The 115,343-nt window shown below is 38.9% G+C and carries 114 protein-coding genes and 3 riboswitches (2 of these 117 cut by a window edge); of the genes, 44 read left to right on the top strand and 70 right to left on the bottom strand.

Annotation, left to right across the window (positions count from 1 at the left end; genetic code table 11):
• Positions 1 to 154, bottom strand: partial view of an alpha/beta hydrolase gene (locus I5J82_RS04555; protein ID WP_198766855.1) — the start only. The gene continues 584 nt to the left of window position 1, outside the view; the window shows 154 of its 738 coding nt (coding positions 1–154); its start codon is at positions 152 to 154; the stop codon falls past the left edge of the window.
• A 392-nt stretch (positions 155 to 546) separates the two neighbouring features.
• On the opposite strand from I5J82_RS04555, the gene I5J82_RS04550 reads away from it, so the two are divergent.
• A complete protein-coding gene (locus tag I5J82_RS04550) occupies positions 547 to 726 on the top strand; it encodes a YjzD family protein (RefSeq protein ID WP_066393075.1) in 180 nt (59 codons plus the stop codon).
• A 41-nt stretch (positions 727 to 767) separates the two neighbouring features.
• On the opposite strand, the gene I5J82_RS04545 is transcribed toward I5J82_RS04550, so the two are convergent.
• Both I5J82_RS04545 and I5J82_RS04540 read right to left on the bottom strand, forming a co-directional pair.
• Positions 768 to 947, bottom strand: a complete 180-nt coding sequence (locus I5J82_RS04545) for a YjzC family protein (protein ID WP_066246008.1) — start codon at positions 945 to 947, stop codon at positions 768 to 770.
• 90 nt (positions 948 to 1,037) lie between these two features.
• On the bottom strand, positions 1,038 to 1,361 hold the full coding sequence (locus tag I5J82_RS04540) for a hypothetical protein (protein ID WP_198766854.1): 324 nt from the start codon (positions 1,359 to 1,361) through the stop codon (positions 1,038 to 1,040).
• A gap of 98 nt (positions 1,362 to 1,459) precedes the next feature.
• Here I5J82_RS04540 and I5J82_RS04535 point away from each other — a divergent pair, with 98 nt between their 5' ends.
• Both I5J82_RS04535 and I5J82_RS04530 read left to right on the top strand, forming a co-directional pair.
• Complete coding sequence (locus I5J82_RS04535; RefSeq protein ID WP_198766853.1) at positions 1,460 to 1,753, top strand: HNH endonuclease; 294 nt, start codon at positions 1,460 to 1,462, stop codon at positions 1,751 to 1,753.
• 4 nt (positions 1,754 to 1,757) lie between these two features.
• Positions 1,758 to 1,898, top strand: a complete 141-nt coding sequence (locus I5J82_RS04530) for a hypothetical protein (RefSeq protein WP_198766852.1) — start codon at positions 1,758 to 1,760, stop codon at positions 1,896 to 1,898.
• 60 nt (positions 1,899 to 1,958) lie between these two features.
• On the opposite strand, the gene moaD is transcribed toward I5J82_RS04530, so the two are convergent.
• Genes moaD through I5J82_RS04510 form a run of 4 tightly spaced genes read right to left on the bottom strand, consistent with a single transcriptional unit; the run spans position 1,959 to position 4,460 of the window.
• Positions 1,959 to 2,201, bottom strand: a complete 243-nt coding sequence (gene moaD / locus I5J82_RS04525; RefSeq protein ID WP_233096407.1) for a molybdopterin converting factor subunit 1 — start codon at positions 2,199 to 2,201, stop codon at positions 1,959 to 1,961.
• The gene (locus I5J82_RS04520) at positions 2,198 to 2,662 is read right to left on the bottom strand and encodes a molybdenum cofactor biosynthesis protein MoaE (protein WP_198766851.1); all 465 of its coding nucleotides are present in this window, start codon (positions 2,660 to 2,662) and stop codon (positions 2,198 to 2,200) included. The genes moaD and I5J82_RS04520 overlap by 4 nt, the downstream gene beginning before the upstream one ends.
• Positions 2,659 to 3,201: a molybdopterin-guanine dinucleotide biosynthesis protein B gene (gene mobB / locus I5J82_RS04515; protein ID WP_198766850.1), complete on the bottom strand. Its 543-nt coding sequence runs from the start codon at positions 3,199 to 3,201 to the stop codon at positions 2,659 to 2,661. The genes I5J82_RS04520 and mobB overlap by 4 nt, the downstream gene beginning before the upstream one ends.
• Positions 3,141 to 4,460, bottom strand: a complete 1,320-nt coding sequence (locus I5J82_RS04510; protein ID WP_269819559.1) for a molybdopterin molybdotransferase MoeA — start codon at positions 4,458 to 4,460, stop codon at positions 3,141 to 3,143. Before I5J82_RS04510 ends, mobB begins: the two co-directional genes overlap by 61 nt.
• Positions 4,461 to 4,562: 102 nt before the next feature.
• Here I5J82_RS04510 and I5J82_RS04505 point away from each other — a divergent pair, with 102 nt between their 5' ends.
• On the top strand, positions 4,563 to 4,754 hold the full coding sequence (locus I5J82_RS04505; protein ID WP_153238689.1) for a hypothetical protein: 192 nt from the start codon (positions 4,563 to 4,565) through the stop codon (positions 4,752 to 4,754).
• Positions 4,755 to 4,757: 3 nt separating this feature from the next.
• Here the strand turns inward: I5J82_RS04505 and I5J82_RS04500 are convergent, their stop codons facing one another.
• Positions 4,758 to 5,534 carry an alpha/beta fold hydrolase gene (locus I5J82_RS04500; RefSeq protein WP_198766849.1) on the bottom strand — a complete coding sequence of 259 codons (777 nt, stop codon included), beginning with the start codon at positions 5,532 to 5,534 and terminating at the stop codon, positions 4,758 to 4,760.
• A gap of 141 nt (positions 5,535 to 5,675) precedes the next feature.
• On the opposite strand from I5J82_RS04500, the gene I5J82_RS04495 reads away from it, so the two are divergent.
• The 3 genes from I5J82_RS04495 to I5J82_RS20600 all read left to right on the top strand — a co-directional run bounded on the left by I5J82_RS04495 (position 5,676) and on the right by I5J82_RS20600 (position 7,161).
• Complete coding sequence (locus I5J82_RS04495) at positions 5,676 to 6,488, top strand: Cof-type HAD-IIB family hydrolase (protein WP_198766848.1); 813 nt, start codon at positions 5,676 to 5,678, stop codon at positions 6,486 to 6,488.
• 137 nt (positions 6,489 to 6,625) lie between these two features.
• Complete coding sequence (locus tag I5J82_RS04490; RefSeq protein WP_198766847.1) at positions 6,626 to 6,769, top strand: hypothetical protein; 144 nt, start codon at positions 6,626 to 6,628, stop codon at positions 6,767 to 6,769.
• A gap of 2 nt (positions 6,770 to 6,771) precedes the next feature.
• Entirely contained in the window at positions 6,772 to 7,161 is a 390-nt protein-coding gene (locus I5J82_RS20600) for a DUF3813 domain-containing protein (protein ID WP_198766846.1), read from the top strand.
• Between the two features lie 23 nt (positions 7,162 to 7,184).
• On the opposite strand, the gene I5J82_RS04480 is transcribed toward I5J82_RS20600, so the two are convergent.
• Positions 7,185 to 7,772: a GDSL-type esterase/lipase family protein gene (locus I5J82_RS04480; protein WP_198766845.1), complete on the bottom strand. Its 588-nt coding sequence runs from the start codon at positions 7,770 to 7,772 to the stop codon at positions 7,185 to 7,187.
• Between the two features lie 149 nt (positions 7,773 to 7,921).
• On the opposite strand from I5J82_RS04480, the gene I5J82_RS04475 reads away from it, so the two are divergent.
• Both I5J82_RS04475 and I5J82_RS04470 read left to right on the top strand, forming a co-directional pair.
• The gene (locus I5J82_RS04475; RefSeq protein ID WP_198766844.1) at positions 7,922 to 8,374 is read left to right on the top strand and encodes a GNAT family N-acetyltransferase; all 453 of its coding nucleotides are present in this window, start codon (positions 7,922 to 7,924) and stop codon (positions 8,372 to 8,374) included.
• 26 nt (positions 8,375 to 8,400) lie between these two features.
• Positions 8,401 to 8,661, top strand: a complete 261-nt coding sequence (locus I5J82_RS04470; protein WP_066393044.1) for a NifU N-terminal domain-containing protein — start codon at positions 8,401 to 8,403, stop codon at positions 8,659 to 8,661.
• Between the two features lie 67 nt (positions 8,662 to 8,728).
• Here I5J82_RS04470 and I5J82_RS04465 read toward each other — a convergent pair whose 3' ends face one another.
• Together I5J82_RS04465 and I5J82_RS04460 are read right to left on the bottom strand one after the other, a co-directional pair.
• Positions 8,729 to 9,541: a BsuPI-related putative proteinase inhibitor gene (locus I5J82_RS04465; protein ID WP_198766843.1), complete on the bottom strand. Its 813-nt coding sequence runs from the start codon at positions 9,539 to 9,541 to the stop codon at positions 8,729 to 8,731.
• A 140-nt stretch (positions 9,542 to 9,681) separates the two neighbouring features.
• Positions 9,682 to 10,548, bottom strand: a complete 867-nt coding sequence (locus I5J82_RS04460) for a YitT family protein (RefSeq protein WP_198766842.1) — start codon at positions 10,546 to 10,548, stop codon at positions 9,682 to 9,684.
• A gap of 160 nt (positions 10,549 to 10,708) precedes the next feature.
• Here I5J82_RS04460 and I5J82_RS04455 point away from each other — a divergent pair, with 160 nt between their 5' ends.
• Positions 10,709 to 11,572 carry a DegV family protein gene (locus I5J82_RS04455; protein ID WP_233096405.1) on the top strand — a complete coding sequence of 288 codons (864 nt, stop codon included), beginning with the start codon at positions 10,709 to 10,711 and terminating at the stop codon, positions 11,570 to 11,572.
• A 56-nt stretch (positions 11,573 to 11,628) separates the two neighbouring features.
• Positions 11,629 to 11,766, top strand: a complete 138-nt coding sequence (locus I5J82_RS04450) for a DUF3941 domain-containing protein (RefSeq protein WP_198766841.1) — start codon at positions 11,629 to 11,631, stop codon at positions 11,764 to 11,766.
• Positions 11,767 to 11,831: 65 nt separating this feature from the next.
• On the opposite strand, the gene I5J82_RS04445 is transcribed toward I5J82_RS04450, so the two are convergent.
• The gene (locus I5J82_RS04445; RefSeq protein ID WP_198766840.1) at positions 11,832 to 12,965 is read right to left on the bottom strand and encodes a histidine kinase N-terminal domain-containing protein; all 1,134 of its coding nucleotides are present in this window, start codon (positions 12,963 to 12,965) and stop codon (positions 11,832 to 11,834) included.
• A gap of 290 nt (positions 12,966 to 13,255) precedes the next feature.
• Here I5J82_RS04445 and ku point away from each other — a divergent pair, with 290 nt between their 5' ends.
• From ku to ligD, 3 genes are read left to right on the top strand one after another with little or no spacing between them, the layout of a single operon-like run.
• Entirely contained in the window at positions 13,256 to 14,143 is an 888-nt protein-coding gene (ku, locus tag I5J82_RS04440) for a non-homologous end joining protein Ku (RefSeq protein WP_198766839.1), read from the top strand.
• Positions 14,140 to 15,102, top strand: a complete 963-nt coding sequence (locus I5J82_RS20290; protein WP_233096404.1) for an ATP-dependent DNA ligase — start codon at positions 14,140 to 14,142, stop codon at positions 15,100 to 15,102. Before ku ends, I5J82_RS20290 begins: the two co-directional genes overlap by 4 nt.
• A complete protein-coding gene (gene ligD, locus I5J82_RS20285; protein ID WP_233096403.1) occupies positions 15,075 to 15,995 on the top strand; it encodes a non-homologous end-joining DNA ligase in 921 nt (306 codons plus the stop codon). The genes I5J82_RS20290 and ligD overlap by 28 nt, the downstream gene beginning before the upstream one ends.
• Before the next feature lie 98 nt (positions 15,996 to 16,093).
• On the opposite strand, the gene I5J82_RS04430 is transcribed toward ligD, so the two are convergent.
• The 5 genes from I5J82_RS04430 to I5J82_RS04410 form a co-directional block, all read right to left on the bottom strand.
• Complete coding sequence (locus I5J82_RS04430; protein WP_198766838.1) at positions 16,094 to 17,122, bottom strand: LacI family DNA-binding transcriptional regulator; 1,029 nt, start codon at positions 17,120 to 17,122, stop codon at positions 16,094 to 16,096.
• 155 nt (positions 17,123 to 17,277) lie between these two features.
• On the bottom strand, positions 17,278 to 18,813 hold the full coding sequence (locus tag I5J82_RS04425; protein WP_198766837.1) for an alpha-amylase family glycosyl hydrolase: 1,536 nt from the start codon (positions 18,811 to 18,813) through the stop codon (positions 17,278 to 17,280).
• A 28-nt stretch (positions 18,814 to 18,841) separates the two neighbouring features.
• The gene (locus I5J82_RS04420; protein ID WP_198766836.1) at positions 18,842 to 19,678 is read right to left on the bottom strand and encodes a sugar ABC transporter permease; all 837 of its coding nucleotides are present in this window, start codon (positions 19,676 to 19,678) and stop codon (positions 18,842 to 18,844) included.
• A gap of 1 nt (position 19,679) precedes the next feature.
• A complete protein-coding gene (locus tag I5J82_RS04415; protein ID WP_198766835.1) occupies positions 19,680 to 20,942 on the bottom strand; it encodes a carbohydrate ABC transporter permease in 1,263 nt (420 codons plus the stop codon).
• Positions 20,943 to 21,089: 147 nt separating this feature from the next.
• Positions 21,090 to 22,358: an extracellular solute-binding protein gene (locus tag I5J82_RS04410; protein WP_198766834.1), complete on the bottom strand. Its 1,269-nt coding sequence runs from the start codon at positions 22,356 to 22,358 to the stop codon at positions 21,090 to 21,092.
• Positions 22,359 to 22,693: 335 nt separating this feature from the next.
• On the opposite strand from I5J82_RS04410, the gene I5J82_RS04405 reads away from it, so the two are divergent.
• Together I5J82_RS04405 and I5J82_RS04400 are read left to right on the top strand one after the other, a co-directional pair.
• The gene (locus I5J82_RS04405) at positions 22,694 to 24,418 is read left to right on the top strand and encodes a glycoside hydrolase family 13 protein (RefSeq protein WP_198766833.1); all 1,725 of its coding nucleotides are present in this window, start codon (positions 22,694 to 22,696) and stop codon (positions 24,416 to 24,418) included.
• A gap of 115 nt (positions 24,419 to 24,533) precedes the next feature.
• A complete protein-coding gene (locus I5J82_RS04400; protein WP_198766832.1) occupies positions 24,534 to 25,889 on the top strand; it encodes an MATE family efflux transporter in 1,356 nt (451 codons plus the stop codon).
• A gap of 41 nt (positions 25,890 to 25,930) precedes the next feature.
• Here I5J82_RS04400 and asnB read toward each other — a convergent pair whose 3' ends face one another.
• Positions 25,931 to 27,778 (bottom strand): asparagine synthase (glutamine-hydrolyzing), encoded by a 1,848-nt coding sequence (gene asnB, locus I5J82_RS04395; protein ID WP_198766831.1) that lies wholly within the window; start codon positions 27,776 to 27,778, stop codon positions 25,931 to 25,933.
• Between the two features lie 158 nt (positions 27,779 to 27,936).
• Between asnB and I5J82_RS04390 the strand changes: the two genes are divergently transcribed.
• On the top strand, positions 27,937 to 29,031 hold the full coding sequence (locus tag I5J82_RS04390) for an AI-2E family transporter (RefSeq protein ID WP_198766830.1): 1,095 nt from the start codon (positions 27,937 to 27,939) through the stop codon (positions 29,029 to 29,031).
• Positions 29,032 to 29,399: 368 nt separating this feature from the next.
• On the opposite strand, the gene I5J82_RS04385 is transcribed toward I5J82_RS04390, so the two are convergent.
• Positions 29,400 to 30,161 (bottom strand): MBL fold metallo-hydrolase, encoded by a 762-nt coding sequence (locus I5J82_RS04385; RefSeq protein ID WP_198766829.1) that lies wholly within the window; start codon positions 30,159 to 30,161, stop codon positions 29,400 to 29,402.
• A 130-nt stretch (positions 30,162 to 30,291) separates the two neighbouring features.
• Between I5J82_RS04385 and I5J82_RS04380 the strand changes: the two genes are divergently transcribed.
• On the top strand, positions 30,292 to 30,702 hold the full coding sequence (locus I5J82_RS04380) for an Lrp/AsnC family transcriptional regulator (RefSeq protein WP_198766828.1): 411 nt from the start codon (positions 30,292 to 30,294) through the stop codon (positions 30,700 to 30,702).
• Between the two features lie 196 nt (positions 30,703 to 30,898).
• Here the strand turns inward: I5J82_RS04380 and I5J82_RS04375 are convergent, their stop codons facing one another.
• From I5J82_RS04375 to I5J82_RS04355, 5 genes are all read right to left on the bottom strand, one after another.
• A complete protein-coding gene (locus tag I5J82_RS04375; RefSeq protein ID WP_198766827.1) occupies positions 30,899 to 31,435 on the bottom strand; it encodes a 1,2-dihydroxy-3-keto-5-methylthiopentene dioxygenase in 537 nt (178 codons plus the stop codon).
• Entirely contained in the window at positions 31,413 to 32,078 is a 666-nt protein-coding gene (locus I5J82_RS04370) for a methylthioribulose 1-phosphate dehydratase (RefSeq protein ID WP_198766826.1), read from the bottom strand. Before I5J82_RS04370 ends, I5J82_RS04375 begins: the two co-directional genes overlap by 23 nt.
• The gene (locus tag I5J82_RS04365; RefSeq protein ID WP_198766825.1) at positions 32,075 to 32,749 is read right to left on the bottom strand and encodes a 2-hydroxy-3-keto-5-methylthiopentenyl-1-phosphate phosphatase; all 675 of its coding nucleotides are present in this window, start codon (positions 32,747 to 32,749) and stop codon (positions 32,075 to 32,077) included. The genes I5J82_RS04370 and I5J82_RS04365 overlap by 4 nt, the downstream gene beginning before the upstream one ends.
• Positions 32,746 to 33,987, bottom strand: a complete 1,242-nt coding sequence (locus tag I5J82_RS04360; RefSeq protein WP_198766824.1) for a 2,3-diketo-5-methylthiopentyl-1-phosphate enolase — start codon at positions 33,985 to 33,987, stop codon at positions 32,746 to 32,748. The genes I5J82_RS04365 and I5J82_RS04360 overlap by 4 nt, the downstream gene beginning before the upstream one ends.
• A gap of 77 nt (positions 33,988 to 34,064) precedes the next feature.
• Positions 34,065 to 34,184, bottom strand: a riboswitch (SAM riboswitch).
• Between the two features lie 173 nt (positions 34,185 to 34,357).
• A complete protein-coding gene (locus I5J82_RS04355; RefSeq protein ID WP_198766823.1) occupies positions 34,358 to 35,524 on the bottom strand; it encodes a pyridoxal phosphate-dependent aminotransferase in 1,167 nt (388 codons plus the stop codon).
• 21 nt (positions 35,525 to 35,545) lie between these two features.
• Between I5J82_RS04355 and I5J82_RS04350 the strand changes: the two genes are divergently transcribed.
• From I5J82_RS04350 to I5J82_RS04325, 6 genes are all read left to right on the top strand, one after another.
• On the top strand, positions 35,546 to 36,415 hold the full coding sequence (locus tag I5J82_RS04350; RefSeq protein ID WP_408610379.1) for a carbon-nitrogen family hydrolase: 870 nt from the start codon (positions 35,546 to 35,548) through the stop codon (positions 36,413 to 36,415).
• A 107-nt stretch (positions 36,416 to 36,522) separates the two neighbouring features.
• Positions 36,523 to 36,688: riboswitch (SAM riboswitch) on the top strand.
• 87 nt (positions 36,689 to 36,775) lie between these two features.
• Entirely contained in the window at positions 36,776 to 37,993 is a 1,218-nt protein-coding gene (gene mtnK / locus I5J82_RS04345) for an S-methyl-5-thioribose kinase (protein WP_198766821.1), read from the top strand.
• Between the two features lie 3 nt (positions 37,994 to 37,996).
• Positions 37,997 to 39,055, top strand: coding sequence for an S-methyl-5-thioribose-1-phosphate isomerase (gene mtnA, locus I5J82_RS04340; protein ID WP_198766820.1), 1,059 nt, complete (start codon positions 37,997 to 37,999; stop codon positions 39,053 to 39,055).
• Positions 39,056 to 39,069: 14 nt separating this feature from the next.
• A complete protein-coding gene (locus tag I5J82_RS04335) occupies positions 39,070 to 40,188 on the top strand; it encodes a sugar ABC transporter substrate-binding protein (protein WP_198768911.1) in 1,119 nt (372 codons plus the stop codon).
• Positions 40,185 to 41,690: a sugar ABC transporter ATP-binding protein gene (locus I5J82_RS04330; protein WP_198766819.1), complete on the top strand. Its 1,506-nt coding sequence runs from the start codon at positions 40,185 to 40,187 to the stop codon at positions 41,688 to 41,690. The genes I5J82_RS04335 and I5J82_RS04330 overlap by 4 nt, the downstream gene beginning before the upstream one ends.
• Complete coding sequence (locus tag I5J82_RS04325; protein WP_198766818.1) at positions 41,671 to 42,708, top strand: ABC transporter permease; 1,038 nt, start codon at positions 41,671 to 41,673, stop codon at positions 42,706 to 42,708. The genes I5J82_RS04330 and I5J82_RS04325 overlap by 20 nt, the downstream gene beginning before the upstream one ends.
• A 22-nt stretch (positions 42,709 to 42,730) precedes the next feature.
• Here I5J82_RS04325 and I5J82_RS04320 read toward each other — a convergent pair whose 3' ends face one another.
• Positions 42,731 to 44,509, bottom strand: a complete 1,779-nt coding sequence (locus tag I5J82_RS04320; RefSeq protein WP_198766817.1) for a sensor domain-containing protein — start codon at positions 44,507 to 44,509, stop codon at positions 42,731 to 42,733.
• Positions 44,510 to 44,658: 149 nt separating this feature from the next.
• The gene (locus tag I5J82_RS04315; RefSeq protein WP_198766816.1) at positions 44,659 to 45,015 is read right to left on the bottom strand and encodes a DUF1516 family protein; all 357 of its coding nucleotides are present in this window, start codon (positions 45,013 to 45,015) and stop codon (positions 44,659 to 44,661) included.
• Between the two features lie 147 nt (positions 45,016 to 45,162).
• On the opposite strand from I5J82_RS04315, the gene I5J82_RS04310 reads away from it, so the two are divergent.
• A complete protein-coding gene (locus tag I5J82_RS04310; protein WP_198766815.1) occupies positions 45,163 to 46,371 on the top strand; it encodes an ornithine--oxo-acid transaminase in 1,209 nt (402 codons plus the stop codon).
• 325 nt (positions 46,372 to 46,696) lie between these two features.
• On the opposite strand, the gene I5J82_RS04305 is transcribed toward I5J82_RS04310, so the two are convergent.
• Genes I5J82_RS04305 through I5J82_RS04295 form a run of 3 tightly spaced genes read right to left on the bottom strand, consistent with a single transcriptional unit; the run spans position 46,697 to position 49,861 of the window.
• Entirely contained in the window at positions 46,697 to 47,485 is a 789-nt protein-coding gene (locus I5J82_RS04305) for an SDR family oxidoreductase (RefSeq protein WP_198766814.1), read from the bottom strand.
• A gap of 30 nt (positions 47,486 to 47,515) precedes the next feature.
• Positions 47,516 to 48,940 carry an NAD-dependent succinate-semialdehyde dehydrogenase gene (locus tag I5J82_RS04300; RefSeq protein WP_198766813.1) on the bottom strand — a complete coding sequence of 475 codons (1,425 nt, stop codon included), beginning with the start codon at positions 48,938 to 48,940 and terminating at the stop codon, positions 47,516 to 47,518.
• 36 nt (positions 48,941 to 48,976) lie between these two features.
• On the bottom strand, positions 48,977 to 49,861 hold the full coding sequence (locus I5J82_RS04295; protein ID WP_198766812.1) for a fumarylacetoacetate hydrolase family protein: 885 nt from the start codon (positions 49,859 to 49,861) through the stop codon (positions 48,977 to 48,979).
• 195 nt (positions 49,862 to 50,056) lie between these two features.
• Between I5J82_RS04295 and I5J82_RS04290 the strand changes: the two genes are divergently transcribed.
• The gene (locus I5J82_RS04290) at positions 50,057 to 51,814 is read left to right on the top strand and encodes a B12-binding domain-containing radical SAM protein (RefSeq protein WP_198766811.1); all 1,758 of its coding nucleotides are present in this window, start codon (positions 50,057 to 50,059) and stop codon (positions 51,812 to 51,814) included.
• A gap of 347 nt (positions 51,815 to 52,161) precedes the next feature.
• Here the strand turns inward: I5J82_RS04290 and I5J82_RS04285 are convergent, their stop codons facing one another.
• Both I5J82_RS04285 and I5J82_RS04280 read right to left on the bottom strand, forming a co-directional pair.
• Complete coding sequence (locus I5J82_RS04285; RefSeq protein ID WP_198766810.1) at positions 52,162 to 53,235, bottom strand: efflux RND transporter periplasmic adaptor subunit; 1,074 nt, start codon at positions 53,233 to 53,235, stop codon at positions 52,162 to 52,164.
• 15 nt (positions 53,236 to 53,250) lie between these two features.
• A complete protein-coding gene (locus I5J82_RS04280; RefSeq protein WP_198766809.1) occupies positions 53,251 to 53,922 on the bottom strand; it encodes a hypothetical protein in 672 nt (223 codons plus the stop codon).
• Between the two features lie 209 nt (positions 53,923 to 54,131).
• On the opposite strand from I5J82_RS04280, the gene I5J82_RS04275 reads away from it, so the two are divergent.
• From I5J82_RS04275 to I5J82_RS04265, 3 genes are read left to right on the top strand one after another with little or no spacing between them, the layout of a single operon-like run.
• The gene (locus I5J82_RS04275) at positions 54,132 to 55,679 is read left to right on the top strand and encodes a spore germination protein (RefSeq protein ID WP_408610408.1); all 1,548 of its coding nucleotides are present in this window, start codon (positions 54,132 to 54,134) and stop codon (positions 55,677 to 55,679) included.
• On the top strand, positions 55,672 to 56,769 hold the full coding sequence (locus tag I5J82_RS04270; protein ID WP_198766807.1) for a GerAB/ArcD/ProY family transporter: 1,098 nt from the start codon (positions 55,672 to 55,674) through the stop codon (positions 56,767 to 56,769). The genes I5J82_RS04275 and I5J82_RS04270 overlap by 8 nt, the downstream gene beginning before the upstream one ends.
• Positions 56,766 to 57,893 carry a Ger(x)C family spore germination protein gene (locus I5J82_RS04265; protein WP_198766806.1) on the top strand — a complete coding sequence of 376 codons (1,128 nt, stop codon included), beginning with the start codon at positions 56,766 to 56,768 and terminating at the stop codon, positions 57,891 to 57,893. The genes I5J82_RS04270 and I5J82_RS04265 overlap by 4 nt, the downstream gene beginning before the upstream one ends.
• 36 nt (positions 57,894 to 57,929) lie before the next feature.
• On the opposite strand, the gene I5J82_RS04260 is transcribed toward I5J82_RS04265, so the two are convergent.
• The 11 genes from I5J82_RS04260 to I5J82_RS20485 form a co-directional block, all read right to left on the bottom strand.
• The gene (locus I5J82_RS04260; protein ID WP_198766805.1) at positions 57,930 to 61,331 is read right to left on the bottom strand and encodes an AAA family ATPase; all 3,402 of its coding nucleotides are present in this window, start codon (positions 61,329 to 61,331) and stop codon (positions 57,930 to 57,932) included.
• Positions 61,328 to 62,509, bottom strand: coding sequence for a metallophosphoesterase family protein (locus tag I5J82_RS04255; protein WP_198766804.1), 1,182 nt, complete (start codon positions 62,507 to 62,509; stop codon positions 61,328 to 61,330). The genes I5J82_RS04260 and I5J82_RS04255 overlap by 4 nt, the downstream gene beginning before the upstream one ends.
• Before the next feature lie 11 nt (positions 62,510 to 62,520).
• Positions 62,521 to 66,261 carry a helicase-exonuclease AddAB subunit AddA gene (gene addA, locus I5J82_RS04250; protein WP_198766803.1) on the bottom strand — a complete coding sequence of 1,247 codons (3,741 nt, stop codon included), beginning with the start codon at positions 66,259 to 66,261 and terminating at the stop codon, positions 62,521 to 62,523.
• Positions 66,258 to 69,761: a helicase-exonuclease AddAB subunit AddB gene (gene addB / locus I5J82_RS04245; RefSeq protein WP_198766802.1), complete on the bottom strand. Its 3,504-nt coding sequence runs from the start codon at positions 69,759 to 69,761 to the stop codon at positions 66,258 to 66,260. The genes addA and addB overlap by 4 nt, the downstream gene beginning before the upstream one ends.
• Positions 69,762 to 70,005: 244 nt before the next feature.
• Positions 70,006 to 71,079 carry a GGDEF domain-containing protein gene (locus tag I5J82_RS04240; protein WP_198766801.1) on the bottom strand — a complete coding sequence of 358 codons (1,074 nt, stop codon included), beginning with the start codon at positions 71,077 to 71,079 and terminating at the stop codon, positions 70,006 to 70,008.
• 69 nt (positions 71,080 to 71,148) lie between these two features.
• A complete protein-coding gene (locus tag I5J82_RS04235) occupies positions 71,149 to 72,099 on the bottom strand; it encodes a GGDEF domain-containing protein (protein ID WP_198766800.1) in 951 nt (316 codons plus the stop codon).
• A gap of 198 nt (positions 72,100 to 72,297) precedes the next feature.
• Positions 72,298 to 72,386, bottom strand: a riboswitch (cyclic di-GMP riboswitch).
• A 78-nt stretch (positions 72,387 to 72,464) separates the two neighbouring features.
• Complete coding sequence (locus I5J82_RS04230) at positions 72,465 to 73,118, bottom strand: serine/threonine protein kinase (RefSeq protein ID WP_198766799.1); 654 nt, start codon at positions 73,116 to 73,118, stop codon at positions 72,465 to 72,467.
• Positions 73,119 to 73,225: 107 nt separating this feature from the next.
• Positions 73,226 to 73,585: a YhjD family protein gene (locus tag I5J82_RS04225; RefSeq protein WP_198766798.1), complete on the bottom strand. Its 360-nt coding sequence runs from the start codon at positions 73,583 to 73,585 to the stop codon at positions 73,226 to 73,228.
• Between the two features lie 16 nt (positions 73,586 to 73,601).
• Positions 73,602 to 73,811, bottom strand: coding sequence for a hypothetical protein (locus tag I5J82_RS04220; RefSeq protein ID WP_198766797.1), 210 nt, complete (start codon positions 73,809 to 73,811; stop codon positions 73,602 to 73,604).
• Between the two features lie 94 nt (positions 73,812 to 73,905).
• Complete coding sequence (locus I5J82_RS04215; protein ID WP_198766796.1) at positions 73,906 to 74,739, bottom strand: STAS domain-containing protein; 834 nt, start codon at positions 74,737 to 74,739, stop codon at positions 73,906 to 73,908.
• 179 nt (positions 74,740 to 74,918) lie between these two features.
• Positions 74,919 to 75,575 carry an N-acetylmuramoyl-L-alanine amidase gene (locus tag I5J82_RS20485; protein WP_269819558.1) on the bottom strand — a complete coding sequence of 219 codons (657 nt, stop codon included), beginning with the start codon at positions 75,573 to 75,575 and terminating at the stop codon, positions 74,919 to 74,921.
• Between the two features lie 273 nt (positions 75,576 to 75,848).
• Between I5J82_RS20485 and I5J82_RS04205 the strand changes: the two genes are divergently transcribed.
• Positions 75,849 to 76,286, top strand: a complete 438-nt coding sequence (locus I5J82_RS04205) for a MarR family winged helix-turn-helix transcriptional regulator (RefSeq protein ID WP_198766795.1) — start codon at positions 75,849 to 75,851, stop codon at positions 76,284 to 76,286.
• Between the two features lie 70 nt (positions 76,287 to 76,356).
• Positions 76,357 to 77,973 (top strand): MDR family MFS transporter, encoded by a 1,617-nt coding sequence (locus I5J82_RS04200; protein WP_198766794.1) that lies wholly within the window; start codon positions 76,357 to 76,359, stop codon positions 77,971 to 77,973.
• A 318-nt stretch (positions 77,974 to 78,291) separates the two neighbouring features.
• Here I5J82_RS04200 and I5J82_RS04195 read toward each other — a convergent pair whose 3' ends face one another.
• The 9 genes from I5J82_RS04195 to yfcC form a co-directional block, all read right to left on the bottom strand.
• The gene (locus tag I5J82_RS04195) at positions 78,292 to 79,119 is read right to left on the bottom strand and encodes a GNAT family N-acetyltransferase (protein ID WP_198766793.1); all 828 of its coding nucleotides are present in this window, start codon (positions 79,117 to 79,119) and stop codon (positions 78,292 to 78,294) included.
• 155 nt (positions 79,120 to 79,274) lie between these two features.
• Entirely contained in the window at positions 79,275 to 80,633 is a 1,359-nt protein-coding gene (gene mgtE / locus I5J82_RS04190) for a magnesium transporter (protein WP_198766792.1), read from the bottom strand.
• A 176-nt stretch (positions 80,634 to 80,809) separates the two neighbouring features.
• A complete protein-coding gene (locus I5J82_RS04185) occupies positions 80,810 to 81,211 on the bottom strand; it encodes a DoxX family protein (protein ID WP_198766791.1) in 402 nt (133 codons plus the stop codon).
• A gap of 153 nt (positions 81,212 to 81,364) precedes the next feature.
• Positions 81,365 to 82,114, bottom strand: coding sequence for a type I methionyl aminopeptidase (map, locus tag I5J82_RS04180; protein ID WP_198766790.1), 750 nt, complete (start codon positions 82,112 to 82,114; stop codon positions 81,365 to 81,367).
• An 81-nt stretch (positions 82,115 to 82,195) separates the two neighbouring features.
• Positions 82,196 to 82,801: a TVP38/TMEM64 family protein gene (locus I5J82_RS04175; protein WP_198766789.1), complete on the bottom strand. Its 606-nt coding sequence runs from the start codon at positions 82,799 to 82,801 to the stop codon at positions 82,196 to 82,198.
• Between the two features lie 121 nt (positions 82,802 to 82,922).
• Complete coding sequence (locus tag I5J82_RS04170; RefSeq protein WP_198766788.1) at positions 82,923 to 83,309, bottom strand: hypothetical protein; 387 nt, start codon at positions 83,307 to 83,309, stop codon at positions 82,923 to 82,925.
• A 119-nt stretch (positions 83,310 to 83,428) separates the two neighbouring features.
• Positions 83,429 to 83,884: a pyridoxamine 5'-phosphate oxidase family protein gene (locus I5J82_RS04165; protein ID WP_332873629.1), complete on the bottom strand. Its 456-nt coding sequence runs from the start codon at positions 83,882 to 83,884 to the stop codon at positions 83,429 to 83,431.
• Between the two features lie 96 nt (positions 83,885 to 83,980).
• Positions 83,981 to 85,153 carry a beta-aspartyl-peptidase gene (gene iadA, locus I5J82_RS04160; protein WP_198766787.1) on the bottom strand — a complete coding sequence of 391 codons (1,173 nt, stop codon included), beginning with the start codon at positions 85,151 to 85,153 and terminating at the stop codon, positions 83,981 to 83,983.
• Between the two features lie 32 nt (positions 85,154 to 85,185).
• Positions 85,186 to 86,691, bottom strand: a complete 1,506-nt coding sequence (gene yfcC, locus I5J82_RS04155; RefSeq protein WP_332873628.1) for a putative basic amino acid antiporter YfcC — start codon at positions 86,689 to 86,691, stop codon at positions 85,186 to 85,188.
• Positions 86,692 to 86,868: 177 nt separating this feature from the next.
• Here yfcC and I5J82_RS04150 point away from each other — a divergent pair, with 177 nt between their 5' ends.
• Complete coding sequence (locus I5J82_RS04150) at positions 86,869 to 88,938, top strand: sigma 54-interacting transcriptional regulator (RefSeq protein ID WP_198766786.1); 2,070 nt, start codon at positions 86,869 to 86,871, stop codon at positions 88,936 to 88,938.
• 279 nt (positions 88,939 to 89,217) lie between these two features.
• Here I5J82_RS04150 and hpaD read toward each other — a convergent pair whose 3' ends face one another.
• Genes hpaD through I5J82_RS04120 form a run of 6 tightly spaced genes read right to left on the bottom strand, consistent with a single transcriptional unit; the run spans position 89,218 to position 95,591 of the window.
• Positions 89,218 to 90,201 (bottom strand): 3,4-dihydroxyphenylacetate 2,3-dioxygenase, encoded by a 984-nt coding sequence (gene hpaD, locus I5J82_RS04145; protein WP_198766785.1) that lies wholly within the window; start codon positions 90,199 to 90,201, stop codon positions 89,218 to 89,220.
• A gap of 11 nt (positions 90,202 to 90,212) precedes the next feature.
• Complete coding sequence (gene hpaB, locus I5J82_RS04140) at positions 90,213 to 91,688, bottom strand: 4-hydroxyphenylacetate 3-monooxygenase, oxygenase component (protein ID WP_198766784.1); 1,476 nt, start codon at positions 91,686 to 91,688, stop codon at positions 90,213 to 90,215.
• An 11-nt stretch (positions 91,689 to 91,699) separates the two neighbouring features.
• Positions 91,700 to 93,214: a 5-carboxymethyl-2-hydroxymuconate semialdehyde dehydrogenase gene (gene hpaE / locus I5J82_RS04135; RefSeq protein WP_198766783.1), complete on the bottom strand. Its 1,515-nt coding sequence runs from the start codon at positions 93,212 to 93,214 to the stop codon at positions 91,700 to 91,702.
• A complete protein-coding gene (locus tag I5J82_RS04130; protein ID WP_198766782.1) occupies positions 93,198 to 93,989 on the bottom strand; it encodes a fumarylacetoacetate hydrolase family protein in 792 nt (263 codons plus the stop codon). The genes hpaE and I5J82_RS04130 overlap by 17 nt, the downstream gene beginning before the upstream one ends.
• The gene (hpaI, locus tag I5J82_RS04125; RefSeq protein ID WP_198766781.1) at positions 93,990 to 94,913 is read right to left on the bottom strand and encodes a 2,4-dihydroxyhept-2-ene-1,7-dioic acid aldolase; all 924 of its coding nucleotides are present in this window, start codon (positions 94,911 to 94,913) and stop codon (positions 93,990 to 93,992) included.
• A 12-nt stretch (positions 94,914 to 94,925) separates the two neighbouring features.
• Positions 94,926 to 95,591: a GntR family transcriptional regulator gene (locus tag I5J82_RS04120; RefSeq protein ID WP_198766780.1), complete on the bottom strand. Its 666-nt coding sequence runs from the start codon at positions 95,589 to 95,591 to the stop codon at positions 94,926 to 94,928.
• Between the two features lie 212 nt (positions 95,592 to 95,803).
• On the opposite strand from I5J82_RS04120, the gene I5J82_RS04115 reads away from it, so the two are divergent.
• The gene (locus I5J82_RS04115) at positions 95,804 to 96,094 is read left to right on the top strand and encodes a late competence development ComFB family protein (protein WP_198766779.1); all 291 of its coding nucleotides are present in this window, start codon (positions 95,804 to 95,806) and stop codon (positions 96,092 to 96,094) included.
• Between the two features lie 273 nt (positions 96,095 to 96,367).
• Positions 96,368 to 96,568, top strand: coding sequence for a cold-shock protein CspD (gene cspD / locus I5J82_RS04110; protein ID WP_066237152.1), 201 nt, complete (start codon positions 96,368 to 96,370; stop codon positions 96,566 to 96,568).
• 93 nt (positions 96,569 to 96,661) lie between these two features.
• Here the strand turns inward: cspD and I5J82_RS04105 are convergent, their stop codons facing one another.
• On the bottom strand, positions 96,662 to 96,814 hold the full coding sequence (locus I5J82_RS04105; RefSeq protein ID WP_198766778.1) for a hypothetical protein: 153 nt from the start codon (positions 96,812 to 96,814) through the stop codon (positions 96,662 to 96,664).
• 132 nt (positions 96,815 to 96,946) lie between these two features.
• Positions 96,947 to 97,804 (bottom strand): hypothetical protein, encoded by an 858-nt coding sequence (locus I5J82_RS04100; protein ID WP_198766777.1) that lies wholly within the window; start codon positions 97,802 to 97,804, stop codon positions 96,947 to 96,949.
• A 169-nt stretch (positions 97,805 to 97,973) separates the two neighbouring features.
• On the opposite strand from I5J82_RS04100, the gene I5J82_RS04095 reads away from it, so the two are divergent.
• Together I5J82_RS04095 and I5J82_RS04090 are read left to right on the top strand one after the other, a co-directional pair.
• Complete coding sequence (locus tag I5J82_RS04095) at positions 97,974 to 99,449, top strand: methyl-accepting chemotaxis protein (protein WP_198766776.1); 1,476 nt, start codon at positions 97,974 to 97,976, stop codon at positions 99,447 to 99,449.
• 60 nt (positions 99,450 to 99,509) lie between these two features.
• Positions 99,510 to 100,004, top strand: a complete 495-nt coding sequence (locus tag I5J82_RS04090) for an NUDIX domain-containing protein (RefSeq protein WP_198766775.1) — start codon at positions 99,510 to 99,512, stop codon at positions 100,002 to 100,004.
• Between the two features lie 28 nt (positions 100,005 to 100,032).
• Here the strand turns inward: I5J82_RS04090 and I5J82_RS04085 are convergent, their stop codons facing one another.
• A complete protein-coding gene (locus I5J82_RS04085) occupies positions 100,033 to 100,446 on the bottom strand; it encodes a collagen-like protein (RefSeq protein ID WP_198768907.1) in 414 nt (137 codons plus the stop codon).
• A 345-nt stretch (positions 100,447 to 100,791) separates the two neighbouring features.
• Complete coding sequence (locus I5J82_RS04080) at positions 100,792 to 101,886, bottom strand: hypothetical protein (protein WP_198766774.1); 1,095 nt, start codon at positions 101,884 to 101,886, stop codon at positions 100,792 to 100,794.
• Between the two features lie 99 nt (positions 101,887 to 101,985).
• Here I5J82_RS04080 and I5J82_RS04075 point away from each other — a divergent pair, with 99 nt between their 5' ends.
• Positions 101,986 to 102,321 (top strand): ribonuclease M5, encoded by a 336-nt coding sequence (locus tag I5J82_RS04075; RefSeq protein ID WP_186320550.1) that lies wholly within the window; start codon positions 101,986 to 101,988, stop codon positions 102,319 to 102,321.
• A 102-nt stretch (positions 102,322 to 102,423) separates the two neighbouring features.
• On the opposite strand, the gene I5J82_RS04070 is transcribed toward I5J82_RS04075, so the two are convergent.
• The 3 genes from I5J82_RS04070 to I5J82_RS04060 all read right to left on the bottom strand — a co-directional run bounded on the left by I5J82_RS04070 (position 102,424) and on the right by I5J82_RS04060 (position 105,046).
• Positions 102,424 to 102,798 (bottom strand): VOC family protein, encoded by a 375-nt coding sequence (locus tag I5J82_RS04070; RefSeq protein ID WP_144701307.1) that lies wholly within the window; start codon positions 102,796 to 102,798, stop codon positions 102,424 to 102,426.
• An 18-nt stretch (positions 102,799 to 102,816) separates the two neighbouring features.
• Positions 102,817 to 104,040: an MDR family MFS transporter gene (locus tag I5J82_RS04065; protein WP_198766773.1), complete on the bottom strand. Its 1,224-nt coding sequence runs from the start codon at positions 104,038 to 104,040 to the stop codon at positions 102,817 to 102,819.
• 373 nt (positions 104,041 to 104,413) lie between these two features.
• Entirely contained in the window at positions 104,414 to 105,046 is a 633-nt protein-coding gene (locus I5J82_RS04060) for a DsbA family oxidoreductase (RefSeq protein ID WP_198766772.1), read from the bottom strand.
• A gap of 311 nt (positions 105,047 to 105,357) precedes the next feature.
• Here I5J82_RS04060 and I5J82_RS04055 point away from each other — a divergent pair, with 311 nt between their 5' ends.
• A complete protein-coding gene (locus tag I5J82_RS04055; RefSeq protein ID WP_198768906.1) occupies positions 105,358 to 106,017 on the top strand; it encodes a deoxynucleoside kinase in 660 nt (219 codons plus the stop codon).
• A 46-nt stretch (positions 106,018 to 106,063) separates the two neighbouring features.
• The gene (locus I5J82_RS04050; RefSeq protein ID WP_066392840.1) at positions 106,064 to 106,282 is read left to right on the top strand and encodes a hypothetical protein; all 219 of its coding nucleotides are present in this window, start codon (positions 106,064 to 106,066) and stop codon (positions 106,280 to 106,282) included.
• Positions 106,283 to 106,304: 22 nt separating this feature from the next.
• On the opposite strand, the gene I5J82_RS04045 is transcribed toward I5J82_RS04050, so the two are convergent.
• From I5J82_RS04045 to I5J82_RS04020, 6 genes are all read right to left on the bottom strand, one after another.
• Entirely contained in the window at positions 106,305 to 106,652 is a 348-nt protein-coding gene (locus I5J82_RS04045; protein WP_198766771.1) for a hydrolase, read from the bottom strand.
• A 56-nt stretch (positions 106,653 to 106,708) separates the two neighbouring features.
• Complete coding sequence (locus I5J82_RS04040; protein WP_198766770.1) at positions 106,709 to 107,644, bottom strand: magnesium transporter CorA family protein; 936 nt, start codon at positions 107,642 to 107,644, stop codon at positions 106,709 to 106,711.
• A gap of 87 nt (positions 107,645 to 107,731) precedes the next feature.
• Positions 107,732 to 108,106: a cupin domain-containing protein gene (locus tag I5J82_RS04035; RefSeq protein WP_198766769.1), complete on the bottom strand. Its 375-nt coding sequence runs from the start codon at positions 108,104 to 108,106 to the stop codon at positions 107,732 to 107,734.
• Positions 108,107 to 108,117: 11 nt separating this feature from the next.
• Positions 108,118 to 108,540 carry a DnaJ family domain-containing protein gene (locus I5J82_RS04030; protein WP_198766768.1) on the bottom strand — a complete coding sequence of 141 codons (423 nt, stop codon included), beginning with the start codon at positions 108,538 to 108,540 and terminating at the stop codon, positions 108,118 to 108,120.
• Between the two features lie 106 nt (positions 108,541 to 108,646).
• Positions 108,647 to 109,870 carry an MFS transporter gene (locus I5J82_RS04025; RefSeq protein ID WP_198766767.1) on the bottom strand — a complete coding sequence of 408 codons (1,224 nt, stop codon included), beginning with the start codon at positions 109,868 to 109,870 and terminating at the stop codon, positions 108,647 to 108,649.
• A 349-nt stretch (positions 109,871 to 110,219) separates the two neighbouring features.
• Positions 110,220 to 111,176 carry an ABC transporter substrate-binding protein gene (locus I5J82_RS04020; RefSeq protein ID WP_198766766.1) on the bottom strand — a complete coding sequence of 319 codons (957 nt, stop codon included), beginning with the start codon at positions 111,174 to 111,176 and terminating at the stop codon, positions 110,220 to 110,222.
• A gap of 183 nt (positions 111,177 to 111,359) precedes the next feature.
• Between I5J82_RS04020 and I5J82_RS04015 the strand changes: the two genes are divergently transcribed.
• The 5 genes from I5J82_RS04015 to I5J82_RS03995 all read left to right on the top strand — a co-directional run.
• A complete protein-coding gene (locus I5J82_RS04015) occupies positions 111,360 to 112,370 on the top strand; it encodes a FecCD family ABC transporter permease (protein ID WP_198766765.1) in 1,011 nt (336 codons plus the stop codon).
• On the top strand, positions 112,367 to 113,410 hold the full coding sequence (locus tag I5J82_RS04010; RefSeq protein WP_198766764.1) for a FecCD family ABC transporter permease: 1,044 nt from the start codon (positions 112,367 to 112,369) through the stop codon (positions 113,408 to 113,410). Before I5J82_RS04015 ends, I5J82_RS04010 begins: the two co-directional genes overlap by 4 nt.
• Before the next feature lie 16 nt (positions 113,411 to 113,426).
• Entirely contained in the window at positions 113,427 to 114,245 is an 819-nt protein-coding gene (locus I5J82_RS04005) for an ABC transporter ATP-binding protein (protein ID WP_198766763.1), read from the top strand.
• Complete coding sequence (locus I5J82_RS04000) at positions 114,220 to 114,978, top strand: IucA/IucC family C-terminal-domain containing protein (protein WP_198766762.1); 759 nt, start codon at positions 114,220 to 114,222, stop codon at positions 114,976 to 114,978. Before I5J82_RS04005 ends, I5J82_RS04000 begins: the two co-directional genes overlap by 26 nt.
• 88 nt (positions 114,979 to 115,066) lie before the next feature.
• A protein-coding gene (locus tag I5J82_RS03995; protein WP_198766761.1) for a hypothetical protein crosses the window boundary here: on the top strand, positions 115,067 to 115,343 show its 5' portion. It continues 8 nt past the right edge of the window; 277 of the gene's 285 nt are visible here — the first part of the coding sequence; its start codon is at positions 115,067 to 115,069; its stop codon lies off the right edge, out of view.

Raw genomic sequence — 115,343 nt, 5'->3', positions numbered from 1 at the left:
CACGTTCAGTGTTTTGTTTCCAAAGACTCGTATGCTCATCAACATAATGACTGCAATCACCGATGATCATCACGGCAAAACCGTTAGGCTGCTTTGGTAGATGAATGATATTCCATTGATTGTCTATTTGGAAAGTGCGTTTGTCGATACTCACATTTCTCCCCTCGAATTCGCTTTTCTTAACTAATGTATGCAGGGGAAACAAATTAGCTAAAGTTATCTGCCTAAGAATTTAGTTCTTTTTTTAGTTGTTCCAGCGTTTGTTTTCCTTCCGAAGTTAAATTCTTTTCTTCTTGTTCTTCCAACGCTTTCAATTCTTCCAATTTTTCTTCCATCTCAATTCATCCCATGAAATAACCGTATTGTATATGTACCTTCTTCTTCGTATCCATTCTTTATCCTGTTAAGCTTGAACAATTTATGAAAATTTTTAACATTTGTGGCTTATTGGGCGATTATTTACATAAAGAATCTTTCCCTTTATCTCAACTTTTGTTACTATACAGAAGGGTAAAGAATTCGTTTACATAAAGAGGTGAATGTGGCATGCGTTATATTTGGACGTTAATCTGGTCTTTATTATTAAGTAATATGATTTTTTATGTGCTCGTTTCAATGCAAGGCGGAACATTCGATTTCGTAAAAGCTTGTATTTTCGGAGTAGTGTTTACAGTTATAATCTCTATTCTTGGTGAATTATTGCCAGCAAAAAGCGAAGAGATATAAAATAAAAACCCGGTTCATATGATGCCGGGTTTTTATTTTTGCTATGGCTTTCGTTTATATGTCCAAACTCTGTTATGATTCGTTGTCTCCGGAAATCGATCACCTGCTGATAAATGGATCTGTTGCGGATCATTTACCATGCTTCCTGTTTCACCGATTTCTACATACATCCCGTTATTTGGTGCTTTCTGACCATGTTTAAAATGTTTATTTTGCCCCATACGTTGATGTACCCTCCTTTCTTTTATAGGTTACCCGCGCTCTCACTGATAACTCTTGCTAAAAAAAGAAGGATTACATCAAAATTTCCCTTAAAACGCACCGTTTACTCCCGCCACAGCATGAAGCGGAAACATACATCGATAAATCTGATACCCTCTTACATCATATTGCGCTTCTGAGTTTCGGTTTTCTTGAGATTCTTCTACATAAGGTATAGCAAAATAAACGTTTTGCTGGTCGACATATTCAATAAAACCTGTATAGGTTGCACCATCCATCAACATCAATTGCACATGCTGATTTCTGTTTTTTAAGCATGTTTTATACATTTTTTTTAATGGGGACCGACCCATTCCTGCTGATTGTCCACCGAAATTTTGTGATGCTCCATATGGATATGGTTGTGGATACATATTACCCCCTCCTTCTACCACATCCTATTCAAAGAAAAAGAAGATGGTACATATATCTATAGACAGATATTCTAACTAGAAGGGAATCGTGAAAAACAGTGGAGAAAGGTACATGTGAGCTTTGTAGAAGAGATCAAGTAGAACTAACTGTGCATCACTTAATTCCGAAAGAAGAAGGCGGCAGGTTTTCTGAGACAGCAAACCTTTGTATTCCATGTCATAAACAAATCCACTTTTTGTATACAAATTCAGAACTTGCGTCGATTTACTACACGATTGAAAAGTTGAGAGATACGCCAGAACTAAAAAAATTCTTAAAGTGGCTGCGTAAACAACCAGCATCAGCGCTTCCGCGAATGAAAAAATCAAACCGTTTAAAGCGTAGGAGATGAAATGATGAAAGAACTTGTAGGGACCTGTGTAATCTGTGATAAGAATTTATATTGTGTGGATGGTTTTTTTCAAGGTCAAATCGTGAATAATCAAAATCTCTGTTTTGCTTGTTTTGAACAAAACAAAAAGGAATCTGCAGAGTAACAACGCGCAGATTCCTTCAACTAACTTTCCTTTATACTTTTCTTCTTACTATTCAAAGCATTATCCACCACTAACTGGTGGAATGAAAGCAACAGTGTCACCAACGTTTACTTGATCTGTTAAATCTACATATTCCTCATTTACAGCAACAAGGGCATTTTCGATCCCGGATAGTTTTCCAACTTCATTTTGTAGAAGGTTTCTTACTTCTTCCACGGTAAGAGGAGATTTTACTTCAATAGAAACTCTTTCCGATTTGGCTTGCTGTGCCAAATTTGCAAACAATAAGATGTTAATCATCATCTCTCTACTCCCTCCTCTGGATGACCAGCAGGATAGGATTTTGTTCCTTGTTGATTGCCTATCCACTCTTCGCCGTCTATATAATGTTCCTTTTTCCAAATGGGCACAATTTCCTTAATTCGCTCGATCGCATATCGACTTGCTTGAAAAGCATCGTGCCGATGAGGAGTGGATACCGCGATCGCAACTGCTATATCAGATATTTGCAGGGTTCCGATTCGATGTGTAATTGCAGTGATTGCATTCGGCCATTTTTCTTGAATCTCGATTCCGATTTTTTCAAGTTGCTTTTCTGCCATCGGTACATAAGCTTCATAATGAAGAAATTTGGTTTGTTTTTCTCCTGTCATTTCTCTAACTGTGCCGATGAATACAGAAATAGCTCCCGCATTATGATGGACCACAGAATCAATGACGTCTTGATTATTTATTGGTTCAGCCGTTATATTAAAATTTTTCATGATCCACTCTCCTTTCGATGTTGACGAGTTATGTAAGTTATTAAACAGTCCATCCATTCTTCTTCATCGTCTCTCATGAATTTGGGACTGTCTGTTCTCTTTGAAGGGGTTGCGCTAGGTTTATCTACATGGAGCGTTGCAACCACATCATGAGATTTAAGCAGAAGATCGTTATCTTCTATTTCGTTTCGCAATAGTACGACACGCGGAAATTGTATATTTTTATAACCTTCTATTAGAATGCAATCCATTTCAAGTGTTTCGTATAGGGCGATCGCTTTACTCAATGGTAATTCTGAATTCAACGTTAATATTGAGCTTTCATAAGATGTTACACACGTTATATAAGCGCCAGCGCTTCGATGTAGCTCTGTATCTTTTCCAGAATCATTAAGATCTACTCGATCTCCGTGACCATGATGTTTAATGACTCCTGCATGTAAATGGTGTTCCGCTAACTTTTTGATCAATTTACTTATTAGTGTTGTTTTTCCACTGTTCTGATAGCCGACGACTTGGAGAATAACGGGTGATCCCACGGCCATTCGCTCCCTTCGCCGTGCCATGTGATTACACCAACTTCACTTCCCTTTTCCCAACCTCTTGTACCTCCAGGCAAAACGATCAGACAGTTTGCTTCAACTAACGAAGAAACAGAACTAGACTTGTCGAGACCTGCAGGAGTAACAACGTTTCCATCGTCTACTTCTGATAATACAGCTCGAACAAATCGTGTAAATGGATTAGGCTTTGGGAAATCACTGGAGAGTTTTGCGTTTCTAACCGTGCAGTGTGGTTTTAACAAGTTCATTCCTTTTAAGATCACAGGTCTCACGAAAAGTTCAGCGCCAACAAAGCATGCTGACGGGTTTCCTGAAAGACCAAAAAGCCATTTATCTTCATATACCGCAACGGTCGTTACACTGCCTGGTCGCATAGCAATTTTATTAAAAAGAACATCTGCACCAAGCTTTTTATATACCTCTGGAAGAAAATCATAATCACCAACAGATACACCACCTGTAGTGATCAAAATATCAGTTTCTTGCAGTGCTGCTTTGATACTTTTGTACAAAGAGTCAAAGTTATCCTCACGATGCTGATAGAGTTTTACTTCTGCTCCCATCGCTCTAACTTGCGCTGCACACATGTATGCATTGCTGTTTCTTATTTTTCCTGGCTTTAGTTCTTCATTTACGTCAAGAAGTTCAGTTCCTGTGGAAAGAATTCCAACGACAGGTCTTTTGTATACGGAAACAGTGTGATAACCAAATGTTGCGAGAATCGCTACAATCCCCGGAGTGATTTTTGTTCCTGCTTTCACTAAAAGTGTGCCATTTTGTGTGTCTTCACCTTGAAAGGAAATGTTTTCATCCTTTTGGACAGTTCGTTTTATTATGATTTGATTTTTGTTATCGTTAACAAGTTCTTTTACGAGTTCTAACATGATAACAGCGTCAGCACCATCCGGAATTTGTGCACCTGTCATAATTCGAACTGTCGTCCCGCTCTTCACTTCAAGAGTTGCAACTTGTCCTGCCCCTATCGTCTCTACAACATTTAAAGTAATGGGATGATCCAACGATGCATGTTTTGTATCATCAGAACGAATTGCGAAACCATCATAAGGCGAACGATTGAAAGGAGGAACATCATGGGTAGCTGTAAGATCCTCTGCTAATATTCGATGATCGCACTCCGTGATTGAAACTTTTTCAATTCCCCAAGGTTGGATGTGACTCATGATTTTGTTGACTGCTTCAGCAACAGGTAGTGGTGTTCGTTTTGTAATTGGCAAAATATCCACCCCTTTAATTTTCAGAATATAAATACTTTTCAGTTTACTTTTGTGTCTATCTCTGTTATTATTTTTTTAAATTATGGAAAGGATGTTGATCGAATGAAGGTTTCTTATGAATATTACCACCGTTCTGGCTATAAAGTAACCATTACCGACATCCCAGAAGAATTTAACGAACAGGGAGTTTGGTCCCTTCGCATCATGCATTCTCTACAAAAGCAAATTGACGAAATTGATCATATGTATCAGCCTAAAAGAACATATAGGCTTAAACTTGAAGAAACGGGGTAATCCTTACACCGTTTCTTTTTTTGCTTTTAATTGTTGGCCAATCCACTCTACTGCATTTAAATAGGCAGCACGTGAAACTTTATGACCGGAGGTTTTGTCGTTCATATACACCGATGCACTATTCTTCTCGGTTAAGGTTTGTAAGTAAGGTCTTGCAAACTCATACGGTATTACAGCATCAACCTCACTATGCCAAATGAATAATGGGCGGTTATTAAGCTTATCAAGATTTTGAGTTAGATCGTAATCCTTTAAAGAAGAAATTGACTCTTCAAGCTCTTCCAATGAAAGAGGAATATCGTAACCTGCCTTCTGAATTCTTTCGATTTGCCATCTTGCAAACTTTTGATGAGCTGGTGTTCCCATGAGTGCACATCCAGCACTGATCTCCGAATTGTTGACGAGTGAACCATACGTAATGATAGCTCCCATTGAAGTTCCGCCGACCGCAACTTGATCTTCCAGAATAAACTCATTTTCTTTTGCCCAATCCATAATACGATTTACATCTTGAATGCCTTGTTGAACGATATTCCAGAAATCATATTCCATCGATTTAGGAGGATTTGCAACGATTCGTTCTCCATGATGAAGTGCATCTGGTAGAATGACTCGAAAATCTTTTTCAGCTAGTGAATATGCAAAATGTAAATTATGTTCTTTTGCACTTGTATATCCGTGTATGAAAATAAAAAGCGGCAACGGTTTACCAGCATTCTCTTTTTTTTCCGCAAGCAAGAAAGGAATATCGCCGATCGTTCCTTTTTGTATACATACCATGTGTGTATCTCCTCTTTCTCTTTTTTTCCATCTTATCATGAGACATGTTTCTTTTTCATGAAAGACGCCCTGTATGAATAGACTTTTTGTAAGTAAAATAATACACTTTAGATAAGCATCCTAAAAAAGGCAGGTACTTTCGTGACACAACCTTACTTAATTGCATTAGATCTTGATGGAACGTTATTAAACGACGAGAAAAAAATTCCAAGAAAAACCAAAGAACTACTTTTTCAATTGATCGATCGTGGTCATCATGTTTGTATATCTACCGGTCGCCCTTTTCGGTCATCTAACATGTATTACGAGGAGTTAGAACTCAACACTCCTATAGTGAATTTTAATGGAGCCTTTGTTCATCATCCACATGATGCAAGTTTTGGGATTCACCATTCCCCACTTGAACTGGATGTTGCAAAACGTATTATTTCAGCATGTGAGACGTTTAAAGTTAAGAATATTATGGTTGAGGTTCTTGATGATGTCTACTTAAAGAAACCTGATGAAGTTATTGTTAATACTTTCATCATGAATGAAAATCCTCTTCAAATTGGTGACCTTCATAAAACCTTAAAAGATGACCCTACGGCCATTCTAGTTCATCCAGAAGATCATCATATTTCGGAATTAAGAGCGATGCTCCAAAAGGAACATGCTGAAGTTGTCGACCAAAGAGTTTGGGCAGCTCCATGGAACATTATAGAAGTCATTCGCTCAGGTATCAGCAAAGCTTCAGGTCTTGAAAAAGTCGCTGCATACTACAACATCCCACAAGAACGTATTGTAGCTTTTGGAGATGAAGACAATGATTTTGAAATGATAGAATATGCTGGTCATGGAGTTGCAATGGGAAATGCGATCGATGAACTTAAATCACGCGCTAATTATGTCACCCTCACAAACGAAGAAGAAGGTATTGCTCATTACTTAAAAAATATTTTAAAACTTGTTTAATCACGTTAAAGATCTTCAGCTAACTGTTAGCTGGAGATCTTTTTTCCATTTCTTTTTTAAAGCGTTTGAAGTTTCTAGCTACATATTGTAGTTCTTACGGTAAAAACTAAACGTACGGGAGAAAAGGAGGAATTCCAATGAGTAAAAAAAGTCGTTCTAAACGTTCAATCAAGCAAGGTGCAGATATGGTAAGTCAGGAAACAACAATGGCTTTCAGTAAAGATGAGCAACAAGATCGCAAACGTGAAAAAGAAGAAAGAAATTCATTAGGAGGGATATAACGATGGCTAACAGATTATTTCAAATCGCGAGAAATGCCGTTCAACAAGCTGTAGGAAAAGTACAACATTCAACCCATGATTTAAATAACCAGATTTCTAACAGTGAGCATGCCCCTCATGCTGAACTTTCTGGTCATGACAAAGAAGTAGCACAAAATGCTCTTTCTTCTGCAATGGCTAATTCTTCTGATGCAGAGCGAGCTCAGTTGGCTGAATTCCAAAAAGAACTGGATAATCACTCTGGTGCTTCGTCTCATGCGAGTTCCACATCTGAACACGCAGATAACCAGCACTCCGAGTCAAGTCAGCCTCAATCTTTTACTCAAGCCACAGGCTTAAGTTTAGAGGACGCTGAGAGTTTATTGGAAGAGAATCCCGATCGCCTTAACTAGAAAGTAACAACAGCTTTCTCTTTTCATGGAGAAAGCTGTTTTTTTTGGAATGAGATCGCTGTCAATGTTTTGATTTTTCTTAACACAAGTTCACTTAGTTCCTCATATCCGAATTTATTAAAATGAAGACCATCATTAATTACGTATTTTTGAATGTTCTTTTCAATTAATGTTTCGAACAAAGGTACATAAGATGCTCCTTCGTTTTTCGCCACTCTCTTAACGGTTTGTGCGTATTGTTTCATCCTATCATTCGTCCGAGCTTTTTGTTGCTCTTCAAACACAGGAGCCGGACTGACCAAGATGACTTTGTCTGCTCCAATTTTATTAACCATATAAGTCAGGTTCTTTTCGTATTCTTTTAATGGAATAAGTCTATGATCACTTGAATCGTTGGCACCAAAAAGGATGGTAACAAAATCAGGATGATGCCGAAGAACATCATCTTGCAGTCTTACAAGCGCAGCTCTCGTCGTTTCTGCAGGTATTCCAGCATTCATTACAACCCATTCGGTTAATTCTTGTCTTAAACGGGAAGTTAACCTAAGAGAGCCATCTTTACTCTTTTCTTTTGAAGTGATGCTGTCTCCAAAACAAACAAGAGTCTTCATTTCTTACTCATCTCCTCTGTTAAATTTCTCTAATTAAACTATTCGAAAGAAATAACCGTTTATCAAACGTCAAACCATCATTATTTTTGTTATAATGTGTTATGTGAGCGAGATATCTTATGTTTTTAGAGTAATTTTGGGGGCATTGTATGAAAATATATCGTGTAACGAATGAAGCTGAATCTCATATCATTGAAGAAATTGCGCATTTATTCTTACAGCAGCGTACGATGGACGGTGAGCCAGAAGAGAAATCCAGAACGTTTGCTGGTATTAAAATGGCGCTTGAGAACCCAGAGAAAAGCGGAATCATCATTGCAGAAGAAGAAAATTCCGTGATCGGACTAGCCTTTTTCAACTTAGGAGTAAGTCTTCGTATCGGTGGACCTTACCTTTGGTTAAATGAGCTTTATGTACATGAAAAACATCGAAACAGAGGAATTGCCCGTAAACTTTTGCTACACTTGATCTATTGGGCTGAGAGAGATGGTATCAAATCCATAGAACTTGAAACAGGGATCAACAACTCGGTTACGAAGCATCTGTACAATTCACTGGATTTCCATGATATTATCTCTAAAAGATATGCATTTCATTTCTAATACTATACTTTAAAGGAGTGTTCGTAATGGCAGTAGAATTTTCGATCCAACCAACACCGAACCCTAATGCAATTAAATTTGATGGTTCAGAGAAATTTTTAGAAGGTAGACTTTCTGCGCGCGTAGGCGATGATTCTGATTCTCCTCTAGCTAAAGCGCTGCTATCCATTGATGGTGTAGAATCAATTTTTGGTTTTGAGAACTTTATTACGGTAAATAAAACGAACGACAGTGACTGGAACGAATTGATGCCAGAAATTCAAAAAGCGTTAGAAGAGAATGCTTAAATGTTTTCACCAGCCTTTATAATATGGCTGGTTTTTTGTTTTGCAAATTTTTTTGTGTGCGATTCTTCTATTTAAATGATTGTAGCGGCACCGCTAGTGTATCTGATTTATCTCCGTTCTTAGGACTGTAGTAAAACAGTTCAAGCATAAGGGTACCGTTTATAGGAAGATCTTCCTCTGGAATGTTAATTTCAAACGAAAATGGAGCCCAAGCTGGTGCACCTTCCGCAGTCTGTTCATTCCTTTCGATAAAAATGTTATGACCATCAGTTACAGAATAGGAAAATGATGCTTCAAATACTCTTGCCTCCCCTGAAACTTTGTAAGTACCGTCTTTTCCTAAAAAGTGTATATTTCGAAAAGAATTATTTCTCTGTTCTCCAGTTCCCCCTTGAAGAGTGAAGGTTTCTTTCACTGTTAAATTCTCAGTCTTCAATGAACCTGGTGAGATTTCATTTGGTAGAAAGGTGGCGTTCACTTTGTAGATTCCTGCTTTTCTTGTTGCAGCAGAGTGTTTCCACTTTGTTTTCCAAATGTGACTTGCCCCTGCTTTTATATGTACATCCTCTTGTTTAGCCTCATAGTTTTTCCCTTTAGAATGTCTGAATACTTCATTACTTGAAGAATTCACTATAGAAACATCAAACATCTTGGAACTGTTGAAGGATAAAGTTACTGTATGATTGCTATGATTCTCAAGAACAGCGAGAACCTCAATGCCATCGTTTCGTTGTTGAATGGATAGAACGGGATTGAGCTGAGAAGTAACTTCACTGTGTTTGACCTTTTGTTCATCCTCTTCTTTGCCGCACGCTGACATTAGAAAGATAACCGTACAAATAGTTAGGAAGACTATAACAGACATTTTAAATGGCTTCATATTATTATTCACCTCACTTTCATTTTTACCTTTATATGGTGATTTTATTGAAAACATTCGTAAAAAAACACACGGTATGGACCTTGTCCATACCGTGTGTACAAAAATGGAGTTTTTGTATTTGTGTGGGGTCAGACCCCTTAGTCGTTTCTGAAGAAGCCGTAGATGCCTGTTGTGTGTACGATATTTGTGAAGGCATTCGGATCTACCTCTTTAAGCACTTGCTCTAGATCATAAAGTTCATAGCGTGTGATTACAATGATAAGCATCTCTTTATCTTGTTTAGAGAATGCTCCTTTTGCTGGTACGATTGTAATTCCGCGAACCATCTTACCGTGGATGGCTTGTTGGATCTCATCACCCTTCTTGGTAACGATCATCGCTGTTAACTTTTCGTGACGCGTATGTACCGCGTCAATAACACGTGATGATACATAGAGAGCTACAAGCGTATATAACGCCTTCTCCCAGCCAAAAAGGAAACCTGCTGCGAGTATGATTAAACCATTGAGAATAAAGAAATAACCACCGATCGGTTTATTCTTCATTCTTGATAAGATCATTGCAATGATATCGAGTCCTCCAGTTGAAGCTCCATACTTCAACGTAATCCCAACACCTAATGCAGCTATAACTCCACCGAATACCGCATTCAATAAGATATCTGAAGAAACCACTGTAATTGGTATGATTTCTAGAAATGCAGTGATCATAATGACACTCAAAAAGCTATATACCGTAAATGACTTTCCTACTTTCAGCCAGCCTAAAATCGTAACAGGAATATTAAATAATAAGTACAAAATACCAGTGCTGATCGGAAAAGCCGTATTAACTAGCAGTGATGAAATCAACTGGGAAACACCAGTAAATCCACTCGCATAAACCTTTGCCGGTATTAAGAACATGTTAAGTGAGACGGCATTAAGCAGGGCTCCTACAATGATAAAAAAGATTTTTTTAATTTCAGTTATACCTAGATCGTTTAAGCGAAAACGTTCTGTCATAAGTGAGAGTCCCTCCTTTTTTCATGAATCCAAGATTCATTTTTAACAGATAAAGATACCCCGCGTCAATAGTCATTAGAGCTATTTTTCAAACATGATCATTGCCTTTTCATTCCATCACAAGTTAAACTAAAGAAAAAAGCCAAGCAGGTGAACAATAATGACTACAATAATAACCGATACAGGATCTGATCTACCTAAACAACTATTGGATGAATACGAGATTATCATGTTGCCTCTAATCGTTCAGGTAAATGATGAAGAGTACTTAGATCGATCTAACATCGAACCAAAACAGCTATATACATATATGAAGGAAGGAGCCGTTCCTAAAACAGCACAAGTCCCACCATCAATGATTAAAGAAACATTAACTTCATTTGCTAGGAATGGGCAGCCTGCCATCTATATTACTTTGTCCTCAGGCATAAGTGGTACCTATCAGACAGCTATGCTTATGAAAAATGAAGTACTTGAAGAATATCCAAACGCTCAAATAGAAGTCTTTGACAGTCAATCTGCATCATTAGGATATGGATTAATGGTTTATGAAGCAGCGAAAGAAGCGAAAGAAGGAAAATCTTTTGAAGAGATTCTTCATACGCTTCAACACTATCAGAACCACCTTGAACATATTTTTACCGTTGATGACCTTGAATATTTATTGCGCGGTGGCAGAGTGAGCAAAACGGCAGCAGTTATGGGGACACTTTTAAAAATCAAACCTGTTCTTCATATGGAAGACGGAAAACTGTTTCCACTTGAAAAACTGCGTGGAAAGAAAAAAGTCCTTGGGCGCATGGTAGAAATCATGAAAGAAAGAGCTTCTACGCTTGATGACATTACTATCGGCATCAGTCATGCAGATGATATTGAAACGGCGAAAGCTCTAAAAGATTTAATAATAGAAGAAACAGGAAATAAAAACATTTTAGTTACGATGATCGGCTGTGCGATAGGTGCACACGCTGGCCCCGGAACAATTGCTTTATTCTTCTTAAATACACCTAAAAAAGTATCTTAAAACATGATGCATAATGAATCCCCTTCTGACAGATGTTAGAGTCAGGAGGGATTTTTATGACACATCGTAATACGAAAGACAATAATAAACGACCAGAAGATAACCAGGCAATGAATCAAATGAAAAATGAAGCTGAGCTTGAAAGCAAACAAAAAGGAAAGCAACCTTTTTCAAAAAAACCTGATCATCTGTAAAGATCGTAAGAAAGCCCCCTTATGAAAGGGAGCTTTTTTCATGTTCATTTATTTGTCTGCTGTAATTAAATGATTGGGAATTTTATCGTGAAGCAAGTATCGTCTCTCGTTGAACATACTTCAATCGTTCCGCTATGTTTTTCAACGATCTGTTTGCAAACCGAAAGTCCAAGTCCTGTTCCAAGTGACTTTGTCGTAACAAAAGGTTCAAACACGTTTTCAAGTAAATAATCAGGAATCGGATTACCATTATTGCAGATTGATAATTCTGCCATGTTGTCTTCATTTTTCCTTATTGAAACTTTAATCTTTCTCTCACCATTCCATCCGCTTAATTCTTCGACGGCATTCACTAAAATGTTTAATAGCACTTGTTTGATCTGTGAACTGTCTCCCTCGGTGTACACGTCATTCTCGATCTGAGAAATGGTCACGATATTCGCTTCGGTAAAACGAGGATACATAAAGTTGAGCATTTCCTTCAAAAGTGTTGATAACGAGACTTTCTCAAGTTTATCTTGTAAGCCTCTCATTTTTGATAAATAGAGAAACTGCGTAATCTTTTCTTCAAGGCTTTGCATCTCATTTTGAATAATTTCAAAGTAATATTCTGATTGGTCTGTTTTATCTAATTCTTTTTGTAAAAGGTAGATAAAGCCCTTAACAGAGGTAAGAGGATTTCTGAATTCATGAGCAAAACTAGCTGCAATCTGCCCAAGCATAGTTAGCCGATCGTGATGCATCTCTTGGATGAACTGGTTTTTCCGGTCAATGATCGAATCCTTAAGTGCTGTATATTCTTTTACACTCAAAAAGACGAGCTGATCAAAATACCGCTGCATCTTTAATACTCCGTCACCTTTTAATTGGTCATTTAAAAGTGAACACATTAAAAGTTCATAAACAATGCTCCTGCCAACGTTGATGTTGTGAACAAAATCCCCTACGTTTGCTTTGGCTTCGATCCGTTCCTTGGCAATTTTGCTTGTTAATGCTTTTAGCCTTTCCAATGACCCTGTCTCTAAGTAATTAATTAATTCTATGATTGTTTGATGACCGTTCTTTTTCACTTCTTCAAAGAAAGGGTCATTTTGAGGCAACAGTACGTTTTCCAGCCATTTTTCAACTATGCTTGTCTTTTGCATCTTCAAGAATTGAGCAAGTTCTGTATTCGTTTGTATGTTTGTACTGCTATCCAATGTTATCACCCTTTATTGAAAGGCTGTTTTCGTATTGTTGCTATCCGAAAGTAGTTGATTTGCGCTTCAGGTTGCTCGTTTCAATCAACTTGCATAGAAATTAAAAGAGAACATTCAAATAGCAACAGCATTTAGAAAAAAGCCTATTGAAAAAACTCTATTCTCATTATGAATGATATTGCATATTTCTACAATGCATTGTCGAAATCTGTATAAACTATGGAAAAATATACATGATGTTGATTTGTGTGGAGAAACTATTCGTAAAAGAGTTTGAAAGGATGGTCTTCATGCACACGATGTGGAAAGGTGCAATTAGCTTTGGTCTTGTGAATATACCGATCAAGTTGTTTGCCGCAACTGAAAATAAAGATATTAAAATGAGATATTTACATGAAAAGTGTCATAGTCCTGTTCAATATGAAAAGATTTGCCCTGTATGTGAAGAGACTGTGGATTCCAAAGAAATCGTTAAAGGCTATGAATATGAACCCGGAAAATTTGTAGTTGTTGAAAAAGAAGAACTTGATGAATTAGCAGGTGTATCTGATAAATCGATCGAGATCATTGATTTTATTAAATTAGAAGAGATTGATCCCATCTTTTATAATCGTTCTTATTTCGTTGGACCTGGCGAGAACGGCACAAAATCTTTCGCTCTCTTGAAAAAAGCTATGGAAGATACCGGGAAGATCGGACTTGCTAAATTCACACTTCGATCAAAAGAACACCTTGCTGCCGTTCGCGTTTACAAGAATGGCTTAGTTCTTGAAACCATCTTTTATCCAGATGAAGTTAGAAATGTTGATCATGTTCCCGGTTTAACTGATGAAGTTTCACTCAATGAAAAAGAGGTTGAGATGGCCAAACAGCTTATCGAACATTTAACAGCTCCGTTTGAGCCTGAAAAGTATGCAGACGAATATCGTGAAGCGGTTCTCGAATTGATCAACAGCAAAATTTCTGGTGATGAAGTAAAGGTTGCAAAAGAAAAGCCAAAAACAAATGTTGTGGATCTAATGGAAGCACTTCAAGCTTCCATCAATGAGAGTAAAGGAAAAGAATCGTCTGACAATGGTAAGAAGACGAAAGAAACAGCTTCTAAAAAAAGCAAAGATTCTACAGAACCTAAACCGAAGAAGAAAAAATCAACTGCAAAGAAAAAAGCTAGTTCATGATTCAACACTTTTTAAAGCCCATGCTTCCTTCTCTTTCAAACGAATTGCCTGAAGAGAATCATTGGGTATATGAAATTAAATATGACGGTTTTAGATGTTTACTTTTTTGGGATCATGCGAATGTTATCATGACATCTAGAAACGGTCATCCTTTTCATACTATTTTTCCTGAGGTTGTAGATCACCTAAAAACGCTCGAGAATAACGTTAAACACTTATTTCCTATTCTTTTAGATGGAGAACTATGTATTCTTGAAAACGAAAATAAAGCCAATTTTGAACTCATTCAAAAAAGAGGCAGATTAAAACAACCTGATAAAATTGAACAAGCTTCTAGACAATATCCTTCTTCTTATTGCGCGTTTGATCTGCTCGCTATAGAGGGTGAGTACATTCATCGACATTCATTCTTAGATCGAAAAGAAAAATTGCAAAATCTGCTTCAGCTTACAGGTGTTCAAACTAATAAGATCTCAACCGATAGCCGTCTAAACTTTATTAATTTCACTTCAAGAAGTTCTGAAATCAGGAATAGAGTTCAGATTGATAAAAGTGAAGGAATTGTAGCAAAAAAGCTTTCAAGTAAATGGAATCCAGGGATTCGAACAAATGAATGGATCAAAGTAAAAAATCTTAAATTCCATCCTTTTATTTTGTTAGGTTATGATACAGAGAACGGTTTTTTTCATGTTGGCGTGATCAAAGATCATTCCGTTCAATTTGTCGGATTATTCTCTCATGGCATTTCTCCTCAAGAGAAGGAAGCATTGATTCAAATTATTAAGAAAAATATTGCAAGCAGGAACGGATCTCTCTTTTTGATAGAGCCGTCTATCTGTGTAGAACTCTCATATTTAGAACTATATAAAAATCAGTTGAGACAGCCAAGGTTTGTTTCATTCCGTTTTGATACAAACTGGGAGGAATGTACATGGGAAAGCCTTCAAAAGAACAAATAGATCTTAACGTAAACGGTGAAATCGTAACTTTAACAAGCCCTAACAAACCACTTTGGCCGGATCAAGATATTGTTAAAGTTGAATATATTAATTATTTGACCCAAATTTCGCCTTATATGCTGCCATTTTTAAAAGAACGTGCTTTAACGGTCATTAGATATCCTCATGGAGTAAGTGAGGAAAAGTTCTATCAAAAGAATTGTCCAGATTATGCCCCTCACTATGTACATACGGATATGGAAGAAGATATTAATTATATCGTTTGTAATAACTTACCTACATTGCTCTGGTTAGGAAACCAGCTCGCATTTGAGTTTCACATTCCTTATCGAACAGTTGAAAATGTTCACCCCTCAGAGATCGTGATGGATTTAGATCCTCCCTCTCGTAAGGAATTTCATCTTTCGGTAGAAGCCGCGCTAATGATAAAGGAAGTTTGTGACAAGTTACATCTCACCACATTCATCAAAACAAGTGGTAATAAGGGGATGCAGATCTATATACCATTACCTGAACAAGCAGCTACGTTCGAAGATTCACGACTATTCACAGAGTTTCTTGCGCAATATTTAATCGAACGTGAGCCGAAATGGTTTACGATCGAACGATTAAAAAAGAACCGTGGGAACCGGTGCTATGTTGATTACATTCAGCACGCAGAAGGCAAAACGATTATTGCTCCCTATTCTGTAAGAGGAAACGATGATGCTTTAGTTGCTACTCCTCTATACTGGAATGAAGTGAATGCTTCATTAAAGCCTGAGCAGTTTCCGCTTACTTCAATCATTGATCGGATAAAAGATATAGGTGACCCGTTTAAAGATTTTTTTTCTTGTAAAAGCAAACAGCCTATCCTACCTGTCATTAAGGCTCTAAACGAAAAAAGCCTCTGAGAAGATTTGAAGTTATCTTCCTAGAGGCTGTTTTGGTTTACTTTGTAGATATTGAGGGTTAAGTTTTTAAACCCAGCTCAAATTTATCAAGCTGACCGTCACTTCCCGCTAACCTTACTGCACGTTTGTCTTTCGATCAACTGAAATGGTACGACTACTCGTTTCGCTTCTTTTTCTGGACATTGAATACATTCTAGCAGTCCCTTAGCCGCTTCATAACCGAGTTTAAAGATATTGATGTCTACAGATGTTAGTGAAGGTGATGAGAGTTCAGATAACATTACGTTGTTGAAACTTAGTAATGAGATATCATCGGGTACGCTAACCCCAAGCTCGTTTAAAGTGCTCAGCACACCGAAGGACATAACGTCATCAATAACAAGAAGTGCTGACGGAGGCTCTTGTAAAGCGAGAAGCTCCTTAACCGCTTCTTGCCCACCTTCTTTTAAGAACTCTTCATGCACGATGTATTCATCTTTATATGGCAGACCCGCATTTCGTATGGCTTTTTCATAGCCTAATAGTCGGTCGATGGTTACAACTAGATTTAAATTTCCTCCTACAAATCCAATTCGTTCATGACCGAGTGATATCAGATACTCTGTCATTTCTTGAGCAGCTTTGAAGTTGTCGTTATCTATATGTGTGATAGTCTCGGCGTTTTTAAACGGTTTACCGATTACTGTGAAAGGAAATTTCTGCTCTTGTAGGTAACACATGATTCGATCATCTACACGTGAATACAGCATTACGATACCATCCACTCGACGACCCTGTACCATTCGTACAACACCTTCGAAGATTTCATCTTCTGTATTTCCTGTCGACATGTATAGAGCGTATTCTTGTTCATGTGCAATGGTACTTATTCCTCTGATTACTTCTGGAAAAAACGGATTTTGAAAAGCTTTGTCAGCAGAACTTGGCATGACAAGTCCGATCGCCTGTGTGCTTCGGTTTGCAAGACTTCTAGCGTTAAAGTTTGGATGATAGCCAAGATAGTCCATCGCTTCTTTTACTTTTCTCTTTGTTTTTTCAGATATACGAGGATTATTCGCGATTACCCTTGAAACGGTTGAGGGTGCAACATCTGCTAATTTTGCTACGTCTTTTATCGTAACTGACATGGTATAGTCCTCCTTTCAGACTATTTGGCATAGTGTATACGCTTACTTAATTCCATCAATAATTGTATAGCGTTCGTAGGAAAAAAGAAATATTAATTCCTTTCCACTTTTAATGTTTTCGACTTTTTTTGTAAATTGAATCGTTATAAGACTTTTCAACTCTTTAAAGCGCGTTTTTTTCTTTTATTATAAATATAGAAAGAACTCAACAATAGTAAGATTATTGCTGCTGCTATTAAGTAGAGCTTCCAATCGGAATCTGCTTCTTGTACAGTATAAATATCAGCTGATTCCCCAGCCATATTCATTTCAACAGAAGTATCGTTCACCTTTATCTCTTCGTCTGATAACAGACTCACAAGTTTTTTATTATGAAGGCTTTTATCCGAGAAAGAAATAGCAGACTTCTTTTTATCATTGTTAAAAGCGATATAAAGTGTTTCATCCTGATATTTTCGTTTAAAGACGGCTTTTCCATCTTTATCAACAATCAACGAATAATCGCCACGTCTAAGTGCCGGATGTTTTTGTCTAAGCTTTCCTAATTTTGATGTGAATGTTTCGAACTCCTTATTTTGAGAAAAATCCATCATACGGCGGTTATCAGGATCCTTGGCTCCATCCATCATATGCTCTGTTCCTTGATAGAGGATAGGAATACCAGGTGCCGAGTATAGGTAAGTAAGAGCGAGCTTGAGCCTTTTTTCTGGATCTTCTTGCTTCAGCAGTGATTCACGCACGAATCGAATATTATCATGATTATCTATAAAGTTTCCTAACGTATACGGATCTTTATAATAAAACTTGTTTCGCTCCCATACAGCATTCAACTCGGAAAGCGATTGGCCACTTTGTCTAAAGATACGAACCATCTCATTAAACAAGGGATAATCTACAAACGATTGAATTCCAGCTTTATTGTACTCAGCAATATATCTTGGGTCGTTGTGCCAAACTTCACCGATCAAATAGAATCCGGGCTTAGCCCGATTAACACGTTCTGAAAACTCTTGCCAAAAATCTTTTGGCACATGTTTCACCGTATCCAAACGGTAGCCATCTATATCTGTTTCTTTGATCCAATATTCAGCCATGTCGAGCAAATACTTACGCGTTTCATTGTTTTCTGTGTTAAGATCAGGTAATCCAGCAAGCCAACCGTTCTCAACTTCTTCTTGGTTATCCCAGTTGCCGATCTCCATCTCTGGGTGGAACCAATTCTTTTTTGACTCCTCATCTAACCAAGGATGTTTATATCCTGTATGATTTACAACAAGATCTAATATCACTTTTATATCACGATCATGTGCTTTTTTTACAAGCTGTTTCAACTCATCCTTTGAACCAAAATGTTCTTCTGTTTCATAGAAATTCTCCGTCCAGTAACCGTGATAGCCTCCTGGTTCATTCTTAACCACAGGGGTCAGCCAGATGGCTGTAACACCAAGATCATCTAGATAATCAAGGTTGTCCATGATCCCTTTGAAGTCTCCCCCATGGTATGCTGCAGGGTCATTAAGATCAACATCAAAATCGTTATCTTTGTCTCCATTATTAAACCGGTCCACCATGATAAAATAGATCGTTTCGTCTTTCCATGATCGTTCTTCCTTTTTTTCTGCAAGCGCTTTATTTTGAACAGATAAAAAAAGAAGAAACGACATAGCCAAGAATATCATTCTTTTGCCCATCGCCGTTCCTCCTATAGTTAGGCTGTGATTAACCTTTTGTACCGCCAGCAGTTAAGCCAGAGATAAAGTAACGCTGCAATGATAAGAATAAGAGACCGATCGGAATCGCTACTAATACAGAACCCGCTGCAAACAATGTAAAACTGTTGCCGAATTCATTCTTAATCATGTTAAACAGACCAACCGCAAGTGTCATCTTTTCATCTGAACTGATCAGAATGGACGCTAAGATAAAATCAGCGAACGGTGAGATGAAACTAAATAGTGCGATTACCGCTAAGATTGGCTTTGAAAGCGGCAGGATGATCTGCCAAAAGATACGAAAGTGACCAGCGCCGTCAATTCGCGCAGATTCGTCTAGTTCTTTTGGAATCGTATCGTAATAGTTCTTTGCCAAGTATGTGTTCATTGGGATTAAACCACCAACATATACAAGAATTAAGGCAAAGTGTGTATCAAGCAATCCTACTTGATAAGCAAGAATATAGATTGCAAGAATAGCTACAAATTGTGGAATCATCTGCAAAATTAAGAAAAGAAGCAAGCCATTCTTACGTCCAACAAACTTATATCTTGAGAATGCATAAGCCGTTAAGCCGATAAAGATAACAGAAAGAACCATTGTAATAAAACAAATTTTTAATGTGTTCCAGTACCAGATCAAATAGTCAGTCTCAGCAAATAGCTCTTTATAATGAGCGAGAGTCGCATTTTTGGGAATGATCGTCGAACTGGATAAAGTGTTCCCAGGGTTAAAGGAAGAACCTATTACCCAAAGGATTGGATAGACCACGATTGCAATCGCTGACAATAAAACTAGATAGGACAGAGTTAATCGTATTCTTCTTGCTGTTTTTATACTCATATTAAATCATTCCTTCGTCCTTAAATGATTTCGTCTTTCTAAACTGCCACAATGCCAGTGACACGATGATTAAAGATAATAATACAGTTACAGCTGCAGCCTTGCTGTATTGTGCTGAAGTCATTGTTAAGTTGTATATCCAAGAGATCAAGATGTCTGTCCCACCTGCATTTTGATCAGCTACTGCAGGTCCACCGTTGTTAAATAGATAGATAACGTTAAAGTTATTAAAGTTGAACGTGTATTGCGTAATTAATATTGGTGCTGTTGTAAATAAGACCATCGGAAGTGTGATCTTACGGAATTTATCCCAGTTCGATGCCCCATCCACAGTTGCAGCTTCATAAAGTTCACCAGGAATAGACTGAAGCACACCTGTTGTCATCGCCATGATGAACGGGAAACCGAGCCATGATTGAATAAAGATTAAAGCCACCTTCGTATAGAAAGGATCAGTCATCCAAGGTATGGAATCGATTCCAAATGGTGCTAAAATAGATTGGTTGATCGCTCCGAATGTATCATTGAAAAGACCTGAGAAAATTAAGATCGATACGAAAGCAGGTACAGCCCAAGGCAAGATCAATAGTGTACGAATGATCCCTTTAAACTTAATTTCTTTCTGGTTCAATACAACTGCTAAGAAAATACCTACAGAAACTTGAAGTGTTGTAGCCGTGAATGTCCAGATAATCGTCCAGGCAAATACAGAGATAAACGTCTCACGCCAAATGTCTAAAGAGAAAATTTCAATAAAGTTTTTAAATCCAACCCAGTCAACAAGCTTTGCTGGTGGGGAGTTGTATAAGTTGTAGTTCGTAAATGCTAACAACAACATAAAGATGATTGGAAAAATAACAACGAAGATTAACAATAAAAATCCAGGTCCAACCATTAAATAAGGAAACCCTTTGTCTACTACATTGTGATATTGCTCTTTTAGTGTGTTAAGTTTTACGCCGTTATCACGTTTTTTACCGTTTTGGAAGGCATCATAGATATTAAAGTAGTAAAATCCTAATCCAATGCCTACTACAAGTATAGAGATTACGCCGTTAACAAGTAAGAAGATGGAGTGATCTCTAGGTACTTCCGTTCCAAGCGTTACAATTCCCCATAGTCCAATGTTTAGAAAATCAAGAAATGCTATAAAATAACAAATTGCCAAAAACAAGAATGCGAAACCTTTAACAAATTGCTTGTTATAAAATTGCCCCATTCCTGGAATGATTGACAGCAAAGCTGCCGTCTTACGGTGTGTCATTACAGGTTTCCCCTTTCTTTTCCCCACTTTTGTGTATTGTTCGAAAGATTTTAGGACCCATACATAAGTGAAATCTTTCCAACACACACAATAGTTAGAGAAAGCAGTACCCGCGACGTCTGGGTACCGCTTTCCAGTTACTGCTTATTATTTTTTACCGTGGTTCGCTTCAATGTTTTGTCCGATCGTCTTAACTGCGCTTTCTAGAGCAGCTTTTGGCTCAGACTTGCCAGTTGCAGATAATTGAAGTGCGTTTGCAGCTGGAGCCCAAACTTCTGCCATTTCAGGAATGTTAGGCATTGGAACTCCACGTTCTGATTGAACGGCTACAGCTTTAGCTGCTTCGTTGTCTGCGATGATTGGGTCCTCCATTAAAGATACGATTGGAGGGATCTCTGCTGTTTTCTCAAAACGAGTCTTAGCGTTTTCTTCGTTTGTGATGAACTCAACAAGCTTTGCAGCCCACTCTTGGTTAGGAGAGAATTGGCTTACGTTGTAACCTTTAACACCGATAAACGTTTTTACATCTTCACCGTTTGGAAGTTTAGGCATTGGTGAAACACCGATATCGATTCCAGCATCTTTATAGCCTTGGAAAGACCATGGTCCATTCATTACAGAAGCAACTTTACCTTCTTGGAAAAGACCGTCAATCGTAGGGCCAGCTTTTTCACCGATGATTCCTTTAGGGAATAAGCCGTCTTTGTACCAGCTAGTGATATACTCTAATCCTTCAACAGCACCTTCGTTAGAAAGACCAAGGTCTTTTGCATCTAAAGTTCCGTTGTCGTCTTTAAATACATAGCTTCCATATCCAGAAAGTACACCATTTGCAAAGTAGAAGTCAGTCCAGTTAGCTAAGAAGCCATACTGTGCTCCACCTTTGTCACCTTTAGAGAATGCAAGTACATCATCAAAAGATTCAGGTGCTTCAGGCATTAATTTTTTGTTGTAGATGAAAACAGGTGTTTCAGTTGATTTTGGAAGTCCGTAAAGTTTTCCATCATATGTTAATGCGTTAATTGAAGATTCAGTGTAAAGCTTTGTTACATCATCAGATACTTTAATTGGTGCGATGAGACCTTCGATCGCTAATGGTCCAATTCGGTCATGCGGAGTTGTAATAACATCCGGTCCTTTTTTAGCTGGTCCATCAAGACGAAGCTTCTCTTGTTGATCTAGCATTGGGATTTCTTTTAATTCAACTTTGATGCCGTATTTGTCTTCGAACTTTTTGATCGCGTCTTTAGTTCCAGCACCTTTTTCTTGGTCTTCCCACATTACTAATTTTTCAGGCTTGTCTGCAGCCGATTCTTTCTTGCCGCCTGTAGAAGAACTATCTTCTTGCGGTCCGCAAGCAGCTAACGCACTTGCAGCAAGAGCAAAAGTTAAAGGCAATGATAATAACTTTTTCATCAAATGTACCCCCTATTATTGTTAAAAGATCAAAGCATACAAACGTTTGCACAAATTAGCAAAAAAAATGTTTTTCTGTCTTCTTATAAAGTTTTTCGCTGTTTATGAAAACGATTGCATTACCTGCTCAATTTCATTATACCTATGCTTTGAATTTTTACAATACTTTTTTAATTATTTTTGGTTTCGCTTTCATTTCCCTTGATTTTGTTATTGAAAGCGGTTTATACTATCACCATTACAAGTTGAAGGCAATGTACGTTCCTTAGGGGTACAACCTAGTTTCTATAGGTTGTGCCCCATTTTTATTGCCGAGACTGAGAGGAGAGCAAAATATGTTAAAAGAAGCAATCTATCACAGAGCAGGTAACAATTATGCCTATGCCTATAATGAGACCACCCTTCACATCCGTCTTCGTACAAAAAAAGGAGATGTCGATTCTGTAACGTTCATTCACGGTGATCCTTATGACTGGACGAAAGATGGCTGGCAAACGTCTCGGTCGCTCATGACTCGAACAGGTACAGATGAATATTTTGATTACTATTTTATTGCTATCAGCCCCCCGTTTCGCCGTTTACGCTATGGATTTGAACTGAAGAGCGGTACAGAAACGTTGGTGTACACTGAAAAAGGTTTCTATAAAGAAGCTCCTTTTGATGACACGGCTTATTATTTTTGTTTTCCATTCTTAAATGGGATTGATGTATTTCGTGCCCCTTCTTGGGTGAAGGATACGGTCTGGTATCAAATTTTCCCTGAACGATTTGCAAATGGAGATACGAGCAACGATCCTGAAGGTTCACTTCCATGGGCAAGCGAAGAACCAAAGTTTAATAATTTCTTCGGCGGAGATTTTCAAGGTGTGATCGATCACATTGATCACCTCGTTAAACTTGGTGTGACTGGGATCTATTTCACACCTATCTTTAAAGCGAAGTCTAATCATAAGTACGATACGATTGATTATTTAGAGATTGATCCACAATTCGGTGATAAAGAAACGTTTAAGCAACTAGTGAAAGTTTGCCATGAAAACGGAATTAAAGTCATGCTCGATGCTGTGTTTAATCATAGCGGATACTATTTTGAACCGTTTCAGGATGTATTAAAAAACCAAGAAAATTCTACTTACAAGAACTGGTTCCATTTAAGAGAATTTCCAATCCAGACTGAACCACGCCCAAATTATGATACGTTCGCCTTTGAAAAATCTATGCCTAAACTAAACACTGAAAACCCAGAGGTCCGCGAATATTTGCTCAAGGTTGCTCGCTATTGGGTGGAAGAGTTTGATATTGATGGGTGGAGATTAGATGTTGCAAATGAGGTTGATCATTCTTTTTGGAGAGAATTCAGAACAGCTGTTAAATCTGTCAAACCAGATGCCTATATCTTAGGTGAAATCTGGCATGATTCAATGAACTGGCTACATGGAGATCAGTTCGACGCTGTCATGAACTATCCTTTCACAAATGCTGCACTTGATTTTGTAGCAAAAGAAACGATTGATGCAAGAGTTTTTGCTGAAAAAATGACGGCTGTTCTTCACATGTATCCTGAAAACGTAAACGAAGCTGCGTTTAACCTTTTAGGTTCACACGATACAAAGCGTGTTCTAACGTTCTGTGATGAAAATAAGAATAAGATGAAGTTGCTTTTTCTATTGATGTTAACTTTTAAAGGAACTCCTTGTATCTATTATGGTGATGAGATCGGTATGACCGGTGGAAATGATCCTGGTTGCAGAAAATGTATGGAATGGGATGAAAAAAAACAAGATTTAGATCTGTTTGAACACATTCAATCATTGCTTTCTCTTCGCCAAAACCACAAAGTCCTAGCCAATGACGGTGAATTAAAGTTTATCAATGCTGACGAGCAAACATTAGTATATGAGCGATCAACCGATGAAGAAAGTGTATGGATTCTTTTAAATGCTGGTCAAAGAACCGCTGATCTTTCCATTGAAATCCCTGAAGGCTACTCAAACATTTTGGGGACATCATTCTCAGGTTCTCTCCCTGGATATAGTTTCAGTATCTATCGAAAAAAATAAACATACTCCCCTCACTGTAAAAAGTGAGGGGATTTTATTTCAGTCCGTACCCATACCTGATACAATAGGTAAATGTTAAAACCATACAATATAAACACGATGGAGAGGGATTTACATGAAAGGCAACAAAGCTGCTAAGCTTTCCCTTTTTGCCATAACGTGGCCAATATTTATTGAAATTATGCTTCATATGTTGATGGGGAACGCTGATACTCTTATGCTCAGTCAATATTCTGATCAGTCAGTGGCCGCTGTCGGTCTTACTAATCAACTGCTATCGATCGTAATCGTTATGTTCGGGTTTGTTGCTACAGGAGCAAGTGTTGTTATTGCACAGGCAATAGGCGCTAAACTTGAACGAACTGCTGCTGAAGTAGCTGTGGTTGCGATCTTAGGGAACTTGCTTTTTGGATTACTCTTAAGTGGGGCATTACTAATCTTTGGCGATGTGTTTTTAAAATGGATGAATACTCCACCAGAGTTAATGGCGGAAGCATCGAGCTATCTTATGATCGTTGGAGGATTTTCATTTATCCAATCTGTCATCATGACGATCGGAGCTGCTATTAGAAGTTACGGTTTTACGAAAGATGCTATGTACGTGACGATTGGAATGAACATCTTAAACGTAATTGGAAACTATTTATTTATCTTTGGAGCTTTTGGTTTTCCAATACTAGGTGTTGAAGGTGTAGCGATCTCAACCTCTGTTAGTCGGTTTTTAGGCTTAGTTGTCATTCTATATCTTTTGTTCAAGCGCTCTTCTATCCCACTGCCTTTTGCGAGTTCGTTCAAACTATTCCCTCTTCATATTAAGAGTGTATTAAAAATAGGATTGCCATCAGCCGGAGAGCACCTTTCCTACAGCGGATCTCAGATGCTGATCACGTTCTTCATTACGCTGCTTGGTACAACGGCACTTACTACAAAGGTATATACGTTTAATATTATGATGTTTATCTTCCTTTTCGCCGTAGCGATCGGTCAAGGTACACAGATATTAATCGGTCATTTAATTGGTGCTAAGTCGTACGACTCTGCTTATAAGATGTGTCTTAAAAGTCAGACTTACGCCATGATCATAAGTTTCCTTATGGCAGGTGTAGCTTCTTTATTTGCAAAGCCACTTCTGTCTATTTTTACAGACAATCCAGAGATTATTAAGGAAGGTACCATACTTTTATACTTAACTCTGTTACTCGAACCTGGCCGTTCATTTAACCTTGTTATCATTTCAAGTTTAAGAGCTGCTGGTGATGTTAAGTTCCCAGTCATAATAGGTGTCATATCTATGTGGGGAGTTAGCGTACCACTGGCATACTTGTTAGGCATTACTTTTGATCTAGGGTTAATAGGGATCTGGCTAGCCTTCACTGCAGATGAATGGCTGCGGGGACTCTTTATGCTTTCTAGATGGCGGAAAAGAAAATGGCAAAAACAATTAGTCGTCAAACAAGAAGCAACTGCATAAATACAAAAACCGGAGAACAAAATGTTTTCCGGTTTTTTGTGTTAATCTATGATATTAATATTATAATCAGTTAACCAGCTATCGATCTGTGCAAGATGAGCCATTAGTTGTGGGCCTGTCATGAGCTGGCCGAACCAAGGCTCTTTAAACGTCTCTCCGTTCGTTTGAATAATTTCTTGAACACGTGCTCGGTTCAACACTTCAAATAATGGTGAGTTTTTCTTTCCAACGATGCTTGTTAGCCAATCTCTTACGCCGTTCGTATAATCCGGATGGAACGTTTTTGGGTAAGGACTCTTTTTTCGATACAGAACATCATTTGGAAGTATACCAGTAAGTGCTTTTCTAAGAATCCCCTTCTCTCTTCCATCTAGCATTTTCATATCCCAAGGAATATTCCATGCGTATTCTACAATTCTATGATCTGCAAAAGGTACTCTCACTTCTAATGAAGCTCCCATGCTCATTCGGTCTTTGCGATCCAATAGTGTCGTCATGAACCAAATCATATTCAAATAGAAGATTTCACGTCTTCTCGCTTCTATTTTAGATTCTCCATCTAAAAGAGGCGTTTCATTCACTGTCTCTTCGTATCGTTGCTGAACATATGAAGCTAGATTTAGTTTACTAGCCCATGAGTCTTGCAAGAGATTCTGACGCGCTTCAGTTGAACGCATCCACGGAAACATCGGACGATTTAAAAGCTCTTCTTTATGAAACCACGGATATCCGCCAAAGATTTCGTCTGCACATTCTCCTGATAACGCAACTGTGGACTGCGGTTTAATCTGACGACAGAACCATAACAGTGAAGAATCTACATCAGCCATTCCTGGAAGATCACGAACTGTGACAGCTTCACGCAAATGATTGATTAATAGTTCATTATCGATCACGCAGCTATGATGAACAGATCCTGTAGCCTCAACCATCTGATTGATCCAATACGCATCTGAATTGGGCTGATAATCACTCGCTTTAAAATACTTATCATTATCAACATAATCAATGCTGAACGTATGAAGTTCACCCTTTTTTTCTTCTTTAAAGTACTTTGCTGCGATTGCGGTTATTGCACTTGAATCGAGGCCGCCAGAAAGAAATGTACACACGGGTACGTCCGCAATCAATTGTCGCGTCACTGCATCATTCACAAGATATTTCACTTTTTCAACCGTATCTTGCAACGAATCTTGATGTGGTTTACTTTCTACGTTCCAATACCGCCAAATTTTTAGCCCATTTTTTGTATACGTTGCAGCATGAGCCGGACGAAGTTCTTTTATTCCTTTATATACACCATTGCCTGGCGTACGAGATGGTCCTAGACCGAATACTTCTTGCAATCCTTCACGATCTACTTCAGCCTTCATATCAGGGTGAGCCAATATGGATTTTATTTCAGACCCAAATAAAAGCATACCGCCTTTCTCAGTATAGAAAAATGGCTTTACACCTAATCGATCACGAGCAACAAACAAACTCTGTTTTTCATCATCCCAAATTCCAAATGCAAATATACCGTTAAACCGATCAATACACCTTTCTCCCCATTCTATATAAGAAGTAAGTAACACTTCTGTATCAGAATGCCCCTCAAACGTATACCCTCTTTGTAAAAGGTCTTTTCGGAGATCTTCTGTGTTATAAAGTTCTCCATTGTAGCAAAGTGTATAATTCAATTTGTTCTTCGTTCTAGTCATCGGCTGGACGCCGCCTTCAATATCTACAACTGCTAACCTAGCGTGACCAAAACCTGCATGTGTGGTACTCCATACATTGAGTGCGTCTGGTCCTCTTTTTGATAATGGTGTGGCCATCTTAATCAATATATTCTTTTCATGTGTGAGGTTACGATTCCAATCTGCCCAACCCGTTATTCCGCACATTGGTTTCATCCTTTCTGTACAAACTCCATTTCTAGTACGTATGCCCATTACTCAGCATATGCTTTTATCCTTGTACCGGTGTTTTTTTAAAATTTGTGTATGTCCTTATAAGTTGTATATAATGAATACATATTTCAGAAGATAAAGGTGATAATTAAATGCCACAGTCGAAGTTTTTTCGTATCGGTTACGGATTTCTCCTCATTTTTCTAATTATTTTAGTTGGAACAAAGATTGATTTTATTTTCAGGCCGATCGTCGTTCTTGTTCAAACGCTATTCTTCCCGTTTTTACTTGGCGGTGTACTTTATTATCTGTTCCGTCCTGTCGTTCAATTTTTGCATAAACGAAATGTGCCTAAGGTGTTATCCATCCTTCTCATCTACTTGCTAGCTATCGGACTATTCGTATTGCTGTTCTATTCTATTGGTCCAATACTACAAAGACAGGTGAGTAATCTGGTTGAAAATACACCTGCATTAATCGACGCTATTCGTTCTAAACTAAATGATTTACAGCAAAATGAATGGGTTAGCCGTTTCCAAGAAAGTGAACAATTCGATGTAAAAGAAATCTCTGATAAAGTGACTGCTTATTTGTCTACTAGTGTTCAAACAATTGGTACGAACATCGCAAACTTTATTGGAATCATTACAAACATTATTATGATTTTTGTTACCGTACCTTTCATTCTTTATTACATGTTAAAAGAAGGTGAAAAAGCTCCACAGATGGTGCTTCAAACGCTTCCGGAAAGACAGCGTACGAATGGAACAAAAATTTTAAAAGACATGGACATCGCTCTTAGCTCATACATCCAAGGACAAATCCTAGTCAGTGTCTGTGTGGGAACCATGCTATATATCGGATATCTTGTAATTGGAATCGAGTACTCGCTGATTTTAGCTATCATCGCTATGTTCACAAATGTAATTCCGTTCCTTGGACCGATTATTGGCGTCGTTCCTGCATTAATCGTAGCAATCGTTGACTCGCCAGCGATGGTCATCAAAGTACTAGTCGTTATGGTTATTGCTCAGCAGATCGAGGGTAATGTAATCTCTCCTCAAGTTATGGGTAAAAAGCTGGATATCCATCCGCTCACCATTATTTCAATCTTGCTTGTTGCAGGAAGCCTAGGTGGTCTGCTCGGATTGATTCTAGCCGTTCCAGTGTATGCGGTGCTTAAGGTTATTGCCCTGCACACGTATCGTTTGATTAATTTAAGAAGAGCAAAAGAAGTAGAAGAATAATTAGAAAATGAAAAAGAATACACGTTTGAGAGTAACGGGTCTCTTTTGAGGAAGAAAACGATAAAAAACAAGCCAAATCTCATAGTAATTAGCACTAAAAATCGCAGCGTAATTCGCTGCGATTTTTTCGTGGTATATAAGAGTTTTGGTAAAAAAGACTTTTATCACCTGAATAAGCACACCAATTCGCTGCGAATTGACATGCGAATCCACTTGTTAATTGACCTGCCAATTTAGCGGAAAAGGATGAAAAGGCGGTTAAATCAAATATATAATAAGTTAAAAATGTGTTGTCCTTATGCCACAAACGTGCAGGATTATGGCATATCCAAAAAAAGACAGAAATCATTTTCTGTCTTTTTACATTCTTAAAATCTGTATGATTCACCGTCATCTGGCACTAATACACTAGACGTAATCCCATTTTCACTTACAAACTTTTTTAATTCTTTTCTGGACAATCCCCAGTGGTTTACAGCTTCCATGTGGACAGCAATTACCTTTGCGTTAGGAGCAGCTTTATAAACCTCATAGACATCATCTTTGCCCATGACAAGAGAGCCGCCTTCAAAGAATTGGTTATCGCCTGCATTTACCACTATAACTTCTGGTTTATGTGTGTCGATTTCCTCTTGAACTGCTTCATACCATACCGTATCTCCAGCAACATATAATGTTTTCTCCGTTTGATGTTTGAAGACAATGCCACATACTAGACCAGCAAGTTTTAAGATTTCTCCTCTTCCATGCTCGCCTTTTGTTTTAATTAATTGGATACCTTCAAAGACCGTATCTTCTTGTAAAACCTCTACACGTTGAAAACCAGCGTTACGAATTTCTGTCACATCTTCTTCATTTTGGGAAAATAATTGGATATCCTTTGGTAATACTTCTTTTGCAACTTCATCCCAATGATCATAATGCAGGTGAGTAACAATAACTGCATCAATGCCTTTAATAATTTTTTTGAGGGAAGTCGGTAAGTCAACTAATGGATTTTTTTGTTCTTGTCTTGGTGAATTTGGGAAAGGAGGATATGTCCCTTTTTCCGCTAACATTGGATCGATTAAAAACTTTTTCCCTGCGTATTCTACAACTATTGTTGCATTACGAATTTGTTGTATATTCATATTTGTTATCTCCTCTTCTTTAAAATTTCCTCTGAACAATATATATTCTATATAATACCCACTGACCGATACATAGATTAATTTAAGTCTTTTGGCTGTTTGACTTTATTAATGAAAGGAGTTAAATAAAATGTTAGATAAGACGGACTTACGTATATTGGATGAACTATCCAAGAACAGTCGGCTCACGATGAAAGAGTTAGGTGAGAAAGTTCATTTAACTGGACCAGCTGTTTCAGCTAGAGTGGCGAAATTAGAGGATAGCGGAGTTATCGAAGGTTATACCATAAAAGTCAATCAATATAAATTGGGGTATTTTATACATGCTTTCATTACAATCTTTACGCAAAGTACTTTTCATCAGCCCTATTTGTCGTTCATAAAAACAAAAGAACAACACATAATCAATAACTATAAAATTAGTGGAGACGGTTGTTACCTTCTAGAATGCAAATTTCCTTCCAATGAAATATTAAATGATTTTTTGAAGAGCTTAAACGAGCATGCAAACTATAAATTATCGATTGTCATTGATAAATAATCCATTATTCAAAAAGTATAATCTTTGAAATAATTACACTTAAACTAACGGAGTTGTTAGGTTTAGCGCTCGTATTTTCTGTATGGCGCTCGTCCATCGTGCTTGTCAGCCGCTGGACGAGCGCCTAAACCACCATCTACTCTTTCATTACAAAAGAAAACACACCATTTCAATCAAATGAAATGGTGTGTAGTAATTATTGTGCTTCTTGTGGCTGTTTATCGTAGATCGGTACCCAGCCTTCTTTTGATTTGAAGATGCGTACAGCTACTACTTTACGATCCTCTTGCAGCGTGAAATAGTGACGGAAATTTTCTGGAACGGAGATAAGGTCTCCTGGCTCTAGTTCTACATCAAAGAATCTCCCATTAGGTCCTTCGATTGCAAAGATTCCATGTCCAGAAACGATGAAACGTACTTCATCATCTGTGTGGTGATGCTCTGCTAAGAAGTTTTTCAAAAGCTCATCTAAGTTTGGCGTCGCATCAGAAAGTGAAATGACATCTTCTGTCACATACCCTCTGCGCTCAGAGATATCATCGATCTCACTGCGGAAAGTTTGTATCACTTCTGCTTTGTCCTCATCACTTAATGCGAAATTTTCACGAAGATGCGCTGGAAGTTTTTCAATGTCCCACTTTTCGTAAATAACTTCCTGAGAGTTTAAATATGCTTCTACCTCACTTTGTTTTTCAATTCTTTCGTTGTTATCATGAAATCGTAGTTGTGCCATTTTTAACGCCTCCAAATGATTGATTTTTACTTAAGAAAGTTAAAGTTTGTAACTTGATGTGGTAAGAGAACAGAAACTCAAAAGCTTCTAAATGTTTCTTCGCTTCAAAAGCATTTCTCCCCCATACGGTAATACCATGATTACGGATCAAAACAGCTTTTGTATCAGGCTTTATTAAAGCACCGACCGCTTCAGATAACTTCGATAAATCACCAAAATTTTCCACTATCGGAACCGTAATACTGCCCTCTTCTTCCCAAATTCCAAAAGCCTTTATCAGTTCTTGGCCTTGAAATGTAATCTCTCCTACGTCACCGTACAACTCAGATATCAAGTTATTATCTACGGTGTGAACGTGTAAACAACAGCCTGCATCCGTTAAACGGTATACTTCACAGTGAATACCTGTTTCTGCAGAAGCTTTTAAGTGTGTTTCTTCTACCGGTTCCCCATACTGATCTACTAAAAGAAAGTCTTCTGAAGTACGTTTTGTTTTATCTTTTCCGCTTGCAGAAACATAAAAGGCGAGCGGGGAGTCGCTTACTTTAATAGATACGTTACCACTTGTACCGGGAAACCAATTCCGTGTTGCCAGCTCATCTTTCACATCAGCAAGCTCATTCCAACGCTGTTGTTTACTCAACTTTTTACACCTCTTTTCTCTAAGACATGAATGATGTCATGAAACGTTTCAAATGGTGTGTATGGTATTTCGTTTTCTTCACATTTTTCAATTAGATAATCTCTTGCGAAAACTACATCCGCCATCTTTGATGCTTGAAGATCAGTAATCGAATCACCGATTACAATCTTTTCTGCACGGGGATACTTCTCTTCTAGTCGTCTGATAACAGAAGGTTTGCAACATCCGCAATCATTGTTACATTGATCATCACATGCGTTCGGCCAAGTGATCTTTATCGTGTCACCGGTAAAGTCACTGGCGTTACAAAAAACATAAGCTGAGTCTAGCTTGTTCTCTAAAACAGGGTGAACAAAAAAATCAATGCCACCACTAACAATATACAAGGGGATACCTTCACTTTGAGTAAATTGAATGAATTCCTGGAACCCATCTCTGATCTTAGAACGTGTTAAAACGAATTCAACGATCTCTTGTTTTTTATCTGAAGAAATTCTGGAAAACATTTTCCCGACTCCTTCACGTATCGAGATTGTTTCATTCAAGATATCATTAACGATCGGTTGCCAGCCCTCAGGTGAAAATTCTTCCATGATTGCGACGATGTTGTCTTTTTCAGTAACAGTCCCATCAAAATCACAAAAGATTACCGATTGTTGTTGGGTTTTCATTTTACTGGCACCCCACCCCAAAGCTCTAATGCTTTTTGTAGTTCTGTATGTTTTTCAGCAAAACTCTCAAAGTCCTTCCCTTTAACGACTGCATCTATCGCTTGACGGAAAGCACGTGCTCCCCCTGCAGCGCCATCTGGATGACCATGTATTCCCCCACCCGCGTTTATAACACTGTCCAATCCGAAGTCATTGAATAGAACCGGTGTTAAACCGGGGTGGATACCAGCCGACGGCACTGGAAACGACTTGTTTAAAGAGATGCGATCTGTAGTTAATGACTCTGCAATGCTTAACGTTTCATTACGATCAAGTGCTACGCTTCCATATGGTGATGGGAACAACACAAGATCTGCTCCTGCATAACGAAGCAGTTTGCCTAATAATACGGAGTAACCAATTCCGTAGAGAGACGATGATCCTATAGCTCCGGATAATGCAGGATGTGCCATGATTGGAAGCGGAATCTCTTTATCCTCTGCCAATTCTTGCAATACATCTGGCCCGTAGGACAAAACGTTAAATAGTAATGCATTAGCTCCTAATTCTGCTGCGCGCCGGGCTTTATCTCGAAGTTCACTCGTTCTGCCTGTCAGGTTTACTGCGTAAAGCGTCTTTTCACCTGTTTGTTCATGAACGGACTTTAAGACTTCTTTAGCAATTTTTACTCTTTCTTCAAAAGGAGTAAGTGGATTCTCAAAAAGAATTTCATCATCTTTCACAAGATCTACCCCACCTAAAGCCTGCTCATATAATTGTTGCTTGAAGAATGATAGATCTTTTCCAAGTACCCCTTTAAAAATACTCATAACAAGTGGGCGGTTATGGACACCTATGATATCTCGAATTCCTGTTATTCCAAACTTTGGTCCGGGAAAATGTTGTTCTAAATCTCTATCAAACTCTAAATCTACGAGCTTGATCTCACCATCTAACGAAAGTTTACCAAAAACTGTAGTTAGAATAGCTGGAAGATCATTTGAAAAGTTCGCTGATGGGTAGGAAATCTTAAGCAAGCCTCGTGTTCTATGACTTCCTAAAAATTGATCAGCACGTGGATCTTCAGGAAGTTCGATCACTTCTTCCACATTACCTTTATGTTTTTTTAGCTGTTCTTGCTCAAGTTGAGGAAGATCTGTCCATGAACCTACAGTAAGTCCGAGCGCGATTCCTTCGGCTTTTTTTTGTAGGTTTTCTTTTTTATCATGTACTAAATACGTTGCTGTAATTTTACTCATGTTTGTAGTTCTCCTTTCAAAAACGCAAAAAACCCCTTCACGAGGAAGGGGTGTCTTCATATTGACAGTTCCGCTTCCTCTTATCTCTCAGCCAAACGCTCGACTGCAAGAATTAGCACCGTTTTCAGCTAATCATAGTTAACCGAATGGTTGCCGGGTTTCATCGGGCTAGTCCCTCCACCTGCTCTTAATAAGAGTGCAAATTGTTAGAATATAATTTTAATTGTGATTATGACAGGGTATGAAGGATCTGTCAACCAAAACCTTTAATATCCTATTAGTAAGCTTTAAAGTTTTTGAAAGATGTTGATCTCCGTTCCAGATACTCGCTTTCAACTAATCAAAGAGGATAAAGAATTAAATAAAACTTCTAAAATAATTTAGTAATTCGATCAGCAGCCTCGATCAAACGTTCTTCAGACGTTAATAGACCGGCACGTACATATCGATCGCCTTCACTTCCAAATCCGATTCCTGGTGCGACGACGACATGTGCTTTCTCAAGCAAATAGTCGGCGAACGTTTCAGATGTATACCCTTCAGGTACAGGCAGCCAACAGAAGAATGAACCTTTTGGCGATTCCACGTTCCATCCGTTTTCATTCAAACGTCCGATGAATGCATTTCGACGACTTTCATATGTATCTACCAGTTCATCCACACATTGCTGTGATCCGTTCAATGCCTCAGCCGCAGCATGCTGGACCGCTCCAAACAAGCTTACATAAAAATGATCTTGAAGAAGGTTAATAGATTCAATGACAGATTCATTTCCAACCGCGAAACCAACGCGCCATCCTGCCATGTTATACGTTTTGGAAAGGGTATAGATTTCTATTCCTACGTCCTTTGCTCCTTCTACCTGTAGAAAACTAACCGGCTTTTGTCCATCAAATCCGATAGCACCATAAGCAAAATCATGACACACAAGAATATCATGTTTGTTAGCGAGCTCTACTGTCTCTTTAAAAAATGATTCAGTTGCAACACCGGCAGTTGGGTTGTTCGGATAGTTTAAGAACATAAGCTTGGCTTTGTTCAATACCGTTTCAGGTAATTCATCATACTTCGGCAGAAAATCATTTTCTTTTCTTAAGGGCATTGTCTCCATCTTAGCACCGGCCATTGCAACACCTGACCAATAATCCGGGTATCCCGGATCTGGAACGAGTGCAACATCACCTTGGTTTAAATAACATTGTGATAACTCTACTAAGCCCACTTTCCCTCCAAAGAGTATCGCTACTTCTTTCTCGGGATCAAGTGTCACACCATATTCTCGTTTATAAAAATCGGCTGCTGCCTGCTTCAAAAATCCATGTCCGCGAAACGGTGAATACTTATGGAAATCAGCTCGATCTGCTCCCTCTTTTAACGCATCTACAATATGCTGCGGAGTGGGTTGATCGGGATTTCCTTGTCCTAGATTAATAACGTCATAGCCTTGCTCCACATAGTGAGATACTTTTTTTACAAGCTTGGCGAAAAATTGCTCTGGCAGTTTCCCCATCACTTCTGCCTGCTCAAAACGTTTCACGACGATCACTTCCAGTCTAATTTGAATGTTCTTGAAATTCTAATCAGTTATGTTATACGCTTAAATAAATTCTGTAAAGACTTTTTTTACAATCTGGAGGGTACAATCATGAAAATTGCCTGCATTCAAGTTGACATTCAATATGGCAAACCTGAAAAAAATTATGAACACATTGAAAATAAAATTCGTGAAGCGGTTGAACAGCACCATCCTGATACAATCGTTCTGCCAGAACTATGGGATACCGGATATGACCTAACCCGCTTAGATGAGATTAGCGATCACAATGGCGTAAAAGCGAAACAATGGTTAAGCTCCTTATCAAAAGAGCTTAATATCAATATTGTCGGAGGGTCTATCGCATACCGTGAAGAGGACTTAGTCTATAATACATCTCTGACTTACAACCGTAACGGTGAACAGATCGGCACCTACTCAAAAGCTCATCTGATCACACTGATGGAAGAAGAGAAATATATCTCGCCAGGAAAAAACAATACGCTGTTTACAATTGACGGTAATCTCTCCACTCTTTCTATCTGTTATGACATTCGATTTCCTGAATGGATTCGCGCACCGTTCTTAAACGGGGCTAAGATCTTATTCGTTCCCGCCGAATGGCCGATTCAAAGACAATCTCATTGGCGTGCCTTGCTTATCGCACGTGCTATAGAGAATCAATGTTATGTGATTGCTTGTAACCGTGTAGGAAGCGATCCTAAAAACACGTTTGCTGGTCAATCATTGGTTATCGACCCGTGGGGAGATATCATCGCTGAAGGTTCTGTGCACGATGAGGAGATCATCACAGCTGAGATCTTTCCTGAATTAGTAGACGATGTCCGTGTAAAGGTTCCTGTTTTTAACGACCGTCGAACAGATCTGTATTAAATCCATTTTAAAAATTTAGTGTTGACAGATCTTAACTTAACGTTGTAGTATAACGATTATGAATTGCGTGAATATTGTTGCGCATTGAAAAATCAAATAATTTTGGTCTCTTATCAAGAGCAGGTGGAGGGATATGGCCCGATGAAACCCAGCAACCGACCGTAATACCATTGCAAGATGGGGCGCCCGCATTATATGGGGAGCCGCTGATTAAGTTCAGCGCATGGCACGGTGCTAATTCCGGCGAAACATTTTGTTTTGCTAAGATAAGAGGCGCGGAAAATGATCATTCCGAGCCTCTTTTCTTATACGAAAAGAGGCTCTTTTTATTTGTAAAAAACTTTCCGGGGGGAACAAAAAATGAGCGTACAAGTAAGACCTACATACGAACCGTTAAACGAACTGACAGTCCTTGATGTGGTAAAACCTTTAGATTTTTTTGATGCATCCGAACAAAACCAACTGCATGTTAGAGAGATTGGAGATGGCAACTTAAACCTTGTTTTTCATATAGAAAGCGCAACTTCCAAAAAAGCATTGATCGTCAAACAAGCACTTCCTTACGCAAAAGTGGTTGGAGAAAGCTGGCCGCTCACACTAGATCGGGCCCGAATCGAGAGCGATGCTTTATTAAAAGAAGCTGAATCCGTTCCTCACTTAGTTCCGAAGGTTTTATTTTCAGATTCAGCACTTGCTGTCACAGTTATGGAAGATTTGTCTGATCATGTCATCCTTCGAAAAGGGCTTATTGAAGGACAAATTTACCCACAACTTGCTGAAGACATTGGAACGTTTGCTGCTAAAACAGCTTTTTACTCTAGCGATTTCTATCTGCATCCGTTTGAGAAAAAAGAACAAGTGAGAAAATTTTCAAATCCCGAACTTTGTAAAATCACGGAAGACTTAGTGTTCACAGATCCTTTTTTCAACATCGAAACGAACGACTTCCCTGCTGAACTTCAACCTGATGTTGATCGAATTTGGAACGACAAAGAGCTTTTAAAAGAAGTGGCTCAACTACGACTAGCCTTCTTAACAAAAGCTGAAGTTCTTCTTCACGGAGATCTGCATTCTGGAAGTATTTTTGTGAAAAGTGATTCAACTAAAGTGATCGATCCAGAATTTGCGTTCTACGGACCAGCAGGATTTGATATCGCTCACTTCATAGCTAACCTTGCACTTAATCACCTCTCTCAAAATGCTCATGCAAAAGAGCCGTTTCATCGTGACTCTATACAGTCTTATCTTTTACAAACGATTGAAAAGACGTGGGAAACATACAGAGAAACGTTCACACAGCTTTGGAACGAGAAAGCGACTGATCCTTTTGCTAAGACTGAAGGTGTACTTGAGAGCTTCTTGCAAAAAACGTTCCAAGAAGCGATTGGTTTTGCTGGATGTGAAATCATTAGAAGAACGATAGGACTTGCACATGTGGCGGATCTAGACTCTATTTCAAAAAGAGAGGTCGAGCTCTTTTATAAAAAAACAGCTCTTGAGTTAGGTGCAAAACTTATTAAGAATCAAAGAAAACTTACAAACATCACAGAACTTACTGACTGGATTAGAGGTGCTTAAAACATGACTGTAGCTGAAAAGTGGGTCCCTTCTGTTAGATACAGAGGTGACCATCTTCTTATATTAGATCAACAACAACTTCCCCATCACACGGTCTACTTAAACGTAACCACGATAGAACACGTGTGGGACGCAATTTCTAAGCTTAAAGTTCGAGGCGCACCAGCGATCGGAATCGCAGCAGCATTCGGACTCGCACTTTGGAGTAATTCCGAAAAAGAGATTGATCATGCTTTGTTTTTAAATCAATTGCAAAAACAAAGAGATTACTTAGCCTCCTCTCGCCCGACAGCTGTTAATTTATTTTGGGCTTTAGACCGTGTTGTGGCATCTGCCGAACGATCCGCTTCTGTAGAAGAAGCGAAAAAAAACATTGAAGCTGAAGCACTTTTAATTCAAGAAGAAGACGAGAATACTTGCAGAAAGATCGGTGAGTACGCCTTATCGCTACTTCAAGACGGAGATGCTGTGATGACGATCTGTAATGCAGGTGCCATCGCTACAAGCAAATATGGTACAGCTTTAGCACCTTTTCATCTTGCAAAAGAACAAGGCTGGAACCTATCTGTCTACGCGAACGAAACTCGTCCCGTCTTACAAGGATCTCGTTTAACAGCATGGGAGCTGCAAGCAAACGATATTGATGTGACATTGATCACAGATAATATGGCAGCCCACACGCTAAAAACAAAGAATATTAAAGCGGTGATCGTTGGATGTGACCGAGTGGCAGCAAATGGCGATACAGCTAACAAGATTGGAACTTTTGGTCTTGCTCTTCAAGCAAAAGCGCTTGGTATTCCCTTTTATGTTGCTTGTCCTCTCTCTACATTGGATTTAAAAACAACAAGCGGTGAAGATATTCCAATCGAAGAACGTCCGGAAGAAGAAGTCACTCATCTAAACGGTGTTCGTATTGCACCGGAAGGAATAAAAGTATTCAATCCAGCTTTCGATGTAACTCCCGCTGAATACATTTCAGCGATCATTACAGAAAAAGGAATCGTCAGTGGCAATTATAAAGAAGCGCTATCCACACTAAAGGAGGAAGAAAAGCATTGAGACCTTTCAGAATTATGGCAACCGCTTGCCTTACTACTGCCTTGTTCTTAACAGGATGTACCAATGAACAAGATGCTCTTTCCAACAAAACAGAAACAAAACCGGCCACTGCAAACGAGTCACAATCAAAACAAAAAAATACTGCTTCAACGTCAAGCAAAGTTCCAGAACAGCTTCAAAAACCTTTAAAAATCGCTTCGATTAATCAGTTCTCTATTGGAACTTTTTCTTCTCAATATATTAGTGGCGTAAAGAAGCAAGTTGAAGAATTCGGCGGTGAGGTGCAGATCTACAACGCTGATAACGATCTTTCAAAAATGGCAGCATATGTTGAAACCGCCGTTAACCAGCAAGTTGATGGAATCTTAATCGATCATGGTCGTGCTGATGCTATTGCTCCAAGTGTAAAAAAAGCAGTCGCAGCAGGAATTCCAGTAGTCGCTTTTGACAGTGATATCAACATACCAGGAGTAACAGTCATCGATCAGGATGACTATAGCCTTTCTTGGAATGCTTTAAGAAGCATGGCACAAGATCTGAACGGCAAAGGAGAAATCGTATACGTTTGGGTTGGCGGGTTTACACCGATGGAACGAAGAAACGTCATGTATGAAGCTTTTAAGAAACGTTATCCTTCGATTAAAGAGATCGCTCGATTTGGTACCGCAACACAGAATACAGCGCTTGATACGCAATCACAAATGGAAGCTCTGCTGCAAAAATATCCTAAAAAAGGTGACATTGATGCTGTATTTGCTCCTTGGGACGAATTCGCTAAAGGTGTAACTCGTGCGATCCAACAAGCTGGACGTGATGAGATTAAAGTATATGGTATCGACTTAAGTGACGAAGATCTGCAATTGATGCAAGAAGCAAACAGCCCTTGGGTTTCCACAGCGGCAACTGATCCTGCTGATGTTGGAAAGCTGCAAGTGCGCTTTCTCTATCAAAAAGTAGCTGGTGAAGAAACGCCTCAAATCTATAGTGTGCAGCCTCACCTTGTTGAAAAAGATGATTTGCCAAAATCTAAGGTTTCCATGGATGAGATCGGTAAGTATGTGGAAGGCTGGGGCAAATCTGATGCAGGAACATCACCATGGATGGAAAACTTAAGTAAGGATAATAAACAATGACGATACTCTCATTAACTTCTATACAAAAATCGTTTGGTGAACAGATTGTATTAAAAGGAGTGGACTTTACCGTGAAAAGCGGTGAGGTCCATGCTCTTTTAGGTGCAAATGGTGCAGGTAAAAGTACACTCATGAAGATACTGTCTGGTGATTATGAACGTGATGGCGGTGTTATCACACTGGATGAAAAAGAGCTGACCCTTAAAACACCAGCTCATGCAAAAGAGGCTGGCATCGAGATGGTCGTTCAAGAAGTGGATACCGCTCTCGTTTCCTCATTAAGCATTGCAGAGAACGTTACAATAAATACTTTCATCTCAGGCCCAGCCTTTTTCTCTTGGAAAAAAAGATATAAATTAGCTCGTGAGCTATTGAACAGAGTTGGTCTACACCTTGACCCTGCCCTTCCTCTCTCTCATTGCTCTTTAGCTGAAAAACAATTAGTACTCATTGCCAAAGCAATTTCCGAAGACATCTCTTTTATTATTCTAGATGAACCTACAGCCGCACTTAGTACGAAAGAAGCTCAACACTTGTTCTCTGTACTACGGGAACTTCAGAAGCAAGATGTTGGCATTATCTATATTTCTCATCGCTTACCTGAAATCATGGAGTTGTCGACAAGAGTAACGGTTCTAAAAGATGGATATGTGACTCTTCAAAAGGAAACATCTAATTGCTCTTCTGAAGAAATAGTACGTGCGATGCTAGGCAATGAACTAGTTGAACTATTGAACGATGAAGAAGATAGAATACTTGGTGATACCCTTTTAGAAGTCACACAGTTCAGAGTTCCATCAACAGGTGAATCTGTGACTCTTTCTGTTCGAGAAGGTGAAATTGTTGGAGTTGCCGGATTAGTAGGTGCCGGAAAGACGGAAACAGCCAGAGCATTGTTTGGTGCAGATCCGTCCAAGGATTCTCTTTACATTAAAGGTAAAAAAGTAAGAATACCTAACCCTCAAAAAGCCATATCAGCCGGTATCGGATTTGTTCCAGAAGAACGCCGGAAAGAAGGGATACTCGTTGATTATAATGTGGTTGAAAACTTAACACTACCTGTCTTGAAACAGTTTACAAAGTTTGGTTTCATCCAAAGAAAACAAGAAAAAACTGAAGCTGAAAAATGGATTAAACAGCTCGGGATCAAGACACAAAAATCGTCTCTTCTGCTGAACCATTTAAGTGGAGGCAATCAACAAAAAGCATCGATCGGTAAATGGCTTCTTACAGACGGAGATGTATTTATTTTCGATGAGCCGACTAAAGGTATTGATGTTGGAGCTAAGCAAGATGTGTTTCAATGTATCAAGAACCTAGCCGCTAACAAAAAAGGAGTTCTCTATTTTACGAGTGAGATACAAGAACTGCTCGCTTTTTGTGACCGTATCCTTGTCATGTACGATGGGAAAATTGCTGGAGAATTGAACAAAAAAGAAGCTACAACTGAAAAAATTATGCACTATGCAACTGGAGGTCATTATGGCACAGTACGTTCATAAAGAACACGTTGAGAACGATATAAACACCACAAAACTCTCATTTCAAGAAAAGATTTTTCCTTTTCTTTACCGATATGGCACACTTCTTGTCATATTATTAACTGTTATTGGCTTTAGTCTAGCAAACGATAAGTTTCTAAGCTATCAAAACTTTACGGATATCTTACGCTCTGTTTCTATTATTACATTGCTCGCAATCGGTGTAACCATCTCTCTAATCGTTGGTGGTTTTGACCTTTCTGTCGGATCAACGGCTAGCCTTGCGACCGTTACGAGTGCTGCTGCTCTCGTTCTCTATCGCCAAGAAACAATCATCGCCATTCTCATCCCGATTGCAATTGGTTTATTAGTAGGTCTATTAAACTCGTTCTTCGTTGTAAAAGTGAGGCTACCAGACCTTCTCGCAACACTTGCTGTTATGTATATAATCAATGGTTTGCACCTTACATTCACTAAAGGATTTTCAATCTACAACAATATGCCCTTATCAGAAGGTGGAACAGCTCCTGGCGTTTTCCTTCCTTCTTTCTTATTTATCGGTCAAGGTGAAATATGGTCTGTTCCGGTACCTGTCATCATCATGCTGATCGCCGTTATTGTCGTTCATGTCATCCTACAGCAGACTCGTTTTGGCAGATTATTGTATATTACAGGCGGAAATGAAGAAGCAGCCCGATTATCCGGTGTGCCTGTTCAGCGTTACAAGATGTATGCTTACCTTTTATCTGCTTTCTTTGCCACTCTTGCGGGTATCTTGTTAGCCGCTAGAATCGGTACAGGTCAAGTCTCTGCTGGTGCGCCTTTGTTGATGGACGGCGTTGCAGCTGCTTTTATTGGTTTTTCTGTATTTGGTGCAGGTAAACCGAACGTGATCGGTACTTTTGTTGGTGCGGTTTTAATCGGTATACTCCTTAATGGTTTAACGATGCTGAACGTACCGTACTACGCACAAGATATAGTAAAAGGTTCTATACTGATTGGCGCCCTTGCGTTTATGTATTATGAAAAGAAAAAATAAAACGAAAAAAACAGCACACTCTTTATGGAGTTGTGCTGTTTTTTGCTGACAGAAACTTCTTTAAGAACTCAGTCGCTTCACAAACAGGCATAGGCTTACTGATTATGTAGCCTTGTGCAGTATGACAGCCATATTCTTGAAGTAATTTCATCTGTTCATATGTTTCTACACCTTCTGCCACTGTTGAAAGTGATAGTCCTTCACACATCATGATAATTGCTTTAATGATCGCTGCATCACTTGTGTTAAAAAAGTCATCACTAAGATGTCTGATAAAGCTTTGATCAATTTTTAAATAATCAACTGGGAAATCTTTTAAATAACTAAGAGAACTGTAACCAGTACCAAAATCGTCGATTGATAACCGAACACCTAGCTCTCTTAATTCCTGCATGATGCTAATGCTGTATTGTACATTTTGAATCATCGTACTCTCTGTTAATTCTAAATGTAGGTATTCTGCAGAAATTCCAGCCGTCTCGATCGCTTCTTTTACTTCATATACAAATGATAATCTTTGAAACTGTCTACCCGAAACATTAACAGAGACAGACAGATAAGGAGCTCCATTATCATGCCATCGTTTTAGTTGTTTGCACGATTCGAATAGAACAAAGCGACCAATCTCATCAATAAGTCCGATCTCTTCTGCTAAGGGTATAAACTGCATCGGAGAGACTAGCCCTAATTCAGGATGATTCCATCTTACAAGTGCCTCGAATCCAATGATTCTTTCCGTTTTCAAACAATATTGAGGCTGAAAATAGGGTTCAAGTTCACCCTTTTGAACAGCCTTTCGCAAAAAGCCTTCTAGCTTTAGTCGCTCAAGTGTGAATGCGTTCATATCACCAGTAAAAAATTCTCGTTTACCCCTGCCCTTTTCTTTTGCTTTATGCAGAGCGGTGTCAGCATTCTTAATGAGAACATCTGCACTCGTGCTATCATTTGGGTAGATGCTTACACCAATCGATGTACTAACGGTATACTCTTGGCCATCTAGATAAATCGGCAATTGTAGTGCTTCTTCTATCCGATCTGCTGTATCGATGACGTCTGCTGGCTTTTCAATCATTAAGATTAAAGTGAACAAATCTCCAGCAAAACGGCATAACAAGTCTTGACTATGAATCACCTGTCTAAGCTGATTGCTTACGTGCCTTAACACAACGTCGCCGATATGGTGACCCAGACTCTCATTAATGATTTTAAAATGATCGATATCGACAAACATTACAGCTAATAAATGGTTTGAATGATCACTATCAGAAACCAGCTCTCTTAACCTTTTTTCGAATAAACTTCGGTTTGGTAAACCAGTTAACGAGTCGTGAAATGCTAGCTGTTCGATCTCTTCTTCCGCTTTCTTCTGCCATGTAATGTTCTTTCCGATCCCATATACACCAACTACTTGATCGTTCACGACAATTGGAATGTTCGTGATGCTGCTTAAAATGTGACCGCCATCTTTTTTCTTAATACTCGCAACAAAATTTTGTGGTTTATCATGTACGGCGATCCTGAAGTGTTCAACAACCCGTTTATGGTCTTCATCACATACAAATTGCAGCGCGTGGGTTGAGAGTAACTCTTCTTCTGAATACTCTAAGGACTGGACGAGCGCATGATTTACACTCGTTATGTATCCCCTTAAATCCATGGAATAGATCATATCTGGATTATGGTTGAACAACGACTTATAGCGCTGTTCAGATTCAATTAGATTATCATTAAGCTCTTCCATCTCTTTCGAATTCATCTTAATTAAATGAGACAGCGCTAAATATTCATCCATCTCTTTCATTCTTACACCTCATCTGTCCAATGAACCAATTTATAAAATGATACGTGCTACCATTTATATCGGTGTACAGTAGGCATTGTTAATAAAACAAACTATGGTTATTTTATCCAATTAAAAAAGCCGCCCTTTAAAAGGCGACTTAGAACGCATTAACCAAGAACGGAATAACCGTAAAATAGCACTAATAATAAAGTAATCCAGAAAAACACCCAATTGAGCAAGCGGCTTTCACCACGTTTTTTTTGTACAAGGATGATTTCCATCAATCCAATGAGGACAACTCCTAAAGTTCCTTTAATAATAATCGGCCCTTGATTAACAATACCTGGGTCCGTTAAATAGCCAGCAAGCATGTGGCCACCTGTTGCCAGGATCGCTAAGTACAAAACTCGCAGAATCATATGCAAAATTTTTGATTTTTTTCCGGCATTTTTTTTGTATAGCATATACGTTACAAAAAACAAAATTAACGCCAGGAACCAAGATGTTACGTGAGCATGAATCATAAATATATCCTCCTATGTATAATTCTCCATATTACTATACCACGAACTCCCTAGAACAAGGCAATCAAAAGAGTTTCCCCTGTAAAGTAAGCACTTTCATTGCTATAATAGCAATGTGAGAAATCTTGCAGAATAGAGGTGTTTCCTTTGAAACAGACAGAAACGAAAAATACGGAAACTGTAATTTCAAAAACGGAACAATATGGTGCACAAAACTATCATCCACTTCCTATCGTTATCTCGGTAGCTGAAGGTGTATGGGTAACAGATCCTGAAAATAACCGCTACATGGACATGCTAAGTGCATACTCTGCGGTAAATCAAGGACATCGACATCCTAAGATCATTCAAGCACTAAAAGACCAGGCAGACAAAGTAACACTAACATCACGTGCATTCCATAACGATCAACTTGGAGACTTTTATGAAAAAGTATCAAGTTTAACTAAAAAAGATATGGTATTACCGATGAACACAGGTGCTGAAGCTGTTGAAACGGCTATTAAAGCAGTCCGCCGCTGGGCATACGATGTAAAAGGTGTTGCAGATAATCAAGCGGAAATCATCGTATGTGAAGGAAACTTTCATGGTCGTACAATGACAGCCGTATCCATGTCATCTGATCCCGATTACCAACGTGGATTTGGTCCGATGCTTCCTGGAATCAAAGTGATCCCTTATGGTGACTTAGACGCGCTGAAGGCTGCAATCACACCTAACACAGCAGCTTTCATTCTAGAGCCGATCCAAGGTGAAGCTGGAATTGTTATTCCACGTGAAGGTTTCTTGAAGGAAGCGCTTGACGTTTGTAAGTCTGAAAATGTACTTTTTGTAGCTGATGAAATTCAATCTGGACTTGGGCGTTCTGGTAAGATGTTTGCTTGTGACTGGGAAGAGATCGAGCCAGATATGTACATCTTAGGAAAAGCACTTGGCGGCGGCGTAATGCCGATCTCATGTGTAGCAGCAAATCGCGAAATTCTCGGCGTGTTCAATCCTGGATCTCACGGATCAACTTTCGGTGGAAACCCACTCTCTTGTGCGGTATCTGTCGCTTCTGTAGACGTGCTTGTAGAAGAAAACTTAGTTGAGCGTTCTCTGAAACTTGGTGAATATTTCTTAGGCGAGTTAAAGAAGATTGATAATCCAGTAATCAAAGAAGTCCGCGGTAAAGGTCTGTTTATCGGTGTTGAATTAAACGAACCAGCACGACCTTATTGTGAGCGTTTAAAAGAGCAAGGCTTGTTATGTAAAGAAACACATGAAAACGTTATTCGTTTCGCACCACCATTAATCATTTCTGATGAAGATCTGGATTGGGCGATCGAACGCATTAAAAAGGTACTTTCTGTTTAATTTTTATGAAGAGCTGACTCTATGCGGTCAGCTCTTTTGTTTTTTAGCATAAAAGAAGTCATTTGAGTTCAGTTTTCGGTGCCAAAACCGTTTTCAAATGATACCACATGGGGTATTAAGCAGTACTAGCGATATTGAATCCACAAAAAATAGGGCCCAATCCAAAAGTTTTGACTGTTAATCCACGAGATTTGACCTCTAATCAAAGACTTTTAGCGATATATCCACGAGTCTACAATCCTCGACAAATTCCATCTTGCATTATACCCCTTACATATACGTAAAGAAGCAGCCTACCACCGGCTGCTTCTTTACGTCCAAACTTTTATAGAGCTTTCACCATTCCGCCATCAATCAACAATGACTGACCAGTGATATATGTGTTTGCGCCAGAGCATAGAAACACGACCATCTTTGCAAACTCTGCAGGTTCCCCGTATCGACCAAGTGGGATACCACTTTCCATCGTATTCCTAACCTCGTCCCGTGAAACTCCTTTTTTATCAGCCATCATTTGATCTAATTCACCTACTCGATCTGTTCCGATGCGCCCCGGACCAATCGTATTAATGAGAATACCATCTTTTCCCAACTCTTGTGAAAGACTCTTTGATAATCCATTAATCGCTGTTCGGAAAGTGTTTGATAAGATGAGCCCATCGATTGGCTGTTTAAAGGAAGATGAAGCAATGTTCACGATGCGTCCTCCGCCTTTTTTGATCATGTTAGGAGTAACCGCACGAACGGTACGAACAAGACTGAGTAGCGTTAACTCGAATGCTCCCTGCCAGTGCTCATCTTCAAAATCATTAAATGTACCTGCAGGAGGACCACCTGCATTGTTCACGAGCACGTCCACACTGCCAAACTTCTCTACTGCTGCGGCTACAAGCTCATCGATCTCATTACGCTGTGTGATGTCACATTTTTTATAGAAAACATCCGCACCTGTTTCACGCTTTATCTCTTCAGCAGTTAGAGAAAGCTGTTCTTCATCTCGGCTTGTCAGCATCACGTTCGCACCTTCTCGCGCAAATTCCAGTGCGCAAGCTTTTCCAAGCCCTTTACTTGAAGCAAGGACAAGTACATTTTTTCCTTTTAACCCTAAATCCATATCACATTCACCTGGTTTCTTAGAGAGATTTTATAAGACGAAACTTACGTATTTCGTTTCTAGATAAGCTTCCATACCTTCCACTCCACCTTCACGACCAAGACCGCTCTCTTTCATACCGCCGAAAGGTGCTTGTGCAGCAGACGGAACACCATCGTTCCAGCCGATGATTCCGTAATCTAAACCTTCAACAACCTGAGTTCCTTTGGACATGCTTTCCGTATAAACATACGCCGCCAATCCAAAAGGACTTGTGTTAGCAAGGCGGATACCTTCTTCAACACTGCTGATCTTATGGATCGGTATGACTGGACCAAACGTTTCTTCATTCATGATGAGCATATCTTGTGAAACATTTTTTAGGACGGTCGGCTCGTAATAATAACCTCCATCCTCAGCTCTTCCTTTTCCTCCTGTTACACACTGTGCACCATTTGAAACAGCGTTTTCCACGTGCTCAGAAATTTTTTCATATCCATCTTTGTTAATGATCGGACCGATATCTGTACCTTCTTCCAATCCGTTTCCTACTTTTAGTTTCTTTGCTTCAACAGCCACTCGTTCTACAAACTCTTCATATACACTTTCTTGCACGTATACTCGGTTAATACAGATACACGTTTGACCTGCGTTACGAAACTTAGAAGCTACTATTCCAGCGACTGCTTTATTTAAGTCTGCATCCTCAAGAACAACGGCTGGAGCATGTCCACCTAGTTCCATAGAAACATTCTTCACAGTTGCGGCACTTTGCTCGATCAATTTCTTTCCGATCTCAGTAGAGCCTGTAAAAGTCACTTTTCTTACTTTCTCAGAATCCATAATGGCTTTGCCGATCACAGAAGAAGATCCTGTTACAAGATTGATGACGCCTTTTGGAAAGCCTGCTTGATGTGCTAATTCTACTAACTTAATCGCTGTAAGTGGCGTTTCCTTTGGTGGTTTTACGATAAACGTACAGCCTGCAGCCAGTGCAGGACCGAGCTTTCTTGTGATCATTGCTGCTGGGAAGTTCCATGGCGTGATGGCCGCAACTACCCCAACAGGCTGACGTAAAACTTGCATTCTTTTATTTTCAGCACTTGAAGGAATCGTACGGCCGTAGATACGCTTTCCTTCTTCTGCATACCACTTAATAAAAGATGCGGCATACAACACTTCGCCTACAGATTCTTTTAACGGTTTTCCCATCTCAAGAGTCATTAGCTCTGCTAGTTCATCTTTTTGTTCGATCATTAAGTCATGCAGTTTCATAAGATAGTCAGCGCGCTCATAAGCGGTTAACTTTGACCAGCTCGGAAATGCTTCGTGCGCTGCATCGATCGCAGCATCTGTTTCTTCTTTTCCACAAGATGCTACAGTCCCGACCACTTCACCGTTAGCAGGGTTATATACCTCTATTTTTTCAAGAGAATTTCCTGTCCATTCACCGTTAATATAAAGCAGCTTTTCCATGTGAATTCCTCCTCTATGTAACTAGTTAATTCGACTTCATTCTACTATTTCATTACGAAGTGTCCCGATTCCTTCAATTGAGATCTCGATTGAATCTCCAGGCTTTAAAAAAACAGGAGGTTTCATGCCTTTACCTACTCCAGCAGGTGTACCTGTTGCGATAATATCTCCGGCTTCAAGGGTCATGCCTTTTGAAAGCTCGGTGATCATCGTCGGTATGTCAAAGATAAGATCAGATGTGTTTCCGTTCTGTCTAATCTCTCCGTTCACTTTTGTCACAATGGAAAGGTTGTTCGGGTTTGATACGTCAGAGTGATGAACAATCCATGGCCCCATCGGGCAAGTACCATTCAGACTTTTTCCGAGTAAAAATTGTTTATGTTTTTGCTGAAGATCACGAGCCGTAATATCGTTGATGATCGTAAAACCAAAAACGTAATCCATCGCTTCTTCCTTCTTTATACTCGTACCCGTTTTGCCCATAATTATAGCTAACTCACCTTCATAATCTAGTTGATTGGTTATAGAAGAATGACTGGGAATCCCTTCATCATGACCGATGACAGACGTGGGTGCTTTTGAAAACACCATGATATCTTCCGGAATGTCTGCTTCACTTCCCATCTCAATCGCATGATCGCGGTAATTTTTCCCGATGCAAAATACATTTTTCCCTGGACGGGGAATCGGTGCTTTTAATTGGATCTTATTGAGTTCGTATGTATGGTTTGGTACTAGATTAGAGTGAATCAAGCTCCCTACCTTCTCTAAAAATTCGTCACCAAGAGTAATTGCCTCGAGTAGGGTTGAAGGGAACTCCATCTCGCTGTTTTCCGCGAGCTCTGATACATTTATAATCTTTTCATCTCGTACGAGGCCTATGAAGCACTTGTTATTTTTAACAGCTGTAACCCATTTCACAATAACCTGATTCCTCCTTTAATAAACGCTTACAAAAGTAATTATTATTACTATATCGGTTCTGACTTTGTACCGTAAAGAAATTTGCTGTTTGAAAAACACAATACTCGTTTTTGATTCTTTTTAAAATATGGTAAAATAGTTTGTCATCTAAAACGCCCAACTGATGGGTAACAGTAATGAGGTTATTAAATTATGAAAACTGTACTAAGTACGTTAAATGCTAAATATATACACACTTGCCTTGCGCTGCGCTATTTAAAAGCATATAGCGAGCCTGATTTTCCTGTAACGATTCGAGAGTTCACGATCAAAGATCCATCTCTTAATATCGTGACCGATCTTTATAGTCAAAACCCAGATGTTCTTGGATTCAGCTGCTATATTTGGAACATTGAAGAGACGATTAAAGTCATCCAGATGTTTAAAAAGATCAAACCAGAAACGAAGATCGTTTTAGGTGGTCCTGAAGTATCTTATGATGTGGCTCACTGGCTCGAAAAGATTCCGGAAGTAGACTTTATTGTTGTAAATGAAGGCGAGGAAACGTTTAAACACTTGCTAACTCAGATTCAAAATGATGGTGGCTTTGAATCTGTAGCTGGACTGGCATATCGAAAAGAAGGAAAACCTAAAATTAACGGTCCTCGAGAAAAATTGGACTTAAAGACTGTCCCATCTCCATTCCGCTTCGAAGAAGATATCCAGTCTTTATCAAAACGGATCACTTATTTTGAGACAAGCCGTGGCTGTCCATACTCATGTGCGTTCTGCTTGTCTTCGATTGAAGTTGGTGTTCGATATTTTGATCCAAAGCTCGTTAAAGACGATTTGATCTTTTTGATGGATAACGGTGCAAAGATTATTAAGTTTGTGGACAGAACGTTTAACATTCGCAGAGATTATGCACTCGATATGTTTTCATTCTTAATTGAAAACAGAAGACCGGGTGTTGTTTTTCAGTTTGAGATCACTGCTGATATCATGAGACCGGAAGTGATCGATTATCTAAATGAACATGCACCAAAAGGTTTGTTCCGTTTTGAGATCGGTGTTCAATCAACAAACGACGCTGTAAACGAATTGGTACAACGACGACAGAATTTTGAAAAGCTGACTCGTACCGTAACAACTGTACGCGATGGCGGGAAGATCGTTCAGCATCTAGATTTGATTGCAGGCTTACCTGAGGAAGATTATAACTCGTTTAGAAAGACATTTAATGATGTTTTCGCTTTTGGCATCGAAGAAGTTCAGTTAGGCTTCTTAAAGATGTTACGAGGAACAGGACTACGATTAACAGCAGAAAAGCATGACTACGTGTATATGGATCACTCTCCATATGAGATATTAGGGAATAACGTTCTAACGTTTGATGAAATTATCCGTATTAAACAAGTTGAAGACGTATTAGAGAAATATTGGAACGACCATCGAATGGATCATACCGTAAAATATTTAATACACCATGTATTTGACTCACCTTTTGATTTCTTCCAAGAATTCGGGACATATTGGGAAACGCGTGGATGGTCAAGAATCGGTCATCAGTTAGAAGACTTGTATACCCGATTGATCTCATTCTTAACTGAAGCTGCACCACATGCACTTCCTGTTGCAGAAAGCCTGATGAAACTCGATTATTTGGAAAGACAACAGTTCAAACCACGTAAACCATGGTGGGAAAATACGCAGAACAAAGAAGAAACATCAAGAGTGCTTTCGCTGCTCGCTCAATATCCAGAAATGATTGATGGGTTTCCTGTTCTTTCTGAGAAAGATATGCATAAACACGCGTTTGTCACAGAAACTGCGGTTGATCCACTATGTGATCAGCTAGAACCAAATGGTGAGAAAGATTTCTTACTCATCGCATTATTTGATCCTAAACAACAATCAACCAAAGTTTTCACAGCAGCTAAAAAGTCATTGCTAACAAAAAAGGATGCGTAAAATCGCATCCTTTTTTGTATTCTTCTTTGCTATCAAAGGTTCAGTTTTTATCTTCTTTATTGAAGTAGGTAGATAGAACGTGTATAACCCATTCCCTATCGCAGTTAGTGTTTTTGTCAAAGGGTCTATTCTTAAGATTCTTGCTTTTGAACTATAAAAAAGCATCATTGACAAGTTGGTTGGAGCGCAAGGTTGCTGACTCCTACGGGACGAGCGATCAGGTGAGACTCCTAATGGCGCATAGCGGCAGGAGGCTCACCGTTCGCTCCGTGGAAAGCATGCAACCTGGAGCGGAAATCAACTACTTTCGAGAACTCCAATGTATACGAAACAGCCATGAAAAATAATTACTTTTTCAAGACCGGTTGCCCTGAAACATATACAGGCGAAGGATTCAGTACGACAACCTGACCGTTTTTAAGCCCCTTTGTAATCTGCACGTTACCCTTTTGCTCAAGACCAGTTGAAACGTTCAGCTTATACAATTTGTTTTTCACAATGATTAACACATACATTTTCCCATCGTCTTTTAAGATGGCTTGTTTAGGCACGCTAATCGCTTTTTCTGCTAGCTTTTCTGTTACGATGATTGTAGCTGTTTGTCCTTCAACCCAAGGGGCTTCATCCTCAACAAGTACGGTTAACTTAAAGTTATCCTGATTAGATGGCAATACAGTTTGAACCGTACCCTTCAGCATCTTTTCGCCATTGGATTTTATTTGAACCGAATCCCCTGTTTTCACGAGAGAAGCTATCTTTTGATCGATGTTAGCAACGATTTCAAAGTTTCCTTGACCTACAATGGTAAGTAGAGATTCATCATCGCCAACAGCATTTAGTTCTGAAACTACACCGTCTGCTGGACTTTTCACACTAAGATCATCAAGCTGTTTTTCTAGGTCAGATATTTCATCTGATAAGACGGAACTTTCATTTTCAGCCAAGTCACTTTGCAATTCAGCTTCTGCCAATTTCTCTTGAAGAAGCACTTTAGCATCTTTACTGTCTTTTTCTTCATCAAAGGACGAAAGTTCATTTTTCCAGTCACTTATTTGTCCTGAATAGTGGCTACTTCTTACATCAGCTGCCTCTTTGTCTCGTTTCAAGTTGCGAAGTTCTTTTTCAATCTCTTGATTTTCATACGTAATTAACGTTTGACCCGAAGTAACAGTATCTCCTTTCGATACCATCACCTCTTTTATCGAACCAAGAGATGCATTTTCATATATTTCAAAGGTGTTTTTAGACTGAGCAACACCAGTTGTTTCGTGTTTTTTCGTAAAGTCTTTTTGTAAAGATATGCCCGTTTCAACTCTTGGAGCTTCAACAGCGGCAGATTCTTTTTTATCAAAAATCACAATGTTCATCACGATCAGGAGGACAACCATAATAGCTGCAGCAACCCATTTTAGTTTATTCATAAGCTTGTCTCCTCCTTAAATCAGCTGTCCACTAGTTAATGCAGCGTATAGTGAAGATAATAAAATGAAAACAACAACAAATCCTATCGTAACAACGAGGCAGTAATTCTTTTCTTTGAACGATAGTTGACGAAGTGCATAGTACATGACAACCGAGCCCCAGATTGTAAAAATATTGATGCTGTTTAAGAATTCTTGCCAAAAGCCATGCTTAAAGAACAGTACACCTGCAAAACCGAATCCTAACGGCTGAACAACTTCTTCAGCACCTGTTACAAACTGAACTGGCAGTTTGAAAAGAAGTCCGATAATAAATAGAAGATATACCGTAGTCATTACATAAAAAAGTGCTCTATATCCGATGTCTCTGAAGAAAAAATATAAAAATAGTGATCCTGTATTTATGACGAAGAACGGTACGATCAATCCCCAAGCTCCGCCTACTACAGCGACGAGATATCGCAACAGCTCAAGTTCCGCTCCACTTAGTTTTGCCGCCTCTACAAAAGAAATTGTTTTGAACGATGGAAACGCTGCAAAAAATGAAAGTGCATGCAGCAAACCGCTAGCGACTAATATAGCAAAAAAACGAATCCAAAAACCTTCTTTATCTTTCCACTCATTATAAAATGCAAAATATGTATTCGGCTTTGTTAAAGCAGGAATAAATTGTGCTCTTCCTGTCATGGTGCCGCCCCCTTCTCTCTTATCTCTGTCTATGTTATCACAATTTTTTACTCATAATGACAATTTCTGACTCATTTTTGAAAAATAGTACCTTATCCGCATAAATACGTTGAGGTAGCAAAAACTAAACCAAATTATTGCGAATCGGGATGATGTTCATCATGACTTTTTTTAAAAAACCAAAAAAATTGCTAGAACAGAAAATCACTATGAAAGAAGAAAAAAATCAAAAGTCTAGTCCATCCTCTCAAAAGAATTCTGTAAAAAACTCTCAACCTGAGCAGGATATGAATGTTAACCATCAGTCAATTCATGATCTTTTGACTGACATTGAAAAGAGTTTTTCTTATTCAGAAGATTTACAAACACATATGATAAAAATGCCGTCAGACAAAAGTGAAGTAGCTCTAATTTTCTTAGATTCTATCATTGATAAACAGAGAGTTCAGGATTTAATTTTAAATCCACTTTTTGAATTGGACGAAGATATCGACATTCGTACCTTCGAAAAAGTAATTAATATTGACTTTAAAAAACAAACGGATTTTACAAAAATTCAAGAATTACTCTTGCAGTCGTATACATTGATATTTACTAAAGACTCTTCATGTTATTTTTCTGTATTCACGCCCATTAAAACAGAACGTGACATCTCTGAACCAGACAACGAGGCAGTTATCCGTGGTTCTCATGAGGGCTTTATTGAGAGTATGTCAACTAATATAGCCCTAATTCGTAAACGACTTAAAAGTCAAAAACTTGTAGTAAAGTATTTAAAAGTGGGAAAAGAAACACACACGAATGTTGCCATGCTTTATATGTCTGATATTGCAAATCCTGAAATCCTTCAGGAAGTTGAACGAAGAATAAATTCGATTGAAGCGGATTCTGTTATGACTCCGGGAAATATTGAAGAAAGTATTGAAGATAAGACCTTTAGTCTGTTTCCGCAAACATTAAGTACAGAACGCCCTGACCGTGTGGCTGCAAACTTGATGGAAGGAAGAGTAGCTTTACTATATGACAGCTCACCGACTGTAAACCTTGCTCCCGTAAATTTTTTCGTATTCTTTCAAACACCGGATGATTATAACAAACGCTGGATGTTAGGAAGTTTCTACCGATTAATTCGATTGTTCAGCTTTTTCATCGCAATCGGTCTACCAGCCTTTTATATAGCGATTGTTTCTTTTCATTTCGAAGTAATTCCATCTGCCCTCATCCTTTTGATGAAAAGTTCACTTGAAAATATTCCGTATCCCCCACTATTTGAGGCGTTAGTCATGGAGCTCACGATCGAATTAATTCGTGAAGCTGCTATTCGTCTGCCGACAAGGATTGGTTCCACCATTGCCATCGTAGGAGGCTTAGTAATTGGGGATGCAGTTGTAAAAGCAGGACTCATTTCAAACCTGATGATCATAGTTGTGGCTACCACCGCGATTGCTGCCTACACAGTCCCTTCCAACGAGATGAGTTTGGCAGTTCGTTTATTACGCTTTCCTTTTATGGTAGCTGCCGCAACATTTGGTTTCTTAGGAATCGTATTCGGATTGATTATCATGTTCTTTCATCTTTGTCGTCTATATTCTTTTGGTACGCCATACTTTGCACCACTTGCACCTTTTAAAATAGGAGATTTAAAAGATACAATCATTCGATTGCCATTTTTCAAGATGAACTCTCGTCCTAGTGATATTAAGCCAATTAAAAAAGATGAAGATAATCATACAAGAAAGTGGGAGACTCATGAATAGCAGCCATACGATAACTCATAGACAGCTGTTCTTTGTCATTATCCAATCTCAGATTGGAGTTGGAGTCCTTTCACTCCCATATACATTGTTCGCCAAAGCGAAAACAGATGGCTGGATATCTTTACTATTAGCAGGACTCTTTATTCAGATCTCCATACTTGCGATTTGGAAACTATGCGAGATGTACCCTAAGCAAACAATCTTTGATTTTATACCTAAAATAGTCGGTACGAAACTCGGAGCTGTTCTGAATATTTTATTCGTTGTTCATTTGTTCTCTGTTTGTGTTGTTATTCTAATCCTGTACAACAGCATCGTATCAAAATGGATTTTCTTTCACACTCCAAGGTTCGTGGTCATTTTAATATTAACTCTTACTTGTGTCTATTGTGTAACATGTACGGCACGAGAGATCGCCCGTTTCTTGATGCTAGTTTCTCCAATGCTACTTTTACTATTTTTCTTTGTAGCATATGCCTATACAGACGTTCATCTTCTTTATGCTTTTCCACTCGGAGCGGTAGGTGTAAAGACCATTATTTCAGGTTCTACGGATGCATTGATCTCTTTGCTAGGGTTCGACACAGCACTCGTATTTTTGGCTTATACTCAAGGGAGATCGAACAGTAAGTTGAAGGCTATGTCTTATGCTTCATTATGTGTAACTCTTTTCTATTGTTTTGTGACATTTACTACTTATATCTTTTTCAATCCTGTAGAAATTGTTATTGTTCCAGAGCCTGTGCTGTATATGTTGAAAGCATTCTCTTTTAAAATCTTGGAAAGAACCGATTTAATCTTTCTTTCTATATGGATTGTATCCGTTACAACTTCTCTCATTAGTTATCTGTTCTTTACAGCAAAAGGAGTACAGACGCTGTTTAAAATGAAACATCATAAATCTTCCGCTCCTTATGTAGGAATTATTTGTGCTCTAATCGCTTCAATTCCGGGAAGTAAACTTGATATTCAAACTTGGTCCAAAATAATCGGTATGACTGCCTTGAGTTTTTCTGCTCTATTTCCAATCTGCTTATTGCTAATTGCTATTATCAAAAAGAGAAAAGAAAAAGGAGCTGCATCAACATGAGAAGGATAATATCCATTTCTCTTTTATCCTGTCTTCTATTTTTATCTGGTTGTTGGGATCAGACACAGTTGAACGAGACTAAACTAGTTAGAGCGGCTGGTTTCGATATTTTAAAAAATGGAAAAATAAGAAACACCGCTTCTATTCCTCAATCCATTAATACTGAGACAGGAGCAGGTCAAGTTAATAATCAAGTCTTTTATGCTGTTGGAAACACAGCTCGACAGAGTAGAATTAAATTAGATCGAAAAGTTTCTGAACAAGTTGAAGCTTCTAAGAACTTAATTGTAATACTAGGAGAAAGCGCTGCAGAAAACGACATCTATCACATTCTAGATGTTTTCTACCGAGATCCTAAATCCGCTCTAAATGCACGAATTGCCGTAGCAAAAGGGAATGCTTCTGATGTAATCAGTTCAAAATTTGAAGAAACAGAAACCACGGTTGGTATTGGTCAATATTTAAACGAATCTGTGCGATCAGCAGAGAATGCTTCCATTGTTCCAGCAGAAAATATTCAGACAATATGTCCCGTTATGTTTGATCCTGGTCAAGATTTTGCTTTACCTTATCTCGTTTCAGAAAAGAATGATGTATCTGTTAATGGCATTGCCATTTTTCATGGCTATAAGATGGTAGGGAAGATCTATGGTGCCGAAGGGGTTATGTATACGTTGCTCACCGGAAAACAGAAGCATCCTTCCATGTCATTAACAAAAAAAATCACAGACAAACATAAAGACAGAATCTTGAATTATGTCTCTATAAAAGTAAAAAAGAATAAACGGACCTTCATTGTGAATGTTTCTCCTGACGATAAGATAGCCGCTCATATTAAACTTGATATGAAAGTCGTAATTACAGAGTATCCGAGGGATAATCTTACTTCTAAAAAGAAAATTCAAAACATCGAACAAGAGCTAACGAAGGTATTAACGAAGGATGCAAATAACATTCTTAAAAAGCTGCAAGATATGAACAGTGACGCTTTTGGAGTTGGCAGAAAACTTATAGCGTTTCATCATCCAACATGGAAAAAATTAAATTGGAACAAAGAGTATCCAAATATAGATTATACCGCTTCAGTGAATGTTAAAGTCATCGGTCATGGAATCATAGAATAAAAAAAGGATTCAAGGCTTTTATGCCTTGAATCTTTTTTACATCTGATCTAATTTTACACGAGTTCCCCTGCCTGAGTGTTCAGCTGGTTCGACGATCAATCGTTTCGTTAATCTTGCTTTTAATTCAGGCACGTGAGATATTACTCCGATCGAAAAGTTTTCCATTCTAACTTTTTCTAAAGCTGTTACAACTGTATCCAACAGTTCTTGATCAAGTGTACCAAATCCTTCATCAAGGAAGAAAAACTGAAGGGGGAACTTCCCTCTTAACTGAATTTGAGCGGAAAGTGAAAGCGCGAGTGCAAGTGAAGTTAAAAATGTTTCCCCACCAGATAAAGAAGTAACTGGTCGTTTAATTCCCCCGTTGGCATCATCTCGTATAACAAAACCACCTGCTGAATCTACTTCAATAGCATAACGTCCCCGAGTAAGTTTTGCGAGTCTGCCAGACGCATCACGTGTAACAAGATGCAGCTGCTCTTCTGCCATAAACTCAACAAAAGCATTTCCTCGGAATACACCTTGAAGTTTACCCAGTTGCTCTAATATTTTTGATACTTTATTCTTTTCCTTCTCTAATTCGTTGTAACGTGTATGATTCTTCTCAATCATCATATATCTTTGTCGTGCTTCTCCAACAGCCTCATGCGTTTCATTCATTTCATGTTTAAGTCTCTGCAGCTCCAATTTTGCAGACGCAACTTGTTGATCTGAAAGGAATTCAGCAGGCAGCTTTTCCTTTATCGCTTCAAGTGCCATCCTATTTGATTTACAACGATCATTGTAATCAGTCAGTTGCTTTTCCCATTCCATCTGAACTTGCTCGTCTTTTAAACAGTTTTTAAAATCTTCATATGAATCAAATTCTGACTTACTTAACTGGTTGTTCCATTCATGCTCAGTTTTTTCTACTCTTGATCTTGCATCATTCATGCGTTGAACAACCGAATGATATACTTTGTCGGATTCTACATACTGCTGCTTTGCTTTTTCGTATTCACGTTCTGAAGTAATGAATGTCGTCTTAAGATTCTTAAGCTCAGACTCCGTTCTATCAAGAACCTTCTGAACGTTCTCATCACCCACTCTGTTATACAGCTTTTCTTTTAGAATTTTAATTTCATTATGAAGCATTTCTTGTTGATTAGAAGAGATCGTTAAACTCATATTCAACTCTGCTTTTTGCTCTTTGGCTGCTTCCATTTTCTTCGTTTGTGTTTCTAGGAAGTCCTCTGCAATGTTTAAGCTTCTTACGATTTCGGATTGACGACTTTCTTTTTGTTGAAAAAGTTTTAGCTTTTCTTTTAGCTCATCTGGTGAAAAAGGTATCTCGGCTTGCTTCCATTCCGATTGGATAGAATCTATTTTCTTCAATATCAAAAGAAGTTGTTTTTTTAATTTGTTAGTTGCTTCTTCACACTTTTCAACAGAAATAGAGATCCGCTCATATTGTTTTTGTTCGTTGTCTAATTTGGACAATAGATTCTGCATCTGCTCTTCAATGAGGAGCTTGTCTTGCTGAATTCCTTTTACCTTCGTTAAATGGTCCTTAATTTGTTCAAAAGAGAATGCGCTGAACTTTTCTTTCTCCACCATCACCGTACTTTGATCAGATGCTGCAATTTCAGCGTTAGCAAGTTGTAATTTCTTCCACAGCGTTAGAGAATCTTTTTCAAGACCCTCACTATAATGTTTCAACGCATGATAGTGTTCTTTCAAACGTTCATTCGCTTCTTCTAATTCTTGAATATGCTCGTTATTATGTTCTACTGTTCCGTGCATTTGATTCGGTGAGGGGTGGATTGTTGAACCACATACAGAGCACGGCTCGTTCTCTTTTAACTCCGCAGAAAGCTGTGCAGCTAGGAGGTTTATTCTCATTTTTTCTTGTTCGTTCTTGGATTCTCTAAGCTCAATCATAAGAGCTTTTGATAACTTTTCGTTCGAACGCAGAGCTTCTGATACTTCTTCGTATATTTGTTGGATATGTTTCAATAATTTCTTACCTGTAGCATAACTTTCAGCTACTGTTGAACCCACCTGTTTTTTCGTTTTTTCTGCAGAATTCATCTCAGTATCTGCTTCAGAAAGTTCATTTAGTATTTTTTGCTTTTCATCCTGAACATCTTCTATGCGTTGATTCAGCAGAATGGCTTGTTGAATGAAATGGCGTTCTTTTTGAGTGATCTCAATCTGAGATAATTCTTCCTTTAATGCTGTTTGTTTATCTTTTCCACGCTTAAGAACTTGTGATGCATCATATTCTGCTTTTTCACTATCTTCGAGCAGGGTCACTAATCGTTTATATTTTTCCGTTTCGTTTAGTGATACTTCATTTTTTCCCTGTAGATCTTTTTCCCAATCAAGAGCCTCTTTTAAGCCACTTCTCTTTTCAATAAGAACAGGCTCTTTCTGATTGATTGCCGACTTAGCGATTTCGTATTTCTCTTCTAGCTCTTCAAGAATGGTTTTAAATTTTTCAGTTTGTGTTCTTAGTTGCTCTTGCTCTTCACGTATTTTTTTCTCTTGTGTGAGTGATTGCTTCCATTCGTTCGCATAAGGATAAATTCTGTCTGCAAAATTAGCTTTCCTTAAATCACTCTGAAGACGTTCCATAGGAATTTCCTGTTTCTTCAGTTCGTTTCTTTCTTCAATCAGCTTTTCATTTTGGACTTGGGCATCCCAATAAACCTCTAGTGTTTTGAGATTCTCTTCTTCTTTTTTATAATGTTTTGATACTAGTTCTAATTTTTTCTCATTTTCTTTGAGATGGGCTTTAGCCTGTTGTAGAGTCAGAAAGGACGCTTCTCCAAGACCAGTTTGCTCAGCTGTGATTTCATTCAAGCGGTTTTTTTGTTCGTCCGACCGCTTCTTTAGCTTCTGATTTAGTTTATCTCCATACTTTTCAAGCTGAAACAATCGTTGGAGCATCTGTCTCCTATCAGCACCTTTAAGCGATAAAAATTCAGCAAACTTACCTTGAGGTAGTACAACTGCTCGCGTAAAGTCATCGATTGTCAAACCGATCAGCTCTTGAACAAGACGTGTGACATCCCGTTCTTTGTCTGCATGAACAACAGATTCACCATCCACCACTTCAATTAATCGACAAGTAGTTGTTCGAATGGAATGCTCGCCACTTCTTTTAAACGTACGTTCCACACTGTATTCTTTTTGCTGAGCTCCTTCACCTATTTGAAAAGAAAACGAAACAGACAGTTTATCTTCAGCCTGATTCATAATTCCGTGTGTTCCACCAGCTGCTCGTTCTACCTTCCCGTATAACGCTAGTGTCACGGCATCTAGAATCGTGGACTTCCCGCTTCCAGTGGGTCCAAAAATACCGAAGACTCCACCAGAACAAAGCTCATGAAAAGGAACGGACTGCGCTTCTCGAAAACTTTGCAAACCTGAAACGGTTAATGCTATAGGTCTCATTCTTGTCCCTCTCCTTCTGTTTCCTCTTCTCCAACAAGATCTAGAAATAAAGAGATTAAGTCATGGTCTGGTATCGCTCCGCCTGTTTGCCGCTTATAAAACGTTGTAAATAGTTCATCAACTGGTAGTTTCTGAGCAGATACAGAGATTTGTTCTCCAGACTTATCTTGAAACACAGGTTTGATATGAACAATGCCTTCATGTGCTTTTCTAAGTCGTTGAATCTCTTCCATCGACAGTGCATCTTGAACATGTATGGATAGATCAATCCAGCAATTATGATGCAGACCATCCTGAATTCCTTGAAAGACTTCTGAGACACCATTTCTAGCTTCCCATGCTACTAGTGGTTTTCCTGAACGTAAATGGAGCTCTTCAACTTCTGCTATACCATTTGGTTCAACGTCAATAATGGACACTGATTTTGCTTGACCGCTTTCTGAGAAGCTATAAGATAGCGGTGACCCTGAGTACCTAGCATCTGTTTTTGCTCGTTTAATTCGTTGAGGACGATGCAAATGGCCTAAAGCTACGTATTGAGCAGCACTCGGAAGACTTTCTGCAGCTACCGTATATGCACCACCAATATGAACAGGGCGCTCAGATTCAGTTTCCTTGCTTCCTGCGACATAAAGATGACTCATCGCAACATGCACGTTTCCGGGACTAAAGTGAGATGTGATCTGCTTAAAATAAGAGTCAACCCAATCATCATATTGGGTTCTTACATCTAGTTCTTCAGCAGATTCACTTAAGAGCATCTTTAGTCTCGATTCTGAAGGATAAGGTAATGCTGCGATTTCTAAAATTTCTCCCGTTCTCTTTATTGGAATACGCTGAAGGTCTAGTGTTGGTAGACCTACTAGCGTAATGCCCAGTTCTCGTAAAAGGGGGAATGATGCAGCTAGTCTTTCTGGATGATCATGATTCCCCGCTATCGCGATAAACGGACATTCTCCTTTTCTATTAATCCGTGACAGCGCATCATAAAACATTTGCTCTGCCATAGCTGGAGGGTTTACCGTATCAAATACATCTCCCGCCATTAGTACAGCATCTATTTTTTCTCGCTGGACAATCTCAACGAGTTCATCTAGAAAATCTTGTTGTTCCTGTAGTCTGCTACGTCCTTCCAATGAGCGCCCAAGATGCCAGTCAGCAGTATGAAGTAATCGCATCGTATCCCTCCTTATTTCACTTGAAGAATGTGTCCACCATCAAAAAAGTAAAGATAACTTTCTTTAACAGGCTTCTTTAATATTCTTTCAATGGCTTTTGCGTACAAATTCAGCTGCAACTCATAACGGTTGTACAGGATCTCTTTTGCTCCTGTAAAGCCGTTTGTAAAGCGGTTCGTAATTTTGTCTGTTTTATAATCAATCAATATATATCCATCTTCCTCTTCAATCAGACAGTCAATAACACCTTGTACAAGTACATGTTCATCTTCGCCTGACCAATCTCTTTGAATCTCTGATATTGGGAGGGCCATACTAAATGGAATTTCTCGTTTCAAATTATCATTCTCTTTCATTCTCTCGCCGAGTGGACCATCCATAAACTGCTGAATCTGAGAAAGTTGAATGTATTGAGCTTGTTCTCTTGTGAGCAGCTCTTTCGTTTCCATTTCTGCAAGCTGATTTTGAAGTGAGTCTAGAGTAGCTGGTCTTCTAAAGTCAATATGCTGCATGACCATATGCATTGCTGTACCAACTTCAGCAGCATTCAACTGTTCTTCTTGCATAAATTTGGGCCGCTCATGTATGACTTGTTGGGCGGCTTTTACTAGTTCTGTAGAACTGTACTCATCTGCTTGATATTGTTTTTTAATTTCTGTAACTGACTGTTTGGAACGGGTATGTGTTAAGTGTTTATGTGTATAACTCCATTCGAGTCGACGTTTAACTTCATTAAAATCATTCGAAGCAAGATTCACTCTTTCATAGTTCTCTAACCGTTTCAGCAATTCTTCTTGTTTTTCTTTCGCTTCTACTTCTAACTCTTCAAATTGACTCGCTTGCAGAACGGTAATCTTCCAATCTGTTTCATCCACATAAACTTCACCTCTGCCTCTTTCACCTGTACCAAGGAGTGATAAAAGGGGATCTGCGTTCTTATGGCGTATGACTGCTCTCCCGATCCAATCGAGATAACTCTTTACACCAGCTCTTTCAAAGTCTGGTAGAATCCAGCTTTCTTCATAAAGAGAGTCACTCCATGCATCCACAGATTTTTCAATGTCATTTACAGTGCCGACTAAATACAATTTTTCTTTAGCACGTGTAAGAGCGACATATAGTACTCGCATCTCTTCTGCGATCAGTTCCATTTTCTTTCTTCCGGCAATTGCAAGCTTCGGAAGGGTAGGATAGGCAATTCGGTACTCTGGATTTATATATTGAGTTCCTAGTCCGAGTTCTTTATGAAGAAGAACTTTTTCGTTCAGATCTCTTGTATTAAACTGCTTATTAATGCCTCCAACGAAAACGATCGGAAACTCTAGACCTTTACTTTTATGAATCGTCATGACACGAACAACATCTTCTTGTTCACCTAAAGCTCTTGCCGCACCTAGATCTTTTCCTCGCTCCTGCATTCTTTCAATAAAACGAAGAAAGCGGAAAAGCCCTCTAAAAGATGTACTTTCATACATTTTCGCACGATCATATAAAGCTCTTAAGTTGGCTTGTCGTTGTTTTCCGCCGGTTAATCCGCCTACGTAATCAAAATATCCGGTTTCCCGGTAGATGTCCCAGATCAGATCAGAAAGAGATCCTTGGCGTGCTTGATGACGCCATTTTTCTAGCTGGTCTAAAAACTTAGATACCTTACTCTGAATACCAGGGTTATCTCCTTCTGCCCGATACAGTTCTACGGCACCCAAATAATTATCTTGTTTTTGTTTCAATCTGATCACTGCAAGTTCTTCACCTGTCATTCCTACAAGTGGCGAACGAAGAACAGCGGCAAGTGGTATGTCTTGCAGTGGGTTATCGATCACTTTTAACAGTGACATCATGACATGAATCTCAGTCGCATCAAAATAACCAGTTGAGAGTTCAGCATACGCTGGTATTCCTTGCTGTTTGAACTCTTCTAATATGACCGGTGCCCATACGGAGGTTGCACGGAACAACATGACAATGTCTTTGTATTTTGCAGGACGCAACTTTTTTGTATGCTTATCAAGAACGAGATGAGGAGAATTCCCCGTTGTTCCAACGATCTGTTTTATTTTTTCAGCTATAACTCTTGCCTCTAACTGGACGGTTTCAAGCTCTGACTTTTCTACTTCTCCATTTTCAAGCCCTTCTTCATCTGTTACAGGCTGACTTTTATTAATCAAAAGAAGTTCTGGTTCATTTCCCTCTTGGTCAGGATAATAAGTGGCACCGAGCTTTAGTTCAGCATCATCGTTGTACTCAATTTCTCCTACTGTTTCGTTCATAATCTGTCTGAACAAATAGTTTGTTGCTTGAAGTATTCCGTTTCGACTTCTAAAGTTTTTGGCAAGGTCAATTCGCAAGCCCTTGCCACCTTCTTTCGTAAACTGCTTGTATTTGGATAAGAATAGAAGTGGTTCTGCTAGTCTGAATCGGTAGATGGATTGCTTTACATCACCTACCATGAACATGTTTCCTGCTTCCCCATCCTTTGATACTAAGCGTACAATGGATTCTTGAACAAAGTTCGTATCTTGATACTCGTCGACTAATACCTCTACAAATCTTCCGCGGTATTCTAGAGCCGCTTCTGATGGGACGGGAGCATCCATCGTAGACCCTTCCCCTTTTAATACTTGAAGGCAATAGTGCTCAAGATCACCAAAATCAACAAGAGACTTTTCCTGCTTTGCTTCCAAATAACGTTCCCCAAACTTTTTCACTAAGGAAGAAAGTTCTTTAACGACAGGAGCCATCTCTTCGATATGAACGATATACGAATCTGGATGTCTTTCAAAATATTCTTCTTTTAATGCGCTCGTCCGTTTTTTGATGCTATCTCTCATCGCTTTTACTTTATTCTTTAGTTCTTCATCTACATCTTTCCCACGGATTGCTTTTAATTTAGGAGGATCATAAGATTGAAATTCCTCATAAAGCTCATTCCAACTACTTTTTGCATGAAGTAATCGTTCGATGAAAACAAGATCCTCTTGCAGTGTTTCTGCATATGCGAGTGGCCCGCCTGATAGCTGACTAAGTTCTATCGCTCTTAGCGCCAACGAACGTAGCCCTTCTATTTGGAGCGATATATCGAACAGAAGCTCCTTCGTCCAAGGAAGGTCGTCTATGGAAGTCGCCTGGACCTGATACGTTTCCGCCATCTGATCTAGCCATCCGCTCGGATCAGGGTGACTACGAGCAAAATCATAAAGCGATAAGATCAGTTTTTGCAGTTCGATATCATTTCGGTCCGAACTATAAGCATCGACCACTTGGTAGAAAATATAGTCTTCTCCCTTGCTATACTCTTCTTCAAATAAATCTTCAATCACTTCTTGGCGAATAAGTTCGGCTTCTGTTTCTTCAGCTACACGAAAGCCAGGATCGAGATCCGTTTCATAATAGTGTTTACGAAGCACCTCAATACAAAAAGAATGAAGAGTAGAGATCGATGCTTTATTTAACAAGTTAAGCTGTCTTCTTAAGTGTAGAGATGAAGGATTTAAAGACAGCTCTTTATCGATTGCTTCTCCTATCCTTTTTCTCATTTCAGCAGCAGCAGCGTTAGTGAAAGTTACAATAAGCAACCGGTCTACGTCAGCAACCTTTTCACGTATCATCGTGATGATTCGTTCGACAAGGACAGCCGTTTTACCTGATCCAGCTGCTGCAGCGACGAGAACGTTTTCTCCTCTGGCCTGAATCGCCTGCCACTGTTCATCCGTCCATGTTGCACCCTCTGGTTTTGGGATTAAAGTTTTCAATTCACATTTCCTCCTTCCTCATGCATTTTCTCTAGAATGACGTCATCTTTTTCTGAACGAAGTTGACGGTATTGGTTCTCTTCAAGTGTTTGATCAAATTGGCAAACAGGTTTATACGAACAGAACGTACAAGGTGTTTTTTTCTTCATCTCATAAGGAGAGATATCGATCACCCCGTTTGTAATCCCTTCTCCACTGTTCACTGCCATCTTTCGAGCATGTTTTCGCATCGTGTCAAAATGCTCTCTTGAGGCCACGGAAGAATGTGACTTATGAAATCCTTTTTGAGTTAGGGCGACAGGAATGATAGAAGAACGCTTTTCCATAGTACTGTCCATAAGGTGAACGGCTTCCTCTTCAGCAAGAACTAAACCTTTCATCTTAAACTTCTTTAACACTTCTTTTTCGATTTCTTCCACACTAAGCAGTTTCTTTTGATTTAAAAGCGGGTTGTGTACATGAAAATACAAAACGCCTGCTGGAACGGACTCTTCACCCAGCCAGCTTTCTGAATGTGTGACCGCCACATCTAGATAGGTCAGCATCTGCAGAGCAATGCCATGATATAACTCAGCTAAGTTGAGACCTGTCGAGCTGGATTTATAATCAATCACGCGCATAAGAAGTCCTTTTGAACTTTTTGCCGTATCAACACGATCGATACGCCCTATAACTTCCATAGTCGTTCCATTGGGCAATTTATACGTTAATGGTGGCAATGTTGCACCAGAAGCAAATGCTAATTCAAGACCTGCTGGAGTGAAACCGCTCGCCTTCGCGTGCTGACTTAATATGTGTGAAGCTTTTCCCACGACTTCTTTTAGCTTCTTCTTGATGTAAAGATGTCTGTTCGAACTTAACAAGATCTCATGCTGAAGCTGTGGTGCTAAGAGTTCAACAATGTCTCCTGCCAAACGATAACAGTCTCCTTTTGAAAGGTCACTCCAAGCTACGCTTCTTTGTTGAAGCGAGTCATTCATCTGTTTTAACGCAGCATGAAAAAGCTGTCCGATATCGGGCGCTTCAAGCTTGTACATTTGCCGTTCTTTTAGCTTTAGCCCATACGACATGAACTGAGAAAATGGACATGACTGAAAAAGCTCCATCCTCGAGATGCTCGTTAAAATCTTATCGCCATAAAGATCTCTTGATACCGATGAATTGAGAGGTGCTTCTCGATTAAAATAGAAGAGAGAAGAAAGAGCTCGCTTCGCATAGAAATCATACTCTTTGTCTTCAATCACCCAATTGTATACATCCCACCAAACAGAAGAAATCGGATAACCCTTTTTCCATTCTCTGAGTTGCGCACTTAAAAAAGAGATACTTTTTATTGGATGCTGCACGAAATCCATATCATTTTGTGCAGTGGGTTCGTTTTGATATAGTTCTTCCTTTAAATCTGGGAAAAGGTCATGCAATCGCTGTATGACCATAGAAGGCTGCATCGTTTTCCCTTCCTCGTCTGCTAGGGCATACGACACAAACAGATGGTCACTAGCATTCGTTAATGCCAGATAGATCATAAACTGCTCATCAAGCAGCTTTCTGCGTGCAGTCGGTGCAAGCACCACACCGTTTCGATCAAGAGCTTCTCTTTCATCTTCTGAAAGCAATCCATCATCTTTTGGTTTTAACGGAATGATTCCATCATTTACGCCGAGAACAAAATTTACTTTTACATCCGTAAAACGAGACCTTTCCATTGTTCCTACTAAAACCTGATCTAGTGAAGGAGGAACAAGAGCAAACTTAAGGCTCTCGAGCCCTGTTTCAAGCATCTGCATCCACGTTTCTTTCGAAAGTTCTTCCTCACCAGTCAACTCTACCATCTCATCGAGAAGACCTAACACCGCATTCCAAACTTGACCATGTTCAGATGCCGCTCGTAGTTTGCCTGCTGATTCCGCATGAATTCTCAAGCGTTCAAGTTTCATCGGTACATTTAGATCTTCAAGATACTGATAAAGACTTTTGCAATATTGAATGATACTTTTGCTGTTTGACAGGTTTTTAGATAAACGACTCAATGGGGATACAATCATATCCCGCATATCGTTGATCAGCTGTTCTTTTTCATCATCACGGGTGGTCTTTCCAAAATCTTCTGCTTCGAACCCTCTGAATCTTTTATATTTCCAAGGTTTTGAATCTGTCCACCTTCTGCCTTGAATACCAAGTGCTAATACATAGTTTTCAAGTTCATCCATACAACGTCTCATCTCAGAAGTCGTTTTTCTTATCTCGTCCAGCGGATAGAGCATATCTGTTTTAACGGCTCGAAAAACAGCTTCATAGCGCCAATTCTTTAAAACAATATCTAATGACGAACGTATAAGCTCAATCAGTGGATGGTGAAGCATAGATTTTTTTTGATCTAGAAAAACAGGTATCTCATAATCTGTAAATACCGTTTCAATTAGTGTTTGATAACTACCTGTATTTCGTACTGTTACAGCGATATCACGATATCTATAACCTTGATCGCGAACGAGTTCTGCAATTTTCCTTGCTGCTCCCTCCACTTCTGATCGAACATTTACAGCTGCAGCTACTTGTACCCCTTCATGTTTGGTAGACGGTATAGCCGGTCTTCGATCATACTGCTCTTCAATATGAGCGATTGCCCTTGAATTAAACTTTGGTTTCTCATGAAGATAAATCGGTTCTTCCACAAATACACCGAGTTCTTTTGCCTGCGCTGTTAATGACTGAACAGTCTTTTTTGTCATATAAAACAAATCTAGCTCATGAGGCTCTGACTCCGAAGTAAAAGTTTCATCGGTCGTAAGGGCAATGGTTACTTTTTTGGCGTGAGCCAGTAATCCCGCCGTAACTTCTAGTTCTTGTGGAGTAAAAGAATGAAATCCATCTATGTAAATTTCACTTTCCTTAATGCTCTCGGATAAGGGAAGCTTTGCTTGAAGCAAACGTAAATAATCTTCTGAATCAACATACTTCCCAATCAGCGCCTCATCCAAGGCACTTGAAATGACACTCAGATCGGATAATTTATCCTGAAGCACTTTTTTATTATTTTCTTTTTGACCAAGCGAAAGCAGTGTTTCAGCATTCCACGAAAGATCTTCTGCACTAACACAATATCGTTTAAGCTCTGTGGTCATTAACTCAAGCAATTCGTAAAAACCACTTTGTTCAGAGGCTTTTCGAAAGATTTTAAGATCTTCTTTTTTTTGTTCGACGATTTTTCGCAGCATCATTCTTATTCCGGTAGAAGTGATATGCATTCTTGTCAAACCACCGGTCTCACCAAGAATACGCCAAGCAAGCCTTGAGAAACTAAATACTTGCGTACGCATCATTCCGGATAGATTAGGTGTTGATGCTAGCTTATACTCTGATTGAAAAGTCATCTGATCTGGTACAAGATAGATGATCGGATTTCCTGAAGGACGGTCTGTAAGTTCTCTTTGAATCTCCTTAAATACAGAGTGGGACTTTCCGCTGCCGGATCGTCCCAAAATAAATTGCAAACTCATTATGTTCATCCCCTGTTCCGCACTTGAATTCTAACTCTATTATCTCATAATCTACTAGGACATCAAAGGCTCCCACCTTTAAAAAGAATCACTTTCTCCTGGTAGTTATAGGATAGTTCTGTAAACGTATCAAACCGGTTTAATGCAAAAAACAAGATTACACGATAACGAGGAATCGCCCTAAACGAAATCAACTACTTTTTAAAATAGACAGCTAGCTTTACAAAACAAAAAAGGAAAACCGCTACAACGTTAGCTGATTTTCCTCCACTCTGACAGTATCCAGTTTACATGTATTTCTCCCTGCTGCCTTTGCTTCGTATAGCAGCATATCAGCTCTTTGGATAATCTGCGAAGGTTTTTCACCTTCTACATAATTCGCAATGCCATAACTAAGTGTAACAGGCAACGCCTTTTCATCTGACGTGTACGGAAAGTTTTCTAAATGACAATTGATTGTTTCTACTGTATTTTTCACTTCTGCTAAGCATGTCGTATGGAGAATCCAGGCAAACTCTTCTCCTCCATATCGATAAGTTTCTCCTTCTTTTAGAGAAATGAAGCGTTTAAATGTAGCTCCAACAAGCTTAAGCACTTCATCACCGATTAAATGACCATGCTGATCGTTAAACCATTTAAAACGATCAATATCACATAACACAAGTGTAAAAGGCTTATTCTGTTTTGTCTTTTCCAAGACGTCTTCTTGAAATTTTCGATGATTCAGCAAACCTGTTAAATAGTCTTGTTCCGATTGAAGCTGATACATAGTCTTCTCAAAATAATATTGTCTTTCTTTAGAAGCAATCACACCTCCGTAAAAAGCAATTAACCATAAGAAGATACTTTTCATCAAAAATTCAAAGGAAGAAAGTGTGTTCATATATCCGCTATCTCTTATGAAAAAGTAGCAGAGGATGGCAAAACTCGCTGTTCCTACTATGAAGGCACCCCTTAACCTCCAATACAGAGCGGCATGAATAACGATTAAATAACCTACAGAAACAAACGGGCTGTCAGCTCCACCTGAAAGCTGCATCAACCAGGCGTAAGCGAGACAATCAAAAACAATGCCACCCCTGGTAAAGACACGGTAGTACAAAGACGTCTCAGGCAATCTATGCAATACGATTTGTGTGGATGTCATATATATGATCCCTATTATAAAGAGAATCGGAAAAGTATCCGTTTCATATTTGAGCACGCTTGAAATAGGTTGATAATAAAAAACAGGTATACAAAGTACTAAAAAGAACCACCGTAATAAAGACGATATGGTTTCAGAACGGTGTTCGGTAATCGTAAATGAATCTTTCATGCAGTCATCTTCCTTTGCATTATACGATCTGCGAAAAAACATTGCAGAAAGGCCCTTATTTCACATTGATTAAATGAGTGATTTATTTTCACTCCTAGCTCTTTTGTTCGTGTACATCCGCTCATCAGCCAGCTGTAGATAATAATCGATATTCTCGCAAGCATCTGCAAGTAGTTCTATTGCACCGTATGCTAATGAGATGGAATCATTCCAAACGATAAGTTGACTCTCTAGCTTTTCAATTAAGATGTACGCTTCATTTTCAGTGATTCCTGGTAATAGAAAAACAAATTCATCTCCACCAAATCTAAATCCAGAGAACAATTTTAACCGCTTGGAAAGTTCTGCGATCTGCTGAAGAATTTCATCACCTGCGTGATGTCCTAGCTCATCATTGATTAATTTAAAATTATTAATATCGAACATGACAAGTGTAAGAGGAAGTTTTAGTTTGTGCGCTTTTGTGAGCTCTTTTTCTAAACAATCATAAAAGTAACGGCGATTATACAGATTTGTTAGTGGATCGCGAATGCTAATCTCTTTAAGATCTTTAAATTGTTGAGAGGAGAAACCGCTTAGAAATCCTGTTACAGCTCTGTGAGAAATCCGATTCCAACGATCTAACATGAACAGTTGTATCACTAACGGCTCGTTTATCGTTGCTTTTTTTACTTCAAATAAAACAGATTCACTAATACTCGTTGTAAAACACGCTAATGCTTGATGAGGAATTCGTTGATGTCTTAAAAAATGAATACCTGAACGAAATGCTTTTTGTTCTCCATGTTTTAAAAAAGACTCAAATCGTTCTTCTTCTAAAAAGACAGCATGCACGATTCCGCGTAAAAATTTCTCTAGTATCTTTTCATATTGCTCAACAAAACCGTTTAAAAACGTATGAAAGTCTTCATTATTTCTTAGATGCTCTTTGTGTGTATGTATCATAGCTGGAATAGACTTCATAAATCCTGGCAACAAGTTTTTTTTGAGTGCGCGTAAGTCTAGTTGGAAGTTTTCCATTCTACAACCCCTCAAATTCCTCAAAAATTACATACAAAAAGCCATCACCTAATAAAGGGAATGGCTTCTATTTATGTTTTAGATACTTTAAACCTCTATGACCGCTTGATTATTAAAGTGTGATAAGTCCTTCTAACTACACACTTTAAAATTAAAGCTTCATAGAAACGCTTGTGTCTAAACATGAGTCCGTTTCCCTTTGGCAACCGGCTGCCATTGCATGTTCACCATACTTTAGGCCCATAGCTTTGCGTCCCAGCTTTTCAACTGGTTTGCCCTTAATAACAAAGGTTTCTATTGATTTATAGTTATTATATCCTACTTAGGTAATTTGTGCCAACGATTTTAATGATTCATTAGACCTATTATTTATGACCTTTACTTTTGGATATTTTTAACTTTCTGTAGTACCTATACCCTATCCTTACTCCGTTCAAAACAAAATACGGAATCTTTATGGGAAAGTGATAAAGAGTTTTCTTGTAAATGGTGAAATAAGCCCTTCGTAAATCCTTCCATTTTCTGCAAGTTTCATATCGACTAAAATCAGAAACATCCACAATAATTCCTCTATTATTGGATATCATCACATTTTTCCCATGCACATCATTAGGAAACAATCCCTTGTCTCTCGCATGCCTTACTGCTTCGTCAATGTCATAAATCACATTTTCATGGATCTTTACTCCTTTATGCACGCAGTCGTAAAGAGTCATTCCTTCAATACGTTTTAAGATTAAAAACCGTTGTTCCGAATAATAGCAAACAGAAAATCCTGGGTGTGTGCCTAGTCGATCATAAACCTTTTTTTCCTCTAATAATTCGTGCTCATCCCTGCCATAAATCTTAACTACATAATCTGGATGATCGGGATGTGAAAAAACCGCTGCATAATTCCCACAGCCTAGCATCTGCCAAGGGTGTGGAGTATTAACGGGACATACCGGATCAAAAGGGCTCTGACTTTCAATCATAATCTCCTTGTTCAATTTTCTGGCTAGCTGGATAAAGTGTTCCATAACGTTCCTCAATTCAAATTCTAATCCTATTATCATTATCTTATGTTCCTGCAATACGTTCATTGTATACAGTTGTTATAAAAAATGAAACTTGCACGCTTTATCCATTATTCTATGGTCACTTGTAGATAATAAAGCATAAGAGTTTCTGCTTTATTTTTTAGATGGATGTTTGGAAACCTCATAATCTCACGGTAACCCCTAATAAAGATTTCATATTCTGTAATATCTTCCTCACGCCGTGCATCCATTACTTTAATTCTTCGTTTTCTCAATTCGATTCTTACATCAAATAGATCCTTGCTGATTTGATTCATAATTTGCTCTACTAATGCAACGTATGGCTGTCTCAATTTAAATGGAGAGCCGTTAATAATCTGCAGATCTCGATTAAACACTGTAAGTAAAATCGGATACATCACAAATTTTTCAATAAGCGAACGCTCTTCTTCGCTTCCATATTGCACGACAATCCCTCCAATCTCAAGAAGACAAAAAACGTGAATGTACGGATAATATGTTTCTTATGTGAAAACTTCGAATCTGCTTTCTGGCTGAACAGTATCCTTTAATGGTTTGACCGTCAAAAGAGTATGGAATTACAACCCGATGTGAAATATCACCTTTTTGTGAGAGGTAGATCATTTCTATTCCAACTCGTTCTTCTATGCATCTCATTAATAAGTTAGTCATGAAGCAACCTCCTTTTTTATATTATATGCGAACAAACGTTCTTTTTATACTAGAAAAAAATACCTGCCTTAATAAAAAGGCAAGTATTTTTATTTTATTTATTCTTTTGAGGTCGTATCCCCATCGCTTCAAGCTCCTGATACAAGTTTCCAGCAATAGAAAATCCGTCGAAACTGATTCCTAGCGATACGACTGTTTGTGCGAGCTCAGGTCTCATCCCGCTCAAGGTTACATTAACACCTAAAAGCTTAAGAGAATTGATAACTTTAAATAAATTATGAGCTACCATCGTATCAATCACTGCTACACCAGATAGATCGATAAATAGATGTTCGATTTGTAATTCCATGCATTTTTGAAGGGACGTTTCCATAATCAACTTTGACCGATGCGTATCAATCGTACCTACGAGTGGAAGAACTGCAACTGCTCTTGTCAATCTTACAACAGGTACAGAGAGCTCTTCAATCGCTTCTCGAGCCAATCCAAGTACACGATTATTATTTTCAACGTATGCGACACTAAAAGCATGTACCGTTTCATCCAATAATGGGTCGATGATCGATGCAGCTTTCAGAACTGTTTCAACGGTGAATTTCTCGTTGTTCATTTCGTTACGAATGAAATTCCATAGTACCATTCTATAGTACCTAGTACTGCTTAAGGCTTTATCTAATGGAACTTCGTGTTGAACAGCAAGCTCACCATTCTTTCTTCCCCAGCTAATAAATTGCTCTTCAGATGTTCTCATGTCTTCATAAAGAGCTTGTCCAAAGAATGAAAATAGTTCTCCCCGTAATTTCAGCACAAACTCCGTAAGATCTGCTGGTTGCTCACCACGTGATAAGCGCACCTCATCAATTTTCTTTGATAGATCATATTTATGTTCAATGATCTTTTTCCCTAATTCCCTCAATTGTTGCTCCATGTTCTACTGTTTCCCCCTATGTACACAGAAAATATGGCATACCTCCTCCTTGTTTACCATTAATTTGTATACTTAAAACCTATTCTCACAAAAATTGGTCTTTTCACCGCCTGCCCCGAGGCAAGCGAGCAACCTGGAATAGAATCCAACTACTTTCAAGGCTGTTTTCGCTATTATTCTTAAGAATAATCGATATGAACAGCAAATCCTGCAGCTTTAGCTTTTCGAGAAAGATTTTCGGCATTTTTTCTTGATGTAAATGCTCCTATCTGCACCTTATAGAGCCTTCCTTCTGCAGTAACAAGTTCTTTAAACTCGTTCTGATTAACAACAAACTTTTTCAACTCATACTTAACATCTTCAATGAAAAACGGAAATGTCTTACCGTATTGGTGAAAACAGTTTAAAGGATCCGTTCTACGTTTGGGATCTAACTGAAAGTGGCCTTTTATGTCCCGAGCGGGGTCCCAATGGTACATCTCACATAAATAAGCAAAAAACCATACGTAACGGCTATAAGCTTTGTTAAAATCAATCGACGGTCCATAGCACAGCTCTACTCCAATTCCCCATTCATTGGCATCCGATACGTTAGAGCGAACGTGCCATGCTTTTTCATGTAATGGAATAATCAATAATATCTGTTTATCATCTATGAAAACATGTGCTGAAGCGTCTAGCTGTCTGCTGTTGAAATAATCATAATTCTGCTGAGCAGTTGAGTTAGGGTTACCGGTATCGTGAGCAACCGCATAACGTGGTACACGATTACCGCCTGGGCGTTGCTTCCATTCCTTCTTAATAAGTTGAGTTATAATCTGATACTTTTCTTTCATCTCAACACCTCCCATTTATTTAAATTAGAAGTGTTTGTTAAAACAAGAAAAGAGCCATTACGGCTCTTTTTTTACAATCCACCTGGTTGTGATTGAGTTGTGATCGCCCAAACCCAGTAAGCTGTTCCTATCAAAAATCCAATGCCTAAAAGCACAAAAAATAATGTTGAATTTTTCATAATCCGTTTCTCCCTAAACCTTTTACTTTCTTTCTTATTAAATATAAATTATCATATACTAGTAGAAGAAGAAACAAAAAGCAAGGGTGTTAAAATGGAAAATAGAGAACAAACCCCATTAAGAAACGATTTAGAACGCGAATTGGAAATGAGCCTACGTAGACTTTTTCGTACGTTAAGAAAAGGTCTAAACGAAGTGTACTCTGATTATATTCCTAGCAATGAGTTTGCTGTTCTTCAGACTTTATTTATTCAAAGTCCTTTAATGGCTTCCGAAATCGCTAACGAATTAAAAGTTTCCTCAAGCCATATTACTGCAGTTACTGATCGGCTTGTTGGCAAGAACTATATTCAGCGCGTACGATCGGATTCAGACCGTCGGATCGTCTATTTGGAAATTACTGAAGACGGTAAAGAAATCGCACGAAAAATGGACAGCATTAAAAATAATTACCTAGAAAAAAAGTTTGCTGCTTTAACAGACGAAGACATAAAGCGAATGATAGATTCTTCAACAAAACTGCTTGATTAATGAAGCAGTTTTCCTTTTCTAAAATAATTCACATTGTGAAATATTTATAACATGAATAGGAGGACGATGAATGGAACATCTAGAAATGCGGCGGAAAGTTATTATTATGCTTTCCATCATGTCTGCTATGCTTTTTGCAGCGTTAAACCAAACAATTGTTGGTACGTCCCTACCAAAGATCATTGCTGATCTTGGTGGAATTGAATACTACAGCTGGGTTTTTACGATTTTCATGCTCACTTCAAGTATCACAGCTATTTTAGTTGGAAAATTATCTGACATCTATGGAAGAAAACCATTTATCCTTTTAGGGATCGGCGTATTTACAGCAGGTTCACTTTTATGCGGTATATCTGGAAGCATTCTAGAACTCATCTTATATAGAGGTGTTCAAGGTTTTGGAGGCGGTATGATCATGTCAACAGCTTTCACAGCAGTTGGTGATCTATTTCCACCTCGCGAACGCGGCAGATGGCAAGGTATTATGAGCAGCGTTTTCGGTTTAGCAAGCGTGTTTGGCCCTACATTAGGAGGATACATCGTCGATCACTTTCATTGGCATTGGGTATTCTGGATCTTCCTTCCTTTTGGCCTTGTCGCTTTTGCTGCTATATACTTTTTATTTCCTTCTGTAAAAAGAAAGGAGAAAGAATCTATTGATTACACAGGTTCGTTGCTATTAACGTTAACAATGGTTCCTCTTCTCCTATCATTTACCTGGGCAGGAAATCAATATGATTGGGTTTCTGTAGAAATCATCGGACTTTTCATTGTAACGATCGTAGCTTTCTTTTTGTTTGTTGCAACGGAAAAGCGTGTATCAAGCCCTGTCCTACCACTTGATATGTTCAAAAATAAAGTGTTCACCGTTTCTAATATAATCGGATTCTTCTTAGGGGCTGGCATGTTTGGGTCTATCATGTATATGCCTTTCTTTATTCAAGGTGTAATGGGAACTTCCGCAACTAAATCCGGTTTCGTAATGATGCCCTTAACACTTGCTATGGTTGCAGGAAGCACAATGAGCGGGCAGATCATAACAAAGACAGGTAAGTACAAGAAATTGGCTATGCTTGGATTGTTCATCATGGTCAGTGGTATGACGAGCATGCATTTTATGGATACTCAAACGACTAATACGACAGCAATCCTTAATATGATTCTCGTTGGTTCTGGACTTGGAATCGCATTTCCGATCTTCACCTTAACTGTTCAGAACGCGATTGAGCATAAGTATTTGGGTGTTGCGACTTCATCTGTTCAGCTGTTCAGACAGCTTGGCGGAACGATTGGTGTTTCAATCATGGGAAGTGTAATGAACAACTCTCTAGCAGACCACTTTAACAAAGAGTCTCAAAAGTTAATCGCATCTTCTCCTAATTTTACATCTGAAATGGGCGAGCAGATTAAAGAGCTGGCGAACCCACAAGTGTTGCTGAACCAAGAAGCTGTTTTAGAAAAATTTAGCGCATTACCACCTGAATCCTTAAACGTCATTAAACAAGTGCTGGGTATTTTGCGCGAGTCACTGAGTCATGCTTTAAACGGTGTGTTTTTGACTGGTGCCATCGTGATTGGTACTGCATTCTTACTAACCTTCTTATTCTTGAAAGAAATTCCACTAAGAACTTCTAATGAAGAAAAGAATACTTCACATGAACAAGCTTCAGAACGGAAGCTTGGGTAACAATAGAGAAAGACGGCGGAATCGATAGAGAGCGATTTTGCCGTCTTTTTTTAAGCTATTTTCGTAAACTTTGTTGCTTTTGGTAGTGTTGATTTCCGTTCCAGGCTGCTCGCTTTCCACGGGGCAGGCGGTGAGCCACTTCCAATTTTCGGAATTCCCACCTTTATAGATCTCTTGCTCCTGCGTCTACACGTTATTGCTATCGTAGTAAACTTCCTCATCGCATGCCTTGCAAGAGGTATTTCATGTGGTAGGCACGCACCTTCCACTCCAAACAATTGTCAAAGGAGAAAAGGAGAAAAGCAACAATCTTTTTGCTTATAACACTTTTTCTTGTTGGTTTTGTATTTCGGCTGTTTGAACAGCATAGTTCATACTCCAAAACCCAATATCTTCAAAACCTAAACGCTTATAGATGGAGCCAGCTTTTGGATTATCATAGAAAAGACAGAGTGTTTTTCCTTCAGCTAAAATATCGTTGCATAGTGCTTCCATGCATAGTGAAGCATACCCTTTGTTTCTTTTTTCCGGGTGTGAACAAACGCCGACAATCATCGCTGACACTGAATTTTCAGCCGTAGAAGATGCACAAGAAACAACTACATCCTCTTCCTTTATAAAGTAAGTCCGACCTGTTTTCGTCGTTAATGCTTGTTCCAAGCTTTCTCTAGCTGTTTTTCCAATAGAGAACTCTTTGATCAAGTATTTTAATTCCATAAGGCTATCTACATCTTTTGGCTCTGCTTGTAAGATGTTTTGTCTAGGAATCTTTTTGTTTAATGATTTAGCATCCTTCAATTCAGCAAAATACAATTCTTTTGTTCGCTCAAAATTTAAAAAGGGAATAAACTGCTCGGTAATTTCTTTTTTACCAGAAAGCATTTCATAGCTTGTATCTCCATTGATGATTTCTGAAAATGCTTGTGCGTTAATCTCCCCTTTTCCATAAGGAAGGTAGTTTCCTTTATAACGGAGAAGAATACCTGTAATCGTTCCGTTATCATCAACATCTGCCCAGACATCTTGAGAATCTGTTTCATAACCAAAATTCTCAATGTCAGCAATAATAAATAAGTTTAGTGCAGGTTCTTCACTTAAATAGTCCATAACTTTTTCGTGCCACGTTTGATCCAGCTTCACTATCATTAGTACTCTCCTCCTTATGTTGTTTTAATTTTATCCGCAAACTGGGAAAATGCAACATTTTTTCAAAATAAAAAATCAGTCCGAAGACTGATTTTTATTAACGCTACTTGTTTGTAATAAAACAGATAATGGCGACTACATTTCTCTATAACTTTTTATAGTAAATAGGATAAGAACATTGTTGCCGTACCAAAGTATACCAAAAGGGAAAAAATATCATTCAGTGTGGTAATAAGAGGTCCTGAAGCTACAGCTGGGTCAATCTTAAATCTGTAGAGTAATAAAGGAATAAGTGTTCCTGCAAGCGTACCGATTATTAATGTAAAGAACAAAGAGCTACCAACAACTAGCCCCAATATTAAATTCCCTTTCCAAAGATAAGCTACGATCGAAATGAGGATTCCACATGTAATCCCAATGATAAAACCAACACCAAATTCCCGGAGTATTAGTTTCATAATGGTCGGGCGATCGATGTCATGAGATACAAGTCCACGAACTACAACCGCAAGAGATTGTGTGCCCGTATTCCCTGTCATACCTGCAATCATTGGCATAAAGTACGTTAGTGCAACCGCGCGTTCAATCGTTCCTTCAAACGTGCTAATAATACTTCCAGATAGAATTCCTATAAACAAAAGCAGAATAAGCCATGGCAGTCTTCTATAGGAAGCTACAAGTGCACTCGTCTGAAAATCAATGGATTTACCCGTTGCCGATAACTTCTCGATGTCTTCATTAGCTTCTTCAATTAATACATCAAGCACATCATCGACTGTAACAATCCCGATCAAACGATCATGTTCATCCGTTACAGGGACCGCAATAAAGTCATAGCGCTCAATGGTACGCGCTACTTCTTCTTGATCTGTCTCCGCAGGTACGGATATAACCCTGCTGTACATGATTTCCTCAATCTTCTCATCCATCTCTGCTAATAATAGATCACGATAAGAGACTACACCAACAAGCTTTCTATCGTCATCAATTACATATAAGTAATAAATATTCTCTGCGAAACCGGCGAATGTTTTTAGCTTTTCAACCGCATCTCTAACTGTATAAACTTGTGGAATCCATACAAACCGGTTGGTCATGATACCACCAGCAGTATCTGAATCATATTGCATAAGGCTTTGAACCGTTTTCGATTCATCTGCTTTCATGGAAGATAGGAAATCTTGGATCTCATTAACTTCCAAGTTGCCAAGAAGATCAGCTAAGTCATCGTTCTCCATTAAGTTCATGATGTGAGATGACCGCTCAATGCCTAGCTTGTTCAGAATCTCCATCTGAAGATCACTTTCTAATTCTTGAATCAAAGAGGCAATCTGTCTCGTTGTTAAAAAGGTAACAAACTTATGTCTGTGCTTCTCAGGCAAATTTTTATAAACATTTGCAATATCATACGGGTGAAGTTCATCGATTAAAAGTTGGAACTCTTTTTTCCGCAACTCTTTTAAGTTTTTTATGACATATAATAAAATCTGGTTTTCTGACATCTCTTTAAACAAGGAACGTCACCTCCTTATAAAAGTACTTCACCATTATAAGTGATTTTTCAAACTATGACTATGGTATCGTATTGAATCTTTTCTTCTGATCCTCTCCGTGTGTAATACCGTTTATGACCAAAGAAAAAAACCACTTGTCATAAAGTGGTTTCATCATTCTAATTCTGTATTCCATTCTATTTTAACCAAAGGTAATCAAGAGAATAATCTCCTGCACCAATTAAGGCGACTCCTACCACTACAGCGATTAAAACAAGGTTAAATTCATAACCGTTCGCCGTTACCCAAAACCCGTTCTGCAAGTGAACTTTAACAGCAGCCACAAGCATCGTACCAGCAATCAGAACAGCACCAATTTCTGTGAATAAACCGGCAGCAAACAGAAGTCCTCCTGCAAATTCAGCAAGACCTGCTAATAGAGCCATCGTATACCCTGGTTTGATACCGATGGATTCCATCCAGCCCCCAGTTCCTTTTAACCCGTAGCCGCCAAACCATCCAAACAACTTTTGCGCTCCATGTGCTGCTAGAGCTAGACCCACTACTAATCGAATAATAAGTAATCCTAATGATACCATCTCGTAATACCCTCTTTCTTTTCATGATTTTTACTTACTTTATGTTAGTATGTTACAATGAGTAACTTGTATATGTCAAGTTACTTTAAAAAAATAACCTTAAGACCAAAAAAAATTACCGCTCTTCATTAAGAATATGCGGCAATGTTTATTTTAAGCTTGTTCTGTTAAAATAATTGGCCCATCTTTGGTAATAGCAACAGTATGTTCATATTGTGCGGATAGACTTCCATCATAAGTGACGGCCGTCCAACCATCCTGCAACAAACTAACATGCGGCAGACCTCCATTGAGTATAGGCTCAATGGTTATAACCATACCCTCTTTTAAAGTAATTCCCGTATTTCGCTCTCCGATATGATGAACTTGAGGCTCTTCGTGTATGTGACGGCCAATACCATGCCCGATAAACTCTCGAACAATAGAATAGCCCTTATTCTCAGCATAGGATTGGATCGCATGACCAATATCACCTATACGATTACCAACTTGAGCTTGTTCTATGCCTTTATATAGAGCTTTCTTTGTTGTTTCCATCAGGTCTTCAGACTTCTTAGAAACGTTTCCTACTCCATATGACCAAGCAGAATCCGCTAACCACCCGTTTAGATTCACCACAAAATCAATCGTTACGATATCCCCTTCTCTTAACGGTTTTTTATTCGGAAGCCCGTGACATACTTCATCATTTACAGAAGCGCAAGTTGCAAAAGGATAGCCCATATATCCTTTTTGAGCAGCCTTTGCTCCGTGATTTAATAAATACTTCTCAACAAATTGGTCAAGTTTCAATGTTGTTGTACCTGGTGTAACAAGCTTACTTAATTCTTTATGACAAGATGCGAGCAGCCTTCCTGCCTCATGCATCTTTTCAATCTGCTTTTGTGACTTGATCTTAATCAATACAAAGTCTCCTTTCCTCTTTTTTAACTATATTCAAGGAAAAAGAGCTTCGTGAAAGCAAAAAAGCATCGGGCGTTATCATCACGCCCGATGCTCTGATTCTTTAAGTCTTGATTCAACTATTTTACCACCTAGCCACAATACAAAAATGCCAAAAGCAATCATCCCAAGTTTTAAAGGGCTCTTCAACACATCAATAAAATCATAGCCGATAAAAGAAACGATCGCGATCATCACCAATTTACCGAGAGTTAATGCAAGCAGGAAGGTTTTAACATTAATACGAGATAATCCGCCTACAACGTTAACTAGAGCGGATGGAGTAAACGGAAAGCAGTAAATTAGAAAAAGCATACCGAAACCATGCCTCTCTACCCATCCTAGCATTCGAGTTGTGTTTGTATGTCTGTTTAAAAAATTCAAAAATCGTTTTTGTCCAAATCGTCGAACTAGTAAGAACACAATGATAGAACCAACGCAAACCCCAATCCACGAATATAGAAAGCCTAACCAAAATCCGTATGCTGCTGCATTTCCCGCTACAAATATAAAAAGCGGAAGGATCGGCAGAAATGATTCAAGCATAGGTAGCAATACTCCTGGCAAGAAACCTAGATCTTTGTATTGATCAAGTAGCTCTAATATGTTTTTTTCAGTAAAATATCGTTCCCAGTTTCGCCAGTCCATCAATCGTTCACCCTTTTCTTCCTCATACCCTCATCGTTGCCACAGTTACCTTGTTTAAAACAACCTTAAAGAAAAACAAGGAGTTGATCACTTAATTTTATCATAAAGTGAAAAAAGTTCACTATTTGCTGAATGTTTTTGAATGTGATTTATAACTTTTTTGTCCCAGAATAAACGCGCAGCAACATACAGAGATAAAAGACATCAAAGGGTACAAGAAATTAATAACATCCATTGCTTTTGTCTCAGCTTCCAAAGGAAACAATAGACTAAACATCACTATTGTTCCATGTATTAGTACTCCCATTGCAGCCAATAGTTTGTTTATCCACCGAATATTAAAACGGTTTAGCGCACATAAAAATGCAGCAATACCCCATAGCAGGAGAAAATATCCCCAAATATTCAGACCAACTGCTTTTGTTTCCACAAGACTCGTGATCTTTGTAATTCCCACGAATATTGAAATAAATCCTGATAAAAGAAACAATCGGTAAATGATCGGCATATTATTTCCCCCTTTTTTCATATACCCTTATGTGTACAAATCTAAATATAAACAAAAAACCGCCACAACATAGTGTTTTGACGGTTTGTACGATTCTTCTAGTTGCTAAAAAGTCAGCCTTACTTCATCAGAGCGGCATATACTTGTACATCTAATTCTTTCGCTTTCTTTTCATTATACGTCTTTTCATAAACTGGTTCTTGGACGATCTTAGCACCCCAGAACATACTCTCGAACACTTGATCAATATCTACTTCAATTTTCGCAAGCTTTAACGGGACGCCTTCCATTGTTTCTTGCAGTATGTTGGCTTTTCCATTTATCGAATACACGGTTTCGAGCCCTACTACTGTAAGCACCACATGAGGATTATCTTTAATGTTTGTTACGATGCGTGAATTGTTCGTAACCGTAAACCGAATCTTCTCTCTCGACAAACTCTTTACCCATGATATCGCGTTAACAGATGGAGCTTTCGTTTCTACGTCAACGGTCCCTAAGAGGACAAGTTGTTCGCCTTGCAGGTGTTCAAACAATTCTGGACTTAACGTTGTTGGAATTTCTTGTTTTGCCACATCATCGCCACCTTTTAAGAAAAATTATGTATGTCACCTATTTTACCATATATTTCATAAGTTGAAAGTGAAAAAGGAAGCGATACGCTCGCTTCCTTACTCTTCAAACGTTCCTTTTATAATAGCGACACCGTCATGGACCATGAGTTGTCCTAATGCAATCACTGAATGTATGCCAAAGTCTTCATTTATGATGACAAGATCAGCATCAAGCCCCACTTCCAGCCTTCCTTTTTGTTTTAGTTTAAGTACTCTTGCTGGATTAGAAGTAATCGTTTGAATGGCGTTTTGAAACGGTATTCCTTCTTGTAAAACCGAGTCTTTCACTTCATTGTAAAGAGAATCAACCTTTCCGATTCTTAATCCTGTAAATTCACCATAATCGTTAAAAGAAGGTAAGCTTCCTTGCGCATCAGACGTGAAGGTTATTTGTTCAATAGCCACACCAGCATCCAGCATTTTTTTTAAACCTAGACTACACTTGACTTCGCCTTCTTCTAAGAATTGTTTCGTTGTACTCGTAGTAAAATCAACGATACCGCCTTTTTTTGCGTACTCAATTCCAGCTTCAAATAAGTACGAGTTTCGATTAATATGAGTTGGATAAAACTGAGAGAGCGGCAGATCTGTTGTCTCAACCACTTCTTCAATCAGAGAAAGCATCCGCTTACTGTCACCTAGGTGAATGTTAACCACTCCCGCTTTTCCCGAAAGCATGCCTGCAACTCTTGCTTGTGAAGCAAGTCTTGCAAGTTCGTGAGCATCCGGCTGGCTTGATCGGTGATCAGAGATTGCAATCTCACCAACTCCTATAATCTCCTCGATCATCATTATGTCTGTTTCAATATCCCCAGTTAACGTTTTAACAGGAACTTGATAGGAACCAGTATGAACAAAGCATGAGATCCCTTCTTCTTTTAATGCTTTTGCTTTTGCGATCAAGTTGGTCATCGTACGCCCAATCCCGTCTGTTCCAATAACTCCTACAACTGTTGTCACGCCAGCTTTAGTAATATCAGTCAGATAGATTTCTGGTGTTCTTGTTTTATATCCTCCTTCACCGCCGCCTCCAGTAATATGAACATGAGCATCAATAAAACCTGGTGTCACCATTTTCCCTGTTGCATCAATAACACGAATATCAAGAGCTGGTGCAGGCCAATCAATATTTTCTGAGATGCTAGCGATCTTCCCGGCAGCTAAAAGAATATCCTTTTTACCGAGATAATGAGGTGCATATACCTCACCGCCTTTTATAAGTGTAAACATGTGAATCATTCCTTTATTTTTTCAAAGATAGATTATTTAAAACCAATAAGTACTGCTGTAACAATTACAATAGAAGCTAAGATAAACAACAATAGCTGAAACTTAATCTGGAATTTGAACCATTTGGACCATTCGATACGTGCAGCTCCCAATGTTCCCATCAATGCTCCGGAAGTCGGTACGATCATGTTTGTAAATCCGTCACCAAGCTGAAATGCAAGTACTGCCACTTGTCGAGTAACGCCTGCCATGTCAGCAAGCGGAGCCATTAACGGCATTGTAAGAGCAGCTTGACCTGAACCTGAAACGATGAAGAAGTTGAACACGGCTTGGAAGACATACATAATCCATGCTGAAACAGCTACAGGCACATCTGAAACCAGCCCACCTGCTGCATTAAGCATTGTGTTTAAAACAGAAGGTTCAGCCGGGTTGTCTCCACCTAACATGATGATAACCCCTTTTGCCATACCAACAATGAGGGCTGCAGGGAGAATATCTCTAGCTCCTTGTTTGAATCCATCAGAAATACCGTTTACTGTCATGTTATTTAATTTGAAGATTACTCCAATTATACCCGCAACTAAACCGATTGTGAAAAATTGAGTTGCAATTTCAGGAATGTAGTATGCTCTTTTAACGACGCCCCATACAATCCAGATAACCCCTGCTACTATTGTTAAAAGAATGAGAATATGTCCCGTTCCAAAATTCGCTTTAATATCCGATTGTTTAAAATCTTCCCGGAAATATGCATCGGACTCATAAGATAATGAACGTTTAGGATCTTTTCTTATTCTAGAAGCATAGATCCATGTATAAACAATACCTATTAATGTAAAGAATGCCCACATCCCAATACGGAATGGTGCACCGGACAATACAGGAACTCCAGCAATCCCTTGCGCAATTGCTACACCAAATGGATTCATCCAGGAAGTTGCAAATCCAATCTGTGTGGCAACATACGTAATCATAACTGCTGTAATCGCATCATAACCAAGAGCAATTACGACTGGCACAAGAATCATCGCAAACGCTATGGCTTCTTCACCCATCCCAAAAACCGCTCCACCTAAAGAGAATAACAAGAACATGATTGGAATAATAAGGACTTCTTTTCCTTTTGTACGGTCAATCATCTTTAAGATACTATCTTCTATCGCGCGTGTTTTCATAATAATACCGAAAGCGCCACCGATAATAAGGATAAACGCAACAACCCCAACAGCAGATCCCCACTTATCCCCAGTAACTAATCCTTCAAAGATATAGTTTAAGAATCCGGCACCGCCGCCTTCTTCAAACAAGCTGACACCTTTAGTAGCAGGCTCACCGTCCTCTCCTTTTACATACGAGAAGCTGTCTGGAACAAGCACTGTCTTAGTCTGCTCTTCTCCGCCTTGTGTATAGGTCGTTTCTTTCGTTTCAAATTGACCTGCCGGAATGATATACGTTAATAGAGCCATTAATGCTACAACAAAGAATACGATAACAAACGTATCCGGCATCTCAAACTTTCTTTTCTTTTTATCCACGTTTCTTCCCCCTTTTCTAAAATTCATCATGTATTATTTGCAAGAATTGTGCCAACATTCTGTCTCCCTTGTTAAAGGTTTTTAAAGTTTTAGTTTCATTAAATGGATGGTTAATAGATAATAGTTATATAGCCAATTAATGACCAAAAAAAGACCATTATTAAGAAGGTGTTTAGGATGCATACAAAAAAACAGATTGTTTTACTAGCAGGTACAAAAGAAACACGTATAGCACTATCCCATCAACTTCAATCCATACTAGGCGATTATTTTCATATTAGAAGCTATTCTTCTGAAGAGATGCTTCCTACACGATTAGAGAATGAAATTGTAATTCTCTCTTCTTATCTTATAAAACGTGAGGTAGCTCACTGTTTGATTGAATCTTGTAGAGTGATTACGGCAAGACGCACCATCAACTACGAATATATGGATCAGCTTCTACAGCTACCAGAAGGCACAGATGTTATGTATGTGAACGACTTTCCTCAAACAGTAGAACAGTCCGTGCAAACTCTCGTACATCTAGGAATTGATCACTTGAATTACTTTCCCTATTATCCTGGCATTCCTCACTATCAATATGCAGATATCGCTGTGACTCCCGGCGAGATGCATCTCGTGCCGAAAGAGGTTAAGAGAATTATTAATATCGGCGTACGCTTGATCGACATTACTACTATATCAGAGATTTTGAACGAACTTGGAGTCTTAGAAGAGCTGGCAACAAGCATTTCTGAACGTTTTACAGAGAAATTTATACAGTTATCCAAGAAACTTGCGCTTGCTAATCAAAAGGCTCTGCAACTTAACGAACATTTGGACAAAGTGTTAAATGGAGTGAATGATGGGATTTTATCATTCGATTACACGGGGAAAATTACGGTATTTAACAAAGAGCTTGAGAACATATTTTCAACTGCTTCAAATAAACAGGCTGTCGGTAAACATATCAAACAAGTGATAAAAGACAAAGAATTGCTTAACTTTTTAACAAATACGGAAAGCGAACAATCTGATCAATTCTTTACGATTAATGATACAAATGTTATGGTTCACCGGTTTGCATTGCCGGCTGAAAAGACGATGATTGCTACATTTAAAAACACGAGCACGACGATCTCAATGGAGAAAGCAGCTCGATATGAACTGAAGCGAAAAGGTTATATTGGAAAGTATTTTTTTAACGATATCATCGGCGCCTCAGAAGAGATCGTCCGAACAAAAAATATTGCGAAGAAACTGGCTGCAACTGACCTCTCCCTCCTTATACAAGGCGAAAGCGGCACGGGCAAAGAACTCTTTGCAAGTTCTATTCATAACGAATCGGGAAGAAAAAACGGTCCATTTTTGGCAGTAAACTGTTCTGCACTTTCTGAAGACTTATTGGAGAGTGAACTATTCGGATATGAAGAAGGTGCATTTACAGGGGCAAAAAAAGGAGGAAAACAAGGACTCTTCGAACAAGCAGATGGCGGCACTATTTTCCTTGATGAAATTGGTGACATTAGCGTTAAACTACAAACACGTCTCTTACGGGTTTTGCAGGAAAAAGAATTACGGAGAGTTGGAGGGACTCGTGTACTCCCTATTGACGTAAGGGTAATTTCTGCAACAAACAAGGATCTCGCATCTGACATAAAACAAGGATTATTCCGCGAAGATCTGTATCATCGTTTAAATGTTCTATATTTGAAAATTCCGGCTCTCCGCGAACGAAAAGGTGATATACCCATTTTACTAAGTCATTTTTTAAAGATGCGTACTACGAATAAAATGAAGGTGGAGAACGAAGTCGTCGGCCATCTTATGAATCGTTCCTGGACAGGTAATGTTAGAGAATTGAAGAATGCCATTGATTATATGCTCGCTGTTTGCGACGGAGAAAAGATTACCGTAATGGATCTGCCTCAGGAAGTAATGAGGATAAGTGGTTTTGAGAGGTCGCTTGGTGGAGATGTAATCAAAGAGATAGCAACAACCTCGGAGGAATTACCGCTAATAGCTCCTAATGAAGAAGTTGCGATTATGAGCTGTATCTATCACAACCATCGTTCTGGTAAAGCATCCAGCCGAAAAAGCTTATTGATGGATTTGGAATCACAAGGCGTTAAGCTATCGGAAGCTCAAATCAGATTACGCTTAGACCTCTTGGAGAGAAAAGGATTTATCGTGAAAGCAAAAGGACGAAAAGGAACACGTCTGACCGAGATCGGGCTTATTTTTATAAAGGATGAACTGGAGTGAGGATTTTTTTGAGCGATGCGCTCGTGAATCTTGGATGGGACTCGTTCAGCGAGATAAATCTTGCTGGTCGAGCATAAATCTCACGGTGCGAGCCCAAATCTCCCGGTGCGAGCATAAATTCCCGGAACGAGCATAAATCCCCCTGAGCGAGCACCAGCCTCCATGAACCTGCACCAAACGGACTTACCGATAGCAAATACTCATCAAAATATACCAAAAAGCTGACTCCATTTCACTCGGAGTCAGCTTTCTTTATCCCACTAATACTTTCCGCCTGTATCAAGTCACAAAATCAGGCTTACGCTGCGCTAGAGTCGGACTTTTCAGCTCTACAGGCTCTCCTTTTTCCAAACCCAAGAAAGAGGTTGCTTCGTTAAACCAGCTGTCAGGTGCTTTATGTCCCCAGAACGTCTGTCGCCTCGGGTCGTTAATGTCCCATTTAATCGGCTTAAAGTCCGGATCACTCGTCAGATAGTCCCCATTATATAACTCAATTCGGTTTCCATCTGGATCACGAACATAGAGGAAGAATGCGTTCGATAAGCCGTGACGTCCTGGTCCTCGCTCGATGTTGTCCGCATATCCCATGCTCGCCATCACATCACAGCAATGAATCAAACTCATCGGATCAGACAGCCAAAAGCCTACGTGATGAAGACGAGGGCCTTCTCCGTTCATAAAGGCAACGTCATGAACAGTGGGCTTGCGGTGAAGCCACGCTGCCCATGTTCGATCATCTTCTGTTGCCGTATATTCCGAAACTCTAAATCCGAGTTCATCTGTATAGAACTGAACAGCCGCTTCCACATCAGGAACCATGCAGTTGATGTGATCGATACGCTGAACACGAGCCCCGCGGTACAGATCATACTTTTGGATGCAGCGCTCAACACTCTCCATCTCAACAAAAAACTCAAGAGGTATACCTGAAGGGTCTTCTACACATAACGTTTTACCAATCCCAACTGCAGGATCTGCATCTTTCCACAGTACTTTCGCGCCTTTTCCTTTAAAAAAGGTTTCGAGCTCATTCAAGTGGCTACCTTCCCAAACTTTATAGCTCACTACATGAACGCCAGGCTTATCTGCTTTTTTCAACAATAGGCTGTGATGAGAGTGCTCTTCCAGCCCGCGTAGTGCCATCCACTCTGACGTAGCAGCAGTTTCAATAAAACCTAGTGCGTTTACATAAAAATCACGGGAAGCATGGAGGTCGGTTACGTTCATGACAACACGCGCGATTCGTATAATGTTAAAATCCATGACGACTCCTCCTATACACTACTGTAATTATGGCTTTTGGAATTTACGCGCTGCAGAAAATCCTTCACCATCGCTTTATATGGCTCTTTGTTAAATTGATCATAATAAATGTTCGACATACGTGCCGGATCTCCAAAGAAGTAGTATTCATAAAGAGCTTGGCGACCGCCGAACGTACTGATGGAAATGTCCCATGCTAAGCGGAACAATTGAGTGCGCTCGTAGCCATCAATGTTGGCACCTTGTGTATAACGATGAACAAGCTCACCAATGTCATCAGCATTAAAATCCGCTTCTGTCGGAATCCCCATCAAACCAGATGCACCCAGGATTTTCACAATCTCAACTATGCGCTGATACATTTTCGGGTACCAGTTACGAGCTGCGTTCAATGGAGCGAAGTCCGGTGTCATGTTTCCGTACTTATCAATAGAAGCATTGTGCTCTGCACGATAAAGGTGAGAACGCATCGTTTCCAGGATCAGCATCACTTCAGATGCTTTTTCTTTAACATGCGGAAACACATCGATGCCGATTGATTCCATCATACTTAAGATGACACCAAGTACAAATTCCGTTTTTACCGTATTCTTCGCAATTACTTGATGTGCCATATGCACGATCGCGTTCGTCTCCACGTACGTTCGATTGCAAATATCTGAGCTGCCGCTTACGAAAACGCGCTCCCAAGGTACTAGCACATTATCAAAAACAACAATTGCGTCACTTTCCTCAAATCGCGAACTAAGCGGATGATCCCATTGGCTTCGTCCCGTATCAAACGATTCGCGACATAAAAACTTTAAGCCTTCTGTATTGTTAGGGATAGCAAAAGCCATCGCGTATGGATCATCTTCAGAAGAAGCTTTGTTCAACGTTGATGGGAACACAACGATCTCATCTGTTACCCCACCGAGTGTTGCCAACAATCTTGCCCCTTTTACTACGATTCCGTCCTTGTTCTTTTCAACGATACGAGCAGATAAATAGGGATCTTTTTGCTCAGACTGCTTTTTCGAACGATTCGTCTGTGGATGAATCAGTGTATGCGTTAAGCTAATGTCATTTTCACGGCAATAGTCATAATACTTTCTTGCGTTTTCTGCGAACATCGGATCATTTTGCGCAAAAAAGTTACCCGACGTACCAAACGCCATGACGCTCGTATTCAGATAATCAGGTGTTCGACCCATCATTCCACCTGTGTAGCCCGCCCACTCAGAAATCATTTCGCGGCGGCGGATGAGATCATCTACCGTTTTAGGAGCGATAAAAGAAAGGCCTACTTTATCACCTGTCTGTTCAGAGGTATAGAGCATCTTGTCTGCTTTTTCATGCTGGAGGTCATACAGATTAGCAATGGATCTTACAATGTTTCGAAATGCTGGATGAGAAGGAACATCATCTACTTTCTCACCATGAATCCAAACGTTATTCTTAGCCTTTGAAATCCCTTTAATATATTGTTCCCCCGTGCGTGCAGGCAAAGAAATCCCTCCTAATGTTTCGCTTCGGTTTGAAGCGACTGTTTTTTCTTTCCGAACTGCTGAATGTGATGGTCAGCTAGTGCAACATGCACCACCTTCATTTCGGTATAAAACTCAAACGCATAATGGCCGCCTTCACGACCGATTCCAGAATTCTTAGAGCCACCGAAAGGAATACGAAGATCACGAACATTTTGCGAGTTCACCCATAACATCCCCGCTTCAACTGCATTTGCGACGCGCAGACCTTTTTTCATATCGTTTGTCCACACATAGCCTGCTAAGCCATATTTAATATCATTTGCATAGTCGATCACTTCTTCTTCATCTTTAAACGTCATCACAGATAAAACTGGACCGAATATTTCTTCTTGTGCCACCGTCATATCATTTTTTACGTTTAATAAAAGTGTCGGAGCTACAAAGTTCCCTTTTTTATGAGATTCAGAGAGTGCTTGGGCGTATACTTCTGCACCTTCGTCCTCTGCAATCTTTAAATATCGTTTCACATTTTCATAGTGTTCTGTATGAATAAGCGGCCCTACTTCTGTATCTGGATCTGATGGGTCACCTACGATGATGTTGTTTACCCTTTCTTTCAAACGTGCCACGAACTCATCTTTAATTGACTCTTGAATGAACAATCGAGAGTTTGCCGTACACCTTTCTCCATTAAAAGAAAAGATTCCCCATACACAAGCATCTAGTGCACGTTCGAAATCACAATCATCAAATACAATGATCGGGGACTTTCCGCCAAGCTCCATTGAAAAACGCTTCAAAGAAGCAGAACCATTTCTCATAATCTCTGAACCTGTCTTCGTCTCTCCTGTAAACGAGATGAGCTGTACATCTTGGTGAGCAACAAGAGACGCACCAGCTGTTTCACCAAAACCATGAACGACGTTAAACACACCCGCTGGAAGTCCTGCTTCATCCATAAGCTCTGCTAGCTTATTAGCCGTTAATGGCGACCACTCAGCTGGTTTTAAAATGACAGTGTTCCCAGTTGCGAGTGCAGGTGCGATTTTCCATGTCTCAAGCATAAAAGGTGCGTTCCATGGGGTAATCAGTCCCGCTACACCTACCGGCTTTTGAATCGTGTAGTTCATGAACTCGTCATCTACGTGATACGCTTCACCTGACATGCGGTTTTTTACCATTTCGGCATAAAATCTGAAGTTATCCGCTGCACGTCCTACCATTTTTCTTGTTTGAGCAATAGGAAGTCCCGTGTCATAAGACTCTAACAACGCAATCTCTTCTACATCTCGATCAATTAAATCAGCAATCTTATAGATGTATTGAAGACGCTTTTCCTGCTTCAACTTGCCCCATGGACCTTGCTTAAAAGCATCCTTTGCCGCTTTTGCTGCTGCATTAATATCTTCTATTGTTCCTTCACTTATCGTATTGATCTTTTCATTCGTAAAAGGATTGACGTTAACAAAGTAGTCTCCTTTATGCCCTGAAACAAACTGTCCGTTAATATAGTGCTGAATCATTTCCTTAATTTCCGGCTTCATGATCCTTCCCTCCAGTTGGCACCTTTTCTGTACGTCCATCAACGATCGTATTTTCTAGTACTCCAAGATAATCAATCTCAAGCCTTACAATATCCCCAGGGTGAACGTGAGAGATACCTTTTGGTGTACCCGTCCAGATCACATCATTGGGTTCAAGTGTCATGAATGATGAAACAAACTCAATAATTTCTGGTATTGAATACATCAAATCCTTCGTGTTTCCTTGCTGTCTTAATTCACCATTCACATACGTGCGAAGTTCAAGGTTCGTAACATCCGGGATATCTGCAGCATCCACATAAAATGGACCCATTGGACCAAACGTGTCATGCCCTTTCGCACGAACCGGCGGACGGTACCAGTTGTTTACAAAATCACGGACTGTTACATCGTTCGCAATGGTGTAACCGCTTACAAAATCCATCGCATTTTCAGCTTTAATGTTTCTTCCTTCTTTACCGATTACAACCGCAAGTTCATTTTCATAGTGCATGTAAGTGGCGCCGTCCGGATAGAACACTTGACCTTTATGACCAACAAGTGAAGAGTTTGGTTTGATAAATAGTACAGGTTCTGCTGGCTTTTCGAGTCCTAATTCATCGGCATGATCTGCATAATTTAGTGCTAGACCAATCATTTTGTTCGGCTGAAACGGCGGCAGCCATGTTTCAATCTCACTTACCTTTGCACTTTTACCTGATGAAAACGTAATTACATCATCAACAACTGTTCCTTTTTGCTCTCTTCCTTCAAAAATCACGCGTGCATGCTTCATTTATACTTCACTCCCTATTTTTTCTACTAATCCATAATCAGCAAGTACTGCTCTTATTTCTTTTTGCAAAGAATCTGCCGGCAAGTCCATCGGCAATCTTAATTTTGGGTTGATCTTGCCCATCATACCTAATGCAGCTTTTAGTGGAGCAGGATTCGTATCTTTAAAAAGAACGTCATTTAAAGGCATTAAATCATAGTGAAGCTTTAGGGCTTCTTCTACATTTCCAGAGTCCCAAGCGTTGTATACTTCTGCCACTTTTGAAGGAAGTACGTTTGCTGTTGCAGATATGTATCCTGCACCACCAATCGCAAGCATTGGATAGCAAAGCAACTCTATGCCTGAATAAAGTAAAAAGTCACGTCCACAATTTAAAAGAACGCGGTTAATGTGTTCGAAGTCTTTATTGGATTCTTTTACTCCAATAATGTTTGGACAGTCTTCGTTAAGTCGCGCTAGTGTCTTTACTTCCAAATTCACTGCTGTTCTTCCTGGGATGTTATAAATGATTAGTGGAATGTCCACTGAGTCTGCGATGAGTTTAAAATGCTTGTAAAGGGCATGCTGAGAGGGCTTATTGTAGTATGGGACAATGACCATAGCGGCATCTGCTCCCATCTCTTGAGCTAATTTCGTTAAATGAAGAGACTCTTGATGGTTGGTTGATCCAGTTCCTGGAACGATTGGAACACGCTTATTCACTGCCTTAATCGCTGTTTCCATAACAAGCTCACGTTCTTTTAATGTCAGCGATGACGGTTCCCCTGTGGTCCCGGTGACAGAAATTCCGTGACTTCCTGACTGGATATGCCAGTCTATCAAACTTTTAAGTGTTTCAAGATCTAGCGATTCATCTTCATGAAAAGGGGTGATGATTGGAGCAATAGACCCTCTTAGAGATTTCTTTACTTCTTCTACTTTCATGCTTTCATCTCCTTAAATAGAGTTTTGTTGGGAATCCTCAAGAAAAGCTTTTAGAGTATTTAACTTATGGTTTCTAGCAAATGCCTCTATTATTTTTGGTTCCTCTCTTCTTTCAATCATCTCAATTAGTTGATAGTGTTCTGCAACTGATCGCTTCATACGTAATGGTTTCATTGTTGATCCCTGCTTACGAACAGTGCCTAACCTTTCCCAAGTTGTATGAATCTGCTCTAATAGAAATTGATTTCTGCAATAGTTGTATGTGAGTCTATGAAATTCTTTGTTGTAGTTGGAGAAAAGAGAATAATCAAGATGTTCAAGTGCATCTTCCATGAGCTTTGTATACACTCTTAAACCTTCAAGTTTTTCGTGAGGAAAGTGGATCGATGATTCTGCAGTCGCAAAACCCTCTAATACGGCTAAAACGGATAGAGTTTCTAAGTATGCTTGTTCATCGAAGGGGGTAACAATCGCTCCCGAGTAGGGCTTAAATGAAATCAAAGAATCCGCTTCAAGCAATCTGATCGCTTCACGAACGGGAATAGCACTTGTTTGAAGCTCTCTAGCCAGTTGGTCAATAACAAGTTTGTGACCTGGCGGATACCTGCCATCTAAGATACGAGAACGGATGACTTGATAAGCATACTGCTGTTTATTTGTTTTGTGTTTAGTCTTCATATTCCTATGTTAATCTCAAATCATATATGATTTCAAGTTAATTTTCAGAAAAATCATATATTATCGTCTATTTAGTAACAAAGTATGATTATAGAGAGTTTACAAAAAAAACTATAGTTAAATAGTCTTGTTACTTGCAGTAAAAGTTTACATATGTAGTAAGAATAAGCTATTCTATACATATAGATTGTGTATAAAGGGGTAAAAAGCCCATGAATGTAAAAAATGCCATGGAGATTTTAGTAGAAGAAGCATTAAAGAATTATTGGGGACAACTTCAGCTACCTTGCAAATGTGAGATTTGTAAAGCTGATGTCTTTGCGATCACACTTAACAATTTGCCACCTCGTTATGTATCTAATGAAGATGGCTACGCATTTGTCAAAGCACAAAACTTTGATGATCAATCGCGAGTTAACATTTTAAACCAGATTGTAAAAGCGACAGGTATTGTAGCTACTCGACCATCACACGATTTGAAACCATCTCCTACTATCGAATAGAAGGCAGGTGGTTTTTTATTTTATATTTGTTCAATGTACAATAATCCTTAAAAAAACAATTCACAAAATCTATAACATTCAACTGAAGATTACATACGAGGAAATATCCTGACTCTTTATTCCTATTTTTCAGAAAAGTTCCTTGCGAGAGCTTTTTTCTTGTGATATATTTGTGACAACCATTCAGTACTGGATTACATCTTAACTTAAGAGTTTGAAAGTGGTTTGGTAATTACAGAGCACAAAAGTGCAAACGTTCTAGGAGGCATTCACATGCAAACAGGTAAAGTAAAATGGTTTAACGCTGAAAAAGGTTTTGGATTCATCGAAGTTGAAGGTGGAGACGACGTATTCGTACACTTCTCTGCAATCCAATCAGAAGGATTTAAATCTCTTGACGAAGGTCAAGAAGTAGAGTTTGAAATTGTTGACGGAGCTCGCGGACCACAAGCAGCTAACGTAACTAAAAAATAAGTTCAGCCTATATATAAGACCCGGCAGTTGCTGCCGGGTCTTTTCTATGTAAAAGAAAAATGTACAAATAAAGAGGCTCCCTACTGAGGCAGCCTAGTCTTTTAAACCAACTTTCATCTTATACTTTTGTATTTTACCTAATATATCTACCTTATCTTCCTGCGAAAAGATTCCAAGTTTGTGTAGGATTATCGTGTATTGCTGCAGCTTAAACAAAGAACTCTCTTTATACCACATTGCATTCACCTATCTTTCCTTAAGGAAACTTTTTAAACCTTTGTAAATATTATATGCCATCCGCTACTTTTATGATAATGATTTATTTTTTTTATGTCGTAACCAATTAAAAAAGCGCACCTAAAGGATACGCTTTTTACACTATTTGGTTTGAAGAGTAGAAAGCATTGCCCAAATGGCTTGTTCCCATTTAGCTGCGTTCTTATGTTCAGGCAGGTTAACCGTATATTTGACTTGATCTCCGTTACTTAAGTCTTGAATCACAATATATTTTTTATAAGAATCTTTTGATGCTGTAATAAATAACGAAGTCTTTTCAAATGCCGGTCCGGCGACCTCTTTTCCGTTTACTTCACTTACTTCTCCAACCGCTTCAAGCTCATCATTTGCCCATTCTTTAAGATCATCAATGGACGATTCCTCTGACAAGGGCTCTATCCTAACAAATGTTTCAGCAAATTTCGTAGCAAACAGTAAATCTTTTCGTGGTTCCTCTGCAGTAAATTCAAAATCCGGAAGTTTATAAAAGTGGTAATTAAGTTCACTCTCAGTTAAAACCGCGTCCTCCTCAATTGAAGTTCCGTCCACTATGTATGTTAGTTTTTTTGAAGGAGCTGCCTCTGGAGCACTCTTTTCTGTAATTTTCTCAAGCACCCATTGTCCTTCGTCATTCTTCTTATAAACGATGTTAACTTTGGCACCATCGTTCAAACTCTCTACGGCATTCCTTACTTCATCTGTTAGGCGAAGAACTAATGTTTCACCTGCTGCTTCAACTTCAATAGAATTATTGTCAATCATACCAATATACGTTCCTTCTTCTTCAATTGAAGTTACTTCCTCGTTAACGGGTTCTTCTTTTACTTCTTCATTCTTTTCAGTTGGTGAAGACTCGGCTGTTTTCTGAGCTGGTTCTTCTTTTGTATCGGTGCTTTTCGGTTCACTGCTACAAGCAGCTAGTAATAGTATGATAGCAAATATCCAAGTCTTTCTTTTCATAGTACTCACCTCGAATTAAAAGTTTAATAGCAGAAGAATCTCATCTACTATTCATTTATTATTAGAAAACGTGCATTCAAAACAAAATTTGGAAACCTTCTTAAATGCTACAAGAATTCTGACGATATAAAAACAGTACTTATACATTTTAAAACGGAGATGACGAAATTTGAATCCATCATTTGCCTCAAATTTACAAACGAATAAACTAGTTACAAAAATGCTGTGGGGTATGTATTTTCTTGGTCTAGCAAGTACGTATGCGAGTACAAAAACCATAGATAGTGTCATGTTTTATGGTGTAGCTGGACTAGTGATCATGACCATACTATCCATTTGGACGTACCGAAAGTGGGCTCCCTTTGCCGTCCAATATTTTGTTGTTATCGGCTTAACGATCCTGACGGTTATAATGGCAGACACGAACCCAAAGATTTCTACCTACCTAATGACCTATGTATGCTTGGCAGTCATCACTTTGTATCATAACTACCTTTCAATCTTACTATCGGGTATTAGTGGATTATTGTTAACTAATTTCTTCTTTTTTCAATATAAAGAAACAATGTTTGCCGGACAAGATCCAAAGATCATAATCTCTCTAAACGTTTTCTTAACCGTAATTACCGCTGCTCTAGTAGCCCAAGCAAGAATTGGACAGCGTATGCACGAAAATATCTTGATTGCTGAAAAACAATCTGAAAAAGATAAAGATAAATTGGAACAATTGTTGAGTAAAATTAAAGATGCAACAGAAAATCTGCATCACTTTAGTCAATCGGTTAAGGATAACGTTACAAGAACAGGTGAAATATCAAGCAACATTACTTATGCTTTTACTGAAGTAGCAAAAGGTGTAGAATCTCAGGCTGTCAGTGTAGGTGGAATGAGCCATTCTGTTACAAGTACCAATGACGTAGCAAAGGGTCTTTTTCAGCACTCTAATGATATGAAAAAACTTTCAGAGCAAACTGCAATCGTTACAAAAGCAGGAGAAAACCAAGTAATAGAACTTTCATCTAAGATGAAAGAAGTGAGTGAGCTGATGCAGCAAACAAACACTCTTATGTATGAATTAAATCAGCAAAGTGAATCAATAGAAGGAATTTTAACGACAATTGAAGAAATCTCTTCCCAAACGAACTTGCTTGCATTGAATGCAGCGATTGAAGCAGCGCGAGCCGGAGATCAGGGCCGAGGGTTTGCTGTTGTTGCAGACGAGGTTCGCCGCCTTGCTGAGGATTCTCAACATTCTACAAAACAGATTGGAGCAATCTTAGGAGAAATCCGTAACAAAGCCAAACAAGCCGCTCAATTTGTAGATGGTTCACAAGGGGTTGTCACATCTAGTCTTGATGCTACTGAGAAAACGGCAGACAATTTTAGTCAAATTTTAGCGAACACCGATCAAGTTGCAGCACAGTCTTCCGAAGTACAAGAATTGATTAATCAACTGTATGAATCTACCGGATATATTGTTGGAGAAATTCATTCTGTTTCTGGAATTGCTGAAACATCAAGTGGTTCTGTTGAAGAAGTTCTTGCATCTGTAGAAGAGCAGCATAGATGTGTAGAACAAGTGGTTGAAAGTTTCAACAAGTTTGAAGCATTAACCTCAGAACTAAATGCACTGGTAAAAGAATAAAAGGACAAAATACCTTTTCATGTATGGTGAAAAGGTGTTTTTTATGGGGGAGCTTATTAGATGCATAAACACAAAGGAATCTATTGCATTTGTTTGAACAAGAAGGGAGAACTTCTCGTAATTGAAAAAAACGGTGGTCCTTATAAGAATCGATTCGACCTTCCTGGAGGTACACCTATTGATGGTGAATCAGAATACGAAACGGTAATTCGTGAAGTATTAGAAGAAACGGGATATGTGGTGAAGAAAGGAATGAAACTAGGGGAACGCTGTTATGAACTTCCATGGAACTACAAGGCGTGGACGCACTCGCAACATACAGCGGTATTTTTTAATTGTCTTATAGATATTAGTTCTCAAGCGGCTTTAGCAGATATTCCAGATCAAGATTCAAGAGGAACAAGATGGATAAGCACTAATGATCTAGTAAAAGATTGGTGTTCTCCTCTGGTTTGGGAAGCAGCTCAATATGTTGGAACCAAACGCATTCCGTCTGACTTGAAAATGTATGAAACATGGAGCGTCCTTAAAGAACCACTATATCCTATAGGATAAAAAAACAACCGCACAAAGGCGGTTGTTCTTAGTAACAATAAAATGAACTGATTTGGCGTGTATCCATACCAAAATAGATCCATCTATTTCCGGTCCAGCGAAATCCTGCAACCGATCTTCTACCTGCAAAAGTAAGCCATGCCCAAAATCCTGGTCCCCATGTTGGCCAGATATAGACATATTGGTATAAACAAGGTCTGATCGCGCCTGGATCAACAGCATAGACTCCTGGCTGACTTCCTCCGCCACCTCCACCTTGCAAACTAAAACCTTGCGCTTGGGATGGTGTAAATGATGGAGGTGCTGATGTTGGCGCCATTCCACCGCCACCGCCACCTCCGCCTCCTGGAGGTCCGCCTGGAGGGCCACCTGGTGGGCCAAACCCTTGCCCTCCGCCTTGACCGCCGCCTTGACCCGGAAAAGGTGGAAAACTTCTATACATGCTCAATACGTTCAACTCCTATAAAATTGTATTCGGTTCATCTTATTCATATCGTGATGAAACGTATAGACAAGTAACCCGTATAACTATAAAAGGATTGCTTCATGGTGATTTCGGGTATATTACTTGAAACAACTATGATATTTATAGGAGGATGAAAATGGGACGTATTAAAAAGGGTATCAAAGGAATGGCTGTTGCTTTTTTAATCAAACAAGGTAAAAAGAGGTTATTGCCTATCATTAAAAGAAAATTAAAAAGCAGATAATAATAAAGAACTCCTTACGTGAGGAGTTCTTTTTGCTTGATTACACGTATTACTTCTATAAACAAATGAGCATCAGTTCAGCGCTTTAAATTCATAAACTCTTCTCTTAAAAAACGCACCTCAAACTCGATCAGGGATTCACCCGTCTCTTCTTCAAACAAGCGGTAAAAATTCTTCTGTTTATTAAGCAATAAGGATTTAATTTTAGATCGATTCCCGTCCCTTACTAATTGATCAATGGCATAATAGCTTTGTCTGTATGGACGGTGACTAGATTTTCTCCGATTTTGATATGCCCAATCCTTTACGGAGTGAAGCCTTGTGAAGGGAATGAAGTTTAGAGGTACAAAGATCGGCACCTCTCTTATACTCTGTTTCCCAGCATATTCTGCAAGCCCCTCTTCAAACCATCTAGGCAGATGCCTATTATCCAGTTTATTTTCTGACAAATAACTAATAATCCAATGATGTGTATATTCATGTCCGACCAACTCTAGAAATAGATCAGAATTCTCATCCATGTCGTTAGTAACAAGCAGATGGATGGTTTCTTGAGCAGGTACGTATAATGCTTGCAAGTTTTCATACGAGTGAAACGGCAGATGTTGCTGAAAGATTAAAGGGTTCCGATAGAGGATGAGGGTTACAGGAAGGGCATCATGAACATCAATCCATTCATTGTGATAAAACTGCATTTTACGGATGTGACGAATCGCAGAACCTGCTAATTCCTCGTCTTGGGGTTCATAGAAAACCGAAGCTTTTTTCTCATTCATATTTTCTAGCGTTTTTAAAAAGGATACTCTTTCAAAAATCCTATCCTTTTCTACTAACATCGCTTCCAAATAAAATTGATTTTTTACTCTAGGAGATAAAGAGTGTGGCAAAGAGGTTTCGAGCGCATAATTGCCTACAGATAATATAGCTGTAGAGAATGCTGTAAGAGTAATAACCATGAGGTTTGGCTGTATCCTTTTCGTTACAAGCGTTTCTTTTCTCTCTATAACAAATCTAATGAATCGCATGCTAAATAAGGAAAAGCATACAAGAAGAATGGACCCCCCGATCAGTAACCCTTCAATATCACCTAACAACAAATACAATCCATAAATACTAATAAGGGAAAAGAAGCTAAGAGAACAAGTTCTTACAAGGATAATTAGCTTCTTCACAGTTTACACTCCCTTTGTCCAATAATTTTTTAGAAGTCGTACTATTATCGATATGCCCTCCATAAAATGTTAATGAATCTTAGTTTTACAGGAGGCGCTATGACCGGATACATTGTTGAAGGCAAAAGTGATCAACTGAGAGTACAAAGTGTTCATCCTCACGCCCATTTTGTCATTTTAAATGGGATTTCATTTCGGCATAAAGAACGAAGAGCAATTGAAGAAGCATTAATTCTTTGTAATGAAGTTTATGTATTAACTGATCCAGATGAGCCTGGTGACAAGATCGCTTTAAAGATCATGGAAACATATCCTGAGATCAAACGAATTCATATTGATCCGGAGAAAGCTAGAAATGTTAGAGAAAGTCGCTACAAGTATGGAGTAGAATACTGTTCAAACCAATATTTAAAAGAGACACTGCCAGGAATCTAATTCTCATTCATAGACTTCTTTACTGCTGTCTTATCACCTTCTCCCTATAATGACTCTTTACAAAGAAATAAAAAAAGACTGCAACTCATGCAGTCTTCATTTCTATTTACTCTCAAAAAATTCAAGTGATTCTTCATCTGGTCCGTAAAAGAAGAAGTATTTTCCGTTTGGAAGCTCTGTGATTTCTTTATCTTTCATGACTACGTCTTTTTTCTGCAACAACTCATATTGCTCTTCAATATTCTTTACAGAAAACGCAATGTGGTGGACCTTCCCCTCATTCGTAACTGGCCCTGTATATCCAGCAATCAACTCAACAAGAACTTTTCCTTCTACCCCTAAGAATGCCAACTCAACGGGTACGCTTGTATGATCGAAACGATCTAATAGATCTAAACCGAGTACCTCGGTATAAAATTTGATAGAGTTCTCCATGTTAGAAACCATAATTCCAGTATGTTCAATTCCAGTAATCATGCTGATCTTTCCCCTTTCTTAAGTTGAAGCAGATTGTTGTTTTAGGAGCGTTTTGCGGATACCTTCTCCGTATTGAAAGAATGGCAAGGACAGTAATGAGATAAGCGTTAGAATGCCAAACACATAAAATCCATGTTCAAAGCCAAACGTACTTAAAAGTAAGCCGCCAATCCACGGCCCCGCACTGAAACCGATCGATCGAAACGACATCGCTCCAAAATATGTACCTCTCATATGCTCAGGCGCTAAATCATCTAAAAGCACATCACTCATAACGAACACAATAATTTCTCCTACTGTTAAAAACACCATACTTATGACAAGAAAAACCCAATTCGTTGATAGTCCAAATCCAAGCAATGCAAGACTGAAAGCAAAACTCCCAAAACGAAGTGCATTCATCGGCTGAAATCGCCTTACATAGTTTGTGACTGGAAACTGAAGTAACAGGACAGTTATTGCATTTGTAACAACAAGGTACGCAAAAAGCTTAACCCCATTCTCGAACTGAGGTGCATTCCCTATATATTGCGCTAGAGTTGTATCCATTTGTGACTGTGCCATCATAACAATTGTATTTCCGATCAGAAAAAAAGCAAGCACTCTGTCTCTTGAAAGCACACTAATTGCAGACTTAATTGAGAACTTTCTCTCTTCCCCACCCTTCAACTCTTTGGAGTACCCTTTTAATGTAAATACAATTAATAATGCATATAAGAGATAAGCGATCGCAGTAATGTAAAAAGCTTGAGTTGAATTTGATGTACCTAGCTGCGTTCCTATAACCGGACCAACTGCAGCACCAACATTTATTGCAAAATATCGAGCATTGAAAACATGAAGCCGGTTTCCTTTTGTCGTTACATCTGCAAGCAATGCTCTAGAAATGGGTTCAAACCAAGAACGGCACAGTCCGTTTAACATGTTTAACACAAAGAAATGCCATACGAGGTCTGCTACAGCAAATCCAACAAACACGGCACTCCAAATGAAGATAGCAACTGTCATCACAGGAAGCCTCCCTATCCGATCAGATAGATAGCCCCCAAAGAAACCACCGAACGTACCCGTTAGAGCACTTATTCCAATTATCAATCCAACCATAGCTGGATCGATTCCTTTTTCATTGTACAAATAAATGGCTAAGAATGGCATAGTCATAAAAAATGCCGCTCGCGTAAACAATGTTCCAGCAACAATTACGATGACTGCTGGATGCCACTTTTTAAGAAAATCTCTCATCCCCATTCCTTCTCTCTTCTATTCTGTTACTTACTCTATCATTTTTTAATGGACTAGAAAAAGAATTTTTACAAATTTTGAAACTTTTCCATTTTTCCTTCGTCTTATATAGGTGTACCCCCCTTTCCCGAAAAAAGCCCTCCCCTAATTTAGGGCTTTTTTCATTTTAAACAATTGCCCTTTAGCCCGTCAGCGCGACTTTGTCACAAAGTGATAACGTTTATCAAAAAAATCACATATTCGTCCATTTTTAATGAGACCTTGCTATATTATAGACATCCCTATCAACAACCCCCTTTTTTCATTGTTAAGAACGAAAAAGAGCGCTAAGAAGGACGACCTTCTAAGCGCTCTTTTTTCATCATTTTTACTTTTATTCACATTCGTCGCCATCACAAAATTCAAATTTCGCATCCCTAATAGCGCCTCTTAATGCACGTTCGATATTAGCTTGAGGATGCAGCCCCTTCAATACTCTCTCACCAATAATAATAGTTGGGACAGCAGTAATGTTAAGATCTTCTGTGGCCTCTTTTAGAAGCCTTTCTCTTTCTTCTTTAAATTCACGTGATTCCAATGCTTGTTGAAACGCCATACCGTCGAGACCAATTTCCTCTGCAATGTTTTGAAGAACATCTATCTTTCCGATATCTTCTCCGTTTTGGTAAAAAGATTTAAAGACGAGATGTGCATACTCTCTTTCCTTATTGTGTTTTTTGGCAAACAATAATCCTTCATGAGCATAGAAAGTATGAGGTTGAGGAGTTACTTCTGGCAAAATCATATCAACACCCATTTTCTTTGATAAAGGCTGGACAGACTCCTGCCACGATCTCTGTAGATAATCCTCTTCAGGACGCAATGTTTCTTGTGGAAAAGGTCGGAGTTCGTATGGCATCCTTTCAATCTCTACATCTTTATCTTCAGTTGCTTTTAACAACGGTGTTTCAGCTAAGTAACAATATGGACAAACAAAATCAGAATATACTTTTATTTGAATGGTCATTTTAATATCCCCTTTTTACAGCAGATGTTCTATGTTTTACTGTTTTTCAGTTGTGACGCTTTTGATATTTTTAGATTGATACTTCTTCATGTTATAAGAATCAGCCCAATTCTCCCCAATATGTCTCCATGATTTATGAAAACAATCTCTGTTCACCTTTTGTATTACATGATATATTTAGAAAGGCTTTATACCTTACATACCATATATTGATTTTTAAACTTATGAATACATATGTTTTAAACTAGTCTCGCATCACTGGCCTTAGCGCCGATGAAGCACCCATTTTAGGAGGATATACCGTGATTTTAATGGCAGGTATGATCGGTACTGGCAAGTCTACATATGCTGAATTTTTGAGCGAGCAGCTTGGAAGCTCTATCTTTTATGAAAGCGTCGTTGACAACCCTATTTTACCCGATTATTACAAAAACCCGAAGCGATGGGCTTTCCCGCTTCAGATTTATTTCTTAAATACACGTTTTAAGACGATACGGGAAGCTCGTACGAGTCCAGATAACGTTCTGGATCGAAGTCTTTATGAAGATTTAATTTTTGCAGAATTGAACTTTGATTCAGGAAACATGACGCAGCTTGAATTTGACACCTATAAAGACCTTCTCGAAACGATGATGAACGAAATCGACAAAACTCCGAAGTCACGTCCTGATTTACTTGTCTATTTAGATAGTGACTTTGAGACCGTACTAAGTCGTATTCGTCAAAGAGGGCGCTCATACGAGCAAGTTGAAGAAAATCCTGAACTTTTTGCTTATTATAAAACGCTTCATGCTAAATACAAGGAATGGATTAAAGCCTATGATAAGACGCCAGTATTGTTGATCGAAAGTGATCAATATAACATTTTTGATGAAGACGATCAGAAAAAAATAATTACACTCGTAAAGAACGAACTGGGACGCCTTAATTCATTAAAGCAACCTACTTTACTTATGCATGAAAGCCGTTAAATCCACAAACACTACTAGGACAAACAAGGTTTAAGGAGTGAACTCAATGTTTACACTGTTCTTTATTTTGTTATCTGTCCTTGTAGCAGCTATAGGTCTCTGGTGGACGATGAAAATCGCAAAAAAACAAAAAGTGTATACAGAAGATGAGGTAAACCCTGCAGTCTCTAGACATACTGCATTGTTGAATCCCGTTTTCATTGCACTAGCCGGCTTTACAATCGTGATCGGCCTCATCATCTACATTGCTTATTTTATTTATTAACGACGTAAAGACCAAAAGACATCTAGTCTTTTGGTCTTTTTTCTAAATCTTGTGGTTTTTCAGGATTCCAAAAACTCATACTTTCAATAAATTGTCTTGTTTCCTCTTGACCAAGATCATGAATCATCTGATAGGCCTCTCTTAGTTTCTGATCATATCTATCATTGTCTGAGTCATTTGAATAAGGTACATAGGGTAAATGAGATCTTACAAAAGTATCGTTTGCAGTACTGTCCAATTCACTGAACTTTCTTTCGAGATGCCTTACGTCTTCGTCAGAAGCAGATATTTCAAACTGAAAAGTTGAAGCCGTTTTGATCGGAAGGATCTCACCCGTTTCAACATTAATGTAATACGGTCTTTTTTCCATTCTTCACGTCCTCCTTTTTCTTTATTTTCCTCAGCCCTTACATTTTTATGTAAAAGTCACCACCATCTTTTCTTCCTAAAATAACCCATGATCATGACAGCTAAAGCTAAACAAAGAGTTAAAACGTAAAAATAACCATATCGCCATTTAAGCTCAGGTATGTATTCAAAATTCATGCCATAGAGGCCTGCGATAAATGTAAGGGGGATGAATACTGCACTAACCAGCGTCAAAGTTTTCATAATTCTATTCATGTGATCAGATTTTAAAGACATTTGCAGATCTAAAATCCCTTTTAAATTTTCTTTAAAACTGTCAAAAGCAGCTGTTACTCTTGAAAAAGAAGATAACAAATCTTTAAAGTAAAAACCTGACTCTTCGTTCGCATATTCGAAGTCATCATGTCCCATTTTCTGAATGATGCTCTCTTCAGCTTCAACATATTGTCTAAGCTTGTGTAAACGAGTCTTCCAACGGTATACATCTCGCCCGATCTCACGTTTTTGTGGATCGATAAATACACTTTTTTCGAGCTTTAAAAACTCATCTGAGAGTTGATCGACAACTTCTAGATAAGAACTCACAATATCCTTCATCAAATAGTACAACATATAGCTAACATGCTTCATATGTTCTGGATTGTTAGTAAAATCTTTAACAAGTTGTTCTCTAAAAGGAATTTTTCGTTCACTCATAACAATCAAGTAGCTCTCACCGATTAAAAGGTTAAGCCTCACTGGTTCATAATTTTCTGTTCCTAAATAAAACGTTGAAACAACAGCATGATTGGCATAGACATTTAATTGTGGATGTTCTGAAAAACTCGTGAAAGCATTTTTAGCTAACGGATGGAGTTCAAGCTGCTGAAGTATATCGTCTTGATTCATTTCTTCTGGAGATTGATAAAACATCCAAATGGTTTCTTTTTCTTTTGGCATTTTAAAGTGTTCTATTCGTACCGTTTGATTCGCAGTCTCATTATACATTAACATCTTATGACTCCTGGCCTTCTTTTTTTCTATCTTTCCCATAAGATGAAGATTACATGACAAAAAAATAACCCTTTATCCAAATAGTGGTTAAAGGGTCACTGTACTAATACTTTTTACTTTTTTCACAACAACTCTATCTCCTTGTGCAGGTGGATAAGAAGTTAAAAGAAACTCCACAGGCAAACTTGATTCGTTTCGAACTTGATGTGTTGCCCCTGCAGGTATATCTAATCCTTGATGCGCGCTAAGGATAAATTCTTCACCATCTTTTTCGATCAACAGTTCTCCGTTTAAAACAAAGAAAAATTGATGGGAAAACACATGATAATGTCTCACCTCAGCTGTGTGAGGGGGCATTCTTTCTTGTATGATGCTTAGGTTCTCTTGCTTTATAAGGTGCCAGCCATCACATGCATCTCCCCATTGATAATGTTCTGCATTTAATGTACTTTTCTTTGACATACACCCTCCAATTATTTATTCAAGACGTCCTCCAGATTTATCTTCATCCGTTGTGCACTAGGTGGACAAGTTAAGTTATACTGAAAGACTTTTTTGTTAATGGTCTCTACGGTCTTTTTGATGTTGAATTCTACGGTATAGGTTTTTAGTTCCTCTTTTAGTACGTCTATCTCTTGACCAAGTTTCACCCAACTCGGGAGAATGTTATTATCTTTCATTACTTTATGAAGACGCTTCTCGGGATTATACGTAAGATCTTCATCCAGGTTAAGGGGCTTACCTAAGCCTTCTAGATCATCAAATGCACCTTCTTTACGGGCACGGTTAACAATAGCTGTAATGTGATCTTCGTAAAACCAAGCATTTGTTTGCTCGTCTTTCATTAAGATCTCACGTTGCTGCAGTTCCTTTTCTAATGACGGTTTTTTATACATTGTAAAAACCTCCAGGAATAAATTTATTGCTTACTAATACATTATGTTTATTTCTTTCATTCCCTTGGAAAAAATATGGCATTTCTGTAGACAAAATGTGTACATATTAAGAACGCTTATCTTCTGGTTTATAGTTGCGTATAAACGGAAGAGAAAACACAATTATTGCCACTAACATCTCCATTAAACCTCCCCATACAAAAACATCAGTAGCCCCTATTTTTTCAATAAGAAGTCCTGCTGTCCCTGCTGCAATCGGTTCTGAAATCCCCATAATAATCACCATAATTCCGATCACACGGCCAAAGAGCTTAGGAGGAATAAGCGCATGATTCACGCTTGGAGCAATGACGTTAACAGCTGCTTCAAAAAAACCTACAAACGAAAGAAGCAATAACAAAATGGCTAGCTCCTTTGAAAAAAATCCTATCAAAACAATGCTGGCACCTTGCAGAAAACATATTAAAAGCGTCATATATGGTTTTGGTTTATGAATAACAAATAAAGAGAACACAACAGCAGCAACTACACTTCCTATAGCAAGTGAAGTTTGTGCCCAACCATACCCTTTAATGCCAAAGTCTAAATCTTTCATTAGAAACGGCAGGCTGACCATCACTGCTCCTACAGCCGCGTTAGCAAAGAAAGCGAATACTGCCATGGTTGCCAGTACAGGGGTATTAATAAAAAACGTGAATCCTTCTTTAATGCCCATAAAGAAAGATGAGTGCTCTTTTTCGTTGTTTACCTCTTTTACCTTTATAAAAAGAAACAATCCCGCAGCGACGAAGAATGCCACTCCATTTATTAGAAAAGCCATTTTAGCCCCATAAAGGGCGTAAAGCATGGCTCCTAAAAGTGGGCCAACTACTCCAGAAGCCTGACCTGCCATCATAATAAGGCTCATCGATTGTGTATAATGCTTTTCAGGTACGAGACGTGTTCTAAAAGTGATACCCGCTGGTTCACTTATCGCATCAATCAGCCCAAAGAGGACACCTGTGATGTAGAAATAGTAGATAGGCGGCTGTGTGTAAGAGATGACTAGAAATATCAACAACAAGATAGCTCCTCTTCCCAAAGCAGAACCGATTAGGAGTTTTCTTACCGAGAACCGGTCAACAACCGCTCCGCCAAAAAGAATAAACGAAAACTTGGTCATTGTCACAAGCAATATGTATGTTCCTACAATAACAGGTGATCCTGATAGCTGAACGAGCAGCCACATTAGTGTAATCATAAAAATACTGTCGCCCATGGCCGCTAATATCGAGCTTAACCAAAAGTAAAGAAAGCTTTTATTGCGAAAAATCTCCCCAGATAACTTCATAATGTTTTCTTCCCCTATAACTTCTATCTTTTTACATTCATTATAAGGAAGATCGGTGGTAACAACGATCACTAATTGAAGGATTTAGTAGCCAGGTTTATGTACGTACCTAACACCTAATAAAAGCTGATAACAGTGTGCTGCGCGCTAAAATGCAGCAACTGTCGTGAAATGAATAAACGTGCGCTTGAAGAAAGGAAAAGCGCGTGAAAGTGGAAGTGGTTCGTTCATTCCCGCGCAAAGCGAGCAACCTGCAATGGAAAACAACTACTTTCGAAAGCCACAATAAATACTAAAACAGCACTTTATAAAAAAAGGAAGCGAATGTTCGCTCCCCTCATTACATAAATTATTTTTCTAAGAAATACTTTTCAAGATCATCTAGCATTAAGTTTGCCGCTTTTACACCGCCAGCTGTATTCCAAATTGCATCACTTACTTTGTATGCTTTATCTTCTTTTACAACTTCAAGGTTCTTCCAAAGCGGATTGCCTGTCCATTCTTTTTCTGTTTCAGTCGCTTTTCCGTCGCCTTCTTCATAAGTGAAGTAGAACAGAATGTCACCATTCATATCTGGAATGCGTTCTTGCGTTACTTCTTCCATAAAATCATCCTTGTTTTGATCACCAGGACGAGCAAATCCAATTTGATCAAGAATTACACCAGAGAAAGAATCTTTGTGATAGATACGAGATGTTCCTGGCAAGAAACGAACCACTGAAACTTCTGTTTTTAATTGATCTGCTGCCTCTTTCTTAATATCTTCAATACGCTTGTCGAATGCAGCTAGAACTTCTTTTCCTTTTTCTTCTTTATCTACAGCTTTTGCATAAAGTTCGAAGTTGATCTTCCAATCACCACGAAGCTCTTCTGCAAATACAGTTGGTGCAATCTTGTTTAGTTCGTCATATTGTTTCTCTTGACGCTGCTTGTTTCCGATAATTAAGTCAGGCTTTAAAGCTGCAATCTTCTCAACGTTTACAGCACTCTCGTCACCTACGACTTCTACGCCTTTCATGTCATCCTTAATGTGATCATACCAAGGATCACCTAACCAAGATTTAACGGCTCCAACCGGTTTAACGCCAAGAGCAAGTGCTGCTTCAGTACCTTCGTTTGTTAAGACAACTACTCGCTTGTTTTCTTTAACTTCTGTTGTACCCATCGCATGTTCTATTTTATAGGACTCAGAAGATCCTTCTGATTTTTCTTCTTTTGCTTTATCTTTTCCGCCGCAAGCTGCTAATGCAAGCATTAATGTTAACACAGCTGCGAATGCAAGCCATTTGTATGTAATTCTTTTCATTCTGTTTTCTCTCCCCTTTTTATAAGTAAATGATAATGAGAATCAATTACAATTCGTATCATAATATTTAATGAATACGTTGTCAACAACTAAATGATAATGATTTTCAAAGTCATTGACAGAACCCTACTTTACTTTTAAACTGATAAATGAGAATAACTTTCATTATTAAAAGAGGCTCTGATGAACGGAATATTATACGGAAATAAAACTAAGACAGCCGGGCTAATCATTGGCATAATGATTGCGCTCATTATAATGGTCATGAGCGTTGTGCTAGGTTATACGAACACTTCACTCAAACAAGCCATTGAAGCATATACGGCTTTTAACGGTTCGAACGAACATTTAATTATTCAACTTTCTCGAGTTCCGCGTTCACTTGTAGGTATGGCTGTTGGAATCTCTTTAGGTATTGCCGGAGTCCTCATGCAAGCGCTAACTCGAAATCCAATTGCATCTCCAGATATATTTGGTGTTAATGCCGGTGCTGGATTCTTTATTGTTTTTGGTGTTACGTTCCTCGGAATCTCTTCTATACAGCAATTTATGTGGATCGGTTTCTTAGGAGCTGCAGTCGCTGCAGGATTGGCTTACGCATTAGGTTCTGCTGGTCAAGGTGGACTTACACCCGTCAAATTAACACTAGCCGGAGCTGTTATGGCCGCTCTTTTTGCATCTCTCACGCAAGGAATGCTCGTCACCAATGAAAAAGCACTAGATGAAGTTCTATTCTGGCTAGCCGGTTCAGTAGAAGGAAGAAAACTTTCTATGCTAGCAGCTGTTTTACCGGCACTTGTTATCGCTTGGGTGATTTCCATCTTATTATCAAGGCAGTTAAACGCCTTTGCACTTGGTGAAGATGTTGCCATCAGTTTAGGTCAAAAAACAGTCGTTTTTAAACTAGCGGCAGCACTCATGGTTATCATACTAGCTGGAGGATCAGTTGCAATAGCCGGCCCTATCAGTTTCATAGGTATTGTTGTTCCTCATTTTGCTAGATATCTCGTCGGAAATGATCACCGCTGGATCGTGCCATACTCTGCTATTATCGGTGGCATTATGCTCGTCGTTGCAGATATCGGCGCACGTTATATTATCATGCCTGAAGAAGCACCTGTTGGAGTTGTAACAGCTCTTATCGGTACACCATTCTTCATATATATTGTTCGAAAAGGAATTTTTCAAAAATGAGAAAGTACTGGGTCTTACAGCGAAAATCATTTTCTTTTTTAATTGATAAAAAAACGACTGTTAGCATAATTGCCCTAACATTCGCAGCAGTAGCTGCCATGCTAATAAGTATCGGTGTCGGTGATATGTATATCGCACCGTGGGATGTGTTCAATGCATTAATCGGAACTGGGCTTGATATTAATCAGCTCATCATTACTGAATTTAGACTGCCAAGGGTTTTAGTCGCGTTCATTGCAGGAGCCTCACTTGCTCTTTCAGGTGCCATCCTGCAAGGTATTATCCGAAACCCTTTAGCATCTCCCGATATGATCGGAATAACCGGTGGGGCAGGTTTTGCTGCAGTTGCCTTTCTGACTATGTTCAGTGATGACTCAAACAATCTTTTATTAAGTATCAATTATTTACCACTGTTTGCATTTGGTGGCGCTACTATCGTCGCTTTCTTGATCTATGCATTAGCTTGGAAAGACGGGGTTACACCTATCCGCCTCATATTAATAGGAATCGGCCTCATGGCTTTATTACAGGCCCTAACAACGCTCATGATGCTCATGGGACCGATCTATAGAGCGAGTCAAGCCACTATATGGCTTACTGGAACGGTGTACGGTACTTCCTGGAACGAAGTAAAAGCATTGCTGCCTTGGTTTATTGGATTGATTCCAATCTTAGTCCTTCTCGTCCGCCGTTTGAACATTCAAGGATTCGGTGATGACCTTACTAAAGGAGCAGGAATCTCCGTTCACCGTGAACGATTCTTACTGCTTATGGTATGTACAGCTCTTGCTGGTTCAGCGGTAGCATTTGCAGGGGCAATGGGCTTTGTTGGACTTATCGGACCACATATCGCTAGAAGAATCTCAGGCTCATCGTTCGGCGGCTTGTTCCCAGCTTCGGCTTTAATCGGGGGTATTATGGTCGTATTGGCTGACCTTGCCGGACGTACTTTGTTCTCACCATTAGAAGTACCGGCCGGTGTTTTTACGGCGGCGATCGGTGCTCCCTACTTTATCTATCTTTTATTTAAAAACCAATAACAGGAGTGGATGACAGATGGCTGTAATAACAACCTCTAACCTAACATTAGCTTATGGAAAAGACCCGATTATCGACGAGTTAAACCTGCAGATTCCAAAAGGTAAAATCACCGTCTTAATCGGAAGCAATGGTTGTGGAAAATCCACTCTGTTACGTTCAATGGCTCGACTGCTAACTCCGAAACACGGTCATGTACTGTTAAATGGAAAAGATGTTGCAAAACGTTCTACCAAGCAAGTTGCAAAAGAACTAGCAATCCTGCCGCAAGGACCAATTGCTCCTGAAGGATTAACTGTACTGCAGCTCGTTAAGCAAGGGCGCTTTCCTTATCAATCATGGTTGCAACAATGGTCAAAAGAAGACGAAGAAGCCGTGATGAACGCGCTTCGTGCGACAAATCTTATTCCTTTTATGGAAACACCGGTAGATTCACTTTCAGGTGGACAGCGTCAACGTGCTTGGATCGCTATGACACTAGCTCAAGGAACAGATACCATTCTCTTAGATGAACCTACTACTTACTTAGACATGACTCATCAAATTGAGATTCTCGATCTGCTGTTTGAGTTAAATGAAAAAGAAAAGCGAACAATAGTTATGGTGCTTCATGATTTGAATCTTGCTTGCCGTTATGCTCATCATATTGTAGCGATTCAGGATAAAACCGTCTACGCACAGGGTGCACCTGAAGAAATTATGAACGAACAATTAGTAGAAGATGTATTCCAAATGTCGAGCACTGTAATTCCTGATCCAGTTTTCGGCACACCAATGTGTATTCCATATGGAAAGGGGCGAGTCGTTCGACATGTCAATACTCCTCAGTACGCCTAAGTCAAACGGTTGGACAGCAGAAGAAAAAAACCATATCAGTTCGAACTATCGCTTCTCTTTTCAAGCGCCATATGAGAATGAAGTTGTCGTGTCTGCCGAACAATTGTTGAACGCTGATAATCTACTGCAATTTTTGGATCAAACAGGACCACGTATCGGTTCGAACAAACGCCCTGTAACGGCCTCTCTATTCTTTAAACGATATGCGTATTGCAGTTTAACTTCTTGTTTATATGGCATGACCATCCTTAACAAGTCATTTGATATGAACATAAAAAATGTCTATCTTATCGATCACAACTCCGACAGCATGTGGCTTCCATCATTCACACTGAAAGACGCATCAGCTCGCATTGCTGACGAATTTAGAGTGGACTGGCGTTCTTCTGTCATAGAAACACTTTTTAAAGAGAACATGTCAGTCATGTTGAATCATATAGCAAGTACGGCACGCATCTCAAAAGCAACACTTTGGGAGAACGCTTGGATCTACATACGGTGGGTTTATGAAACGTGGTTAACAGAAGAACATCCGGCAGAAGTTAAAAGAAGAATTCAAGAAGATTATGCATTCTTTATGGAAGCACCAGCATTTCATTTTGGGTTAACGAAGAACCCATTCCATCGTTTTACAGCTCCGATCGGCTGCGGACCTACTAAGACCCGTAAGACGTGCTGCCTTTATTACAAAACAGAAAACGGGACTTGTTGTTCTACTTGTCCAAAGCGATAAAATCGAGGCTTTCTTCCCTCGATTTTTTGTTTTTTCTTGATCAATTTCGGGTAATTTAGTATAGATAGATTGATTGGAGGCGATTGTATTGATGTGGTTATGGATTTTCTTAGCTGTATGCGCAGCTGCAGCTCTTTTTATTTTAATTCCAGGAATTAAGGCTATGAAAGAATCAATGGGTACTGTTCAACAAATGAAGAGTACAGGTGACAGCATCACCGCTCGGATGAATGATGTAAAAACACAGCAGCAACTTCTTCAAGAAAAGAAGGATTACTTAAGGTACGACATTTACCAAAAGAAAAATAGTTTTACAGCTGTTAAACAAGGATTCACTGATTTAAAAGATACCTTTAAGAAAATAA

Source organism: Fictibacillus halophilus (assembly GCF_016401385.1).
GTDB classification, from domain to species: domain Bacteria; phylum Bacillota; class Bacilli; order Bacillales; family Fictibacillaceae; genus Fictibacillus; species Fictibacillus halophilus.
The sequence above is the reverse complement of the archived record's forward strand: the minus strand, read 5'-3'. Positions and strand labels throughout refer to the sequence as shown.

Bases quoted from the DNA above. Each gene is read 5' to 3' on its own strand.
- I5J82_RS04035 (WP_198766769.1), bottom strand. From the start codon at position 108,106: ATGTCAAAGAAAAGTACATTAAATGCAGAACATTATCAATGGGGAGAT.
- I5J82_RS04490 (WP_198766847.1), top strand. From the start codon at position 6,626: ATGAGTAAAAAAAGTCGTTCTAAACGTTCAATCAAGCAAGGTGCAGAT.
- I5J82_RS04330 (WP_198766819.1), top strand. From the start codon at position 40,185: ATGACGATACTCTCATTAACTTCTATACAAAAATCGTTTGGTGAACAG.
- hpaE (WP_198766783.1), bottom strand. From the start codon at position 93,214: ATGAAGCCGGAAATTAAGGAAATGATTCAGCACTATATTAACGGACAG.
- I5J82_RS20600 (WP_198766846.1), top strand. From the start codon at position 6,772: ATGGCTAACAGATTATTTCAAATCGCGAGAAATGCCGTTCAACAAGCT.
- hpaI (WP_198766781.1), bottom strand. From the start codon at position 94,913: ATGAAAGTAGAAGAAGTAAAGAAATCTCTAAGAGGGTCTATTGCTCCA.
- I5J82_RS04150 (WP_198766786.1), top strand. From the start codon at position 86,869: ATGCATACAAAAAAACAGATTGTTTTACTAGCAGGTACAAAAGAAACA.
- I5J82_RS04020 (WP_198766766.1), bottom strand. From the start codon at position 111,176: ATGAAAAGAATTACATACAAATGGCTTGCATTCGCAGCTGTGTTAACA.
- asnB (WP_198766831.1), bottom strand. From the start codon at position 27,778: ATGTGCGGAATAACGGGTTGGGCAGATTGGAATCGTAACCTCACACAT.
- I5J82_RS04475 (WP_198766844.1), top strand. From the start codon at position 7,922: ATGAAAATATATCGTGTAACGAATGAAGCTGAATCTCATATCATTGAA.
- I5J82_RS04470 (WP_066393044.1), top strand. From the start codon at position 8,401: ATGGCAGTAGAATTTTCGATCCAACCAACACCGAACCCTAATGCAATT.
- ku (WP_198766839.1), top strand. From the start codon at position 13,256: ATGCACACGATGTGGAAAGGTGCAATTAGCTTTGGTCTTGTGAATATA.
- I5J82_RS04205 (WP_198766795.1), top strand. From the start codon at position 75,849: ATGGAAAATAGAGAACAAACCCCATTAAGAAACGATTTAGAACGCGAA.
- I5J82_RS04380 (WP_198766828.1), top strand. From the start codon at position 30,292: ATGTTAGATAAGACGGACTTACGTATATTGGATGAACTATCCAAGAAC.
- I5J82_RS04055 (WP_198768906.1), top strand. From the start codon at position 105,358: ATGGCAGGTATGATCGGTACTGGCAAGTCTACATATGCTGAATTTTTG.
- I5J82_RS04050 (WP_066392840.1), top strand. From the start codon at position 106,064: ATGTTTACACTGTTCTTTATTTTGTTATCTGTCCTTGTAGCAGCTATA.
- I5J82_RS04005 (WP_198766763.1), top strand. From the start codon at position 113,427: ATGGCTGTAATAACAACCTCTAACCTAACATTAGCTTATGGAAAAGAC.
- I5J82_RS04255 (WP_198766804.1), bottom strand. From the start codon at position 62,509: ATGCGATTACTTCATACTGCTGACTGGCATCTTGGGCGCTCATTGGAA.
- I5J82_RS04025 (WP_198766767.1), bottom strand. From the start codon at position 109,870: ATGAAGTTATCTGGGGAGATTTTTCGCAATAAAAGCTTTCTTTACTTT.
- cspD (WP_066237152.1), top strand. From the start codon at position 96,368: ATGCAAACAGGTAAAGTAAAATGGTTTAACGCTGAAAAAGGTTTTGGA.
- I5J82_RS04240 (WP_198766801.1), bottom strand. From the start codon at position 71,079: ATGAAAGATTCATTTACGATTACCGAACACCGTTCTGAAACCATATCG.
- I5J82_RS04275 (WP_408610408.1), top strand. From the start codon at position 54,132: ATGAAAGAAGAAAAAAATCAAAAGTCTAGTCCATCCTCTCAAAAGAAT.
- I5J82_RS20290 (WP_233096404.1), top strand. From the start codon at position 14,140: ATGATTCAACACTTTTTAAAGCCCATGCTTCCTTCTCTTTCAAACGAA.
- I5J82_RS04400 (WP_198766832.1), top strand. From the start codon at position 24,534: ATGAAAGGCAACAAAGCTGCTAAGCTTTCCCTTTTTGCCATAACGTGG.
- iadA (WP_198766787.1), bottom strand. From the start codon at position 85,153: ATGTTTACACTTATAAAAGGCGGTGAGGTATATGCACCTCATTATCTC.
- ligD (WP_233096403.1), top strand. From the start codon at position 15,075: ATGGGAAAGCCTTCAAAAGAACAAATAGATCTTAACGTAAACGGTGAA.
- I5J82_RS04500 (WP_198766849.1), bottom strand. From the start codon at position 5,534: ATGGTATGTATACAAAAAGGAACGATCGGCGATATTCCTTTCTTGCTT.
- I5J82_RS04265 (WP_198766806.1), top strand. From the start codon at position 56,766: ATGAGAAGGATAATATCCATTTCTCTTTTATCCTGTCTTCTATTTTTA.
- I5J82_RS20485 (WP_269819558.1), bottom strand. From the start codon at position 75,575: ATGAAAGAAAAGTATCAGATTATAACTCAACTTATTAAGAAGGAATGG.
- I5J82_RS04410 (WP_198766834.1), bottom strand. From the start codon at position 22,358: ATGAAAAAGTTATTATCATTGCCTTTAACTTTTGCTCTTGCTGCAAGT.
- I5J82_RS04320 (WP_198766817.1), bottom strand. From the start codon at position 44,509: ATGAAAGAGATGGATGAATATTTAGCGCTGTCTCATTTAATTAAGATG.
- I5J82_RS04455 (WP_233096405.1), top strand. From the start codon at position 10,709: ATGACTACAATAATAACCGATACAGGATCTGATCTACCTAAACAACTA.
- I5J82_RS04000 (WP_198766762.1), top strand. From the start codon at position 114,220: ATGTCAATACTCCTCAGTACGCCTAAGTCAAACGGTTGGACAGCAGAA.
- I5J82_RS04220 (WP_198766797.1), bottom strand. From the start codon at position 73,811: ATGACTAACTTATTAATGAGATGCATAGAAGAACGAGTTGGAATAGAA.
- I5J82_RS04280 (WP_198766809.1), bottom strand. From the start codon at position 53,922: ATGACAGGAAGAGCACAATTTATTCCTGCTTTAACAAAGCCGAATACA.
- I5J82_RS04070 (WP_144701307.1), bottom strand. From the start codon at position 102,798: ATGATTACTGGAATTGAACATACTGGAATTATGGTTTCTAACATGGAG.
- I5J82_RS04315 (WP_198766816.1), bottom strand. From the start codon at position 45,015: ATGATTCATGCTCACGTAACATCTTGGTTCCTGGCGTTAATTTTGTTT.
- I5J82_RS04405 (WP_198766833.1), top strand. From the start codon at position 22,694: ATGTTAAAAGAAGCAATCTATCACAGAGCAGGTAACAATTATGCCTAT.
- I5J82_RS04065 (WP_198766773.1), bottom strand. From the start codon at position 104,040: ATGAGAGATTTTCTTAAAAAGTGGCATCCAGCAGTCATCGTAATTGTT.
- I5J82_RS04335 (WP_198768911.1), top strand. From the start codon at position 39,070: ATGGCAACCGCTTGCCTTACTACTGCCTTGTTCTTAACAGGATGTACC.
- addB (WP_198766802.1), bottom strand. From the start codon at position 69,761: ATGAGTTTGCAATTTATTTTGGGACGATCCGGCAGCGGAAAGTCCCAC.
- I5J82_RS04120 (WP_198766780.1), bottom strand. From the start codon at position 95,591: ATGAAGACTAAACACAAAACAAATAAACAGCAGTATGCTTATCAAGTC.
- I5J82_RS04520 (WP_198766851.1), bottom strand. From the start codon at position 2,662: ATGAAAAATTTTAATATAACGGCTGAACCAATAAATAATCAAGACGTC.
- I5J82_RS04465 (WP_198766843.1), bottom strand. From the start codon at position 9,541: ATGAAGCCATTTAAAATGTCTGTTATAGTCTTCCTAACTATTTGTACG.
- I5J82_RS04365 (WP_198766825.1), bottom strand. From the start codon at position 32,749: ATGAAAACCCAACAACAATCGGTAATCTTTTGTGATTTTGATGGGACT.
- I5J82_RS04540 (WP_198766854.1), bottom strand. From the start codon at position 1,361: ATGTATCCACAACCATATCCATATGGAGCATCACAAAATTTCGGTGGA.
- I5J82_RS04175 (WP_198766789.1), bottom strand. From the start codon at position 82,801: ATGGACTGGCGAAACTGGGAACGATATTTTACTGAAAAAAACATATTA.
- I5J82_RS04200 (WP_198766794.1), top strand. From the start codon at position 76,357: ATGGAACATCTAGAAATGCGGCGGAAAGTTATTATTATGCTTTCCATC.
- I5J82_RS04270 (WP_198766807.1), top strand. From the start codon at position 55,672: ATGAATAGCAGCCATACGATAACTCATAGACAGCTGTTCTTTGTCATT.
- I5J82_RS04390 (WP_198766830.1), top strand. From the start codon at position 27,937: ATGCCACAGTCGAAGTTTTTTCGTATCGGTTACGGATTTCTCCTCATT.
- I5J82_RS04185 (WP_198766791.1), bottom strand. From the start codon at position 81,211: ATGGTATCATTAGGATTACTTATTATTCGATTAGTAGTGGGTCTAGCT.
- I5J82_RS04300 (WP_198766813.1), bottom strand. From the start codon at position 48,940: ATGGAAAAGCTGCTTTATATTAACGGTGAATGGACAGGAAATTCTCTT.
- I5J82_RS04290 (WP_198766811.1), top strand. From the start codon at position 50,057: ATGAAAACTGTACTAAGTACGTTAAATGCTAAATATATACACACTTGC.
- I5J82_RS04385 (WP_198766829.1), bottom strand. From the start codon at position 30,161: ATGAATATACAACAAATTCGTAATGCAACAATAGTTGTAGAATACGCA.
- I5J82_RS04235 (WP_198766800.1), bottom strand. From the start codon at position 72,099: ATGGAAAACTTCCAACTAGACTTACGCGCACTCAAAAAAAACTTGTTG.
- I5J82_RS04430 (WP_198766838.1), bottom strand. From the start codon at position 17,122: ATGTCAGTTACGATAAAAGACGTAGCAAAATTAGCAGATGTTGCACCC.
- I5J82_RS04030 (WP_198766768.1), bottom strand. From the start codon at position 108,540: ATGTATAAAAAACCGTCATTAGAAAAGGAACTGCAGCAACGTGAGATC.
- I5J82_RS04085 (WP_198768907.1), bottom strand. From the start codon at position 100,446: ATGTATAGAAGTTTTCCACCTTTTCCGGGTCAAGGCGGCGGTCAAGGC.
- I5J82_RS04530 (WP_198766852.1), top strand. From the start codon at position 1,758: ATGAAAGAACTTGTAGGGACCTGTGTAATCTGTGATAAGAATTTATAT.
- I5J82_RS04115 (WP_198766779.1), top strand. From the start codon at position 95,804: ATGAATGTAAAAAATGCCATGGAGATTTTAGTAGAAGAAGCATTAAAG.
- I5J82_RS04060 (WP_198766772.1), bottom strand. From the start codon at position 105,046: ATGACCATTCAAATAAAAGTATATTCTGATTTTGTTTGTCCATATTGT.
- I5J82_RS04375 (WP_198766827.1), bottom strand. From the start codon at position 31,435: ATGGCACAACTACGATTTCATGATAACAACGAAAGAATTGAAAAACAA.
- I5J82_RS04285 (WP_198766810.1), bottom strand. From the start codon at position 53,235: ATGAATAAACTAAAATGGGTTGCTGCAGCTATTATGGTTGTCCTCCTG.
- I5J82_RS04090 (WP_198766775.1), top strand. From the start codon at position 99,510: ATGCATAAACACAAAGGAATCTATTGCATTTGTTTGAACAAGAAGGGA.
- hpaD (WP_198766785.1), bottom strand. From the start codon at position 90,201: ATGGATTTTAACATTATACGAATCGCGCGTGTTGTCATGAACGTAACC.
- mtnK (WP_198766821.1), top strand. From the start codon at position 36,776: ATGAGCGTACAAGTAAGACCTACATACGAACCGTTAAACGAACTGACA.
- I5J82_RS04415 (WP_198766835.1), bottom strand. From the start codon at position 20,942: ATGACACACCGTAAGACGGCAGCTTTGCTGTCAATCATTCCAGGAATG.
- I5J82_RS04015 (WP_198766765.1), top strand. From the start codon at position 111,360: ATGAACGGAATATTATACGGAAATAAAACTAAGACAGCCGGGCTAATC.
- I5J82_RS04040 (WP_198766770.1), bottom strand. From the start codon at position 107,644: ATGTTAATGTATAATGAGACTGCGAATCAAACGGTACGAATAGAACAC.
- I5J82_RS04130 (WP_198766782.1), bottom strand. From the start codon at position 93,989: ATGAAGCATGCACGCGTGATTTTTGAAGGAAGAGAGCAAAAAGGAACA.
- I5J82_RS04550 (WP_066393075.1), top strand. From the start codon at position 547: ATGCGTTATATTTGGACGTTAATCTGGTCTTTATTATTAAGTAATATG.
- I5J82_RS04010 (WP_198766764.1), top strand. From the start codon at position 112,367: ATGAGAAAGTACTGGGTCTTACAGCGAAAATCATTTTCTTTTTTAATT.
- I5J82_RS04215 (WP_198766796.1), bottom strand. From the start codon at position 74,739: ATGGAGCAACAATTGAGGGAATTAGGGAAAAAGATCATTGAACATAAA.
- I5J82_RS04480 (WP_198766845.1), bottom strand. From the start codon at position 7,772: ATGAAGACTCTTGTTTGTTTTGGAGACAGCATCACTTCAAAAGAAAAG.
- I5J82_RS04325 (WP_198766818.1), top strand. From the start codon at position 41,671: ATGGCACAGTACGTTCATAAAGAACACGTTGAGAACGATATAAACACC.
- I5J82_RS04260 (WP_198766805.1), bottom strand. From the start codon at position 61,331: ATGAGACCTATAGCATTAACCGTTTCAGGTTTGCAAAGTTTTCGAGAA.
- I5J82_RS04425 (WP_198766837.1), bottom strand. From the start codon at position 18,813: ATGGGCAAAAGAATGATATTCTTGGCTATGTCGTTTCTTCTTTTTTTA.
- I5J82_RS04100 (WP_198766777.1), bottom strand. From the start codon at position 97,804: ATGAAAAGAAAGACTTGGATATTTGCTATCATACTATTACTAGCTGCT.
- I5J82_RS04230 (WP_198766799.1), bottom strand. From the start codon at position 73,118: ATGGAACACTTTATCCAGCTAGCCAGAAAATTGAACAAGGAGATTATG.
- mtnA (WP_198766820.1), top strand. From the start codon at position 37,997: ATGACTGTAGCTGAAAAGTGGGTCCCTTCTGTTAGATACAGAGGTGAC.
- I5J82_RS04460 (WP_198766842.1), bottom strand. From the start codon at position 10,548: ATGACAGAACGTTTTCGCTTAAACGATCTAGGTATAACTGAAATTAAA.
- I5J82_RS04045 (WP_198766771.1), bottom strand. From the start codon at position 106,652: ATGGAAAAAAGACCGTATTACATTAATGTTGAAACGGGTGAGATCCTT.
- I5J82_RS04305 (WP_198766814.1), bottom strand. From the start codon at position 47,485: ATGGATTTAGGGTTAAAAGGAAAAAATGTACTTGTCCTTGCTTCAAGT.
- moaD (WP_233096407.1), bottom strand. From the start codon at position 2,201: ATGATGATTAACATCTTATTGTTTGCAAATTTGGCACAGCAAGCCAAA.
- I5J82_RS04505 (WP_153238689.1), top strand. From the start codon at position 4,563: ATGAAGGTTTCTTATGAATATTACCACCGTTCTGGCTATAAAGTAACC.
- I5J82_RS04360 (WP_198766824.1), bottom strand. From the start codon at position 33,987: ATGAGTAAAATTACAGCAACGTATTTAGTACATGATAAAAAAGAAAAC.
- I5J82_RS04545 (WP_066246008.1), bottom strand. From the start codon at position 947: ATGGGGCAAAATAAACATTTTAAACATGGTCAGAAAGCACCAAATAAC.
- I5J82_RS04075 (WP_186320550.1), top strand. From the start codon at position 101,986: ATGACCGGATACATTGTTGAAGGCAAAAGTGATCAACTGAGAGTACAA.
- I5J82_RS04420 (WP_198766836.1), bottom strand. From the start codon at position 19,678: ATGAGTATAAAAACAGCAAGAAGAATACGATTAACTCTGTCCTATCTA.
- I5J82_RS04450 (WP_198766841.1), top strand. From the start codon at position 11,629: ATGACACATCGTAATACGAAAGACAATAATAAACGACCAGAAGATAAC.
- I5J82_RS04195 (WP_198766793.1), bottom strand. From the start codon at position 79,119: ATGATAGTGAAGCTGGATCAAACGTGGCACGAAAAAGTTATGGACTAT.
- I5J82_RS04170 (WP_198766788.1), bottom strand. From the start codon at position 83,309: ATGCCGATCATTTACCGATTGTTTCTTTTATCAGGATTTATTTCAATA.